At 61.1% G+C, this 114,832-nt stretch carries 95 protein-coding genes, 2 tRNA genes and 2 pseudogenes (1 of these 99 cut by a window edge); 67 read left to right on the forward strand and 32 right to left on the reverse strand.

Annotated features, from left to right (window positions below; all coding sequences use genetic code 11):
• The 7 genes from ACNA1V_RS03630 to rfaE1 form a co-directional block, all read left to right on the forward strand.
• Positions 1-219, forward strand: a 219-nt coding sequence (locus ACNA1V_RS03630; RefSeq protein WP_415832229.1) for a hypothetical protein, incomplete at its 5' end; no start/stop codon positions are given.
• A 158-nt stretch (positions 220-377) separates the two neighbouring features.
• Positions 378-1,007, forward strand: coding sequence for an L-threonylcarbamoyladenylate synthase (locus ACNA1V_RS03635; protein WP_415832414.1), 630 nt, complete (start codon positions 378-380; stop codon positions 1,005-1,007).
• 160 nt (positions 1,008-1,167) lie between these two features.
• Positions 1,168-2,073 (forward strand): 4-hydroxy-tetrahydrodipicolinate synthase, encoded by a 906-nt coding sequence (dapA, locus tag ACNA1V_RS03640; protein ID WP_415832230.1) that lies wholly within the window; start codon positions 1,168-1,170, stop codon positions 2,071-2,073.
• 19 nt (positions 2,074-2,092) lie between these two features.
• A complete protein-coding gene (gene bamC / locus ACNA1V_RS03645; protein ID WP_415832231.1) occupies positions 2,093-3,244 on the forward strand; it encodes an outer membrane protein assembly factor BamC in 1,152 nt (383 codons plus the stop codon).
• 206 nt (positions 3,245-3,450) lie between these two features.
• A complete protein-coding gene (locus ACNA1V_RS03650) occupies positions 3,451-3,774 on the forward strand; it encodes a LapA family protein (RefSeq protein ID WP_415832232.1) in 324 nt (107 codons plus the stop codon).
• Positions 3,775-3,834: 60 nt separating this feature from the next.
• Complete coding sequence (gene lapB, locus ACNA1V_RS03655; protein WP_415832233.1) at positions 3,835-5,079, forward strand: lipopolysaccharide assembly protein LapB; 1,245 nt, start codon at positions 3,835-3,837, stop codon at positions 5,077-5,079.
• Positions 5,079-6,017 (forward strand): D-glycero-beta-D-manno-heptose-7-phosphate kinase, encoded by a 939-nt coding sequence (gene rfaE1 / locus ACNA1V_RS03660; protein WP_415832234.1) that lies wholly within the window; start codon positions 5,079-5,081, stop codon positions 6,015-6,017. Before lapB ends, rfaE1 begins: the two co-directional genes overlap by 1 nt.
• Positions 6,018-6,195: 178 nt before the next feature.
• Here the strand turns inward: rfaE1 and ACNA1V_RS03665 are convergent, their stop codons facing one another.
• Entirely contained in the window at positions 6,196-7,287 is a 1,092-nt protein-coding gene (locus ACNA1V_RS03665) for a branched-chain amino acid aminotransferase (RefSeq protein ID WP_415832235.1), read from the reverse strand.
• A gap of 435 nt (positions 7,288-7,722) precedes the next feature.
• Here ACNA1V_RS03665 and ACNA1V_RS03670 point away from each other — a divergent pair, with 435 nt between their 5' ends.
• On the forward strand, positions 7,723-8,121 hold the full coding sequence (locus ACNA1V_RS03670; protein ID WP_415832236.1) for a ComEA family DNA-binding protein: 399 nt from the start codon (positions 7,723-7,725) through the stop codon (positions 8,119-8,121).
• A 176-nt stretch (positions 8,122-8,297) separates the two neighbouring features.
• Positions 8,298-9,206, forward strand: coding sequence for a cysteine synthase CysM (cysM, locus tag ACNA1V_RS03675; protein ID WP_415832237.1), 909 nt, complete (start codon positions 8,298-8,300; stop codon positions 9,204-9,206).
• Between the two features lie 87 nt (positions 9,207-9,293).
• Here cysM and mltB read toward each other — a convergent pair whose 3' ends face one another.
• A complete protein-coding gene (gene mltB, locus ACNA1V_RS03680) occupies positions 9,294-10,550 on the reverse strand; it encodes a lytic murein transglycosylase B (protein ID WP_415832238.1) in 1,257 nt (418 codons plus the stop codon).
• A 10-nt stretch (positions 10,551-10,560) separates the two neighbouring features.
• Between mltB and ACNA1V_RS03685 the strand changes: the two genes are divergently transcribed.
• The 7 genes from ACNA1V_RS03685 to ACNA1V_RS03715 all read left to right on the forward strand — a co-directional run bounded on the left by ACNA1V_RS03685 (position 10,561) and on the right by ACNA1V_RS03715 (position 18,291).
• Complete coding sequence (locus tag ACNA1V_RS03685; protein ID WP_415832239.1) at positions 10,561-11,487, forward strand: histone deacetylase family protein; 927 nt, start codon at positions 10,561-10,563, stop codon at positions 11,485-11,487.
• Between the two features lie 172 nt (positions 11,488-11,659).
• Positions 11,660-12,409: an electron transfer flavoprotein subunit beta/FixA family protein gene (locus tag ACNA1V_RS03690; RefSeq protein WP_415832240.1), complete on the forward strand. Its 750-nt coding sequence runs from the start codon at positions 11,660-11,662 to the stop codon at positions 12,407-12,409.
• A 2-nt stretch (positions 12,410-12,411) separates the two neighbouring features.
• Complete coding sequence (locus tag ACNA1V_RS03695) at positions 12,412-13,341, forward strand: electron transfer flavoprotein subunit alpha/FixB family protein (RefSeq protein WP_415832241.1); 930 nt, start codon at positions 12,412-12,414, stop codon at positions 13,339-13,341.
• A 330-nt stretch (positions 13,342-13,671) separates the two neighbouring features.
• Positions 13,672-14,541, forward strand: a complete 870-nt coding sequence (gene kdsA, locus ACNA1V_RS03700; protein WP_415832242.1) for a 3-deoxy-8-phosphooctulonate synthase — start codon at positions 13,672-13,674, stop codon at positions 14,539-14,541.
• Position 14,542: 1 nt separating this feature from the next.
• Entirely contained in the window at positions 14,543-15,298 is a 756-nt protein-coding gene (kdsB, locus tag ACNA1V_RS03705) for a 3-deoxy-manno-octulosonate cytidylyltransferase (RefSeq protein WP_415832243.1), read from the forward strand.
• 158 nt (positions 15,299-15,456) lie between these two features.
• Positions 15,457-15,885: a hypothetical protein gene (locus tag ACNA1V_RS03710; RefSeq protein WP_415832244.1), complete on the forward strand. Its 429-nt coding sequence runs from the start codon at positions 15,457-15,459 to the stop codon at positions 15,883-15,885.
• Between the two features lie 252 nt (positions 15,886-16,137).
• Entirely contained in the window at positions 16,138-18,291 is a 2,154-nt protein-coding gene (locus ACNA1V_RS03715) for a TonB-dependent copper receptor (RefSeq protein WP_415832415.1), read from the forward strand.
• Between the two features lie 63 nt (positions 18,292-18,354).
• Here ACNA1V_RS03715 and ACNA1V_RS03720 read toward each other — a convergent pair whose 3' ends face one another.
• The 4 genes from ACNA1V_RS03720 to ACNA1V_RS03735 form a co-directional block, all read right to left on the reverse strand.
• Positions 18,355-19,353: an Rpn family recombination-promoting nuclease/putative transposase gene (locus ACNA1V_RS03720; protein WP_415832245.1), complete on the reverse strand. Its 999-nt coding sequence runs from the start codon at positions 19,351-19,353 to the stop codon at positions 18,355-18,357.
• 213 nt (positions 19,354-19,566) lie between these two features.
• On the reverse strand, positions 19,567-21,042 hold the full coding sequence (locus ACNA1V_RS03725) for an ABC transporter substrate-binding protein (RefSeq protein WP_415832246.1): 1,476 nt from the start codon (positions 21,040-21,042) through the stop codon (positions 19,567-19,569).
• 24 nt (positions 21,043-21,066) lie between these two features.
• Complete coding sequence (locus ACNA1V_RS03730) at positions 21,067-21,969, reverse strand: ABC transporter permease (RefSeq protein ID WP_415832247.1); 903 nt, start codon at positions 21,967-21,969, stop codon at positions 21,067-21,069.
• A complete protein-coding gene (locus tag ACNA1V_RS03735) occupies positions 21,966-22,916 on the reverse strand; it encodes an ABC transporter permease (RefSeq protein WP_415832248.1) in 951 nt (316 codons plus the stop codon). The genes ACNA1V_RS03730 and ACNA1V_RS03735 overlap by 4 nt, the downstream gene beginning before the upstream one ends.
• 447 nt (positions 22,917-23,363) lie before the next feature.
• Here ACNA1V_RS03735 and ACNA1V_RS03740 point away from each other — a divergent pair, with 447 nt between their 5' ends.
• Both ACNA1V_RS03740 and ACNA1V_RS03745 read left to right on the forward strand, forming a co-directional pair.
• Entirely contained in the window at positions 23,364-24,011 is a 648-nt protein-coding gene (locus ACNA1V_RS03740) for a peroxiredoxin (RefSeq protein ID WP_415832249.1), read from the forward strand.
• A gap of 217 nt (positions 24,012-24,228) precedes the next feature.
• On the forward strand, positions 24,229-25,089 hold the full coding sequence (locus ACNA1V_RS03745) for a M23 family metallopeptidase (protein WP_415832250.1): 861 nt from the start codon (positions 24,229-24,231) through the stop codon (positions 25,087-25,089).
• Between the two features lie 27 nt (positions 25,090-25,116).
• Here the strand turns inward: ACNA1V_RS03745 and ACNA1V_RS03750 are convergent, their stop codons facing one another.
• On the reverse strand, positions 25,117-25,983 hold the full coding sequence (locus ACNA1V_RS03750) for an alpha/beta hydrolase (RefSeq protein ID WP_415832251.1): 867 nt from the start codon (positions 25,981-25,983) through the stop codon (positions 25,117-25,119).
• Between the two features lie 369 nt (positions 25,984-26,352).
• Here ACNA1V_RS03750 and ACNA1V_RS03755 point away from each other — a divergent pair, with 369 nt between their 5' ends.
• The 10 genes from ACNA1V_RS03755 to ACNA1V_RS03800 all read left to right on the forward strand — a co-directional run bounded on the left by ACNA1V_RS03755 (position 26,353) and on the right by ACNA1V_RS03800 (position 36,674).
• Positions 26,353-26,766 (forward strand): hypothetical protein, encoded by a 414-nt coding sequence (locus ACNA1V_RS03755; RefSeq protein WP_415832252.1) that lies wholly within the window; start codon positions 26,353-26,355, stop codon positions 26,764-26,766.
• 206 nt (positions 26,767-26,972) lie between these two features.
• Positions 26,973-27,380 carry a 50S ribosomal protein L19 gene (gene rplS / locus ACNA1V_RS03760; protein WP_415832253.1) on the forward strand — a complete coding sequence of 136 codons (408 nt, stop codon included), beginning with the start codon at positions 26,973-26,975 and terminating at the stop codon, positions 27,378-27,380.
• Positions 27,381-27,793: 413 nt separating this feature from the next.
• Entirely contained in the window at positions 27,794-29,056 is a 1,263-nt protein-coding gene (locus ACNA1V_RS03765; RefSeq protein WP_415832254.1) for a class I SAM-dependent methyltransferase, read from the forward strand.
• A gap of 411 nt (positions 29,057-29,467) precedes the next feature.
• Complete coding sequence (locus ACNA1V_RS03770; protein ID WP_415832255.1) at positions 29,468-30,511, forward strand: ABC transporter substrate-binding protein; 1,044 nt, start codon at positions 29,468-29,470, stop codon at positions 30,509-30,511.
• 155 nt (positions 30,512-30,666) lie between these two features.
• Complete coding sequence (locus tag ACNA1V_RS03775; RefSeq protein WP_415832256.1) at positions 30,667-31,524, forward strand: ABC transporter permease; 858 nt, start codon at positions 30,667-30,669, stop codon at positions 31,522-31,524.
• Positions 31,521-32,798 (forward strand): quaternary amine ABC transporter ATP-binding protein, encoded by a 1,278-nt coding sequence (locus ACNA1V_RS03780; RefSeq protein WP_415832257.1) that lies wholly within the window; start codon positions 31,521-31,523, stop codon positions 32,796-32,798. Before ACNA1V_RS03775 ends, ACNA1V_RS03780 begins: the two co-directional genes overlap by 4 nt.
• 79 nt (positions 32,799-32,877) lie before the next feature.
• Complete coding sequence (locus tag ACNA1V_RS03785; RefSeq protein ID WP_415832416.1) at positions 32,878-33,624, forward strand: class I SAM-dependent methyltransferase; 747 nt, start codon at positions 32,878-32,880, stop codon at positions 33,622-33,624.
• A gap of 278 nt (positions 33,625-33,902) precedes the next feature.
• Entirely contained in the window at positions 33,903-34,871 is a 969-nt protein-coding gene (locus ACNA1V_RS03790; protein WP_415832258.1) for an ABC transporter substrate-binding protein, read from the forward strand.
• 116 nt (positions 34,872-34,987) lie between these two features.
• Positions 34,988-35,878 (forward strand): ABC transporter permease, encoded by an 891-nt coding sequence (locus ACNA1V_RS03795; RefSeq protein WP_415832259.1) that lies wholly within the window; start codon positions 34,988-34,990, stop codon positions 35,876-35,878.
• A 1-nt stretch (position 35,879) separates the two neighbouring features.
• On the forward strand, positions 35,880-36,674 hold the full coding sequence (locus ACNA1V_RS03800; RefSeq protein ID WP_415832260.1) for an ABC transporter ATP-binding protein: 795 nt from the start codon (positions 35,880-35,882) through the stop codon (positions 36,672-36,674).
• Positions 36,675-36,854: 180 nt separating this feature from the next.
• Here ACNA1V_RS03800 and ACNA1V_RS03805 read toward each other — a convergent pair whose 3' ends face one another.
• Positions 36,855-38,090, reverse strand: coding sequence for a phospholipase A (locus tag ACNA1V_RS03805; protein ID WP_415832417.1), 1,236 nt, complete (start codon positions 38,088-38,090; stop codon positions 36,855-36,857).
• Between the two features lie 251 nt (positions 38,091-38,341).
• Here ACNA1V_RS03805 and ACNA1V_RS03810 point away from each other — a divergent pair.
• A tRNA-Arg gene (locus ACNA1V_RS03810) sits at positions 38,342-38,418 on the forward strand.
• Positions 38,419-38,433: 15 nt separating this feature from the next.
• Positions 38,434-40,125, forward strand: coding sequence for an NAD+ synthase (locus ACNA1V_RS03815; protein ID WP_415832261.1), 1,692 nt, complete (start codon positions 38,434-38,436; stop codon positions 40,123-40,125).
• 132 nt (positions 40,126-40,257) lie between these two features.
• On the opposite strand, the gene cls is transcribed toward ACNA1V_RS03815, so the two are convergent.
• Positions 40,258-41,745, reverse strand: a complete 1,488-nt coding sequence (cls, locus tag ACNA1V_RS03820; RefSeq protein ID WP_415832418.1) for a cardiolipin synthase — start codon at positions 41,743-41,745, stop codon at positions 40,258-40,260.
• Positions 41,746-41,953: 208 nt separating this feature from the next.
• Complete coding sequence (locus ACNA1V_RS03825; protein ID WP_415832262.1) at positions 41,954-44,158, reverse strand: TonB-dependent siderophore receptor; 2,205 nt, start codon at positions 44,156-44,158, stop codon at positions 41,954-41,956.
• Positions 44,159-44,492: 334 nt separating this feature from the next.
• Here ACNA1V_RS03825 and ACNA1V_RS03830 point away from each other — a divergent pair, with 334 nt between their 5' ends.
• The 3 genes from ACNA1V_RS03830 (at position 44,493) to ACNA1V_RS03840 (ending at position 46,663) form a co-directional block, all read left to right on the forward strand.
• Positions 44,493-45,434: a LysR family transcriptional regulator gene (locus ACNA1V_RS03830; RefSeq protein WP_415832419.1), complete on the forward strand. Its 942-nt coding sequence runs from the start codon at positions 44,493-44,495 to the stop codon at positions 45,432-45,434.
• A gap of 286 nt (positions 45,435-45,720) precedes the next feature.
• Positions 45,721-46,125 (forward strand): hypothetical protein, encoded by a 405-nt coding sequence (locus ACNA1V_RS03835; protein WP_415832263.1) that lies wholly within the window; start codon positions 45,721-45,723, stop codon positions 46,123-46,125.
• 13 nt (positions 46,126-46,138) lie between these two features.
• Entirely contained in the window at positions 46,139-46,663 is a 525-nt protein-coding gene (locus tag ACNA1V_RS03840) for a Fur family transcriptional regulator (RefSeq protein WP_415832264.1), read from the forward strand.
• Positions 46,664-46,782: 119 nt separating this feature from the next.
• On the opposite strand, the gene ACNA1V_RS03845 is transcribed toward ACNA1V_RS03840, so the two are convergent.
• The 4 genes from ACNA1V_RS03845 to ACNA1V_RS03860 all read right to left on the reverse strand — a co-directional run bounded on the left by ACNA1V_RS03845 (position 46,783) and on the right by ACNA1V_RS03860 (position 53,736).
• Complete coding sequence (locus tag ACNA1V_RS03845) at positions 46,783-49,209, reverse strand: PKD domain-containing protein (protein ID WP_415832265.1); 2,427 nt, start codon at positions 49,207-49,209, stop codon at positions 46,783-46,785.
• Positions 49,210-49,308: 99 nt separating this feature from the next.
• Positions 49,309-52,080, reverse strand: coding sequence for a TonB-dependent receptor (locus ACNA1V_RS03850; protein ID WP_415832266.1), 2,772 nt, complete (start codon positions 52,078-52,080; stop codon positions 49,309-49,311).
• 119 nt (positions 52,081-52,199) lie between these two features.
• A complete protein-coding gene (locus tag ACNA1V_RS03855; protein WP_415832267.1) occupies positions 52,200-53,192 on the reverse strand; it encodes a FecR domain-containing protein in 993 nt (330 codons plus the stop codon).
• A 10-nt stretch (positions 53,193-53,202) separates the two neighbouring features.
• A complete protein-coding gene (locus tag ACNA1V_RS03860; protein ID WP_415832268.1) occupies positions 53,203-53,736 on the reverse strand; it encodes a sigma-70 family RNA polymerase sigma factor in 534 nt (177 codons plus the stop codon).
• 232 nt (positions 53,737-53,968) lie between these two features.
• Between ACNA1V_RS03860 and ACNA1V_RS03865 the strand changes: the two are divergent.
• The 6 genes and pseudogenes from ACNA1V_RS03865 to ACNA1V_RS03890 form a co-directional block, all read left to right on the forward strand.
• A pseudogene (locus ACNA1V_RS03865) lies at positions 53,969-54,417 on the forward strand (IS3 family transposase); the annotation flags it as partial.
• 355 nt (positions 54,418-54,772) lie between these two features.
• A pseudogene (locus ACNA1V_RS03870) lies at positions 54,773-55,401 on the forward strand (transposase); the annotation flags it as partial.
• 111 nt (positions 55,402-55,512) lie between these two features.
• Positions 55,513-56,496, forward strand: coding sequence for a GTPase family protein (locus tag ACNA1V_RS03875; protein WP_415832269.1), 984 nt, complete (start codon positions 55,513-55,515; stop codon positions 56,494-56,496).
• Positions 56,497-56,798: 302 nt separating this feature from the next.
• Positions 56,799-57,113, forward strand: coding sequence for a DUF1153 domain-containing protein (locus ACNA1V_RS03880; protein WP_257741263.1), 315 nt, complete (start codon positions 56,799-56,801; stop codon positions 57,111-57,113).
• A complete protein-coding gene (locus ACNA1V_RS03885; RefSeq protein ID WP_415832270.1) occupies positions 57,110-57,931 on the forward strand; it encodes an IS3 family transposase in 822 nt (273 codons plus the stop codon). The genes ACNA1V_RS03880 and ACNA1V_RS03885 overlap by 4 nt, the downstream gene beginning before the upstream one ends.
• A gap of 31 nt (positions 57,932-57,962) precedes the next feature.
• A complete protein-coding gene (locus tag ACNA1V_RS03890; RefSeq protein ID WP_415832271.1) occupies positions 57,963-58,337 on the forward strand; it encodes a hypothetical protein in 375 nt (124 codons plus the stop codon).
• On the opposite strand, the gene ACNA1V_RS03895 is transcribed toward ACNA1V_RS03890, so the two are convergent.
• Positions 58,316-58,392 (reverse strand) — tRNA-Met (locus ACNA1V_RS03895). The genes ACNA1V_RS03890 and ACNA1V_RS03895 overlap by 22 nt on opposite strands.
• A 488-nt stretch (positions 58,393-58,880) precedes the next feature.
• Between ACNA1V_RS03895 and ACNA1V_RS03900 the strand changes: the two genes are divergently transcribed.
• The 6 genes from ACNA1V_RS03900 to ACNA1V_RS03925 all read left to right on the forward strand — a co-directional run bounded on the left by ACNA1V_RS03900 (position 58,881) and on the right by ACNA1V_RS03925 (position 67,817).
• On the forward strand, positions 58,881-60,782 hold the full coding sequence (locus ACNA1V_RS03900; RefSeq protein WP_415832272.1) for a TonB-dependent receptor domain-containing protein: 1,902 nt from the start codon (positions 58,881-58,883) through the stop codon (positions 60,780-60,782).
• Between the two features lie 7 nt (positions 60,783-60,789).
• Positions 60,790-65,046, forward strand: a complete 4,257-nt coding sequence (locus tag ACNA1V_RS03905; protein ID WP_415832273.1) for a cobaltochelatase subunit CobN — start codon at positions 60,790-60,792, stop codon at positions 65,044-65,046.
• On the forward strand, positions 65,043-65,591 hold the full coding sequence (locus ACNA1V_RS03910; RefSeq protein ID WP_415832274.1) for a MotA/TolQ/ExbB proton channel family protein: 549 nt from the start codon (positions 65,043-65,045) through the stop codon (positions 65,589-65,591). Before ACNA1V_RS03905 ends, ACNA1V_RS03910 begins: the two co-directional genes overlap by 4 nt.
• Positions 65,592-65,915 carry a DUF2149 domain-containing protein gene (locus tag ACNA1V_RS03915; protein ID WP_415832275.1) on the forward strand — a complete coding sequence of 108 codons (324 nt, stop codon included), beginning with the start codon at positions 65,592-65,594 and terminating at the stop codon, positions 65,913-65,915.
• 222 nt (positions 65,916-66,137) lie between these two features.
• Positions 66,138-66,668, forward strand: coding sequence for an RNA polymerase sigma factor (locus tag ACNA1V_RS03920; RefSeq protein ID WP_415832276.1), 531 nt, complete (start codon positions 66,138-66,140; stop codon positions 66,666-66,668).
• 117 nt (positions 66,669-66,785) lie between these two features.
• Positions 66,786-67,817 carry a FecR family protein gene (locus ACNA1V_RS03925; RefSeq protein ID WP_415832277.1) on the forward strand — a complete coding sequence of 344 codons (1,032 nt, stop codon included), beginning with the start codon at positions 66,786-66,788 and terminating at the stop codon, positions 67,815-67,817.
• A gap of 25 nt (positions 67,818-67,842) precedes the next feature.
• Here ACNA1V_RS03925 and ACNA1V_RS03930 read toward each other — a convergent pair whose 3' ends face one another.
• The 4 genes from ACNA1V_RS03930 to ACNA1V_RS03945 form a co-directional block, all read right to left on the reverse strand.
• Positions 67,843-68,844, reverse strand: a complete 1,002-nt coding sequence (locus tag ACNA1V_RS03930) for an RpnC/YadD family protein (protein ID WP_415832278.1) — start codon at positions 68,842-68,844, stop codon at positions 67,843-67,845.
• 251 nt (positions 68,845-69,095) lie between these two features.
• Entirely contained in the window at positions 69,096-71,153 is a 2,058-nt protein-coding gene (locus tag ACNA1V_RS03935; protein ID WP_415832279.1) for a hypothetical protein, read from the reverse strand.
• A 116-nt stretch (positions 71,154-71,269) separates the two neighbouring features.
• Complete coding sequence (locus ACNA1V_RS03940; RefSeq protein WP_415832280.1) at positions 71,270-72,085, reverse strand: surface lipoprotein assembly modifier; 816 nt, start codon at positions 72,083-72,085, stop codon at positions 71,270-71,272.
• 423 nt (positions 72,086-72,508) lie between these two features.
• Entirely contained in the window at positions 72,509-75,928 is a 3,420-nt protein-coding gene (locus ACNA1V_RS03945; protein ID WP_415832281.1) for a TonB-dependent receptor, read from the reverse strand.
• Between the two features lie 275 nt (positions 75,929-76,203).
• Between ACNA1V_RS03945 and ACNA1V_RS03950 the strand changes: the two genes are divergently transcribed.
• On the forward strand, positions 76,204-76,428 hold the full coding sequence (locus ACNA1V_RS03950) for a hypothetical protein (RefSeq protein ID WP_415832282.1): 225 nt from the start codon (positions 76,204-76,206) through the stop codon (positions 76,426-76,428).
• Between the two features lie 152 nt (positions 76,429-76,580).
• Here the strand turns inward: ACNA1V_RS03950 and ACNA1V_RS03955 are convergent, their stop codons facing one another.
• The gene (locus tag ACNA1V_RS03955; protein WP_415832283.1) at positions 76,581-77,138 is read right to left on the reverse strand and encodes a DsbA family protein; all 558 of its coding nucleotides are present in this window, start codon (positions 77,136-77,138) and stop codon (positions 76,581-76,583) included.
• A gap of 268 nt (positions 77,139-77,406) precedes the next feature.
• On the opposite strand from ACNA1V_RS03955, the gene ACNA1V_RS03960 reads away from it, so the two are divergent.
• From ACNA1V_RS03960 to ACNA1V_RS04005, 10 genes are all read left to right on the forward strand, one after another.
• Entirely contained in the window at positions 77,407-77,943 is a 537-nt protein-coding gene (locus ACNA1V_RS03960) for a TRAP transporter small permease (RefSeq protein WP_415832284.1), read from the forward strand.
• Positions 77,944-77,973: 30 nt separating this feature from the next.
• Complete coding sequence (locus ACNA1V_RS03965) at positions 77,974-79,254, forward strand: TRAP transporter large permease subunit (RefSeq protein WP_415832285.1); 1,281 nt, start codon at positions 77,974-77,976, stop codon at positions 79,252-79,254.
• 24 nt (positions 79,255-79,278) lie between these two features.
• Positions 79,279-79,968, forward strand: a complete 690-nt coding sequence (locus ACNA1V_RS03970; protein ID WP_415832286.1) for a GntR family transcriptional regulator — start codon at positions 79,279-79,281, stop codon at positions 79,966-79,968.
• Positions 79,969-80,115: 147 nt separating this feature from the next.
• Positions 80,116-81,027, forward strand: a complete 912-nt coding sequence (locus ACNA1V_RS03975; RefSeq protein ID WP_415832287.1) for a fumarylacetoacetate hydrolase family protein — start codon at positions 80,116-80,118, stop codon at positions 81,025-81,027.
• 55 nt (positions 81,028-81,082) lie between these two features.
• A complete protein-coding gene (locus ACNA1V_RS03980; RefSeq protein WP_415832288.1) occupies positions 81,083-81,484 on the forward strand; it encodes a cupin domain-containing protein in 402 nt (133 codons plus the stop codon).
• Positions 81,485-81,595: 111 nt separating this feature from the next.
• The gene (locus ACNA1V_RS03985) at positions 81,596-82,645 is read left to right on the forward strand and encodes a TRAP transporter substrate-binding protein (protein WP_415832289.1); all 1,050 of its coding nucleotides are present in this window, start codon (positions 81,596-81,598) and stop codon (positions 82,643-82,645) included.
• A gap of 129 nt (positions 82,646-82,774) precedes the next feature.
• On the forward strand, positions 82,775-83,524 hold the full coding sequence (locus ACNA1V_RS03990) for an SDR family NAD(P)-dependent oxidoreductase (protein ID WP_415832290.1): 750 nt from the start codon (positions 82,775-82,777) through the stop codon (positions 83,522-83,524).
• A gap of 29 nt (positions 83,525-83,553) precedes the next feature.
• Positions 83,554-84,378 (forward strand): SDR family oxidoreductase, encoded by an 825-nt coding sequence (locus tag ACNA1V_RS03995; RefSeq protein ID WP_415832291.1) that lies wholly within the window; start codon positions 83,554-83,556, stop codon positions 84,376-84,378.
• Positions 84,379-84,388: 10 nt separating this feature from the next.
• Entirely contained in the window at positions 84,389-85,171 is a 783-nt protein-coding gene (locus tag ACNA1V_RS04000) for an SDR family NAD(P)-dependent oxidoreductase (protein WP_415832292.1), read from the forward strand.
• 43 nt (positions 85,172-85,214) lie between these two features.
• A complete protein-coding gene (locus tag ACNA1V_RS04005; protein WP_415832293.1) occupies positions 85,215-85,517 on the forward strand; it encodes a Dabb family protein in 303 nt (100 codons plus the stop codon).
• Between the two features lie 12 nt (positions 85,518-85,529).
• Here ACNA1V_RS04005 and ACNA1V_RS04010 read toward each other — a convergent pair whose 3' ends face one another.
• From ACNA1V_RS04010 to ACNA1V_RS04020, 3 genes are all read right to left on the reverse strand, one after another.
• Positions 85,530-86,879, reverse strand: coding sequence for a DUF1329 domain-containing protein (locus tag ACNA1V_RS04010; protein WP_415832294.1), 1,350 nt, complete (start codon positions 86,877-86,879; stop codon positions 85,530-85,532).
• Positions 86,880-86,908: 29 nt separating this feature from the next.
• Positions 86,909-88,546 (reverse strand): DUF1302 domain-containing protein, encoded by a 1,638-nt coding sequence (locus ACNA1V_RS04015; protein ID WP_415832295.1) that lies wholly within the window; start codon positions 88,544-88,546, stop codon positions 86,909-86,911.
• Between the two features lie 398 nt (positions 88,547-88,944).
• On the reverse strand, positions 88,945-90,090 hold the full coding sequence (locus ACNA1V_RS04020; RefSeq protein WP_415832296.1) for a helix-turn-helix transcriptional regulator: 1,146 nt from the start codon (positions 90,088-90,090) through the stop codon (positions 88,945-88,947).
• 269 nt (positions 90,091-90,359) lie between these two features.
• Between ACNA1V_RS04020 and ACNA1V_RS04025 the strand changes: the two genes are divergently transcribed.
• The 5 genes from ACNA1V_RS04025 to ACNA1V_RS04045 all read left to right on the forward strand — a co-directional run bounded on the left by ACNA1V_RS04025 (position 90,360) and on the right by ACNA1V_RS04045 (position 97,353).
• Positions 90,360-91,646, forward strand: a complete 1,287-nt coding sequence (locus ACNA1V_RS04025; RefSeq protein ID WP_415832297.1) for a WD40/YVTN/BNR-like repeat-containing protein — start codon at positions 90,360-90,362, stop codon at positions 91,644-91,646.
• The gene (locus ACNA1V_RS04030; protein ID WP_415832298.1) at positions 91,643-94,078 is read left to right on the forward strand and encodes an efflux RND transporter permease subunit; all 2,436 of its coding nucleotides are present in this window, start codon (positions 91,643-91,645) and stop codon (positions 94,076-94,078) included. The genes ACNA1V_RS04025 and ACNA1V_RS04030 overlap by 4 nt, the downstream gene beginning before the upstream one ends.
• Before the next feature lie 69 nt (positions 94,079-94,147).
• Positions 94,148-95,137 (forward strand): DODA-type extradiol aromatic ring-opening family dioxygenase, encoded by a 990-nt coding sequence (locus tag ACNA1V_RS04035; RefSeq protein WP_068366289.1) that lies wholly within the window; start codon positions 94,148-94,150, stop codon positions 95,135-95,137.
• 85 nt (positions 95,138-95,222) lie between these two features.
• Positions 95,223-96,395 (forward strand): FAD-dependent oxidoreductase, encoded by a 1,173-nt coding sequence (locus tag ACNA1V_RS04040; RefSeq protein WP_415832299.1) that lies wholly within the window; start codon positions 95,223-95,225, stop codon positions 96,393-96,395.
• Positions 96,396-96,480: 85 nt separating this feature from the next.
• Entirely contained in the window at positions 96,481-97,353 is an 873-nt protein-coding gene (locus ACNA1V_RS04045) for an alpha/beta hydrolase (protein WP_415832300.1), read from the forward strand.
• Positions 97,354-97,498: 145 nt separating this feature from the next.
• Here the strand turns inward: ACNA1V_RS04045 and ACNA1V_RS04050 are convergent, their stop codons facing one another.
• The 6 genes from ACNA1V_RS04050 to ACNA1V_RS04075 all read right to left on the reverse strand — a co-directional run bounded on the left by ACNA1V_RS04050 (position 97,499) and on the right by ACNA1V_RS04075 (position 107,598).
• Positions 97,499-99,856, reverse strand: a complete 2,358-nt coding sequence (locus ACNA1V_RS04050) for a TOTE conflict system archaeo-eukaryotic primase domain-containing protein (protein WP_415832301.1) — start codon at positions 99,854-99,856, stop codon at positions 97,499-97,501.
• A complete protein-coding gene (locus ACNA1V_RS04055; RefSeq protein ID WP_009517702.1) occupies positions 99,849-100,403 on the reverse strand; it encodes a hypothetical protein in 555 nt (184 codons plus the stop codon). The genes ACNA1V_RS04050 and ACNA1V_RS04055 overlap by 8 nt, the downstream gene beginning before the upstream one ends.
• 109 nt (positions 100,404-100,512) lie before the next feature.
• The gene (locus ACNA1V_RS04060; protein ID WP_415832302.1) at positions 100,513-102,237 is read right to left on the reverse strand and encodes a DUF262 domain-containing protein; all 1,725 of its coding nucleotides are present in this window, start codon (positions 102,235-102,237) and stop codon (positions 100,513-100,515) included.
• 15 nt (positions 102,238-102,252) lie between these two features.
• On the reverse strand, positions 102,253-104,775 hold the full coding sequence (locus ACNA1V_RS04065) for a DEAD/DEAH box helicase (RefSeq protein WP_415832420.1): 2,523 nt from the start codon (positions 104,773-104,775) through the stop codon (positions 102,253-102,255).
• Positions 104,772-107,315 (reverse strand): site-specific DNA-methyltransferase, encoded by a 2,544-nt coding sequence (locus ACNA1V_RS04070; RefSeq protein WP_415832303.1) that lies wholly within the window; start codon positions 107,313-107,315, stop codon positions 104,772-104,774. The genes ACNA1V_RS04065 and ACNA1V_RS04070 overlap by 4 nt, the downstream gene beginning before the upstream one ends.
• A gap of 76 nt (positions 107,316-107,391) precedes the next feature.
• Positions 107,392-107,598: a helix-turn-helix domain-containing protein gene (locus ACNA1V_RS04075; protein WP_009517698.1), complete on the reverse strand. Its 207-nt coding sequence runs from the start codon at positions 107,596-107,598 to the stop codon at positions 107,392-107,394.
• A gap of 180 nt (positions 107,599-107,778) precedes the next feature.
• Between ACNA1V_RS04075 and ACNA1V_RS04080 the strand changes: the two genes are divergently transcribed.
• Together ACNA1V_RS04080 and ACNA1V_RS04085 are read left to right on the forward strand one after the other, a co-directional pair.
• Entirely contained in the window at positions 107,779-107,982 is a 204-nt protein-coding gene (locus tag ACNA1V_RS04080; RefSeq protein WP_415832304.1) for a hypothetical protein, read from the forward strand.
• 7 nt (positions 107,983-107,989) lie between these two features.
• The gene (locus ACNA1V_RS04085) at positions 107,990-108,478 is read left to right on the forward strand and encodes a DUF3489 domain-containing protein (protein ID WP_415832305.1); all 489 of its coding nucleotides are present in this window, start codon (positions 107,990-107,992) and stop codon (positions 108,476-108,478) included.
• Positions 108,479-109,225: 747 nt separating this feature from the next.
• Here ACNA1V_RS04085 and ACNA1V_RS04090 read toward each other — a convergent pair.
• From ACNA1V_RS04090 to ACNA1V_RS04100, 3 genes are read right to left on the reverse strand one after another with little or no spacing between them, the layout of a single operon-like run.
• Positions 109,226-111,370, reverse strand: coding sequence for an AAA family ATPase (locus ACNA1V_RS04090; RefSeq protein ID WP_415832306.1), 2,145 nt, complete (start codon positions 111,368-111,370; stop codon positions 109,226-109,228).
• Positions 111,367-111,612 (reverse strand): hypothetical protein, encoded by a 246-nt coding sequence (locus tag ACNA1V_RS04095; protein ID WP_047349148.1) that lies wholly within the window; start codon positions 111,610-111,612, stop codon positions 111,367-111,369. The genes ACNA1V_RS04090 and ACNA1V_RS04095 overlap by 4 nt, the downstream gene beginning before the upstream one ends.
• Positions 111,609-111,833 carry a helix-turn-helix transcriptional regulator gene (locus tag ACNA1V_RS04100; protein ID WP_239883035.1) on the reverse strand — a complete coding sequence of 75 codons (225 nt, stop codon included), beginning with the start codon at positions 111,831-111,833 and terminating at the stop codon, positions 111,609-111,611. Before ACNA1V_RS04100 ends, ACNA1V_RS04095 begins: the two co-directional genes overlap by 4 nt.
• 329 nt (positions 111,834-112,162) lie before the next feature.
• On the opposite strand from ACNA1V_RS04100, the gene ACNA1V_RS04105 reads away from it, so the two are divergent.
• The 4 genes from ACNA1V_RS04105 to ACNA1V_RS04120 all read left to right on the forward strand — a co-directional run.
• On the forward strand, positions 112,163-113,050 hold the full coding sequence (locus tag ACNA1V_RS04105; protein ID WP_047349150.1) for a hypothetical protein: 888 nt from the start codon (positions 112,163-112,165) through the stop codon (positions 113,048-113,050).
• A gap of 10 nt (positions 113,051-113,060) precedes the next feature.
• Positions 113,061-113,441 (forward strand): hypothetical protein, encoded by a 381-nt coding sequence (locus ACNA1V_RS04110; protein WP_157497240.1) that lies wholly within the window; start codon positions 113,061-113,063, stop codon positions 113,439-113,441.
• 188 nt (positions 113,442-113,629) lie between these two features.
• Positions 113,630-114,091, forward strand: a complete 462-nt coding sequence (locus tag ACNA1V_RS04115; RefSeq protein WP_047349177.1) for a DUF2924 domain-containing protein — start codon at positions 113,630-113,632, stop codon at positions 114,089-114,091.
• A protein-coding gene (locus tag ACNA1V_RS04120; RefSeq protein WP_415832307.1) for a recombinase family protein crosses the window boundary here: on the forward strand, positions 114,088-114,832 show its 5' portion. 605 nt of this gene lie beyond the right edge of the window; the window shows 745 of its 1,350 coding nt (coding positions 1-745); it begins with the start codon at positions 114,088-114,090; its stop codon lies beyond the right edge, outside the window. The genes ACNA1V_RS04115 and ACNA1V_RS04120 overlap by 4 nt, the downstream gene beginning before the upstream one ends.

The following is a 114,832-nucleotide window of genomic DNA, read 5'->3' on the forward strand; positions in this document are numbered from 1 at the left end:
CATCTGTACCACCTGGAGTTTGAAGGCGGCATCAAAGGTTCTACGAATACGGGTCATATCTTGCTGGGCTCTCGGTGGAATCATCCCCTATCGAGGTGTCCATCTGAATTAGACCAGAACATTCTCCATTTTCTGGGTATTTTCGAATCTTTGAATATGGGAATTTTCTTGAGCTTATTGCGCTGCAATGGTGCAGGATTTTCGGCAAAAGGTGACTAGGTATTCATAATTGAAGAGGAATGAATAGCGCATGAAAAGTCACGCAATATGGCTCTTTGGGAACTCGTTCCGGGCGCAGTTTTCGCGGTTCGGATGCATCTTCCGATCGTAGTTGTGGTAGATTGCCAGGACTATTTAATGGCTCGGTATTCAGAAATATGGCACAAATTTTTTCTGTTCATCCTCAGAATCCTCAGCCCCGACTGATTGCCCAGGCCGCTGATTTGCTGCGTAATGGTGGTTTGCTGGCAATCCCGACGGATTCCGGTTATGCCGTGGTGGCGCGTCTGGACGACAAGGCAGCAGCAGATGATTTGCGGCGTTTGCGCGGTTTGACAGATAAACACCATCTGACATTGCTTTGTCGCGATCTTGCGGAAATTGGGCATTTGGCCAAAGTCGATAATGCGCAATACCGGCTGCTCAAAGCGGCGACTCCCGGGCCCTGGACATTCATTCTGGAGGCCAGCCGCGAAGTTCCCCGGCGGGTATCGCATGCGTCGCGAAAAACCATAGGGATACGCGTGCCTTCGCATACCGCGGCACTGGCCTTGCTGGAAAATGCGCAGACGCCGCTGATTTCCGCGTCGCTCATCCCGCAAGGTGAAACCGAGGCGCTGACGGAAGCCGAAGACATTGAAGCGCGGTATTCTCACCAGCTCGCCGGGATTATCGACGCGGGGTTTTGCCCCAGTCTTCCCACGACGGTAATAGATATGTCCGGTCCATCGCCGGTGATCGAGCGTTTGGGGCAGGGCGATCCGGCCACACTGGGTCTTGCCGTCTGACTGCCGATTTTCTATGCTGCGTTCTCTGTGCATCTGCGCTTGCCTGCGCGGATGCGCGCCGGTTGTCGCTCTTTTTTTAATAGGCCCGGCCGGCATCCGTTAAACTCAGTAGTTTGATACGTTACCGTGGCCCATGCCGGGCACGGCTGGAGCTTTCAGAATGGCAGAGAACGCGACTGCATCCCAGAACCCGGTTTTCCGCGGTAGTCTGGTCGCGCTGGTAACGCCCATGCATGCCGACGGCAGCCTGGATTACGACACTTACCGCGCTTTGATTGACTGGCACATCGCCGAAGGGACCAACGCCCTTGTCGTGGTCGGAACTTCAGGTGAATCGCCGACGGTGGATGTGGATGAGCATGCCGAGCTGATCCGCGTGGCCGTGGCGCATGCAGCTGGCCGTATTCCCGTGATCGCGGGTGTGGGTGCCAATTCCACCAGCGAGGCCATCGAGCTGGCCAGGCATGCCAAGGCGGTAGGGGCCGACGCAGGCTTGTCCGTCGTGCCCTATTACAACCGTCCCTCCCAGGAAGGCTTGTTTCAGCATTTTCGTGCCATTGCCGAAGCCGTCGATCTGCCGACCATTCTCTATAACGTGCCAGGCCGTACGGTAGCGGATCTGAGCAACGATACCGTGCTGCGCCTGGCGCAGGTCCCTGGCATCATCGGTATCAAGGACGCAACGGGTGATATCGGTCGCGGTGCCTTGTTGCTGCATGAGGCCCCCAAGGGCTTCCAGGTATTCAGTGGCGATGATGCTACGGCAGCGGCGTTGATCCTGTTGGGCGCAGCCGGCAATATTTCCGTGACGGCCAATGTGGCGCCGCGCGCCATGAGTGAGCTCTGTGCTGCTGCGCTGGCTGGCGATATTGCACGTGTCCGTGAACTAAATGGACGCTTGGGGCGTCTGAACAAGGCATTGTTCGTTGAAGGAAACCCCATCCCCGTCAAGTGGGCCATGGCCGAGCGCGGCTTGATTCCGCCAGGCTACCGCCTGCCGCTGGTTACCCTGTCACCCGAGTATCATGCTCTGGTGCGGGATGCCATGCACCGAGCGGGCCTGTAATTGAATGAAGAGGTTGCGAATGAATAAAGGCCGATTGGCCGTCCCGGCATTGACTCTGGCTGTTGTACTGGCAGGTTGCAGCAGTGTCAATGAACTGCTGGGCAATGAAGAGTCCATCGACTACAAGGGGGCCAGCTCCAACCGGACCAAACCCTTGAGCATTCCTCCCGACCTGACTCAGGCGGCGAGCGACCCGCGCTATCAAATGCCGGCGTCGGGTTCGACGACATTCACCGCGTTCCAGCAGCAAGGTGCCGAAGCTGCTCAGGCCAAGCCCCTGGGACCCAATGTGTTGCCGGAATTCCCCGGCTTGCGCATTGTCCGGGACGGCGACCGCCGCTGGCTGGAAGCTGACGCTTCGCCCAGTGAGTTGTATCCGCGCATTGTCACGTTCTGGGAAGAGCAAGGCTTTCCGATCGCCAGCAATGACCCCGCCGTCGGTATCATCCAGACCGGCTGGGCGGAAAACCGGGCCAAGATTCCGGAGAGCGGTTTGCGCAACCTGTTGGGCCGCATCATTGATCAGGTCTGGGATAGCGGTGAGCGCGAGCGCTTCCGTACGCGCCTGGAGCGGATCGACGGACGCACGGAAATCTTCATCAGCCACGATCACATGTTCGAGCGTAATGTCGGCCATGATGATGCGCGCGTCAAATGGGAAGTCGGCCCAGAGTCGCCGGAGCTGAATGCCGCGATGCTGTCGCGCATGATGGTCTATCTGGGCGGTGGCGACGAAGAAGCCATGAAGAAGGCAGGACAGCTCAAGGCTGAAGAGGCCGCCGCAGCCGATAACGCTGCCAAGGCTGCCCCTGCTGCAGTGGCTTTGGCCAGCGGCGCAGACATGCTGGAAGTACCGGAACCCTTCGATCGCGCCTGGCGTCGTGTCGGCATGGGCCTGGACTCCGCAGGTTTCACGGTGGATGACCGTGACCGTGCGGCAGGCGAGTACTTCGTGCGCTATGCCGATATTGATAGCGGCATGAAGAGTGAATCGGCCAACTTCTTTACCCGCCTGTTCCGTACCTCGCCAGATCTGGATGTGCAGGTCTATCGCCTGCGCCTGCAGCAGGTGGGGGATTTGACCCAAGTCTATGTGGTGGATGACAAGGGCAACAAGGTTTCCGATGGCGCGGCCCGGCGTTTGCTGACCGTGCTCAAGGACAAACTCTGAGCCTGAGCGCCTCCCAGGCTGTCAGGCTTTGAATGAACGCCGCCCTGCCTCGTCGGCAAGGCGGCGTTTCTGTTGCCGTTGGCAGTTTGCTGGACTGCCTGGAGCCCAGGGTCCTGGGGTTCGCCTGCACGGGCGGTAACGAGGAATCCCTGGCATCCGGAGCGGATTACAATAAAAGATACCCAATCCATTGCGGAGCTTGTCTCATGCGCTATTTCGTCTGGTTCCTTCGTGCGCTGGTGTTCATCGCAGTGTTGATGTTTGCGTTGAAAAATACCGAGCCTGTCGCCGTCAAGTTCTATGGCGATTATGCGGCCGAACAGGTTCCGCTGATTGTCGTGATGCTGGCCGTGTTTGTTGTCGGCACCTTGTTTGGCTTGCTGCTGATGGTGCCTGCCGTCGTACGCAACCGTCGCGAAGCGGCTCGTCTGCGGCGCGAACTGGAAAAAGTCCGGGAAATCGTGGCGCGTGAGCATGAGCAGCAGCCCGTTGTCGCGCCGGAAACCGTGGCGCCGCTTTCGCCGCTGTGACGGCTGAACAGCAGTTGCGGGACGGCGTGTTGAATTGTTTCTTTGTGGCGGAATCTTCGCGTGAACTTTGAACCTTGGTGGCTCATTTTTGTGCCCGTTCTATTCGGACTGGGCTGGGTGGCGGCACGGGTGGATATCCGGCAAATGCTGCGTGAAACGCGCCAGCTGCCGGACTCCTATTTCCGGGGCCTGAATTTCCTGCTCAATGAGCAGCCGGATCGTGCCATTGACGCGTTCGTCGAAGTCGCCAAGCTGGATACCGAAACCATAGAGCTGCACTTTGCGCTGGGGAATCTGTTCCGGCGTCGTGGTGAAATCGAACGGGCAATCCGCGTGCATCAAAGCCTGTTGTCGCGTGCCGACCTGCCAGCGCCTCAGCGTGAGCAGGCCATGTACGAATTGGCGCAGGATTTTCTCAAGTCCGGCATGCTGGATCGCGCCGAAGAAGCCTTCCGCCAGTTGCAGGAAACCCGCTACGCCTTGCAAGCCTTGCAGGCCTTGATCCGTATTTACGAGGCTGGGCATGATTGGCCCAAGGCCATTGAAACGGTGCGCATGCTGCGAGCGATGACCGATGAACCGGTGCCTGAGCTGGCCCACTACTACTGTGAGCTGGCGCAGATGGCCTTGCAGGGCAAGACGCCCGATCTGCTGGGAGCGCAGGAGGCGCTGGATGCCGCCGAAGCCGCCTTGCCCCAGGCTGCCGCTACGGAAGGCGGGCAGAAGCGCGGTGCGGCCGCCGCAGTGCGCATCGCCATGTTGCGTGCGCAGGTTGCGGCGCGCCAGAACGATGCCAAGGCGGAGCGCCTGCATCTGGAAGCCGTGTTGCATGAGCATCCGGCATACGCCGGCCTGGTGGCCGAAGCCTTGTTGCAGAATTATCGTGCCGAAGGCAAGGCTGCGGAGGGTCTGGTGCTGTTGCAGACCCAGTATGTCAGCCAGCCATCGCTGGATTTGTTCAATATCGTTTTTCGAGAGTTGCGCGCCCAGCAATCTGAAGGAACCGCCTGGAATTTTGCGCGCAGCGCTTTGTCGCGCCGCCCCTCGTTGCTGGGCCTGGATCGGCTGCTGGAAATCGAACTGGCTGAAAACAAAGACGCTACCAAGGAGGAATCCGTTGCCGCCGTGCTCGGTGGGCAGCATGAGGATCTGGCCTTGTTGCGTACGCTCATTCATAAGCATACCCAGCGCCTGGACCGCTATGCCTGCAACGCATGTGGCTTCCAGGCGCGTCGTTTCTACTGGCAGTGTCCGGGCTGCAACGCCTGGGAAACCTATCCGCCCCGGCGCCTGGAGGAAATGTGATGGAAGCTTTCCCGGTGGATGCCGTCAAGCGGGCACGTATCCTGATCGTGGGCGATCTGATGCTGGATCGCTACTGGTTTGGCGAAGTGGAGCGCATTTCGCCTGAGGCGCCGGTACCCGTGGTGCGGGTGGCCCGCAGGGAAGATCGCCTGGGCGGTGCCGCCAATGTGGCGCGCAACGTTGCTGCCCTGGGGGCGCAGGCTTGCGTCGTCGGCGTGGTGGGTGAGGACGAGCCCGGGCGCCGCATTGCGGCCTTGCTGGATGAGGCCGGAATTGCTTCCGCGCTGGTGCAAACCCAGGATTGCCCGACAACCTTGAAATTGCGGGTGTTGGGCCGGCAGCAACAATTGCTGCGTATCGACTTTGAGGAAACGCTGGGCGCCTCGGTGCTGCGCAACATCCGCGAGCGGGTGGATGCCTTGCTGGCGGGCTATGACGTGCTGGTGCTCTCGGATTATGCCAAGGGTGCGCTGGCAGAAGTGGAGTTGCTCATCGCACGAGCCAAGGCCGCGGGCATGCCCATCCTGGTGGATCCGAAGGGCGATGATTTTTCGCGCTACCGCGGGGCTGATATGGTGACGCCCAATCGGCAGGAACTGCAAGTTGTGGCGGGTGCCTGGCGCACGGAAGATGACCTGACCCGTCGTGCCCAGGCGCTGCGTCAGCGCCTGGATTTGCGCGGCCTGATGCTCACGCGCTCGGAGCAGGGCATGTCTTTGTACACCGATGAAGGGGAAGACCACGTGGCGGCACAGGCGCACGAGGTGTTTGATGTGTCGGGGGCAGGCGATACCGTCCTGGCAACGCTGGCCGTCATGCGGGCAGCAGGTTTGAACTGGCATCAGGCCATGCGCTGGGCCAACAAGGCGGGCGGCATTGTCGTGGGCAAGCTGGGCACCTCCATCGTGACCGCAGAGGAACTGGCTGCTGCGGTGTAGCGCCAGGGCACAGCGGAGGCAGACGCCTGCTGTCGGTGCGCTTGGCCTGGCGGGCCAGGGGCCAACCGGATGGCAGCCACAATAAAACCACCGACAAGAAAACTACCCAAAAGAAAACGGCCGACCTGTCAGGCAGGTCGGCCGTCGGCGCTGCCGGCAGCGCCGGCAGGCATGTGCTTTAGATGGCGACGTGGCGCGTCCAGCCACGGGTGTCGGCTACGCGGCCGCGCTGCATTCCAGTCAGCTCTGCACGCAGGCTTTCCGTCAACGGGCCGGTCTGGCCGTCGGCGATCTTGAAGCTGCCGCCGGCATACCGGACTTCGCCGATGGCGGCCACAACCGCTGCGGTACCGCAGGCGAAGGCTTCCTTGATCTTGCCGCTGCGGGCATCTGCTTGCCATTCCTCGAAGGAGTAGCGGCGCTCTTCGACCTTCAGGCCGCGGGCGCGCGCCAGTTCAAGCAGGGAAGCGCGGGTAATGCCAGGCAGAATGGTGCCGGCCAGCGGCGTGGTCAGCAGGCTGCCGTCTTCCAGGACGAAAAAGACATTCATGCCACCCAGTTCTTCGATCCAACGGTGTTCCGCCGCATCCAGGAACACGACCTGGTCGCAGCCGTTGTCATAGGCTTCGGCCTGGGCGACGAGGCTGGCGGCGTAGTTGCCACCGCATTTGGCTGCCCCCGTGCCGCCCTGCGAGGCGCGCGTGTAATCGGTGGATACCCACACCGAGACCGGCTTGGCACCGCCCTTGAAATAGTCACCCACTGGCGAGGCAATGACACAGAAGGTGTAATGATGGGCCGGCCGCACACCCAGGAAGGCTTCGCTGGCGAACATGAAGGGGCGCAGATACAGGCTGCCGTTGCCGCCAGGGATCCAGTCCTTGTCAGTCTTGACCAGCAGTTCGACGGCTTCCAGGAAGGTTTCTTCCGGCAGTGTGGGCATGGCCATGCGCGTTGCCGACAGATTGAAGCGGTGTGCGTTCTGGTCAGGGCGGAACAGCGTGATTTCGCCTTCGGGCGTACGGTAGGCTTTCATCCCTTCGAAGATTTCCTGCGCGTAGTGCAGGACGGCCGCGGCAGGATCCAGCAGGAAGGGTTCACGCTTGCGTACCTCAGCCTTGTGCCAACCCTTGTCCTGCGACCATTCGATGGTAACCATGTGATCGGAAAAGACGGTACCGAAGCCGCCTTGGGCCAGCAGGGCTTCACGCTCAGCGGCAGGGGTAGGGGAAGGATTAGGGATATGCGTGAAAGACAATGCAGCGGACATGTTGTTCTCTGATAAACGAACCACCGCGCAACGGATGCGTCGTTGCCGGCGGCGGTAGCACACGAGGATGATAGCTAGGTGATCTCGCGGCGAAGGCGGTAACTGGCACGCTGCGCAGGTGTCATGAGGCCGCCATCCCGTAGTTCTTACATGATAACCATTGTTGGGCATGATGGCGTGGACATTGTGTCATGATAGTGGCGGCAGGGGTCTTGGGTGGATGGTTCCCGGTCGATTTTCCTGTGTCAGTGTCTTCCCATCGGTTTCTGCCTGTCGGTTTCTCCCCATGGCAAACCCGTACCGGGTGGCTGTTGCCGCACCCCGGTTGTCGCGCATGATGGCGGGACGCAAACCACCTGGCGGTTTGCGATGCGCGACAGTCAGGGCCGGTGCGGCTGCGGCTGGCGCAATCACGGCAACCTTGACGGAGGCGATATGAATCCATTCCTTGTTCCTGCGCTCGCATGGCAACCCCAACAGGATCCACCCGATGCCGTCCAGGCCAGAACCTGGCGCCGGCGTCTGGCCTGGACGGCATTGGCGGTCTCAGGCGCTTGCGCCAGTTTTTCCGCCCAGGCCGTGGATGCCAATGCGGCAACGGTGGCGGAGTTGATCTCGGTACGCGGCATCGGGCCGAAAACAGCACTGCTGATCGTGCGTGAGCGCGAACGGGGCGGCGCGTTCGAATCATTGACCGATCTGGCTGATCGGGTGCGAGGGATAGGCCTCAAGCGTGCACGGGCCATGCAGGCGGGCGGGCTGGAAGTGAAGGCCCGGCTGCCCGGTGCTGTGTCCGGGCCGGCGGCGCCCGGAGGGCGCAGCCCGTCGCGTTGAAGGTGCGTTGCGGCCGGGACGTTTGCGTGTGCCTGGGCTGATAGGCGTATGATGGCTGTTTTTTCTCGCGGATGCCCTGGCGCCTTGCGCCGCATGGCGCTCCTTGGCGGCAGTTAGCCCGGCCAGGGGGTGTCATGTCCGAATCGAGGGCGCAGGCTTGTGATTTCCGGTGGCATATGAAGAACTACCCTACGATTGAAGAAACCGTTGGCAATACCCCGCTGGTCCGGCTGCAGCGTATTCCCGGCGACGCCATTGCTGCGCGCGGCAATGTCTTGCTGGCCAAGCTGGAAGGCAATAACCCCGCTGGCTCGGTCAAGGATCGCCCCGCATTGTCCATGATCCGCCGCGCCGAGGCACGGGGGGATATCCGCCCTGGCGACACGCTGATCGAAGCGACCAGCGGCAACACCGGCATTGCGCTGGCGATGGTTGCCGCGATGAAGGGTTATCGCATGATCCTGATCATGCCGGACAATCTTTCGGTGGAGCGCCGTGCCGCAATGACGGCTTATGGCGCCGAGTTGATTCTGACGCCTGCGGATCAGGGTGGAATGGAATATGCCCGCGATCTGGCGCAGTCCATGCAGCGGGAAGGTAAGGGCAAGGTACTGGATCAGTTCGCCAATCCGGATAATCCGCAAGCCCACATAGAGACGACAGGGCCGGAAATCTGGCAGCAAACGGACGGGCAGGTCAGCCATTTCGTCAGTGCAATGGGCACCACGGGTACCATCATGGGCGTGTCTGGCTATTTGAAAAGTCGCAATCCCGAGATTCGCGTGGTCGGCGCGCAGCCAGCGCCCGGTTCACAGATTGCCGGCATACGCAAATGGCCTGAGGCCTATCTGCCAGCCATTTATCAGGCGAATCGCGTGGACGAATTCGAACTCATCGAACAATCCGCTGCGGAAACCATGGCGCGTCGCCTGGCGGCCGAGGAAGGCATCTTCGCCGGTATTTCTTCTGCTGGTGCGCTGATTGCTGCATTGCGCGTGGCCGAAAGAGTCGAGAACGCCACGATCGTTTTCATCGTATGCGACCGTGGTGACCGGTATTTGTCCACCGGTGTGTTCAACGGATAACGTGGCTGATCAGCAGGCCGGCTCATGCCGAACCTGCTGTCTTTCCGGAACTGCGTGCGCGCTGGAGCGCGCGGCCCGGAAGTAGGCTCAGGGCTGCCTGAGCAGCGCCTGGGCCAGGTCGTTGACTGCGGTTGCGTAGAAGTAGCTCCGGTTGTATTGCGTCAGTGCGAAGAAGTTTGGCGTTCCGGTACGGAACTCCGTGACGCCACGGGCTTCGTCCTTCAGATCAATGACGCCCAGCGGATGCTGCAGCCATGTTGCCTGATCGGACGCCCCAGGGGCCAGGCTGGCGCCAGCCAGCTGCAGCGCCTGCCAATCCTGACGCGGTACCAGGCCACCATCGGCAAGCGCTTGCGCCTGTGGGCTCAGGCGGGCCGGAGCGAAAACCGGCAGGCCGGGCACCCAGCCGTGCTGGCGCAGGAAATTGGCCACGGAAAGGATGGCATCGGTGCTGTTGTTCTGCAGGTCGATCCGGCCGTCGCCATCGCCGTCCACCGCGAATTTGAGAATGCTGGTCGGCATGAACTGCGGCATGCCCATGGCGCCTGCGAAAGATCCGCGTGGCGCTGCTGGATCCAGGCCGGATTGATAGGTCCAGAGCAGGAAGTCGGCCAGCTGGTCCTGGAACATCGCGGCGCGTTCGGGGCGCGAGGCATCGGGATAGGCGAAGGCCAAGGTGCTCAAGGCATCCAGAACGCGGAAGCTGCCGGTCTGTTCGCCATACAGGGTTTCGACGCCTATGATCGCGGCGATGACATGGCCGGGAACGCCATACTCCCTTTCCGCACGTTGCAGCGCAGCCTGATTCTGTTCCATGAAGGCCCGCCCCTTGCGAATACGGATGGGTTCGACGAAGCGGCCGCGATACGTTGTCCAGCTGCGAACGACAGGCTTGCCGCCACGCGTGGGAGCCATCAGGCTGGCAACCTGCGCATGGTATTGCGCATTGTCCATGGCCGCTGTCGTCCAGTCGGCCGGCAGCTGGCGTGAGGCCGCCGCAGCCTGGGCAAAGGCGCTTGCGGTGTCACGGCTGAAACCGCCGGGAATGCTGGGGAAGCTGGGCAGAGGTGCGGGGGCTGCGCCGGGAGGCAGGGCCGCTGGCCGGGCGGGAACCGGCGCAGGCACCGGTGCGGCAGGCGACATGCTTGCCGCCGTTGCAGACGCAGTGCCGGCAGGGGGCAAAGGCAGAGGCTGGACACCATCCACCGTGATACGGGCCGCCTGGAACGCAGGCGGTGCGGCGCTGGCGGCCGGGGCGCTGGCAATGGAGCTGGCCGTATTGGCGCAGCCCGCAAGCATCATGGCAAGAAATCCCAGTTGCGGGAAACGCGAGGTGGCGAACATAATGAACCTTATGGAGACACTATATATTACCCACCCCTCAGGCTGGTTGCATGAGATGGGGCCGCATCATCCCGAATGCCCGCAGAGGCTGGGTGCGGTTTCCGACCAGCTGCTTGCCAGCGGGCTGATGCCCTGCCTGCGTGAAATGCAGGCCGGCCCGGCCAGTGAAGAGGCGCTGGCGGCGGTGCACGATCCGGCCTATATCGCCCGGCTGCGCGAGATGACGCCGTCCGAAGGATATGTGCGCCTGGATCAGGATACGCAGATCAATCCCTACACTTTCCATGCTGCCCGTCATGCGGCAGGAGCGGGCATCGCCGCAGTCGATGCGGTGATGCGCAGCCAGGAAAGCCATGTGGCTTTCTGCGCCGTGCGTCCGCCCGGACACCACGCGCTGCCGGATCAGGCCATGGGGTTCTGCTTTTTCAACAATATTGCTGTCGCGGCGCGCCATGCGCTCGATGCTTATGGCCTGCAGCGTATCGCCATCATTGATTTCGATGTGCATCACGGCAATGGCACAGAAGCCATGTTCGCCGGTGATGAGCGGGTATTGATGTGCGGTTTCTACCAGCAGGCCTTGTTCCCCCACCGGGGGGCGGTGCCGCAGGCTGCCAATATGTGCAATGTGCCCTTGCCCCCCTGTAGTGGCGGGGAAGCGGTGCGGGAGCTGGTCGAAACACAGTGGCTGCCGCGTCTGGATGCACATCAGCCGCAGTTGCTGCTGATTTCCGCCGGTTTCGATGCGCACCGTGAGGACGATATGGGCGGCATGAAGTTGACGGAAGCCGACTTCACCTGGCTGACCCGGGTGCTGGTGGGCGTTGCGGATAAGTATGCGCAAGGCCGTATCGTCAGCATGCTGGAAGGGGGCTACGAATTGTCCTCGCTGGGGCGTAGTGTCGTGGCGCACGTGCGTGCGTTGTCGAAGCTGTAGAATCGCAAGGTTTGGGCCTTTCAGGCCCAGGGTGCGGTGCGTTGCCTGCTCAGGCGGGCCACGGACGCTGAGTTTCGGCGTGCGCACCCGGTAGTAGAAATAGAGACGCCGGCAATTGGGCCGGCATGCTGCGCGGGGAAGCCTGCTCATTTGATTTTTTGGAGATTGCTGGATGAAGGTTCTCGTACCCGTCAAGCGTGTCGTTGACTACAACGTCAAGGTACGCGTGAAGTCCGATCAGTCGGACGTCGATATCGCCAACGTCAAAATGTCGATGAACCCCTTCGACGAAATCGCCGTCGAGGAGGCCATCAGGCTGAAGGAAAAGGGAGCGGCAGCGGAAGTCGTTGCAGTTTCCTGCGGTGTGGCACAGTGCCAGGACACGCTGCGCACGGCGCTGGCTATCGGCGCGGATCGTGGTGTGCTGGTGCAGACCGACGTCGAGCTGCAGCCGCTGGCCGTGGCCAAGCTGCTCAAGGCCGTGGTGGAAAAAGAAGCGCCGCAACTGGTGCTGCTCGGCAAGCAGGCCATCGACGACGATGCCAACCAGACGGGGCAGGCGCTGGCAGCGTTGCTGGGCTGGAGCCAGGCGACTTTCGCCAGCAAAGTGGAAATCGCTGGCGACCGCGCCATCGTGACGCGTGAAGTCGATGGCGGCCTGGAAACGGTCTCGGTCAAGTTGCCGGCAATCATCACCACCGATCTGCGTCTGAACGAGCCGCGTTTCGTGACCTTGCCCAATATCATGAAGGCCAAGAAGAAACCGTTGGATACCCTGACGCCTGACGCCCTGGGCGTGGATCCCGCGCCGCGCCTCAAAACGCTCAAGGTGTCCGAGCCGGCGCCGCGCAAGGCGGGGATCAAGGTGCCGGATGTCGCTGCGCTGGTCGATAAACTCAAGAATGAAGCGAAGGTGGTTTGAAGATGGCTATCCTGGTAATTGCTGAACACGATAATGCCCAGTTGAAGGGCGCTACCCTGAATACCGTGGCGGCTGCGGCAGCCATCGGTGGTGATGTGCACGTGCTGGTAGCCGGTTCCCAGGCGGCCGGTGTGGCGGAGCAAGCGGCCAAGGTCGCTGGCGTAGCCAAGGTGTTGCTGGCCGATGCGCCGCAATTGGCCGAAGGCCTGGCCGAAAACCTGTCCGAACAGGTGCTGGCGGTGGCAGGCGGCTATAGCCACATCCTGTTCCCGGCAACGGCTTCGGGCAAGAACGTGGCTCCCCGGGTGGCAGCGCGTCTGGATGTCGCCCAGGTCTCGGATATCATTGCGGTCGATTCCGCCGATACGTTCCAACGCCCGATTTATGCGGGCAATGCCATTGCCACGGTGCAATCGGCGGATCCGGTCAAGGTGCTGACGGTGCGTACGACGGCATTCGACGCTGCGCCTGCGGCAGGCGGCAGCGCCACGCTTGAAAACGTGGCGGCGGTGGCGGACAGCGGTCTGTCGCAATTTGTCAGCCGTGAAGTGGCTGCCAGCGAGCGTCCGGAGCTGACGGCGGCGACTGTCGTGGTGTCGGGCGGGCGTGGTCTGGGCAGCGCCGAGAACTTCAAGCTGCTCGAGCCGCTGGCGGATAAGCTGGGTGCGGCGCTGGGCGCTTCGCGTGCGGCCGTCGATGCGGGCTATGCGCCCAATGACTGGCAAGTGGGGCAGACGGGCAAGATCGTCGCGCCGCAACTGTATGTGGCCGTCGGTATTTCCGGTGCCATCCAGCATCTGGCCGGGATGAAGGATTCCAAAGTGATCGTGGCGATCAACAAAGATCCGGAAGCGCCGATTTTCGGTGTGGCAGATTACGGTGTCGAAGCCGATCTGTTCCAGGCTGTGCCGGCATTGACCGCCGCGCTTTGAGGCTTGATAACGTCGTACCACCCCAGGGCTGAGTCCTGACGGGGTACGGCTCGCGCTGCAAGCGCCCCTGGTTCGCCGTCATGACAGGCGTATCAGGGGCGTTTTTCATGGCGCTCGGCGGCGGGCCACCAGGCATTCCGCTGGCCAGGGGCCGAGTACCAGCCGGGCTGAGGGACACACAGCGCAGCAGGGCCCAGGGCCCGCCATCGGCCTGCGGCAGAGGCAGTGGCCGATGGCAAAACTGCGGCATTGTCCAGGGGCTTGCTTGGGAGAGGCTGGCGCTCTCAGGTATCATCTCGGCTTGCCGAATATGACTCTTGCGCGACTATCATGACCGCCTCTCCCCCGATCGCCGTTGAAATCATCCCTGGAATGGTTTGCGCCAATGACAGGCCGTTTGTGCTGTTTGGCGGTATCAATGTCCTGGAATCCCGCGACCTGGCCTTCCGGGCGTGCGAAGCCTATCAGGCAGTGACGACCAAGCTGGGGATTCCGTATGTGTTCAAGGCTTCGTTCGACAAGGCCAACCGTTCGTCCATTCATTCTTTCCGTGGGCCTGGCTTGCACGAGGGGCTGGAAATCTTCCGTGCGGTCAAAGAGCGTTTCGATGTTCCGGTATTGACGGATGTGCATGAGCCGGAGCAGGCTGCCGCGGCCGCCGAGGTGATCGACGTCTTGCAACTGCCGGCTTTCCTGGCGCGCCAGACGGATCTGGTCGTGGCGCTGGCTAGGACGGGCAAGGTGGTCAATATCAAAAAGCCGCAGTTCCTCAGCCCGACGCAAGTGGCCAATATCGTTGAGAAATTTCATGAGGCCGGCAACCAGCGCCTGCTGGTCTGCGAACGCGGCAGCTGCTTTGGCTACGACAATCTGGTTGTCGATATGCTGGGCTTCGGTGTGATGAAGAAAGTGACGCGCAATCTGCCGCAGATTTTCGATGTGACACATGCCTTGCAGCAGCGGGATCCGATGGGGGCGGCGTCGGGCGGTCGCCGGGAGCAGGTGGCGGAGTTGGCGCGCGCAGGGATGGCCGTCGGCCTGGCCGGCCTGTTTCTGGAGGCGCATCCGGATCCTGCACAGGCCAAATGCGATGGCCCCAGCGCTTTGCCGCTGGATCAGCTCGAACCCTTCCTGGCCCAGCTCAAGGCGCTGGATGATCTGGTGAAGGGGTTTGCGCCGCTGCAGATTGCAGGAGCCTGAGATGCGTGTGGCCATTGTGATTCCGGCACGTTACGCCTCGTCGCGGCTGCCGGGCAAGCCCTTGCTGGATATTCATGGCAAGCCGATGGTGCAGCATGTCTATGAGCGTGCCTGCGAAGCCCGTGGCGTTGACCATGTCGTTGTGGCGACGGATGATGAACGCATCCTGGCGGCTGTACGCGCTTTTGGCGGCCAGGCGGTCATGACCCGGGAAGATCATCCTTCGGGCACGGATCGTCTGGCAGAGGTCATGGCAGCCCTGCCGGCCGAGGTGTACATCAATGTGCAGGGCGACGAGCCCATGATACGTCCCGGCGATATCGAGATCCTGGCCGAAGGCATGCGCGCCGATCCCGGAATTGCCGTGGCAACGCTATGCCATCCCATCAGTGCAGAAGACGCCCAGGATCCCAATCAGGTCAAGGTCGTGCTGGCGGACAACGGGGATGCGCTGTATTTCAGCCGCGCCCGCATTCCGTATGTGCGGGATGCCGATACGGCGGTGACCTATCTCAAACATATCGGTATTTATGCCTACCGGCAGGATGTCCTGCGTGATTATGCCGGTCTGCCGCGTCCGGTCATGGAGCGGGCCGAGCAATTGGAGCAATTGCGATTGCTGGCGGCAGGATTGCGTATTCGCGCCTGGCAGGTTGAGGCAGTCGGTCCGGGCGTGGATACGCCCGAGGGGCTCGAGCGGGTACGCGAATTGATGGCAGGCACAGGCGTCAAGCCTGGCTGCGGCACCGCTCACTGAACATGCGGCAGGACGTGCCTACGTCTGCTTCAAGACCTGGCCCCAGCGTGCCAGGCGACGCGCAGTCGTGGGCGCGCCCTGCGATAGCCGGCGTCGGAAGGCACCGCGCGTGGCGGCAAGCATGTCATCACGCCGGGCGTCGCTACGCGTGGCCGGCATTGCTGGCAAGCCGTCTGGGTGTCATGCTGCTGTTGATGGCATTGATGGGCTTGCGTGCCATCATTCCCAATGGCTACATGATAGATGCCGCGGCCGCGCGCGCCGGGCATTATGCATTGATGCCTTGCCCGGCCACTGGCTGGCGCTGGCCGGCAGAGGTGCCGGCCGCGCCACATCATGAGGCGCATGGCGAGCATCATGTCCGGGCGCTGGACGGGCATGCTAGTGAAGTTGAACATATCAGCGTGGATTGCCCGACGGGCATCATGCTGGCCCACGCGGTGGTTCCCAGCTTGTGGTGGCCACCGGTGCTGGCGCTGGTGCCGGCCTGGGTACAACCCCTGCCGCGGGCGGTAGCGCCCCGCATTGCCTATGGCCCTGTCTGCGGCCCACCGGTCGGGGCGCAGGCACCACCCATCCTTTCATAGTCTGTCTTTGTTCCTGTTTTGCTGCCACATGGCCGGTCCATGCGGGTGACGGTGTTCGGCATGCCATTTTGCATGCCCGAACTCGTGCCTGAACCGGGCAGCGAGGCTTGCTGACCTCCCGGCCTATCAGGCCCGGTGGGCTGGCGCGGCCGACAGGATGTCCTGAGTAGGTTTCCAGAGCATGACGCGTCTGCTTCGTCACGATGTCTGCACGCGCCATGCCAGACGATGAAAGGTTTTTGAATGTCCGCAATGATTCGCGCCCAGGCGCAAGTTTCCGTTTCTTCATCCCGCCCGCAGGCGGGTCTTTCCCTGCATGTGTTGTGCGCCGCGCTGGCGGCCGCTTTGCCCTGGGTGGCCCAGGCCGATAAAGTGGCCGATGGCGGCCGTCTGGCACCAGTGGTGATTACCGCCTTGCCGCCCAGCTCGCCACTGGTCATCGAAACGGATCCAAAGATTCCGCGCCAGCCCTTGCCGGCAGCCGATGGCGCGGATTACCTCAAAACGATTCCAGGTTTCACGGCGGTGCGTAGTGGCGGCGCCAACGCCGATCCTGTGTTGCGCGGCATGTTCGGTTCGCGCCTGAATATTCTGGTGGATGACACCACGATGCTGGGGGCGTGCCCCAGCCGGATGGATACGCCGGTATCGTATATCGCACCGGAAAACTTCGATGAGCTGATCGTGGTCAAGGGGCCGCAAACCGTGTTGTGGGGGCCGGGTGCCTCAGCCGGCACGGTACGTTTCGAGCGCAGCAAGCCTGTGTTTGCCGAGGAGGATGCGCCGGTGCGCTTCGAAGGCAGCGTGGTGGGCGGTTCCTGGGGGCGCAACGACCAGAATGCCGATCTGACGGTAGGCAATGAGCATATCTACGCGCGTGTGGCGGCCAATCACTCGCATTCCCAGAACTACAAGGATGGCAATGGCGATGAGGTGCCGTCGCGCTGGGATAAATGGAACGTCGATCTGGCGGTGGGCCTGACGCCGGATACGGATACCCTGTATGAATTCACGGCAGGGGTGGGGGATGGCGAGGCGCGCTCGGCAGGACGGGGCATGGATGGCACGCGTTTCAAGCGCGAAAGTGTCGGCTTCCGTTTCGAGAAGGAAAACATCACGCCGTGGCTGGAAAAAGTGGAAGCCAGGGTCTATCACAACTATGCGGATCACGTGATGGATAACTACAAGCTGCGTGATCCGGATCCGAGCAGCATGATGCCCATGCCGATGGCCAGCAATGTGGATCGCACGACCAACGGCGGGCGTGTGGCAGGAACCTTCCGCCTGGCCGATGCCTTCAAGCTGACGGCTGGCCTGGATGCCAGGCATGATACCCATCGTGCCCGCAGTGCCATGGCGGGCATGGGTGGCGGTCATGGGGGGCATGGCGGTCATGGAGGAGGCCATGGCGGCATGGGCATGGGAAGCATGTCCGTGGATTACCAGAGCAAGCCGCGTGTCAAGGATGCTGCCTTTGACAATATCGGCGTTTTTGGTGAGCTGCACTGGGATCTGGCTGAAGAGCGCCGAGTGATCACCGGGTTGCGTGTGGATCGCGCCGAGGTCAAGGATTACCGGGCTGCATCGCCTACCTATGGAGACAAGCGCAGCAAGACCCTGCCGTCCGCCTTTGCACGCTATGAAGCCGATCTTTCCAGCCTGCCGATGAGCTGGTACATCGGCGTGGGACATGTGCAGCGCATGCCGGATTACTGGGAGCTGTTCTCGCCCACGATGGGACCGGTAGGCAGCGTCAATGCGTTTTCCAGCATCAAGCCGGAAAAGACCACGCAGCTGGATATCGGTGCGGATTACAAGGGCGATAATTTTGATGCCTGGATTTCCGCCTATGCCGGTCATGTGACGGATTACATCCTGTTTGATTACAACGTGCATGCCATGGGCGGCGGTCACGGCGCGGCCAGTCGTGCGGAAAACATCAACGCGCGCACGCTGGGCGGCGAATTGGGTGCGGGTTACAACTGGACGTCGGCGTTTCGTACCGAGGCCAGTCTGGCTTATGCCTGGGGCCGCATGAGTGGCGGTGGCGCATTGCCGCAGCAACCGCCACTGGAAGTCCGCCTGAGTGCTACCTACGATGATGGTACCTGGTCGGCAGGGGCCTTGTGGCGCCTGGTGTCCAGCCAGAACCGTTATTCGGATGGGCTGGGCAACGTGGCCAGCAAGGATTTCGGCGCTACGCCGGGATATGGCGTGCTGTCGTTGAATGGCGGGTATGCCATCGACAAACGCTGGCAGCTGAATGTGGGAATTGACAATCTGCTGGACAAAACCTACCACGAGCATCTGAACATGGCTGGCAATGGTGCCTGGGGCTATGCGGCAAGCACGGCCATCAATGAACCGGGCCGTACCTTCTGGGCGCGTCTGGGCATGAAGTTCTGATTTTTGTGAGGCAAAGCGCAGCGGGTATGGGTTGCCCGCTGCGCAGCGGGCAGGTCAGGCAGGTCAGCGGAATATGTCTTCCTGTACCGCAGCATCCAGCAATCGTTCCGCCCATTGTTCCATCTCGGGGATGCTGGCCTGGGCCAGATGTCGCTGGCTTGCCGGGGTGAGGCTACCGAATTTTCGTGTCAGCTGACGCTGTAGCGTCGTTCTCAGGCTGGCGGCATGGCCTTCCTCGCGCCCTGCTGCCAAACCTGCCTGATGTCCTTGTTGCCTGGCATCTTCCAGGCCAAGCCAGTAGTCGGCAACGGCCATTTCCCGGCGTACGGCGATCAGGCGCAGGTCGCGTTCAGAGTACATGTCTTCGAGATGCTGGATGGCTTCGCGGACGGGCGGGTGTTCGATCTGGTTCATACGGTCCTCTTCCAGGTTGTGCCGCAGGCAGGCGATCCAGGCAGAGAGTGCAGGGGGAAAGGCGTGCAGTGTTTCTGCCTTGGTGAGTTCGATTATATGGACCTGCATGGCCTGTCCCAAACCGGGCTGCAGCTGCACGGCCGGACGTTGCGAGTCGCGTAGCGTGAAGTGCCAGTCGGCCTGTGCGGGGTAGTCGGGGTAGAGGTCATGGCCCAGCAGGCTGATGCTGACGGCGGGTTTAAGTGCTTGATATTCCTGCCCGGTGTCGAGCTGGTCGGAGAGCATGCGGGCGAGGTAGAACAGATTGCGCTGCGGCCATTGGGGGTAATGGCGCAGCTGCATTTCGACATTGAAGAAGCTGCCGCAGGCATCCTTGGCCAGGATATCCAGAATAATCTGTTTGCTGGAAACGTCAGCGGGAAGAATATTCGGGTTGCGTATCTGCACGACCTGGATGGGAGGATAGCGATAGCGCACGGCGTTGATCAGGTCGGTCAGCAGATGTGGCTGGCGCGAGAAGAGCGTCTTGAACACAAGATCATTGCTGAGTGCCAGCGCCCGGCGGACGGCAGCCGATGGTGAGGGCGGCGGTGGTGGTGCTGATGGATGGTTGGCTGTTGGGCCGGCATTCTTGCGTGGAGTCATCATGAGCGTGGCGCCTGTATGCAGAAACGGGACAGGCACCAGTCTGAACCCGCGTCCGTGGTCTGGCGGGCTGAAAGACTCACATCCAGGCTGGGCAAATATACCCAGTGCGGGCAAGGTGGAGCGATGGCAGGTGAGGGGGCATGGCACGAACCTGCTCTAGCCGGTTCGTGCATGAGAGATCCGGCCCGGGGGAATGCGAGCCGGTGGTGGGGGCTACTGCTGCCTGCGCCAGGAAGCGAAGTCAGTAATGAAGACGGGAACATCCTTGCGCATGCCGCTGATCCCTTTGCGTGCAATGCTGATCCATTGCGGCTGGTACAGGAAGGCTGCCGCGGCATCGTTGGCGAGCTGGCGCTGGGCTGCCTGCAGGGCTTCGATACGGCTGGCTTCATCCCCTGCCGTCCGCGTAGCCTGATACAGATCCTGGAAAGTCTGGGAGTCATAGCCGGTGTAATAGTCCGGATTGGCGAAATTGCCCAGATCCAGCGGCTCGACATGCGACACGATAGTGAGGTCGTAATCATGCTCGCCGCCATAGACATTGGCCAGCCATTGCGCCCATTCCACATTCTTGATGCGCGCCTGTATGCCTGCCTGCGCCAGCAAGGCAGCGATGATTTCGCCCCCCTGGCGGGCATAGGGAGGGGGAGGCAGCAGGAGATCCACTTGGAGCGGCGATGTCAGGCCTGCTTCCTTGAGCAGCGCCTTGGCCTTGGCCGGATCGTAAGGGTTGATAGCAGTGGTATCGACGTAAGCGCTGGTGCCCGGTGTATAGAAACTGCCGATGGGCAGGCCGTAGCCTTCGGCAGCACCCTCAATGACGGCGTCGCGGTCGATGGCGGCCAGGATGGCGCGGCGAACCCGGACATCGTCCAGGGGCGCGCGCCGCTGGTTGATGGCCATCATGGTTTTGGCGCGTGATCCACCGATCACGATATCAAAGCGCGGGTCCTGCTGTAGCCGGGGCAGGCTGCGCGAGGCCTGGATACGGGGGAATGCGTCGATATCCCCCGCCAGCAGCGCGGCAGCCTGGGCGGCGGGATCGCTGATGAAGCGTATCGTGACTTCGTCCAGCGCCACCTGGTCCGCATTGCGGTAGTCCGGCCACTTCTTCAGTTGCAGCCGGCTGCCGCGTTGCCAGTCTGCCAACTGGTACGGGCCGGTACCCGTAGGCTGGGTGGCGTTGGTCGCCACGCTGCCTGGTTCGACAATGGCGGCTGTCATCATCCCCAGACGGAAAGGGAGATCCGGGTCAGCCTGTGGTAGCGTGATTTGCACCGTCAGCGGATCGGGCGTGGCGATCTGCCATTGGGAAAAGTGTCGCCTGTCTTTATTGGTGCTGTTGTCAGCGCCCGCGCGCTCAAAGGAAAAGCGCACCGTTTCCGCATCCAGAGGGGCACCGTTGTGAAAACGGACGCCTTCGCGCAGGCGGAAGGTATAGGTCTTGCCGTCATCGGAAACCGTCCAGTTCTCTGCCAGCAAGGGCGTCACACTGCCATCTTCCTGGATCTTGGTCAGGGTTTCGTAGATGTTGTACAGGGTGACGTCGGCAATGGTTTCCGCCGCATTGGCGGTCGGGTCCAGGGCGGGGGGTTCCAGCGTCATGCCGATAGTCAGGCGCTCTGGCGCCGCTAGCGCCAGCATGGGCAAGGCACTCAGGGCGCAGCCCAGTAGCAGTTTTCCTAGCATGTGAGTCTCTCCGGTTTTTGTTTTTCAGGCAGTCAGGCGTCGCCGCGACGGAGCCAGCCGAGGGTCCAGGGCATCGCGCAGTCCATCGCCCAGCAGGTTCAGGCCCATGACGGCCAGCACAATGGCTGCGCCAGGGTAGAACGCCAGTTCCGGCGCAGTAAATATCATGGACTGCGCTTCACTCAGCATTCTGCCCCATGAGGGGGCCGGGGGTTGCACGCCCAGGCCCAGATAGGACAGTGCGGATTCAGCCAGAATAGCGATGGAAAACTGCAGGGTAGCCTGGACAATCAGCGGTGAGGCCAGATTGGGCAAGACATGGCGCAGTGCGATATGCCACTCGGTACGGCCGGCTGCCCTGGCTGCCGCGATGTATTCCATTTGCCAGATGACACCGGCAGAAGCGCGGGTCACTCGCGTAAAGGTGGGAACCATCGCCAGCGCGATGGCCAGGATGGCAATATCCAGCCCCGGGCCGTTTTCCGATGCGGCAGCCAGGATCGTTGCCAGCAAAATGGCAGGGAAGGCAAAACTGAAATCCGCGGCACGCATGATGGCTTCATCCAGCCAGCCGCCGCGCATGGCAGCGAGCAGCCCCAGGAATGCCCCCGCCAGCAAGCCCAGCGTGACGGAAACCGCCCCGGCCAGCAGGCTGCTGGCGGCGCCGGCCATCAACAATGAAGCGATGTCTCGTCCCAGCGGATCTGTACCTAGCCAGTGTGCCGGGGAGGCTGGCAGCAGCCTGGCCTTCATGTTGATACCATCCACCGGCCAGGGGGTCCACACTTCAGCCAGCAAAGCGATGCCCACGAACAGCGCCACCAGCACGGCCCCGGCGACAAAGCGCGGTTGTCGCAGCAAACGGTACGCCAGGCCGCGCTGACGGCGTGCGGTTGTCGGAGCGGCAGCAAGGGAGGGCGGGGTCATGCCAGCGCCCTCCGTTTGCGAGGGTCGGCCAGACCGCAAGCCAGGTCGGCCAGAAAATTCACGCAGATCACCATCAATGCCAGGAACAGCACGGCATTGCGAACGACCACAAGATCACGGTTGGCAATGGATTGCAGAATCAGGCGGCCCAGGCCGGGCAGGTTGAAGACGTTTTCTATCACGATGGCACCGGCCAGCAGGTGTGCGAACTGCAGACCGGCGATGGTCAGGATGGGAATCAAGGCATTGCGCAGGACATGGCGGGCGAGCACCAGGTGACGAGGCAGGCCTTTGGCCATGGCGGTGCGCACATAATCCTCGCGTAGCACATCCAGTACGGCGGCACGGGTGATGCGGGCCAGAACGGCTGCCTGCACCAGCGCCAGGGCAATGGCGGGCAGCACCAGCGCCTGCAGCGCTGCCAGAGGCCCATTCTGCCAGCCGGGAAATCCACCGGCCTGAAACCATTGCAATTGCACGGCGAAAACAATAATCAGCAGAATGCCCAGCCAGAAGCCAGGCACGGCCAACCCGAGCTGGCAAATACCCATGACCAGCAAATCTCCGCTGCGGCCATGGCGCAGCGCAGCGTAAATGCCGGCAGCCAATGCCAGCAGAATGGTCAGTGCCATGGCGGCCAGGGCCAGCGGCAGGGTCAAGGCCATGCGCTTGGCAATCAGGTCGGCAACGGGAATGTTATAGGCATGGCTATCACCCAGCTGGCCGGACAACAGGCCGGACAACCATTGCAGATAGCGTTGCCAGGCAGGCAGATCCAGGCCCAGGCGAGTCGTCAGGGCAGCGACGGCTTCCGGGGGCGCATCCGGGCCCAGGCTCATCTGGGCGGCATTGCCGGGCAGTACTTCCAGTGCCAGGAAAATCAGCAAGGTGGCGACGGCCAGTGTGGCCAGCAGGCCTGCCGCCCGTCGTGCCAGGTAGTGTTGCATGAGGCAGATCAGAAGGCGGACGGAACAGACGGCACGGCCGTCCTGCCGGTACAGGCTGGCTGTACCGGACAAGCCGGGAGACATTGCCGCGAGATGTTCACAATCGCCATCCTTGGACGGAAAAGCGCAATATACCCTGTCGCGCGGCAGGGATGTTGGCCGGCCGGCTGGCAGAACGGGATCGCCAGCCAGCGCAGCCAGGCACGCGTCTCAGGCGGGGCGGCGTAGTTTGCGTGGGGCGGCTTTTGCCGGGAACAGGGCTGCACAGAGCATGGTTGGGGGCGGGAAATCCATATTTCATTATTTGGATAAACCCTGTCGAAATAGCATAAAGTTATATGAAAAACTTATTTCCCAAGCTAGGGGGCCAGTGTGACAATCGTTTCATCACTTCCGTGATGCCGCCGTTTCTGCCGCAGGCATCGCCATCATCGCAAGAGGTTATTCATGAGCAACACTTTGAGGCTGGGCGATATTGCCCCTGATTTCGAGCAGGATTCCTCCATCGGCCGCATCCGCTTCTACGATTTCCTGGGCGACCAATGGGGTGTGCTGTTCTCGCACCCGGCCGATTTCACGCCTATCTGCACGACCGAACTGGGTTACACCGCCAAGTTGGCCGATGAGTTCGCCAAGCGCAATGTGAAAGTGCTGGCGCTGTCGGTGGATGGCGTCGATTCGCATGGCCGCTGGATCGACGACATCAATGATACGCAGAACACCACGGTGAATTTCCCCATTTTGGCGGATGAGGATCGCAAGGTCTCGACCTTGTACGACATGATCCACCCCAACGCGAATTCCACGCTGACGGTGCGTTCGGTGTTCATCATCGACCCCAACAAGAAAGTGCGTCTGACGCTGACGTATCCCGCCAGCACGGGCCGCAACTTCAATGAAATTCTGCGCGTGATCGACTCGCTGCAGCTGACCGACAACTACAGCGTCGCGACTCCGGTGAATTGGGAAGACGGCGACGACGTCGTGATCGTACCGTCGCTGAAGGACGAAGAAGTCATCAAGCAGAAGTTCCCCAAGGGCTACAAGGCACTGCGCCCCTATCTGCGCCTGACGCCGCAGCCCAACAAGGACTGATCGTTCTGATTCCGCGGTTGCTGGAAACCAGCGGCCTGCCCTGTGATGGGGCAGGCCGTTGTGCTTTTTCCATGGTGCTTCCCGCCAAGCCTGCTCCCAGGGTACTCTGTGCGCCAGGCTTGGCTGGCGCCGCCGTTGCAGGCTGCCATCACAGTGCTGTGCCTGAGGCATGGCCGGCGCTAACCCAGGTCGATGAACGGGAATCAGGGGAGTCAGTATGTCAGAAGTTACAGAGTGCCAGCGCGTTCGTCGCCGCCTGGTGGCCATGGTGTTGGCATTGCCGGCGCTGGGTGTCATGGTGCCGGCAGCAGCGCAGCCAGATGACCAGCGGGTCGTGTTTCCTGCTGCGGTACAGCAGGGGACGCTGGTCATTGGCAGGGTTCCGCCGGGCAGTTCGGTGCAGTACGGCGGGCGGCAATTGCGGGTGACGCCTTATGGATCCGTGGTGTTTGGTATCGGCCGTGATGAACGGGGCCCGGCACAGGTGACGGTAACCTTGCCGGATGGCACCACGCAACAGCCGAGTATCCGTATCGAACCGCGTGATTGGCCTTTGCAGCATGTGAATGGCGTGCCAGCGGCAACGGTGGAGCCGCCGCCAGCGATTGCCCGCCGTATCCAGGCAGAGCAGGCCAGGGTGGTGGCGGCACGGGAGCGCGATGATGAACGGGCCGATTTCGCACAGGAATTCATCTGGCCGGTGCAAGGCCGCATCAGCGGCCGGTTCGGGCGGGCGCGGGTGTATAACGGCAAGCCCGGTTCCCCCCATTCAGGCATGGATATCGCCGCGCCCAGCGGTACGCCGGTCAAGGCGCCAGCGGCAGGCATCATTACTTTCGCTGATCCCGATCTGTACCTGACTGGCGGCACGATTCTGCTGGATCATGGGCATGGCGTCAGTTCGAATTTCCTGCATTTGTCGCGCATAGATGTCAAAGTCGGACAGCGCGTGCAACAAGGCGATGTGATTGGTGCCGTTGGCTCCACCGGGCGCTCGACGGGGCCCCATCTGCACTGGGGCATGAACTGGTTCGGCGTGCGCGTGGATCCGCAGCTGGTACTGGAACGCAAGCGTTGACCTGATGCGCGGGCGGTTGCCGCAGCGTTACTCGACGAAGGCGAATTCGAGTACCCGGCGCGCGCCGTGCATGAGCATGTCGAAATGATCATGCTCTGCCGCGACGATGTTGCGGATCGCCACGCCGGGGTTGGCCGAGGCAAGCAGCCCGGCCGCTTCGTTAACGCAACTGACCATGGCGCGGTGAGTCAGATGGGCCAGCCGCGCCGGTGGCAGTTCGGCGCTTGGATATTGCTCCTCGCGGCCGACGGTCAGCATGACCTGTTCAACCTGTGGTGACAAACGGCTTGCGCCCTCGCGCAGGCGGCGCATGGGCAGGGCATTGCTGAACCAGAGCGAAGGGCTGGCCGCCCAGTAGCGCTGGAACGGCGCGGTGGCCGACATCAAGGTATCCACCGTGAACAGGCCGCCATAGGAAAACCCGAACAGCGTATGACGGTTGGCATCCAGCGGAAACTGCGCGGCGATAAGCGGCCGCAGTTCATCCACCAGGAAATGCCGGAATGCCTCCGCTCCGCCAAATTCCGGTGATAGCTGGTCGCCTGTGTCGGTGTCGGGAGCCGGGGTGTAATCGCAGGCGCGTGCGTCAACATTGAAGGGACTATCGCCAGTATGGGCTATGCCGACTACCAGGCCGACGGGTAGTCCGGCGATGCCGGGGCGGCGGCCGGCCTGGGGCGCTTGCATGGGGCGCGGCAGGGACACGCTGGCCAGGGGGAAGCTGGCCGCGCCATCCAGCATCCAGAGTACCGGATAGCCGGTGACAGGGGCAGGCGTGTGCGGGATGCTGACAAAAATACGATACAGGCGGCCGGTATGGGCAGAGCGCCGGTCGAATTGCCAGGCTGCCTGCAGTTGCGCGGTTTGCCAGCCAGCTGGCGTGGGCGGCAGCATGCCCGGATGAGAAACGCCAGAGCGGGAGTTGTGGCGGTGCGGGGGAGCGGGGTGATGAGGCATCTGGCTGGAAAGGGAAAACAGGGCGGTCAGTAAGGGCTGGGGCCAGGCGCAAAGCGGCCAGTGTTGTGTGGCTGCCGCGTCCGCGACAAAACTGCTTGCAGAAAATACTGTGTTTTTATACAGTATCAATCAGCAGGCAGGGTTTGCAACGAAGGCTGGCGCAACACCTGGGCTGCAAGCTCCCCCAAGGCTGCAACAGGGGGTCCGGGTGACGCTGCATTGTTGCAGGCCTCACCATCATGTGCCTCGATGCGGCAGGTTTTCAGCACAGCCGCACAGTGCCAGTTTCCTTGCCGGAGCGATCTCATGTCCAGTTCAGCACTCGCCTCTCAGTTTGATTCTATCGCGTTCCCTTTGGCTGCAGGGGCGGCCCAGGCAGTGCGTCGTCCAGTCGCGCATCGCCCTGCCGCTCGTTCATTGGTTGCCGTTCCCGCTGTCGCGCGCCCCATCGAGGCATCTCAGGAAGCGGTAGCGCACGCCGCAGCGCCTGTGGTGCTGCCGGGGACGGGCCGGCAGGTGCGCCAGGCCGGGCAAAGGGCTGCAGGGCATGTCGGGATGGCGGCTCACCAGCACCCGCTCTCAGCACTGGGAAGCATATCCTCGCAGCGGCATGCCGGCACCCTGAGCTTCAAGCAGAAGTTGACGGATGTGCTATTGATCGGCGTCTGGGCGGCGATGATTCCCGGCTTCATGTGGTTGGGGCATTACGCAGGCTTTTGAGCAGACGGGCAGCGGCATGAGCAGGCACGGATGTTCGCTGTGGCCGGAGGCCATGCCGGTACGGCTTGGTCTGGCCCAGGTGTCAGCACCAGAAGCGTAAGTCGCTGAATCTAGTGTAGAATAGCTGGTTTTTCAACGCATCCTCTGCCGGGGTCCAGCAGTTCTGTCCTACAACATCCCCGAGCATGATGGTTCTGGAGCCCTAAATGGCCAACATCATTGAAATCATCGAGCAGGAAGAGATTGCCCGCCTGTCGGCTGGCAAGGTATTCCCCGAGTTCGCTCCCGGCGACACCGTCGTGGTCAACGTCAACGTGGTTGAAGGCACGCGCAAGCGCGTCCAGGCCTACGAAGGCGTCGTTATCGCCAAGCGCAACCGTGGTCTGAATTCCGCCTTCATCGTGCGCAAGATCTCTTCCGGTGAAGCAGTGGAACGTACGTTCCAACTGTACTCGCCGCAAATCGCCTCGATCGAAATCAAGCGCCGTGGTGACGTTCGCCGCGCCAAGCTGTACTACCTGCGTGAGCGTTCCGGCAAGTCGGCTCGCATCAAGGAAAAGCTGGTGCGCAGCAACAAGCGCCAAGCGCAAGCGCAAGCAGCAGCTGCCGAATAAAAATCGGTTGTTTGCTGAAACGGCCTGGAAAGGGTTTCCTTTCCAGGCCGTTTTTTTATTTCTGGTATTGCAATTTGTTTATTGTTGACCAGTGAGTGTCTCAATTTTGTATTTTGTTTTTTAAAAACGCGCTAATCCTTGATTAAGCGGTTTGCCAATTCTCGTCCATAGCGTTTATAACAGTCTGATCACAGGCTCGGATGTTCGCCCGGCGCTATTGCCGGATCGGGCATGCTCCTCCAGCCGTGACCAGACGCCAAAGCAAAACCTTGCGGTTAATGGCAAGGTTTTGCGTGGTGGTTTTCGGGGCGCAAGCTCTCTTGAATGGCGGATATAGGAATCTTGCCATTGAGGGAAGCCTCACAATGGTGTGCCGCCATTGCGGCTGGGATCATTCAGCTTGGGAGATATTGGTGAATCCACTGTTGTCCAAAGTCAGTTCGATTCTGGAAAATCTTGCCACGCCGGTACAAGTTCAATTACCGGGTGGTGAGAAAGTAGGGGCGTCGAACCCCAAAGTTGTGCTTATCGTGCGCGATAAGTCCGTTCTGGCCCGGCTGGTATCAGGAGATATCGGTATTCTGGGTCAGGATTATGTGGAAGGCCGGGTAGATATTCAGGGCAGCATGCGCGACATTATGAGTGCCGCCTCGGAACTGCTGCCAGGTTCTCCGGTCGAGGCGGCGCGCGGTGGCGTGTTCACGGATCTGGTACGCCGCTTGCTGTCGGTATGGCGCCATTCCATCGAACGTGATGCCAAGCAGATCGAGTTTCACTATGACCTGTCAGATGATTTCTACGGTTTGTGGCTGGATCCGCGCCGGGTCTATTCCTGCGCCTATTACGCCAAGCCGGATCTGACATTGGCGCAGGCCCAGGAAGCCAAGCTCGATCTGATCTGCCGCAAGCTGCGCCTGCAGGCGGGCGAGCGTTTTCTGGATGTCGGCGCCGGATGGGGCGGCCTGCTGCTCTGGGCGGCGGAGCATTACGGTGTCGAGGCCGAAGGGATTACCCTTTCTCGCAATCAGCATGCCTATGTCAATCGTCTGATCGAAGAAAAGGGGCTGAGCGGGCGCGTGCGCATGTCCTTGCTGGACTATCGCAAACTCGATACTTCTCGTCCCTATGACAAGATCGCTTCCGTCGGCATGTTCGAGCACGTCGGCCGCGCGCAGATGACCAAGTATTTCGAGCGCTTGGGGCAATTGATCCGTCCCGGCGGCTTGATCATGAATCACGGTATCACGGCTGGCGGTCTCTATAACGCCGAGGTGGGCGGAGGCATGGGCGAGTTCATCGGGAAATACATTTTTCCGGGCGGTGAGCTGACGCATATCAGCCATGTCATCGAAAGCCTGTCCGCAGGCGGCCTGGAAATGCTGGATACGGAAAACCTGCGGCCTCACTATGCCCGAACGCTTTGGGCATGGAGCGATGCGCTGGAGCAGCGCCTTGACGAAGCCTCGCGGATTCTCGGCGGCGAGCAGGGGCAGCGTTCCTTGCGGGCCTACCGTTTGTATCTTGCCGGGTGTGCCGCCGGATTCGAGAATGGCTGGATTGCATTGCACCAGGTCGTCGCCCAGCATCAGCCCAGACGGGGCCGGGCCGATGAGCTGGATTATCCGGCGGGCCAGGCTTATCCGTGGCGGCGCGATGATATCTATCGCACCGATTGACACACGCTGAACGGTGCTGCCGTGCAGCATGCCGTCACCGGGCGCAGTGATGAAAGCGCCCGGATTTGAAAGCCCGATATTCCTTGGAAATACCGGGCTTTTTTGTGCCCGATTCACCGTGCTGATGCCGGTGTTTTTCCTCAGGGTTTTCCTGGGTCATTTGGGGTTTCAATCATTTTTGGTTAAAATGCCCCCTTCTTCATTCAGTTTGATGTCAATTTCGTTGTATTCGTTTTGGCTTCCAGAACGAAAAACGATCCCTTGTGGAGAGCCATGAACTGGCTCCCCGTCAAAAAGTCGGTATGTATTGGCGGTCTTGCCCGTCTTCCGCACACCTTCCTTATCTGCTAAATGGCGTTGTGCCGCTTGTCAAAGGCGGCCCCGCGTCCAAGACCCTTAAGGAGGCGAATCATGAGTGTTTCCCGTCGTTTCAATTCTCGCAATGTGGCGCGCACGCCGCGCAATACACTGCTGGCCGGCGCAATGCTGCTGGCGCTGTCCGGTTTGGCCGGTACGGCGCAGGCGCAATCCGCTCCAGCCTGCGAAGTCAACCGTCCAGTCAACTTTGGCGGTATGAACTGGGAGTCCAACCTGGTGCTGGTCGATGTGCAGCGCTTCATCCTTGAAAAAGGATATGGCTGCAAAACCGATGTGTTGCCCACCGAAACCTTGCCGGCCCTGGCCGCGCTGGAGCGGGGCGACCTCGATGTGAATACGGAAGTCTGGCTCAATAGCGTGGCCGAACCCTGGAGCAAGGCCGAAAGCGGTGGCAAGGTCAAGCGCGTAGGCGAACTGTATATGGGCGGGGAGGCCTGGTATATCCCGCGCTATACGGCGGAACGCTATCCAGAATTGAAGTCGGCGGCAGACCTGCCGAAATTCAAGGATAAATTTGCTGATCCGGAAGAGCCGGGCAAAGGCCGCTTCTATGGCTGCCCGGCCGGTTGGGGCTGCGAAGTCGTGAGTTCCAATCTGTACCGGGCGCTGGGCCTGGAAGACAGCTATACGCTGTATTCGCCGGGGACGGGCGCTGCCCAGAAGGCCGCCCTGACCTCTGCCTACAAGCGCAAACAGGACATCGTGTTCTATTACTGGTCGCCGACGCCGCTGGTTGGTGCGATGGATCTGGTGGAACTCGAATTGCCTCCTTATGACAAGGCGAAGCACGAGTGCCTGACCGCACCCAAGTGCGCCAATCCGGAGCCTAGCGCCTATCCGGAAAATCCGGTGTTCACGGGCCTGAACGTGGCCTTTGCGCAGCAGGCGCCGGGGTTGACCGAGTTCTTCACCAAGATGAGCGTGCCGCTGCCGGTGATGAATGCCACGCTGGCGCATCTTGAAGAAACCGGTGATGACGCTGGCGATGTCGCCCAATGGTTCCTGAAGAACCATGGCGATGTCTGGAAGCAGTGGGTGCCGGAAGAGGTCGCTGCGCGGGTGCAGGCCGGGCTTTAAGCCTGCTCTGACGCCACATCGCAGCACGCATCCCGCAGTGTGTGGGGGCCGGGCGGCTGCTTGGCCTCGCAATCACGGCGGATGCGCTGTCCTTTTCATTTCGTTATGGCATGCCGGGAGCGCTTGCGTTCCCGGCATGCCCGATGGTGCACATCATGTTTCCTGAATTGATTCCAGCGCGCGATTTACGGCGCGCTATCGACGGTTTCGTCGAACATCTTGTTTCCCGCTACGCGGATACGCTGGAGACCTTGTCCAAGCCTTTCCTGCATGTGCTGGTCTGGCTTGAGCAAGTTCTTCGCGGAGCGCCGTGGTGGGCGGTCGTCCTGGCGGTCATTGCCATTGCCTGGCTGGTCAGCCGTCGCCTGGTGCTCAGTGTTGCCATGGGGGCGCTGCTGTGCGTGATCGGCCTGCTCGGCCTGTGGGATGCGGGCATGCAGACCCTGTCGCTGATGATCATGGCGGTGGCGACTTCCGTGATCATCGGCATTCCCCTGGGTATTGTCATGGCCAGGGTGAACTGGCTGCGCAGCATCATGATGCCGGTGCTGGACGTCATGCAGACCATGCCCAGTTTTGTTTATCTGATTCCGGTCGTCATGCTGTTCGGCCTGGGCAAAATTCCGGCCATTATCGCGACGGTGATCTATGCCGTGCCGCCGTTGATCCGCCTGACTGACTTGGGCATCCGGCTGGTGGATCAGGAAGTGCTGGAGGCATCGCGCGCCTTTGGGGCCAACTCCCGCCAGCAGCTGTTCGGCGTGCAGCTGCCGCTGGCATTGCCCAATATCATGGCGGGTATCAACCAGACCACGATGATGGCCCTGTCCATGGTGGTGATCGCTTCCATGATCGGCGCGCGTGGCCTGGGTTATGAGGTACTGCTGGGTATCAACCGTCTGGAAGTCGGACGCGGTCTGTTGGCCGGTCTGGGTATTGTGGTGCTGGCCGTGCTGTTCGACCGCATTACGCAATCGTATGGGCAGCGGGTACGCCAGGGAGGTGCGCGATGAGCAAGATCGAAGTCAAGGGTATCTACAAGATTTTCGGTTCGCATCCCAAAAAGTGGCTGGCCGAAGCCCAATCCGGCGTGAGCAAAGAGGAACTGCTCAAGCGCAGTCGCCATACGCTGGGCCTGCGCGATATCAGCCTGTCCATCGAAGAAGGCAGCATCTACGTCATCATGGGTTTGTCCGGGTCGGGCAAGTCCACCTTGATCCGCCATTTCAATCGTCTGATCGAACCGACGGCAGGGCAGATTCTGGTGGACGGCGTCGATGTGATGAGCCTGGGCAAGCGAGAGCTGGAACGGTTCCGGCAGAAAACCATGAGCATGGTGTTCCAGCGTTTCGGCCTGTTTCCGCACCGTACTGTGCTGGAGAATGCAGCCTATGGGCTGGCAGTGCAGGGCGTGGGCCGTGCGCAGCGCGAGGAAAAAGCGCGCTACTGGCTGGAGCAGGTCGGCCTGGCCGGCTTTGAAGAGCAATATCCGGATCAGCTCTCCGGCGGGATGCAGCAGCGTGTCGGCCTGGCACGAGCGCTGGCGACCGATGCGGAAATCCTGTTGATGGACGAGGCATTTTCGGCGCTGGACCCGCTGATCCGCCGCGAGATGCAGGATCAGCTGCTGCAGCTACAGCTCAAGCTCAATAAAACCATCGTATTCATTACGCATGATCTGGATGAGGCCTTGCGCCTGGGGAACCGGATCGCCATTCTGAAAGACGGCGAACTGATACAGGAGGGGACGCCCGAAGATATCCTGCTCAATCCGGCAACGGATTATGTGCAGGCCTTCCTGCAGGATGTGAACCGTACCAAGGTGCTCAATGCCCGCCATGTGGTCAATCCGCCGCGCCTGACACTGACGATGCGTTCGCAGCCTGCCCATGCCTTGCAGCGCATGAATATGCTGGATTATGAGTATGCGCCGGTGCTGGATGGCAAGCGCCTGGCAGGCATTATTCTGCGTGAACGGGTCGAAGAGGCCATTGCCGCGCATGCCCGTGATATTTCGGCCTACACTGGCGATATGACCTCGGTGCCCGCGACGGCCGGATTGGATGAGGTGCTGGGCCACATGCTGGACAGCAATGCTCCGGTGGCCGTGACGGGCGAGGATGATGAATTCATCGGTATGCTGTCGCGCAAAAAAGTGGCGGAGCTGGTGGCGCCTATCGTGGCGGAAGCGCAGGCCGAAGCGGCTGCGCCGCCGGCAGAGGTTGCCGACCCGGCTGCGACGGACAGTCTCGCCCGTCCGGGCGGGGAGCGTGGCGCAGCAGCGTAAGCCGGAATCAGGAGAAGTCTTCGTGGCAGCAGTGAACGGGCGCGGCAACAGCCGTGCACGCAAGGGCGGCGACCGCCGCATGCATGACGACCCCACTTTGTCGGAACAGGATGGCATCCGCTATCTGCATTTCGGCACCGAGTGGATACAAGGGGCCATGGCGGTCGATAATCCCGCCGAACTGGTGTTGGAATACACCCGCCAGATGATGGCCTGGCTGCTGTTCCTGGAGCCGCCGCGCGACGGCGCGATCGGCCAGCTGGGGCTGGGGGCGGGCTCGCTGACGCGCTTTTGCCTGAAGAAGACCCGCAGCCGGCTGACGGTAGTGGAATGGAACCGCATGCTGCCCATGATGTGCAGTCTGTATTTTCGCTTGCCGGCAAACGCCCGTTTGCAGATAGAGATTGAAGATGCCCAGGACTGGGTGGCGGAGCCGCAGCATGCCGGCAGCTGTCCGATACTGATGGTCGATCTGTATGACGCCGATGCCCAGGGGCCGGTGCGGGATTCCGTGGAGTTCTATGGAAACTGCCGCCGCGTCCTGGGTGATACCGGGATACTGACGGTGAATCTGTTTGGCGCGCATGAAAGCTTCGCGCCTAATATCGCCAATCTCAATGCTGCCTTTGACGGTCGTGTCCTGCTTTTGCCGGAAATCGACGCCGGCAATCGCATTGCCATTGCATTCAGTGGCCCGCCATTGGCCGTGGAAGCGCAACGCTTGCTGGCCCGTGCGGAAGTGGTGGAGTCCCGCTACGGTTTGCCGGCCCGGCGATGGGCGCGCAGCCTGCTGAGCGAGGCGGAAGCAGGCATATTGCAGGTTTGAGTCAGCCCGCTTGGCTCGGCAAGCGCTGGGATCACCTGCTGCTTGCCGCCCGTGGGCGGTAAGCATTTTTTCTGGTTTTCAAGCTTCCTAAATGCGGAAATTTTGATTTGTTGACTGTTTTCCTGCGTGATGTTTGTGATTAAAGCAGGATGGTTGCAAATTTTCTATATATTGCTCTGGCGATTTGCGCAACCTGCGTATTCCATAATTCACCGATATAGGGTTGTGCGGGTTACTATTTCCCCACTTTCACAGGGCTTTTCCGGGGGAATCTCGCTATGTTGCATATCAAACGTACAGTCCTGGCCATGGTTGCTGCCGCAGGCCTTGCCGCGGCCGCACCATCTTTTGCTCAGCAGAAGTCCGTCGCCTTGGTCACCATTGTTGAACACCCTGCGCTGGACGCGGTGCGTGATGGGGTCAAGGATGCCTTGGCCAAGGCTGGCTACGAGGACGGCAAGTCACTCAAGTGGCAGTATCAGAGCGCCCAGGGCAATACCGCTACGGCCGCTCAGATCGCGCGCAAATTCGTCGGCGACAAGCCGGACGCCATTGTGGCCGTCGCGACGCCAGCGGCCCAGGCGGCCGTCGCTTCGACCAAAACCGTTCCCATCGTGTATGCCGCCATCACCGATCCGGTGGCAGCGCAACTGGTGCCCAGCATGGACGCCTCCGGCAACAACGTGACCGGCGTGTCCGACAAGCTGGATCTGGCGCGCCAGATCGACCTGATTACCGAGATTGTGCCGGACGCCAAGCGCGTGGGGATTGTCTATAACCCCGGTGAAGCCAATTCCGTGGTCGTGGTGCAGGAGCTGCGCGAGCTGTTGGGGCAGCGTGGCATGACCCTGGTCGAGGCAGCCGCGCCCCGCACGGTGGATGTCGGCTCGGCTGGCCGCAGCCTGATCGGCAAGGTGGATGTGTTCTACACCAATACCGATAACAACGTCGTCTCGGCGTTTGAGGCACTGGTGAAAGTCGCCAACGACGCCAAGATTCCGCTGGTAGCATCCGACACCGACAGCGTGGCGCGCGGTGCCATTGCGGCCTTGGGCGTGAACTACCGCAAGCTGGGCGAACAGACCGGTGAAGTCGTGGTGCGCATCCTCAAGGGCGAAGCCCCCGGCACCATCGCGTCGGCCGTGCCGCAGGAGCTGATGCTCTATGTGAATCCGGCAGCGGCTGAGAAGCAGGGCGCTCCTTTGTCGGAAGCCTTCATCAAGAAGGCCGATCAGGTAGTGCAATAAGCACTGCTGTCTAGCACCGGCTGCGGCCGGTTCGCCGGAGAAATGAATGCGCCAGCGCCGCGCTTATGCGCGGTGCTGCGGATCAGTAGTACCGGCACATTCTCTCGCGACGCATCATGTCTCTATTCTCCTTGATGGGTGCCCTGGAACTGGGTCTGATTTTCGGACTGGTTGCGCTGGGTGTCTTTATTTCTTTCCGTGTGCTGCGTTTCCCCGATCTGACGGTGGATGGCAGCTTTCCCCTGGGCGGCGCAGTCGCTGCGACCCTGATCAGCGCCGGGCATGATCCGTTCATCGCTACCCTGGCAGCTGCTGCCGCGGGCGCGCTGGCAGGCATGATGACGGGCTGGCTCAATGTGCGGCTGAAAATCATGGATCTGCTTGCCAGTATCCTGATGATGATCGCCCTCTATTCCATCAATCTGCGCATCATGGGGCGGCCCAATGTTCCGTTGATTCTGGAGCCTACGGTCTTTTCCGTCCTGCAATCGGATGCCATTGCCGATTACCTGATGCGGCCGTTGCTGTTGGTGCTGGTTGTGCTGGTGGCAAAGTGTGCGCTGGATGCCTATTTCAGCACGCATTCCGGCATGGCCATGCGGGCGACGGGTTCCAATCCCCGGATGGCACGGGCCCAAGGCATCCGTACCGGCGCCATGATCATCGGTGGTATGGCCTTGTCGAATGCACTGGTCGGCCTGGCAGGCGCGCTGTTCGCGCAGACTCAGGGCGGCGCAGACATTTCGATGGGGGTAGGCGTGATCGTGATCGGCCTGGCTGCGGTGATCGTGGGCGAAAGCCTGCTGCCGTCGCGCAAGCTGGTCTTGGCTACTTTGGCCGTCATTCTGGGGGCGCTGGTATATCGCCTGTTCATTGCGCTGGCGCTCAATAGCGATTTCATCGGCCTGCAGGCCCAGGATCTGAACCTGGTTACCGCAGTGCTGGTCACGATAGCCTTGGTATTGCCGCGCCTGAAGAAGCGGCGTTCGGGCAAGGGAGCACGCTGATATGTTGACGGTAAAAGACCTGCGGCTGACCTTCAATGCGGGTACGCCGATAGAAACCAAGGCCCTGCAAGGTTTGAGCCTGGACATCCCGGCCGGCCAGTTCGTGACGGTGATCGGCTCCAACGGGGCCGGCAAGTCCACTTTCCTCAATACCGTGTCGGGCGAACTGACCGTCGATGAGGGCAGCATCCATATCGGTGATCAGGATGTGACACGCATGCCGGTCTGGACGCGTGCCACCCAGGTGGCGCGTGTGTTCCAAGATCCTTTGGCGGGAACCTGCGAAGACCTGACCATCGAGGAAAACATGGCGCTGGCGCATCGTCGCGGCCGTGGCCGGGGGTTTGCACGAGCCGTGGACAACAGCGGGCGCGAGTTGTATCGCGAACGTCTGGCAACGCTCGGGCTGGGCCTGGAAAACCGCCTGACCGATCGTATCGGCCTATTGTCGGGCGGTCAGCGGCAGGCGGTCAGCCTGTTGATGGCGGCCTTGCAGCCATCGCGCATCCTGTTGCTCGATGAGCATACGGCGGCGCTGGACCCACGCACCGCAGACTTCGTGCTGCAGTTGACGGTGCGTATTGTGGCCGACTACGGCCTGACGACGATGATGGTGACGCACAGCATGCGCCAGGCGCTGGATGTGGGGGACCGTACGGTCATGCTGCATCAGGGCAAGGTGGTGCTGGATGTCTCGGGCGAGGAGCGCCGCGGCATGGATGTGCGTGATCTGCTGTCCATGTTCGAGCGTGTGCGTGGCGAGTCCGTGGATGACGATGCGCTGCTGCTGGGCTGATCCGCACTGAGCCTGCGACCCTTTGTCATGCCGGCGTGTCATGGCTGTGGCCGCCGGCGGCGGAGGGCGTTCATGAAAGAAGCCAGACGGGTTGCACCGTCTGGCTTTTTTTGTTGCCTGTCGCCGTGCTTGCCTGCCGTTCATGCCGTTCTTAGCGGTCCTGCAGGGAAGCATGAGCAGTTAGGGGATGATGGAAATACCCAGGCGGACTTGCGATGACTGGCGTTCGTTGTAGCCCAGCAGGGTTTCGCCGTAGCCGTTGAAATATTGCACGAACAGGTAGCCGTTCATGTTGGGCCAGATCCGCTTGAGCGGCCAGGAGGCATCCACCTGCGTGGAGCGGCGGCTATGCGCGCCCTGGCGGTAAAGCAGGTGCATGATGACGCCATTATCCTGGGCCCAGCGCAGGCGCCAGTCAACCCGCCCGGCATAGCGGCGGAAATCGTGGTTTTCTTCTTCGACACTGAAGTACTGCTTGATCCTGGGCTGGAAGGTCAGCAGGTTGCTGCCGAAGCGCATGTGGGCAATGGGCTGGATATAGAAGTCATTGAGCGAGCGCGACTCCGGGCCATCACGGCCATTGGACGCGTGCTCCGCGCCGGCGGCAAAGCCCAGGCCCCAACGCGTATCGTCGGATTGCACCAGGCGTTCTGCGCGCCAGAACAGGCTGGGGTTGTAGGTGGTGTCGATGAAAGGCTTGGATTCACCGGACAGATCCCACATTGCGGTCTGGGTATAGCCCAGGAACAGATTGTCCAGCAGCAGATTGGGTTCGCTGCGCGGATTGAACAGGCGGTAGCGGAAACTGAGCTGGAAGCGGGAATGGAAGCCGCCACGGTTGCCGAACGCGAAATAGATCGGTTCATACGCGGAAAACGCGCTGAGGAAACGTTCGGAGGCACTGGGAACCGGTTGTGACGAGGTATGGACAGCGGCGCTTTCCAGGGGGGCCGGACCATGATCGACAGAGATGCCGCTGGGAGAGGCCGCCAGCAGGTTGCCGGTATGTACCACGGGGACTTCCTGCAAGGGGACGTTGGCCGGCGTGGCCGCCACCAGGCTGTCTTCGATGGGGTCGGTGTCCAGCGCCAGCAATGCCGGGTAGCCCTCCACGGAAATGGCTTGCAGGCCGGTCAGCGAGGCCGGCACCTCGGTTTTCCAGAAAACGCGGGTATAGCCGCCCACGGGCAGGCTGATGGTGCCGGGACGCCCCTCCAGCCTGGCAGTCGTGCGGATGATGTCGCCCTGGGGGGAGCGCCATTGCAGGACGATCAGTTCCGGCGCGACCCAGGAAGTCTTGTTCTGCTGGTCATTGAAGAACAGGCCCTGGACTTGTATGGGTTCGCCGCTCACCGCTTGCGGGCGATCCAGTGAAAATGTGAGGCCGGCCTGTGCCGTGGCGGACAGGCCCAGCATGGTCAAGCTGGCTTGCAGGCACAGGCGGACGAGGCGGCGGCTGCGAGAAGGCGGATGCGGTAGCAGGGGCGGAGCCATGAAAGCAGGGAGGGTAGGGGAGATACGGGAATTGAATCCGATTTGATCAATCGTGTCGATAGCTGACAACGGGAAGATGTGCGAAAAAGGCGCAAGTGGCCCGGCATCTCGCACTTGGCGGCGAGACGACGAGCACGGCTGCGCGGCTCGCGTTAGAATACGGCCCTCATACCGTCCCCGTAGCTCAACCGGATAGAGCACTCGCCTTCTAAGCGAGGGGTTGCGTGTTCGAGTCACGCCGGGGGCGCCATCACAGGTGGTCCTGATGACGCTACGTCTTTCCCTGGTCCAGCTCGACTATACGGTCGGCGATTTCGACGGCAATGCCAAGCTTATGGCACAGGCCGTTGCAGCGGCCGGGCCAGCCGATCTCATTGTTTTTTCCGAACTGTCGCTGTCCGGGTACTACCCGGCGGATAAGCTGGATCTGCCCGCGTTCCGGGCCGGTCAGGCGCAGGCGCTGGAGCAGCTCGTGGCAGTGTCGCGGCAGACCGATGCCGCGCTGGCGTTTGGCATGGCCACGCCCAATGAAGGCGCGGGCAAGGCCTGGTTCAATAGTCTGGTGATCCTGCGGCGTGGGGAAGAAATCCTGCGCTATCACAAGCAATTGCTGCCTGACTATGATGTGTTCAATGAACAGCGGCACTTCGAGCCAGGCCCTCGGCACCCTGCCGTGATGGAACTGGCGGGCGTGCGCGTCGGGTTCCTGATCTGCGAGGACGCCTGGCATGATGCTGCCGGACTGTACGGCAGCGACCCGGCGGCCGATCTGGCCGAAGCTGGGGCGCAATTGCTGGTGAGCATCAATGCCAGCCCCTCCAGCGTGGGGAAGCAGGCGCAGCGCGATGCCTTGTTTAGCGCGTTGAGCCGCCGCCTGCATTTGCCGCTGGTTTTCGTGAACCAGGTCGGCGGCAATGATAGCCTGGTGTTCGATGGTGCCTCTCTGGCCGTGGATCCCAGGCATGGTGTCGTTGCGCGCCTGCCCTGGTTCGAGACAGCACAGGAAACGCTGGCATTCGATCCGGCGCAGGGCTTTGTGCAAGACGGCGCGCGCTTGGATGTGCCGGTGGCGCTGCCGGCACTCAATGACAGCCGGTTCTATTACCAGCAGATCCTGCTGGGCCTGCGCGGCTACCTGCGCAAGATCGGGGTACGCAGTGTCGTGGTTGGCAGTTCCGGGGGCATAGATAGCGCATTGACCCTGGCCCTGGCGCGTGATGCCCTGGGTGCGGAGCATGTCCATGCGGTAACCATGCCCTCACGGGTCTCCACGCCTGGCAGCGTGTCGGATTCTGCCGTGCTGTGCCGAAATCTGGGTATCGCTCTGCACGAGTTTCCGATTGCTGCGCTGGTGGATGGCTACGGGGCCGGATTTGCCTCCGCGTTTGCCAGCGATCTTTCCGGCCTGGCGCTGGAAAACCTGCAATCGCGTGTGCGCGGCACGATTCTGATGGCATTTTCGAACCGCCATGGCCCAATGTTGCTGACCACCGGCAATAAGTCGGAAGTCGCGGTAGGCTATTGCACGCTATATGGCGATACCAATGGCGGCCTGAACCTGATTGGCGACCTGTATAAAACCGAGGTGTTCGAGCTGGCGCTGGAGTTCAATCGCATTCATGGTGCGGAGCTCATCCCCGAGGTCATCATCATCAAGGAACCTTCGGCCGAACTGGCAGAAGGGCAGCGCGACAGCGATTCTCTGCCGCCCTATCCTGTGCTGGATGAAATCCTCAAGTGGCACATCGAGGGTGTTGCGCTGCGTGCAGAGGAAGCGGCTGCGGCAACGGCTTTCGTGGAACAGCTGATGAGCGAACCTGGTGGCCCGGAAACGGTGGCGCGCGTGCAGCAGCTGGTGGCCCGTGCCGAGTTCAAGCGGCGGCAGGCGCCACCCATCATCAAGCTGCGGGGGCGTGCATTCGGCGCCGGTTGGCAGATGCCGATCGCTGCACGCTGAGCGTTTCAGGCAGATGGCCCGCTCATGGGGCCTCTGTCTGCCATGATGGCCAGACGGCTGGTTGTCGGTGGTCAGTCGGTTGGGCCGCCGTCATCGCCGGGGCCCTGGGCGCAGCCAATGGCTGCCGCGTGCCTACAGGTAGGGCGAGGCCAGCCAGATGATCTTGTTGCGCAGGCGATTGAGGAAAGGCTGGCTATTGAGGTGTTCCAGCGTCACCAGCGTCGCCGAGTCGATCTGCGACTGAATGCGTTGCTTGATCCAGTCCGCAGTATTGCGATCGTAGATTTCCACATCCATTTCAAAATTCAGGCGCAGGCTGCGTGGATCCATATTCGAGGAGCCCACATAGGAGTATGTGTCATCCAGCGTCATCAGCTTGGAGTGGTCGAACCCGCCATTGGTGCGCCAGACACGGCAGCCATTGGCAATGACCAGATCTATCTGTGCCTTCATGGCGAAATCGACGAGGCGCAGATTGTTCTGGCCAGGAATGACGATATCCACGGTGACCCCCCGGCGCGCCGTGGTGGCCAGCGCTCCGATCAAGGCAGGGTCGGGCAGGAAGTAGGGGGTCTGGATCATCACATGATGCTGCGCGGCAGCCAGTGCGCCCATGATCATGCTGTGATTGCTGCCCAGTGCCTGATCCGGCCCGGACGGCACGCAGCGGGCCGGGACATATCCCGGCGTGGGAATGACAGGAAACCAATCGCACTGGGTGTCGTAGAGGGATTCGCCGGTCGTGAATTCCCAGTCATGGGCGAAACCGTACATCAGCTGCGACACGATGGGGCCTTCCAGGCGGAAGTGCGTATCGAGCGCCATATTGTCCCCGCCGTACTGGTGCGTGAAGGCTTCGCGGATATTCATGCCGCCGGTAAAACCGAGGCAACCGTCGATGACCAGGATCTTCCGGTGACTGCGCATATTGGCGTAGGCCAGGCGGAAGCCCAGGCCTGTGCTCATGAATCGTGCGTGCGGAACTTTATGCTGGGCAAAGATACGGCTGATGGGCGGATGCGAGTATTTTTCCCCGACGGCATCGACCAGCACGCGCACCTGTACGCCACGCTGGTGTGCGTCCACCAGTGCCTGGGCGATCTCCATGCCGATGCGGTCATGGTCGAAAATATAGCTTTGCATGGCAATGCAGGTCTTGGCATTGCGTATGGCTTCCAGCATGGCGGGATAGGTGTTGTCTCCGCCCGCCAGAATCTGCACCAGGTTGCCGTCCAGCAGCGGAAATTCGCTGACACGGTCACCCAGGGTTTTTTGGCCTGCCAGGGCCGCGCCGAATGTATGGAGCAGATCGACGTCGCTGGGCCGCATATCGGGGTAGGCATCCAGATGCGTTTCGCTGCGCTGCTGTGATACGCGCTTTTCCCGTACGCGGTTGATCCCGGCGATGATGTACAGCAAGGTGCCGAGAATCGGGGAAAGCATGACGACGCCGACCCAGCCTATAGCAGCGCGTGCATCGCGCTTGGTCATGGCGATGTGCACGGCTGCCGCCAGGCTGATGACCAGCGAGACGACAAAAATAATGTGCGGCCAGTATTCGTGGAACAGGTATTCGAGCGTTTGCGTGCTGGTCACGGGACGTTGGGCTTTCTGGAGGATGAGGAACGGGAAGCGCGGTGAAACGGCCTTATTGTCGCTGATTTGATAGCGCTTTAGGTGTTTCTGGTGCAACCGGCGTGCAGGCGGGGGCCGTGCTTGCCGGTGCAACGGCAGGCTGCCCGCCATATTGCCCGTGTTGGCGTTGCCAGGGCTGGGTCAGTGGCAGCCCTGGCGGCATCGCCTGACAAGGATTGTCATATCCGTGCGATCAGGGACGGTAGTTCAGGGTGAGCATTGCATTGCGCGGCTCGCCGTAAAGCACCTGATTGTAGAAACCGCTCATGACGGCATACTTCTTGTCGAACAGATTGTTGATGTTGAGCGCCACATCCAGTTGCGGGGTGATGGCATAGCGAGCCATGACGGATGCCAGCGCATAGGACGGCTGTCCGGTGGTGACTGGCCCGGCCGGGCTGGTGGCTGTCTGGTAGAAGCGGCTTTGCCAGTTCAGGCCAGCTCCCAGCGTCAGCGCTTGCCAGCCTGCCGGCAAGCGCCAGGTGGAGAACAGCCTGGCGGTGGTACGTGGCAGCTGGGTGCTCAGCCTGGCGCCATTGGCATCCGATGCCGTGAAATGCGACACGCCGGCATACAGATTCCAGCCGCGTATTGGTTCGCCCTGTATTTCCAGATCGAAGCCCCGCGATTGGGTGCCGCTGGCCGCATAGTAGGCCTGGGTACCGTCGGGCAACATCTGGCCCGCATCCATCTGCGCCACGTTATCCATGCGGATGTCGAACAGCGCAATGGCCGTATTCAGCCGGCCGTCCAGAAATTCGCTTTTCAGGCCGATTTCCGCATTTTTCCCCCGGGTTGGGGAGAGAACCTGGTTGTCACGGTCGCGATTGGTTTGCGGGTTGAAGATGGTGGTATAGCTGGCATAGGCGGAATGCCGGGCATCGAGGTCCAAGACCAGGCCGGCATAGGGTGTGAATCTCCCGGTTTCCTTGTTGTGGAACGTCTTGCCGCTGGCGTTCTGGTCGATGGCGTAACGGTTCAGGCGGCCGCCAGTGATCAGTTTCACGCGTGTGCCTAGCGAAAAGCGCGCCACGCCGTAGAGACCGCGTTGGCGGGTAAGGGTTTGGGTCAGGGTATGTGGCTGGGCGCTGAAGTCGGGTTTTGGATACTGGCCGTTCCAGTCCTGGAAATTGCTGATCGGGGTGGCTGGAAATACGAAACCGGTGCTGTTGTCGTCGGCGTGGCGGCTTGAACTCATCATGCCCAGCGTCAACTCATGGCGTTGTCCCAGCAGTTCGAAAGGGCCTGTCACCATGGCATCCACGCTGTTCTGGCGGGTCTGTGCCGTACTGGCCAGTGCCACCGGCAGCAGTCCCGTGCCGGTGGCGCGGTCGGGAAAGCCCAGGCCGGAGAACAGCTGGGCATGCGCCTGGCTGCGTTGCTGGTTGAAGGACAATTGCGCGTTCCAGTCATTGCCGAACTGGTGTTCCAGTTTGGCAAAGGCGGTGCTGATGCGGTTATCCCAATGGCTCCAGTCGGCAGCCAGGGTCTTGGAGCGACGCCATTCGGCCAGCGTGCCATCGCTGTACCAGCGGGGGACGCCGCCCCAGGTGGTGCCTGTGGGTGTGATGTTCTGATAGTCGTAGCCTGCGCTGAACAGTGTGGCATCGGTGATATCCGCTTCGATGATGCCGTAGAACGCTTGCTTTTTCTGTTGGTAGAGGTCGATGTACGAGTGGCGATCCTGGTAAGCGCCAACGACGCGCATGCGGATACGGCCTTCTTCTGCCAGTGGCGTGGAAAGGTCGGCCAGGCCGCGATAGTTGTCCCAGGAACCGGCGCTGGCCGAGAGCGTGGCGGCGAAGGCGCGGCCGGGGCGCTTGCGTACCAGGTTGACCGATGCCGAGGGGTTGCCGGCACCTGTCAGCAAGCCCGTCGCGCCACGAACGACTTCGATGCGGTCGTAAAAAGCGGTATCCAGGAAACTGGCGCCGTCGAGGAATGCGGTAGGAATGCCGTCATATTGGAAGCTGTCTATGGCAAACCCGCGTGCATGAAAGCTGACCCGTTCACTATCGAGCGTCTGGGAGGAGATGCCCACCGTCTGCTCCAGGGCGGCTTGCACCGAAGTCAGTTGCTGATCGTCCAGGTGTTGTCGGGTCATGACGGTGACGGATTGCGGTGTGTCGCGCAAGGAAAGCGGCAGGCGCGTGGCTGCCGATGTCTGGTGCACCGTGTAGCTGCCACTGCCCTCTGTTCTGGGGTCTGTTGCTGCGCCGGTCACGACAATGGCATCCAGCGTGGCGGCATGCTCTGCTGCGGGCAGGAGGGCGGCAGGCGTATCCGCTGTCTGCGCGTTGACGCCGTGGGTGACGGACAGGCAGGCGGCCAGGGCCAGTGTCAGCAGGGCGGGGGGCGGGCAGGCAAGCGAGGTCAAGGGAATGAAGGGAGCAGTCATGAGCAGAGGGTGAAGCAGTCAGGAAGCAGGGCGGGGCGCAGCAAGGTCTTGGCGCGCCAGTTGTTCGCGTCGGGTCAAGGCCTTGTCGTTGTCGGCCAGAGGCGGGATCCGGTGCTTTGCGACTTGCAAGAAACCGATGCCAATAACGCAGATGAAAATTATTCTGATGTTTGCGGTAGATGGGGTAAATGCCGGAAGCTGCATCCCAGGCATGCGCCGGATGCAATGGTGAACCCGGTCTTTCCGCGCCTATCCTGTGACGGTACGATTGCGGCACACGCAATCACATCCGGAAGCGCGATACAGCCACCGAACCATGACCGAGAGAGAGGCAATGGAGCACCCTGACCTGAATCTGCTGTACGCCCTGGATATTCTGCTGGAAGAGGGCAGTGTCATTGGTGCGGCGCGGCGCATGAATCTCAGTGCTCCCGCCATGAGCCGAACATTGGGGCGGATACGCGAAGCCCTGGGCGACCCGATCTTTGTACAGGCTGGCCGCCGCCTGGTCCCCACGCCGCGAGCCCTGGCCTTGCGTGAGCAGGTCAGGCTGGCCGTGGAACAGGCCGGGCTGGTGTTCCAGCCTGCCACAGGCGTGGATCTGAAGACCCTTGAGCGCCGCTTCAGCGTGCGCGCCAACGATATTTTCGTCGGCGCACATGCCGGCCGCCTGCTGGAGGCCATGGCACGTGAAATGCCCCGGGCCATGCTGCGTTTCGCACCGGAAGAGGATGATGTTGATGATGAAGCGCTGCGCAGCGGACGTATAGATCTCTTCATCAGCGCGGCCCGTAAACTGGGGCCGGAAATTTGCGAGCAGGCGTTGTTTACTACTTCCGTCATCGGCGTGGCACGTGCCGGACATCCGATTTTCGAGGATGAAATCACGCCGGAGCGCCTGACGCGTTGGGGGCATATCAGCGTGTCGCGGCGCGGTAAATCAAGCGGGCCGATCGACAGCGCCCTGGCCACCCTGGGCTTGCGCAGACACGTTGCGCTGGTTGTGCCGACCCCGTATTCGGCAGTATTCGCGCTGCGGGACTCAGACCTGCTGTTGCCCTTGCCAGGGCATCTGGCGCACGGCGCCCTGGCCGCCGGGCTGAAAATCCGGCTGTTCGATCTGCCCATTTCCCTGGCGACCGTGCCGATCACCCAGGCTTGGCATCCGCGTTTCCAGAACGACCCGGGGCATCAATGGTTGCGTCGCACGATACGTGCACTATGTACCGGCGACGACGGCATGTTGGCTTGGCAAACCCGTCCGACACCTGCCTGATGATTGCGTTTGCTGCAATCCAGGGTTTGAAATATGTCACTTTTCTGCATGGTTGGGCAGGCATAGAGTTTGGCCTGTCAGCTCATTGGATTGCGTATCTTTCTTATTGACCTTGCCTGCCTGGCAAGGCGCCAGGAAAGGGCGCATGGGGCTGCCGTCGTCCGGTGCGTGTGCAAAACGGATCAGGCCCAGCCAGGCGCCTGATCGCGGATTGCGATAGCGCACGGGTTTCCGCCACCGTCGCTGCATGTGATGCGTGGCAGTCTGTCATCAGGAAAATCCGGCCATGGCGTTCGATTCCAACCCTTTTACCATTCACGATGTTCAGGCATTTCCCTATGTCGTTTTTCGCAGCGAGGCGGCCACGCCAGGCTACGCCTTGCAATGGCAGGCCGAAATGGATGCCTTGGTGGCATGTGGGCTGCCTTTTGTGGTCGTGCATGAACAGATTCAATACGAAGAGGATCATGAGGACCGCAAGATCAGGGCGCTCTGGTTGAAGCACAACAAGGAAGCGCTGGGGCGCGTCTGCCGCGCGTTGATCAGCGTGGAGCCGGATGAGCAGCAGCGCGAAAACGTACGCGCTTTTGCTGCCACGGCGCAAAAGGCATTTGGTATTCGCCAGGAGGTCGTCGCGACGCCAGACGAAGCCAGGGCCGTGGCCAGAAGTCTGATTGTTGCGGCGTTCTAGGCGGGCGGGTGATATGTACAGGGAAGAGCCGTCACGGGCGGGCGTCGTACCGGCTGCGGCTGGCCAGCGGGAAGATGGCCGGGATCGGCAGGATGCGCCGGTACTGGTGACATTGCGCAGCCTGAAACTGCGTCCGACCATGGCGCGCATTGCCATTTTGCAGACCATGGAGACGGCTGATGGGGAGCCGCTGGCCGCAGAGGATGTGTTGCGCCATCTGGTGCTGCGCAATATCCGTACGGGCCTGGCGAGTGTCTATCGTATTCTGCGCGAGTTCGAAGAACGGGGCATTGTGCGGCGTGAGTATCGTCCCAGCCGTAATGGCGCCAAAACCCTGCATCGCCTGGTCGCGCAGCATATCGACCGCAGCAAGGACAGGTTGATGTGCCTGGAATGTGGCGCAACCCTGATATTGGATGAGCCGACACTGCGCGGACAGCTGCTGCGGCTGGCGGAAACCCAGGGCTTGCCGCTGGCAGGGGGCAGCCTGATCATCCAGGCCTTATGCGCCAGCTGCAGTTTGCAGATGGGCGTGTAGTGGGGCCGGGCGAGGCTGGAACAGGAACCGCGCAGGGAGATCCCGCGCGGTTCCGGCAGCCTATCCAGGGATAGGCTGCTGCGCCTGCCTGTCGGTGGCGCGCCAGAGAGCTGGCGGGTTCAAGAGGCTGCGTCGCATTGTGGCCACGGTGTGGCACCATTGTTGAGCACCGCACCGCGCCAATGTTCATAGACGAAGGTCTGCTCCGGAATTTCCTTGATGCGGAACGTCCAGCGGAAGCCTTCGTACAGCGTTGCATCGTTGCGCAGGCAATTGAAGACCGGGCTCATCAGCTTGATCTCCGCAGTGCTGCCCTTGGCGATGCGCTGGCCTTCGGCCAAGCCCGTGAAGTACGGGGTCAGGCGTGCCAGATTGCCATTGATATGTTCGCCTTTGACATCGACGATGGTGTAGTCGCCATCCATGGCAGTCAGGCGGAAGGTTTTTTCGGTCAGCGGTATGGTGCCGGGAGTACTGCTGCCGCCGCCATAGTTGGCCGCTACCTGACGCTGGTAGGGCCAGGGTTGCAGCGCGACTTGTTCGCTCGCGGTGCCTGCGGAAAAGACGTCCGCCAGGACGATGCCTTGGGCCGCGCTCAGGGGCGCGATGTTGATCGTGAAGTCATAATCCGGCAGGTCGGCAATCCCGTCGCTGATCTGATAGCGGAATACATACTCGCCCGGCAGGCTGAAAGTCTCGGATGAGGTTTTGCACAGGCCGCTGCTGCGGTTGTTGCCGTGGTTGCCGCCATCCGGCTTGCTGATCAGGGTGCGATGGGTATAGATGGTGTCGCCGTCGGGGTCAATCACCACGGGCGTGAAGGGGATCACCATGCACGGCAGCAATTGGTAGGGCGCGGCATCCCGCAACTGCGTATGCTGGGTACGGTAGGCGATCCGGCGGATTTCCGGCGGATTGTTCACGAGCTTGGCAATGGCCTGGGTCTGGGCATATGTGCTGGAACGCATGCCGCGGTCATCCTCGACTTCCAGGCGCACGGTATAAACGCCCGGTACATCCGGAATCAGTCGGGCACGGCGGTACTCGCGGGATTCCGGTTCGATTTCCGCAACCAGCGCAGCCTGGCTGCCATCCGGTTTGTCAAACAGCGACCAGTGGAAGCTAAAGGGGTCGTCGTCGGGGTCACTGGCGCTGGATGCCAGGAACAGCATGGGTTCGTTGACCAGCACGGATGCGGTAATGGGTTTGATCGTGCCGGCCAAGGGGGTATTGTTGATACCGCCGATTTTGGCCGTGACGGTGGCGGTCGAGACGAATTCGTTGACGCCATCGGAAACTGTCATGCGGACGGTATAGTCGCCAGCCAGATCCAGCTTCTGAATCTTTTGATAGGTAGGCATGCCTGAGCCAGGAAGTGCCTCGACCAGCGTGGCAGTGCTGCCTTGGGGGATAGCGATCAATTCGGCCTTGATCAGTTGTATCGGTTCCCCTTCCGGGTCATAGCCTTCAAACATGAAGTTCGCGCGGCCACCCACTTCCTGTTCGCCGACGCTGCTGGAGGGGTAATAGCCCTTGCCGCTCAGTGCGCCGACGATAGGCAGATTCTTGCCGGGGAAGCTGTCCGGCTTGGTCACCGTCACTTTGACTTTCTGTATCGTGCTCTGCCAATTCCCGTCATAGACAAAGAATTCGAGCAGATAATCACCGACGGCGACAGGGGTGAAGCTGGGGTGAGCAGAGTTTGCATTGCTCAGCTCCGGCACCGGCACGTAGCTGGGGGTTGCGCCATATTGTGCGAAACGCCAACGGTATTGCAGCGGTTGATGATCGGGGTCGTAGCTCGCGCTGCCATCCGGCCTGGCCACTTCGCCGAGCTTGATGGTGAGGTCCTTGGCCACGGCGACCGGAGGAGCGTTGCCGGACGATACGTTGACCTCCACACGGGCCGGCTGGCTGTCTTTGCCGTTGTGGCTGACCACCAGCTGCAGGATATAGGTGCCTGCAAGATCCAGGTGCAGCGTGGCATTGCCCGAGGTGTAATCGGCAACGCTGCCGGCACTGCCCTCAGGTTTTTCCAGCAGTGTCCACAGGTATGCCAGCGGGCCGGATGCGCCGGTCGGTGCCAGGCTGGGCGTCCCGTCCAGGCCCAGGGTGGCGGTGCCCAACCTGACGCTGTACTGCGTCTGGGTGATCGCTACCGGTTCGGTATTGTGGGCGTTGATGACGACACGGGCAGGTTTGCTCGAAGCCACGTCATCATGGACGATCAGGTCGGCCGTATAGCTGCCCGGCAGGTCGGCGGTGAAGCTGGGGGCAGGCGTCGTGTCGCCGTTCAGCGTTGCCGTGCTGCGGGTGGGTTTGCCTGCCAGCGTCCACGTGTAGGTAATGACGCCGTTGTTGGGGGAGGTGCCGGAACCTTGCAGGGTGACGGTATCGCCCATGTTCACGGTCTGATTGTTGCCTGCATCGGCAACCGGCAGGCTGGTTTCGGCCGGCGGGGAGGAATCGTCGCTACCGCCGCCGCACGCGGCGAGAAACAGGGCGGCGCCCAGTCCTGCCGCAAGATTGCGTAGTGAGCATTTCATGGTGGTGAACTTCCTATGCTGAAAAGTCCTGCCAGGCAGGCCGGACGGGGAATGAAAGCGCGCTTGCCGGGGCGCGCGGGTCTGAGGGAGCGAGCGGGCTCAGAAAGTCATGGTCATACCCAGGCGCGCCGTGCGTCCGGGGGCCGGCACCATGCCCAGGCTGAGTGCATCGAGGTAAAAACGGTCTGTCAGGTTGTCGATCGTGAAATCCACGCTGAACTGGTCGCTGACCTTGTAGCTGGCGTAAAGGTCGAAGAGCCGGTAGGAGTGCCAGAGCACGGGGGCGTTGAAACCGACCTGGGCGTTGTAGCGGGGCACCTGATTGCGCTCGCCCATGAAAATGGCGCGCAGGCCGAGATCCAGGCGGCGATCCAGCAGGCGCGTTCCCAGCGTGACGCTGGCATGCCAGTTGGGCGGGATCATGTTGCTGATATAGCTTTGGGCAATGCCGTAATTGGTGCAGTAATCCCGTACCCGGCTGCCGACGTTGCAGACCTCTATGCGTGTGTAGCGTGTGGCGCCGAAGTGGGTGTAAAGCATGCCCAGGTCATAGCTGCCGGAGAGTTCCAGGCCTTCGAAGCGGACGCCCTGAATGTTGCGCATACGGAAAAAACCATACGAGGCGCCTTCCTCCCACATGTTCGGTATGGTGCGCGTCAGGTAGTCCTTGGTATGGTTGCGGAAGTAGGCGAACTTCAGGCGCAACTGGTCGTTGCTGCGCAGCAGGCCATCGTGCATGTAATTGATGCCGACCTCTTTGTTTTTTGTGTGTTCGGGTTTGAGGTCGATATCCAGTGCCGGCCCGACGGACCATCCCGACGTGGTTTCGAACAGGCTGGGCATGCGTAGCGCTTCGGCATAGCGGCCATAGAACTGCAGGCCGTCCAGCGGTTCCCAGACCAGGCTGAACATGGGGGCCGAGCCGCTTTTCCGGTTTTTATAGAAAATGGCATCGCATTCGCCATCGCCGTTGCTGTCGTTGCAGTACTGGCTGTGCTCGGCGACCGGCAGGGCATTGCTATCCTTGGAACCGAACCAGGTCTGGCGTATGCCGGCGTTGAGGGTCACGCTGGGCAGTATCGTCCAGGCCAGGTTGCCGAAAGTGCTGGCTTCCCAGCGCTTGCCCGAACGTGCGCCGCCATAGAAGCCGCTGTAGCTGCCTTCTGCGACATCGGTACTCATTTTTTCCTGTTGTCCGGCCACACCATATTCCAGCTTGATCCCGCCCAGGGCATCGAAATGCATGGTGTTGCTGATGTCGCCGCCCCAGCGCCGGTAGGTTTCTTCCCGATGTGTGTTTTTCTCGATATCTATGCTGTAGATTTCAGGCGTATTGATATCGCTGCGGTTATCGGTATGCCAGAGGTTGGTGTGCAGGGAGATCCAGCGGTTGTCCTGCGGACGCCAACGGTGGCGCAAGGCATAGGTATCCTGCTTGACCTGGCTGGGTATCCATTGACGGGCCTGGCCAAAGCCCTGGATCTGAGAGGGCATCATTTCGCCGAAATCGCTGGAATAGCGCAGGTAGCTCAGATCCAGTTCGCTGGCGTCGTTCAGATAGATGTTGCTTTTGAGCAGAAAGGATTTGCTCTCATACTGCGTGTTGGGAATTCGCTCCCCGGCGCGAAAGCGCGAGACGCCTTCAATGGAAACCGGTGTTTCCCAGTACCAGCCTGCATACTGTTTTTCGCCTTGCTTGATGTACGGTGACGGGCCATGGCGGCCGGCGTAGTAGTTGCCCTGTTTGCGCTGCGCGTAGGCGGCCACCAGATCCATATGTTCCAGGCGCTTGGCGACGGCAATGCTGCCGGCAAAGCTCTTTGGCCGGTAGGTGCCGGGCCGGTCCATGCCGTCCTCGGGCGCGAAGCTATCCGGCATGGTGTAGTCCTCGGAGCAGTAGCTGCTGATCCGGCAGTCAGAGCGATAGACATTTTTTTCCAGGTAGTAGCCCGCGTAGGTACCGGGATCCGGGGCAGAGCCGCTGTTGTTGCCAGTCGTGCTGCCGCGCACACGCATGCCGAAGCTATCGCCCTCAGGGACAATGTCGTCCGCACTGATGGTACGCATGCTGACCAGCCCGCCAGTCGCGCCCGTTCCCTGGGCAGACATCGTCGGGCCTTTGTCGATCTGGACACTGCCGATCAGGTCGGGATCGACATAACTGCGCGAAGCCACGCCGGCATAACCGCGATAGACCGTGGTTTCCTGCCGTGTGCCGTCGATCAGCACGGGCACCCGGCCCTGGCCCTGCATGCCGCGCACATTGACATCCAGGCCGCCGCTGTTGCGGTTTTCTCCGACCAGCACGCCTGGAATACCGCGAAAGATGTCACCCACCGACAAGCCGCGCGACCGTTCGATATCCTCGCGGCTCAGCACTGCCTGAGAGCCGGCGGTACGGTAGGGGCTATCCCCCGGATCCTCTGCACGCAGGGCGGTGACCTGGACAGTATCCAGTTCGACCACGCCGGCGGCTTTTTTCAAGGCGTAGCCATTGGGACGCCGTTCGAGCACATAGCCGCTGCCGCGCAGCAGCTGGTCAAACCCTTCCCTGAGGCTATAGCTGCCTTGCAGCCCCGGGCTTTGCAGGCTATCCAGCTGTGCCGCGTCGAATGAAAGCAGTACGCCGGACTGCGCCGCATAGCGGGCCAGTACCGTGCCCAGCGGTCCCGGCGCGAGCTGGATATCGCGTTTTTCGCTGGGGGTCTGAGCCAGTTGCGCGGCGCTTTGCGCCTGCGCGGCGTCCGGCAGCTGGCCGATGCACAGCAGGCTGCTCAGGCAAGCCAGGTGAATGGCCGTGAACTTGCCATGGCGCGCGGGTGCAGCACAAGCGTGCAATGGAAAGGCAGGGCGGGGTACGGAACGCAGCATGGTGGTTTTTCGTCGCAAGAACTGGAGAAAGATGACGCCTCATTCCTGAACTGGAGATGAGGGAGGCTCTTACTTGTTCTATCGGGCGAGATCGAAAAACCGCGCAAAAAAAATTTGTATCAGCCGCGTCCGAGGATGATCCAGTACCGGGTGCGCCGCGTGATCTGCAACTGCAGGGTATCGGCCAGCAGGGCCAGGCTGGCGTCCGTATCGCGCAAAGAGAATGAACCGGAGGCGCGCAGGCCGGCAATGTCCGGCTGCACTTGCAGTAGCCCTGGGCGATAGCGCCCAAGTTCCGTCAGCAAGGTATCCAGGCGCATGCCATTGGCGACCAGCAGGCCATGGCGCCACATCAAATCATCGGACGAGGCTGGACGCACGGCGCCTGGCGCGCCGTGTTGGCCGAAGCGCAAGCCCTGGCCGGGCATCAGTACCGTGAAATCACGGGTTTCTCCGTGGCGTCGCAGGGCAACCTTGCCTTCATGAACGGCCACTTCGGTCTGGCCGTCATGTTGGCGCACGGTATAGCCGGTTCCCAGCGCCCGTGCCGTGCCTTCCCGGGTTTCCACCAGCAGGGGGCGTTGCATGGGGTCGGGCTGCCTGGCGGATTCCAGGAAAATCTCCCCTGAAAGTAGCCGGATACGCCGTTCCTGGGTTGTGAAGCGCACATCCACGGCGGTTCCGGTATTCATGACAAGCAGCGAACCGTCGTCCAGGCGTTGTTCGCTGACTTCGCCCAGCCGCGTGTGCAGATCGGAAACCGGTTGCAACGGCCCGCCTGCCAGGCCATCGGCCTGGTAGCGGTAGGACAGCCAGCCCAGGGGTGCGGCCAGGGCCAGCATGCCCAGGCCGCGCATCATGCGGCGCCGGCCCTGGGTGCGCGACAAGGCCATGGCCGGCAGAATCTGAGGCTGCACCTGGGCAGGAATCTGGTTGAAAATCGCCATCAGCGCCTGCACCCGCGACCAGGCTTCCGCATGTTGCGGGCTGCGTTGTTGCCAGGTGCGCAGGGACGCGCTTTCGTCGGCGCTTAGCGCGCCTTCGTCGAAGCGGGCCAGCCAGGCGGCGGCCTCGTTCAGAATGCGGGGGTCAATATCGGAATCCGAAGCCATACGCTCTGCATCAGGAGGCTGCCAGGGACAGGCAAGCCAGATAGGCGCGCTGAACATGGCGCTTCACGGAGGTCTCGGCCATGCCCAGGCGGTCGGCAATCTCTGCGTGCCGCATGCCATCGACGCGCACCATCAGAAAAATGGTGCGGGTGCGTTCTGGCATGGCGCCCAGCATGGCATCAATACGCATCAATGCTTCGCGTACCAGCATGATGGATTCCGGGGACGGGGCTTCGGCTTCGGGTTGTGCGGCCAGCGCTTCCAGATAAATGCGCTCGACCTCCTGGTGGCGCCAATGGTCGATCAGCCGAGCCTTGGCGATGCGCACCAGCAATGCGCGGGGATTGTCGCCGATATCGGCGCCGCCCTTACGTATCAGCAGTTGAACAAAGGCATCTTGCGCGAAGTCGGCAGCATCGGCAGGTGTGGACACCCAGCGCCGTAGCCAGCGTTCCAGCCATCCATAGTGACTATCGTACAGGTGCTCCGCCAAGGTGCCGTTCATGGAAGCCAGACAATACATGAGGTTAATAGTAATTCTCATTGTTGTCTGTAATTGGTAGGAGATGCAAGCGTTTTCCCGTTTTTCCCCTGTGAGGGCGGGTTATTGCTGATGGCGGGGCGGAATGAAAACAGGTTCGGCCGACTTTTCCAGCTGGCGTCTTGCCTGTCGTGCACGACAGCGGTGTTCGTGATTGGCGCCTGCTGGGAGAGGATTTCTACCCGTTAAGACGGACACTTCAGAAACGCGTCATCCTGGACGCAAAGTAGCGTGAGTGATGAAACGCAAGAAATACAGTGCTGAATTCAAAGCGGGATCGGTTGAACAGGTGCGCCGGTCGGATGGCAGTTGTGTCCAGGTCGCTCGGGAGTTGGCCCGCGTTCAGAAGGAGAGGGATTTTTTACACGCAGCGGCAACGTTCTTTGCCAGGGAGTCGTCCTGAGATATCAGGCCATCGAGCGTTGTCGCCATGAGTTTTCCATCCGAATGATGTGTCGTCTGCTGCGGGTCTCTCCAAGTGGTTTTCATGATTGGTTATTGCGCCCGGTCAGCGCGCACCAGAAGGAAAACCAGCGCTTGCTCACCCTCATTTGTCAGATGCACGCAGATAGCCAGGGTGCGTTAGGGGCGCCTCGCATGCATGAAGACCTGGTGGAGCGAGGAGAGACGGCCAGCAAGAATCGCATTGCACGCTCGACGGCGGCGTGGTCTTCTGCTGTGTGGGCCATGGGGCAACATCCTTTTGTAGATGCTGCCCAGTCTGTCGGCTATGCAGATGAGTGTCCTGCGGCGGAGTTATTTTCAGCGTCGGCATGCAGGATTGGTCATTCCGTAGGGAACTTCTACAAAACCCCGGCGAATCAACCGTGCCAAGGCCGGGATGCACTGACCTGCATGGCTTCTTAGTTTGTCGAACTAACCGTGATTAGACATTCCAGAGATAGGGGCTGATCGACTATGCGGTTTACCACTTTGATTAGTTCGGATTCTTTTGGTGCTTCTTCAAATGCGTGGTTTTTAATGATTTTGTCCAATATCGAACGGTTGGATTAACTCGTTGGCTGAGGATTGTTGTGCGAGCCACACACGCGTGTACCGCATTTACAAAGAGCTGGAAAAAAATCAGCGCATCAAACCGTGTAAAAGACTGGTCCGGCAGATGCAGGAGCCGCTGGCGGTTCGTAGCACCCTCAATGAGGTCTGGTCGATGGATTTCATACCTGACCAGTTGGCCGACGGGCGCAGCATGCGGACCTTCAACGTTATTGATGATTTCAACCATGAGGCGTCGGGCATCGAAGTGGACTTATCACTGCCGGCGGCACGAGTGACACGAGTGTTGAACACGATCATCGAGAAGCGGGGACAGGTCAGGGGGGCACTGCCGATTAGCTGCGACAACGGTCCGGAATATACGGGTTCGATGTTGTCGGTCTGGGCGAAAAAGCACGGCATCAGGCTCGACTTTATTAAGCTTGGCCAACTGCAGTAAAACGCCTGTATCGAGCAGTTCAACTGCACGGCTAGGTATGAATGGCTGTCACAGCCGACAGTACGGAGTGGGAAAATCTGGCGCATGTGCAGGAGCACGCCACGCGCTGGATGTGGTTTTACAATCACGAATGCCATAATATGGAATTGGGCCGATGCACACCAACACAGTGGCTGGCCATGGCCGCATCAGTCCCTACTTCTACGACCCAGTAAAAATGGGGGTATTACCATTTCATCCTGGCGAGCCCGCTAGGTGAAGCGAGGAGTAGGTGGCTTAATAATTTGTTTTTTTATTGGCAATCAAAAAATAGAGCTGAGGTTTAGGTGGAACAATCCAAAGAAAATAAGTCAGTGCTTAAGTGTTCGTCCTGTGGGACAAAATTCAGGGTTCCTCATGATAGAGGTGATCTGGAAGTGACATGTCCGAATTGTAATGGTGTGGAAGAGTGGTCTGAGGATGAAATAAAATTCATAGGAAAAAAGTCAATTTCTTCCGATGCTATTAGAAAATTAATAGAAAAACGAGCCAAGAAGATAAAGGGGTACGTTCCGAGGGTAGGCGTTTTTGGTGTCACAGGCGTTGGTAAGTCTTCTCTATGTAATGCTATTTTTGGCTCGGATGTAGCTAAAATTAGCGATGTTGCAGCTTGCACGCGTTCCCCTCAGGAGATACAGCTTAAATCTTCTGGAAGTGAGCCGGGTATAGTCTTGATTGATGTGCCCGGAGTGGGGGAGACGACAGAAAGAGATGAGGAATATTTTCAGTTATATAAAAGCTTGGCTCCGACCCTCGATTTGGTGATCTGGGTTATTAAGGCTGATGATAGGGCCTACGCGGTTTCTCAGAAGGCATATCTTGAAATACTGAAACCAAATCTAAAAAAATGTCCTGTGGTTTTTGTTGTTAATCAGGTTGATAAGTTGCCTCCGTTAAGAGATTGGGATGAGGTTCATGAGAGGCCTGGGCAAGAGAAGGAGGCCAATGTTCAGAGAAAAATCGGTGATGTTGCTAAGGCCTTTGATGTTTCGACTGATATTATTATTCCGGTGTCGGTAGAGGAAAAATATAATCTGACTGGGCTGGTTTCTCTTATTGTTGATATTTTACCAAATGAGAAAAAATATTCTTTTGCGCGAGAGGCGAAAGAAGAGGTTAAAACGGAGGGGATAAATGCAAAAGCTGAGAAAGGGGTTTGGGAAGCGATAAAAGAGTGGTGTGGTGATCTATGGGAGGAGAATAAAGATTTGATTGTCTCCGCAGCGGCTACGTTTGCTACAAAATTCATTAAAGGGCTTTTTAAGAAATAAATTAAATTGGACTGGTTTTTTGTGTTGGTTTGTGGTTTTTACTCTTCTAGTCCATTATTGTAAATAAAAAGGCGCTCCTGATGTGAGCGCCTTTTTATTTGGTAAAGAACATATTCCCATTGGTTCAGATATGAAAGAATATGGGGGCGTGAGGCGGGTTGGAAGTCATCGGGTCTGGGTTTTTTGAGATAAGTTATATTTTCGGAGGGTGGTGTGAAGGTGCCCGTGCGAGGAGTTCCTGTTGGGAGGTGATGTATTGACCCAGTGAAAACCTGCTCAGGTCATAATCGAGGAAAGAAGACATGAGCAAGACGATGGAAGAAGACATCAAACGGTGGACAGCGAAGCGCAAGAGCGCGCTGGTACTGGACATCATCCAAGGCAAAGCCACGGTATCGGAAGCGAGCCGGCAATACGATCTGTCGCCGTCTGAGGTCGAACAGTGGGTCGATGATGCCAAGCGGGGGATGGAGAACGCCTTGCGTGCCAACCCGTTGGACATCAAGGAACAGTACGAGCGCCAGCTGAAAGATCTGCAGGAAGCGTACGGCGAAGCGATGTTGGAGTTGCGTGCCCGAAAAAAGCTGCAAGCCCTGTTGGACGAGGAAGGGAAATGATCCTTCGCGTGCAGCAGGGCCTGGCTGCCGAAGGGTTCGAGGTGTCGCTCTCAAAGCTGTGCCGTTGGTTTGGCGTGCCGCGTCGCACGGTGTATTACCGGGCTGTGAAGTCACCACCTAAAGTCGATGCGAAGTACGTTGAGCCGATCAAGGCCATGATCGAAGAGTCGCCGTCGTTTGGCTACCGGACGGTGGCTTGGCTGCTGGGGTTCAACAAGAACACCGTGCAGCGCATCTTCCAGATCAAAGGCTGGCAGGTTCGCAAGCGTCCGATTGGCTTCAGGCCACGGATCCAGGCATTGCCTTCAGCGGCCACAACGCCGAACGAACGTTGGTCTACAGACCTGTGCCGTATCTGGGCAGGCCGGGACGGCTGGGCCACGCTGGCGCTGGTGATCGACTGCCATACCCGCGAACTGTTGGGCTGGCACCTGTCGCGCAGCGGTAAGGCCTGCACGGCGGGGAGCGCCTTGGAACACGCCCTGATCGCTCGGTTCGGGACGCTGGGGCGAGTGCCGGCACCGTTCCTGCTTCGATCCGACAACGGCCTGGTATTCACCTCCCGAAGCTACACCGCATTGGTGCGCAGCTATGGGCTGCGCCAGGAGTTCATCACGCCGCACTGCCCACAGCAGAACGGCATGGTCGAGCGAGTCATCCGCACACTGAAAGAGCAATGCGCGCATCGTCATCGCTTCGAAACCTTGCAGCATGCCAGCCGCGTGATCAGCGACTGGATACGCTTTTACAACCACCGGCGACCTCATCAGGCGCTGAATATGAAAACCCCGGTTCAAACCTACGCTTTAGCCGCATAAGTTGAGCAGGTTCCGCTGGGTCATTACATCCGTGCAGACCGAAATCGGCTGGCTGACGGATGCCATTGTCCAGGTGGGGATCTCGCCAGCGCTGGCGGGGCGGCTGCGGGTTGCAGAAGCGGAGCTTGCCGCGTTGCAATCAGAACCGGAGCAGAACGCCGAGGCAGAGGCAGGTGTGCGAGATATGTCCGACATCGTGGCGCGGTACCGCACGCTGCTGGATAACCTGGTTCAGGTGTTGGTGACCGATGTGGATCACGCGAGGGAACTGCTGAGGGAGATATTGGGCAACCCGGTGATGAGTGCCGATGCCGAGGGCCATGTTTGGGTGACCCTGGATAAAGAAACAGCCTCGATGCTTTCGCATGAGGCTGTTTCTACGATTGGTTGCGGGGGCAGGATTTGAACCTACGACCTTCGGGTTATGAGCCCGACGAGCTGCCAGACTGCTCCACCCCGCGTCTGAAGAATTAAATATAGCCCATTTTTCTGGGTGTGTGCAAGTCTTTTTTGTCTTTTTCCATAAAAAGACAGATTTTTGTTTTTTTCGCTCGGATTTTGCCTGTTTTTTGCTTAGTTATTGATCACCCTGGGCCGCTGGCACCCTCTTTGGTGGAGGAACGGGTGAGGCCTTGGCAGGCGGGCGGGCGGCAGAGTCTTCCGGGCCATCTTCTAAAACCACCAGAGTAGTACTGATATATCATTTCAATTTATTTGTTTTGTTATATCATTCCGATTTTTGTGGGCTGCCATCGGGGTGGCTTGCTTATGTCCGACGGGGTTTTCCATGCTTTGCCGCGCTTTCCTGCCCAGTTCATTGCCACCGGGCAGTGGATGCTTGCTGATTTCAACGGGGCCGGGCCGGGGGCAGTGCCAGTCTCCTGGATTCCTTCCATGGGAAATCAAGGCGGCGCGTCTGTCCTGGTTGCAGGTGGCCGCAGCAGGGGTTTTGCTGGCAAACCCGGGGCAGGCCGCAGCACAGGGACAGGTGGCGGCCTTGGCGCCGGTGGTTGTGACAGCCACAGCAGGCGAGCGGAACCTGGCGGATGTTCCCGCCAGCGTGACGGTTGTTGATGGCGCCGCACTGCGCGAACGGCCGGTGCTGGATATGGCGGATGCCTTGCGCGGGACGGAAGGCATCAATATTCAGAGCGCCGGCCTGGGACGGCGGGCAATTTCGATACGCGGCATGGATCCGGCCCATACCTTGTTCCTGATGGATGGCAAACGTATCAGCGCGTCTTCTTCCGGGATTTCACATTCGGATTATGAGTTGGGCTGGGTGTCGACGGAGGCGATCGAAAGGGTGGAGGTGGTGCGCGGTCCGCTGTCGTCTTTGTACGGTTCCGAGGCCCTGGGCGGCGTGGTGAATGTCATTACACGGACGGCGACGGACGAGTGGCAGGGCTCGCTGTCTTCCTATTATCTGAAGCCCGGCCATGATGCGGGCGGTGCACAGTTCAAGACTGGCGTGTACGCGGGCGGCCCATTGGTGCAAGGGGTGCTGGGGCTGAGTGTCTGGGGCGAATATCTGCGCCGTCACGCGCTGGAGGATGAGAAAAATCTTGGTTTGAGCCTGCTGGATCGGAATGTTTCGCGCAGCGGTAATGTGGCATTGAGCTGGACGCCGGAGAGTCGCCAGCGTATTGACCTCAGTGCAGGTGCGGGTAATGAGGAGCGTGATGGCGTGCGCGGTACTGTGGCAGTGCCTTACGAATCTGATGACACCGTGCGGCGGCGGCAATACTCGGTTGGGCATCGTGGCGGCTGGCGTTGGGGCAGCACCGATGTGAAGGTATATCGTTCCAGCCTGTATCGGGAGAATTGGCGCAGCGATGGCGGCACGGCAAGTGGCCCGAACCGTTTTGTCGATACGGTGGCGGATGCCACTACCAGGCTGGCGCCTTGGGCGGGCCATACCTTGACCTTCGGCGGGACGGTACGCCGCGAGAAGCTGGAGGATCCGACCGTCAACCGGGCGGGCCGCTTGTCCATGCAGCATTATGCCGCGCTGTTGCAGGACGAGTGGCGCCTGGGGCAGCAGTGGGAAGTCGTGCTGGGCGGGCGCCTGGATTGGCATGAGGAGTTCGGCCGTGAAGCCAGCCCGCGTGCCTATGTGCTGTACCACCTGAATGAGGCCTTGACCTTCAAGGGGGGCGTGGGCAAAGGGTTCAAGGCCCCGACCTTGAAACAGTTGTCTCCTGAATATGAGTCATACGCTGCCATGGGCGGGCGCGGCATTATCCGTGGCAATCCGGATCTGCAGCCGGAAACCAATGTGTCTTTTGAAGCCGGGCTGGAGTATGAGGGCAGTGGCTGGCAGGCCAACGCCATGTTTTTCCAGAATGAGGTGAAGAACCTGATCGAAACCCAGCGTGCCGCCAGTTGTGATGTCAAGGGCAGGACCTGCCTGTACTACCAGAATGTCGCCCGGGCACGCATTCGTGGGGTGGAACTGGGGGGCGGCGTGGACTTGCCTTGGCAGTTGCGCCTGGATGCCAACTATATGTGGCTGGACCCGAAGAATCGCGAGACGGACGAAACGCTGGCGGACCGGCCGCGCCATAGCGGAGCTGTCGATCTCGCCTGGACCCCCGTGCCTGCCTGGACAGCCAGGGTGCGGGCAGAGCTGACAGGCAGGCAATACAACTCTGGCGGCACGACGCCTGTGGAGCGCCCCGGTTATGCACTGTGGTCGTTGTATGCAGATTACGCCATCAATCGGTCTCTGACTTTGCAGGCAGGGGTGGAAAACCTGGGTGATCGCAGGCTGGCGGCTGAGGACGCTACTCGCTACTCCCTGGCAGATGAAGGCCGGCGTTATTACCTCGGCATGAATGCAAGGTTCTGATCTCATCATGCACCTTGAAAAATCAGGCGGCATGGGTGGGGGCCGCAGCTATTCCCGCCTGTGCCTATGGGCCGCAGGACTGCTATTGGCGGGGTTGGCGATGTGGCTGTTGGGCGGGCCTGTCGTTCGGGCGGAATCCGCGCATGACGCGGGTCGCCAGGCCAAGGGCATTGTGCAGGCGCCGGCTGTCACAGGGCAGGAGGGCACGCCAGCGGCCTTGCCTGTGTTGCGGGTGATCACGAACAGCTTCGTGCCCAAAGGCAAGTTTGAGCGCTTGCAGAGGCTGGCTGAAGATGCAGGCCTGCGGTTGGAGCATATCAATGTGGAAGTGGCGTCTGCACATGCCGGCCGCTGGCTGGAGGGCGCTGCCTTGACGGTGCTGGATACTCCCCGTCCGGCGGATCGCGCGCAGGTCGAGGCTGCGCTGGCGGAGGGGTTGCGGCAGCCAGGCCGGGCGTGGCTGGCGGTCGGAGGAGGGGCGCCTGGGCATGCCGGACTGGATGAGGCGGTGGCGCGTCATTTGGCGGCTTACTACGCAGCTGGCGGTGAGTCCAATTTCCGGTCTTTTTTTCGTTATGCCCAGGCTGTGCTGCAGGGGACAAGCCCGGAAGTGTTGCCGGCTGTCGTGCCATTGCCGGCAACCGGCTTTTATCACCCAGCCTCCACACGAATTTTTTCGTCCTTGAGCGATTATCTGGCCTGGGGGGCAGCACGCTGGCAGCCGCGCAGCGGCGTGGTGGCGTTTCTGACCCATGCGGGAGCGCTGGGTGACTTGCAGACGGATGCCCTGGATGTGCTGGTCAGCAAAACGGAAGCGGCGGGCTTGACCCCCGTGGTGTTCTGGTTCGACGCATCACATGAGACATTACCGGAAGTGCTGGGCCAGGGGCGGGTGGATGTGCTGGTGAATCTGGGGCATTTGCAGGACGGCAAGGCGCGCAGCGCCGATTTTCAGGCGCTGGATATTCCTGTCTTGCAAACCACCGTGTTCCGTCAGGAACAGGGAGAAGCGGGGTGGGAGCAGGCAAGCAGCGGTATGCCGCCCCGTACGCTGGCGATTTTCCTGGCGGGCCCGGAAGGGTGGGGCATGATGGATCCGATTGTGCTGCGTACCTCGGTGCAGGGGGAGCAGCAATTGTTGCCAGAGCAGGCCGATGCCTTGATCGGCAAGCTGCAGGGGCTGGTCGCATTGCGTCAGATAGCAGCGGCAGACAAGAAGCTGGCCTTGCTGTTCTGGAATTATCCGCAAGGCGAGAAGAACCTGGCGGCATCGCATCTGAATCTGCCACGCAGCATGGTGGCGCTGGCGCATGGGCTGGCCGCGGCCGGGTATCAGGTCAGTGTGCCGGAAGAAGCTGCGTTGATTCGGCAGGCGCAAGAGATGCTGGCGGCCCTGTATCGCCAGGTGCCGCTGGAAACACTGCTAGAGCATGATTTGGCAGCCGCCTATCCGGTGCAGGCGTATCGGCAGTGGCTGCGCCGTCTGCCCAGCGCACAGCGCGAGGCACTGTCCCACTGGGGGGATCCAGGCAAGCACTGGGCGGTGCGCGAGATCGGTGGCGAGCCCGTGTTCGTGATCCCGCGCCTGCAATTGGGCAATCTTACGGTCATGCCGCAAATGCCCCGTGCGGCGGAGATGGGCCAGCACTATCACGATACCGCCAGCGCGCCGGATCATCTATACCTGGCCGCCTATCTCTACTTGCGCCAGCAACTTGGCGTGCATGCCCTCATCCATATGGGTACCCACGGAACGCAGGAGTGGCTGCCGGGAAAAGATAGAGGCCTGTCCGCAAGCGATTTCCCTTTCCTGGCGGTCGGGGATGTACCGGTGTTCTATCCCTATTTGCAGGATAACGTCGGCGAGGCCATGCAGGCCAAACGTCGAGGCCGTGCCGTGACGATCAGTCATCAGACGCCACCCTTCGCGCCGGCGGGCCTATATGACACGCTGGCCGATCTGCACCAGCTGATTCATGAGTATCAGCAACTGGACGAAGGCGCGGCGCAGTCGGTGGCGCGAGACAAAGTGCTGGAGGCCGCCCAGGCCAATCATATGCTGGCTGACCTGGGGTGGGACATCGCGGATGCGCGCCTGCGTTTTGCGGATTTCGTGCAGCAACTGCATGATCATTTGCATGAACTGGCGCGCGCTGCCATGCCCTTGGGCCTGCATACCTTCGGTGAGCCGGCGGCGCCGGCGCACAGGCTGCTGACGGTTATGCAGCAACTGGGCGAGCCGTTCTATCAGGCGCTGGGCATGGTGGATGATGAATGGTTCGCCCAGGACCATACCGTCAGCCCTCCAGTTGTTGTTGCCCAGGAGGGGCAGGCGGCGGCCGGGCGGGCGGGCCTGCCGGTCGCCGCGCAGGGCGCGGCAGATACCTGGCAAGACGCCCGGCCCTATCAATGGTTGCAGACCTATTTGCGTGCTGGCGCCCAGGAGCAGTCAGCAGGCCAGGAGATGGGGGCGGAGGCCGCCTTGTCTCCGGCATTGCGCGAGCAGCTGGCGAGGGCCCGGCAACTGGATCAGTCCCTGGCGGATACCCAGGAGATCGAATCGTTGCTGGCAGGGCTGGCGGGCCGCTTTGTGTTGCCGGGCGCTGGGGGCGACCCATTGCGCAACCCGGATATCGCCAGCGGCCGCAATTTGTACGCTTTCGAGGCAGACCGTATTCCCAGCCCTGCCGCGTATGAAGCGGGCGGTATTGCCTATGCACAATTGCTGCAGGCGTATGCCGATAGCCATGCCGGCGCCGCGCCGCGCAAACTGGCCTTCAGCCTGTGGTCATCGGAGGCTATCCGCCATCTGGGCGTGACGGAAGCGCAGGTCTTGCATGCCTTGGGGTTACGGCCGGTCTGGGGGCGCGGCGGCAGGGTAGAGGCTTTGGATATCATTCCTGCCAGTGAACTGGGCCGCCCGCGCGTGGATGTGGTGGTGCAGGTAACAGGCGTCTATCGGGATCAGTTTGACGGGTTCATGCGGCTGCTGGCCGAAGCCATCGAACGCCTGGCCCAACAGGATGAGCCCGGGAACAATGTCGCGATCAATTCGCGCCTGGCCGAAAAAATGCTGCGGGATGCCGGCGCCCGGCCGGAGCAGGCGCGGCAGGGCGCGCAACTGCGTATTTTCGGGAATGCGCCGGGTGCCTATGGCACAGGTGTGCCGCACCTGACGCTGCAGGCCGATGCCTGGGAAGACGACGCAGCCTTGGCCACGCAGTTTCTGAAGAGCAGCCAGTATGCCTATGGTGCAAGCGTTTGGGGCGACAACTCTGGCGGTACACAGTTGCTGGAAACGCAGCTCAGTGGCGTGCAGGCAGTAGTGATGTCGCGGTCTTCCCATTTGCATGGCGTGCTATCGACAGATCATCCCTTTGAGTTCATGGGGGGATTGTCGGCTGCTATCCGCCAGCTGGATGGCGCAGCGCCAGATTTGCTGGTGTCGGATTTGCGTCAAGGCAAACCCCGCACTACCAGCCTGCAACGTTTCCTGTCGGATGAGATGCGGGTGCGTTATCTCAACCCGGCCTGGATCCAGGGCATGCAGGCTGAAGGCTATGCCGGCACGCTGTCGGTGCTGGAAGCGACCAATAACCTGTATGGCTGGCAAGCCACCGACGCCTCGACGGTGCGCGCGGATCAGTGGCAGGCCATGTTCGATACCTATGTGGCGGATACGCGCGAACTGGGCATGCAGGCCTGGTTCGAACGCGACAATCCCCATGCGCAGGCGCAGATGCTCGAACGCATGGCAGAAGCGGTGCGCAAGGGATATTGGGATGCCCCTGCGGAGACGCGTCAGCAAATGGCGCAGCGCTGGCAGGCCTTGCAGCGTGATTTTCAGGTGCAGGCCAGCGCGGCGGTGACACGTGAGTACCTGGATGCCATGGTGGCCGGGTTTGGCTTGCAGGCCAGCGCCAGCCTGCGGCCGGAGACGGTGGCCGCCCAGGCACCGCCGGCCGCGCCCCCCACCCCGCAGGAGGCCTGGGATCCCGCAGCGCCACAGACGAATCAGGCGGCAGCCGAGAGACCGATGGAAACCGTTGCCGGTCAGGAGCTGCGGCGGCAGGACGATGCAGCAGAGGATGAGAATCCTGCCCTGCATGCTTGGCTGGCATGGTTGGTGCTGCTGCTGTTGGCGGCGGGAGGCGGCCGATACTGGTGGGTCAATCAGCGGGCCATGGCCGTGACTGAACCGCGTTATGCCGCATCCGGCCAGCGAGCCGCTTCAGGAATGAAAAAAGGAAACGGAAGGAAATGATAGGTGCACATAGCCTGGAAACAGGCCTGTATGAACTCTCTCGGGTATTGCTATGGCCGGTGTTGATCCTGATTCTTGCCACGCTGGCCTATGCCTTGTATGCCCTGGGGGGATTCGGCGCCGAGTGCCTGGCCCGCTGGCGCGGCAAGCATCAGTCCTTGCTGCGTCGTCTCTGGTTGGCGCAGCCCGAGAACTGGGCGACAGACGACATGGAGTTGTGGATCATGAAACGCCTGGAATGGCTGCGCATGGTGTCACGCGTGGCGCCGATGCTGGGCCTGATTGCTACCATGATTCCCATGGGGCCGGCCCTGCTGGCCCTGAGCAATGGCGATACGGCGGCAGTCGGGCAGAACATGGTGGTGTCGTTCGCGGCGGTCATTCTGGCGCTGGCGGGTGCCAGCATTGCTTTTTTCGTGCTCACGATTCGCCGCCGCTGGCTGCTGGAGGAATTGCGGGCCATAGAAAAAAGCATGGCGTTGAATGCGCACGGGGTGGGGCGTCCAGGGGGCGTTGCAGGTGCCGGCCAGGACAAGGAGCAATGAATGCGTTTCCTGGAATCTGACGAAGCGGATGATCCCATCCTGTCAGTCGTCAATCTGATAGACCTGTTTCTGGTGGTGATTGGCGTCTTGATGGTCGTGATTGCGAGCAATCCGCTCAACCCCTACGCCAATGACAAGGTCATCGTGGTCGAAAACCCGGGGGAAGCCGATATGCGCATTACGATCAAGAACGGGCAGGAACTGGAGCGCTACGAGTCTTCCGGCCAGATGGGGGAAGGCCAGGGCATGCGTGCCGGCGTGACGTACCGGCTTGATGATGGACGCATGATCTATGTGCCGGAGGACGGGGAACGCAAGCCCTGACCACCAGTGGGGGGATGGCCGGTGTGCTAGAAATAGGTTGAGAAATATCGCAAAATCAGCGATGCTTTCACATGATATGATAATGATTATCATAAGTCTTGGCGCGATCTGAACTCTGCTGGCATATCGTCGGCCAGTTCGGCAGCGTATGCCGGCAACTGCAGGTTTTCTGCCGCTCCATCCATTTTTCTCCTGGCGGTACTGGCGTATCGTGGGCACCAGATGAACAACCTCGTGGAAGAATTGCTGGCCTGCTACAGCAAACTGTGCAGGCACCTGACGCGCGAGCTGAGGGATCCGCATACTGCTGATGACATTGCGCAGCATAGCTTTGAAAAAGTCTATGCCAAGATGATGCGCGAAGGCGCGGCGGCCATCGAGTCGCCGCAGGCGCTGTTGTTTCACACGGCGCACAACATCGTCATTGACTTCATCAGGCAACGCAAACATCAACAGGATTATCTGGAAGCCAGCCTGGCTGCAGCGGAAGCGCTGCCTTGCCACGCGCCTTCCGCGGAGACCATCGTCATGTATCGCCAGCTGATGGAAAAAGTCGTGGCCAAGCTGGAAAGCCTGCCAGGGCGCCGTCGGGATGTCTATATCCTGTTCCGCGTCTATGGCTATTCACGCACGGAGATTGCCGAGCGCTTGGCCATCACGGAAGCGGCGGTAGCCAAACATGTCGTGCGCGCCACGCTGGATTGCGCCACTGCACTGGCGGAGTTACGGGAGCTTGCCGGGCCGGAATGCTAGGCACTGGATAATGACGAACCTGCAGAATTCCTGTCCGCCCTGTTGTTGCTCCCGGTACAGCGCTGGCTATGGCTATGGCACTGACGCTTTTACCTGCCTGATTGGGCGGAGTCCGGCATGAGCCCGGCTGGTAAGCGGCCATCGCCGCCGTCGGAGCGCATGATTGCGCATGCCTTGCGTTTGATTGCCACGGCGGCCGTCGCTCCCGATGAAGAGGCTCAGGCAGCGCAGCAGGCGCTGCGCGTGTGGGTGGCCCGTTCGGAACGGCATGCGCTGGCGCATGCGGAAGCCTTGCGCCGCTGGAATATGCTGGGCCGGCTGGGTCCCGATATGCGGGACCAATTTTCCGAACCGCCCTCACGCCATTCGGCACCGCCAGGCTTGATGTTCGCTGCGGTGCTGGCGCAGCCAGGGCGGCGAAAATTTCTGGCCCTGGCAACAGCCGGTGTGCTGGGTGTTGCTGCAGCATGGGCGTGGCAACAGTCCCAGCGAGAATTCAGCCGTCGTTATCGTTCTCGTATTGCTGAAACCTTTGCGCTGGAACTGCCGGATGGCAGTCAGCTCTATCTGGATGCAGACAGCGAAGTGCTGGCGGAGATGTACCCCGGCAAACGGGAAGTCGCGCTGCAACGCGGGCGTGTTCGCTTTGACGTGACGCCTGATGCGCAGCGTCCTTTCATTGTGCCCTTGCGTATCGGGGAGGTCGAGGTGGTCGGCACGGTTTTCACCATTTCCGACCGTGGCGAAAGCGTGCAGGTGAGCGTGTCCCAAGGGCATGTACGCTGGCGGCCGGACGGGTGGGGGCGCGGCCAGCAAGTCGATTTGTATGCCGGCGACCGGCTGGTGGTTTATGACGGGCAGCCTCCCAAGGTGGCGCGTGGCGCCGTGACGCCGGGCGGGCAAGAGGATAGTTGGCGTGACGGCTGGCTGGTGTTCGACAACACGCCCTTGCAGGAGGCGCTGCCGGCGCTCAATGCCTATTTGCCCAGGCCCTTGAAAAGTGCAGACCCGCGTGTCGGGCAATTACGCTTGACGGCACGTTTGCGTGCGGATGACCCCAAGGCCTTGCTGGCTGCCTTGCCCTTGGTTCTGCCGGTACGGGTCGAGCCGGATGCGGAGCGTCGTGCATTGCTCTTGCGTTTGCGCTGAGCCGATACCGGCGCGAAGGCCTCTTTTAGCTGTTGAACACTGCTTGCGGTGACTCTGCCTGGATGACGGAAAGCAGCCAACGCCGCAGTTGCTCTGGCGAGGCTTGATCCAGGCGCTGTTGCAGCTCGGCAGGCAACTGGCCGAAACGCTGATGCAGCAGGGCTGCAAGCGTTTGGGACAAGCCCTGTTCCAGGCCACGCCGCAGCCAGACGCGTTCAACGCTCGAGATATAGGCCACTTTTTTCTCCTGTTCAAGTTGTTCCAGCGATTGAGTGAAAGCGGGTTCCTGTTCGGCGGGAAGGCGCAGGGCATGGTCGATGAACAGGAATAGCTGCCGTATGTCGGTTTCTGAATAGTCCAGTTGATAGAGCTGGCGTATAAGCTGAAGTTTGTTTTCCCGTTTTTTGTTCACGGGGGTGGAGGGGGATGCGGCCTGTAGCTCCGCCAGCAGAACCATGGCAAAAGGATTTTGCCGGGCACGTTCGCGCAAGGCTTGTTCCTGCCCGACCCAGTCTTGTAAATGTATCACTGGGGCGGTGTAGCGCAGGGTCAGAAAATTGCCGTTCAACGGCGCATAACAGTGCTCAAGACAACGGATTTTTCTGGAATTCTTGCTCTTGGTGACGATGGCGAATTGCACGATGTCATGCCTGGGGTAGCGCGCCGCCAGGCGGCAGTAGTAGTGGAACATGCGCAGGGGAAAACCACGTTCCAGGCGTGCCTGGATTTCCGTGTGCATTAAGAGCAGCACCGGGCCGTGCAGGGTGTGCAGTTGCGCGAGCTTGTCCACATAAAGCCGGTCGCGGTAAAGACTGCCGCCGATGCGGCGCAGCTCCTTGTCCATGAAAACCGGAGCCGTTCGCCAGTCGATCAAATCATGGAATTCCGGCCAGAAAAGCGCGGTGCAGGGTTGCAGCCAGCTTTCCAGGGCATCTTTCCAGTGGCCGTCCGAATCGGCACGCGATGAACTTGCCGGCAGCAGGGCCGATGCCGCTTCCGGTCTATCGGAAAACGGCGGAACCGGCATGTGCACGGCATTGCGCGTTTGGCCGGACCGGCAGCTGCGGCGTGAGCGGGCAGGCCGGCACATGGCCTGCTGGGGAATGGCTGGCAACATGGGAAACAGCAGGCGGGTTGATGACCCCTACAGCATGCGCGGCCGGCTTGTTTCTGCCAAGGACAGGCGTGACGGAAACGTCACGCTTTTGTTGAATCTGAGATCCGAAACGAGTGCATGCCGATTGACGGCAGGCACTCGTTGTCGCGCCGAATACGAGCTCAACGGGTGGACGACGGTTTGCGAGCCTGCCGCATAGCCGGTCGTGCCGCCAGCAGCGTGAGCAGCGCCAATCCCAGCGGCCAGCCCAACGGGCCGCCGCCCGAGCCGCTGTCGCCGTCATCGTCGGTGCCGCCAGGGGTTTCTTCTTTGATGTCGCCCACCTGCAAGCTTACGGCATCGCCATATACACGGCCTTGGGCGTCACGGCAGTCCAGCTCGTAGGTATAGCGGCCATTCTGCGCCGGCTGCAGTTGCAGCTTGCCCGACACGCCCTGCGCGCCGTTAAAACTGCCATCGCTGCTGCGGGCCTGGCAACTCAGGCTGTTCGTGTTCCAGCTGAGTTCGGCGCTTTGTCCGGCCTGGATGCTGGCCGGGTTCAGCGTCAGCAGGGTCGGGATGACGAGATCAAGGGCAAAGAAGGAACCGCCGCCGCGTTCGCTTCTGGGTGTAAAGCGGCTGGGGTCGATATCGTCACCGCCGCCCCATTGTGCGTATCCCCCCCAACGATTGGCGCCCAGCAGGGTGTGGATATGGCTGCCGTCCGCCTGGACGGTAACGGGGCCGGCGCTCAGGCCGATAGGGTGCGTGCCGGCCAGAATGGCCATGCGATGCACGATTTCAAAACTGGCCTCATCCTCTTCCGTAGTGGCATGGCCGGGTTTGACCCGGAAGACGGTACCGTAATCTGTCACACTGTCCAGTTCGCCGGTTTCCGTATTTCTGGCGTTGGCCACACGATTGGCCGCCGTTCCGTAGAGCCAGCCATCCTTGGCCAGAACCATGGGGCCATAGGGGCGGAAGGTGTTCGTGTTCAGGTCGCCCGTGATGGTGCTGTCGGACGCAGCGGTATTGAACACATGGACATGTTCAATCGTCCCGCCAGGGCCCTTGGCCTTGTTGTAGCGCCAAAGTACTTTATCTGTCGTGCCGTACAGATAGTCGCCAACTTCGACCATGCCATTAGGGGCAGATACTATCAATCCGCTGGATTCAAATACTGTCTGGCCATCACGTGCACGCGCCAGGCTTTGCAGGAAGGTAACAGGCGGTGCATCGCTGCCGTTCAAGTCCGAGGTGCGCACCGCCAGGATGGCGGCACCCGCGGAGTCATCCGCAGGGATGCTGGCGTTGGGGTAGGTGCCTACCCATTTTGTTGCTGAGTTAACGGTTTCAGAATTGAAGGCGGTATAAGTGTTGCCCCCGCCCACCAGCACATAAAGCGTCCCGCCATGGTCTGAGCTGTGGACGACTGCATGAGTATTGCTGCCGTTGGGCCAGTATTCGTAGGTGACTGTGATGGAGCCTGCAGGTGGAAAATATAGGGCGCAATCAATGTTTGTAGCTGGGCTGGTGCGCGTATCCCTGCAGCGTGTAGGGTTAGTTGCCGGAAAGTACCAGATATAGCTGGGCACGACGGGGGGCAAAGATGCATCTGGCACTTTGGGTACTTCTTTTGATTGTGCTGGCGTAAAAACGGGAGAAATTTTCTGTTCCACGTTCAGTTGGAACAAGCCCGAGTTCCATGCCGGGATGTAAATATTTCCTTGGGAATCTTCTGCCCAGGTTGTGCCAAACGCCCCAAGTTCCAGTCCACCCACTTGATAATGGGGTGAAAACTCCAGCGCATTATCGACTGCCAGCACGTCAGGGGCCGGTTGGCCGGGTGCCCATTTCAGGATGGCGCTGCGTTGTTCCGGCCGGCTCCATTCCAGCTGATTGTCCAGTGGCCGTTGATAGGGCCGCCAGCCATAGATCGTCCCTGTCGCAGGGCTGACATACTCCAGCATGGCGCCTCGGCCCAAATCCTGGCCCTGGATGTCGCTGGCATCCAGCGTCTGGAAGGCGGCTGTGGGGGCTGCCGTGCCGACGAAGAGACGCCCCCAGCGCTGCAAAAAGGCCTTGCCGTCCTTGCCGCCGTTTATCACGCTGCCATAGAGCTTGCCCTGGCTGTAGAGCAACTGCCCGGGCTGGGTGCCAGGCAGCTGTGTCGTATTGAGAATACCCAAGGTGCGGTAGCTTGGGCTCGGGGCGGCGCTGCTGGCAGCTTGCGCTTGCATCAGCGTCGTTTGCAGGCCAGCCCACAGGAGCAGCGACAGCAGCGAGCAGGTGGTTTTTGCGCGATGCCGGGGCGCAGCAGGGGGGCAGGGAAAGGGGAAGCGGGTCATCATGACGGTCAGAATTGTTTTTCGAATTTCAGGGAAACTTCGTTCTGGTGGTAGTCGAGCATCCAGTCGATGGAGCTGCGCAGGCGGGTGTGCTTGAAACTCAGGACTGGGGTGAAGCCGGCCAGCACCAGGGCATCGGCCTTGAGCGTGGCGATATAAATGCGTTCCTTGTCGTAGTGTTCTGCACTCAGGAACGGTCCATCGAAGCGCCGGTTGCGCTGCATGCCCATCAGGGTGGTGCTGAAACTGTTGCCGAACTGCTGGTACAAACCCAGGCGCGCGCCTTTCTGGCGGTAGCTGTCAGTCGGGCTGTTGTCAGTTTTGAAACGTGTATAGTCCACGCCGCCAAATAGCAATGTGTTGGGGGTGAAGGAGTAATAGCCTTGCAGGCCGACATACGCCTGGCGGCCGTCCATGCGCTGGGCGATGTTCTGATCGGTGTAGCGGCGCAGCTTGTGTTCGGCCTGCAGGCTCAGGTTGGCGCGCGGCAGGAAGTTGTGCCCCCATTCGCCGCGCAGGCCATAGACGCGGTAATCGGTACTGGCATCCTGGCGGTGCAACTCGCCGACCAGCAGGCCGGCCAGTGTGTCGCGCGCGCTCTGGTAGGCGTAGCCCGTATGGACGGAAACGTGGTCGTCCGAATATTCCCGGTAGTTGCTGTAGTGCTGGCCATAGGCACTGCTGCGGAATGTCAGGTAATGGTGGCTGCGCAGTTGCCAGTTCTTGTTGGCGCTGAATTCGTAGGCGGGGCCTCGGGCGCGGATGGGCTTGGGAAGACGGGTGACGATCAGCAGAAAGGGCGGATCGCCGCCGGGGTTGGACATTAACTGGAAAATTTGTTTGCATTGTTCTTGCTCATAGCTCCATTCTCTCAAGAGTTAGAGCCTCCGCAAAACCCGGGGCGGTGCATACCGTCGATGGAGTCTCCACCTTGTACGTTGTAAGGATTGGATTGGGCAGAGGCACCAGCACCTGCGCAAACGAGAACGATAGCAGCGAAGATAACGGACTTTTTCATGCTGTTCACCTTGAAAAGGTAGATTGGGAAACTGGCGTTGGCCAGGTACAGCAGGCAGCGTGTGTCATGGTGCGGCTCCATTCGAAAATCCAGCGTGAACAAGGTACGGGTCTGTCGTTGGCAGCGTTTCTTCCGTGTCTGGATGAAACGCTGCATGGTGTAGCGTGTGGCCTGGTGTGTTGGTCAAGGCATCTTAAAAACCGGGTGCGTTTTTCATTGGCATGTCCGTTCAGAATTTCATCGTGGCGCTGAGCCTGACGGCACGGCCAGGTGCGGGCATCATGGTGCGTGTCAGCGGGTCCAGGTAGTAGCGGTCGGTCAGGTTGGTGCCGACGACTTCCATGGCGTAGTGATCGTTGAAGCGGTAGCGCACATAGGCGTCGAAGACGGCGACCGGGTGCCACTGGATCGGGCGGTTGCCGGCCGACACTTCCGGCCAGCGCGCGCCTTCGATATTGGCAAACTCGGCTTCCTGGGTCTGGTTGCGGCTGCTGTGGTAGGTCAGGCGGCCGCCCACTTCCAGGTCGTCGTTGAACCAGCGCGTGCCCAGGTCGGTGGTGATGGAGTAGCGCGGCCCGACCATGCTGCGCAGGAAGCCGGTGGGGAAACCGCCTTCTATACATTCGGGAATACGGCCATAGAGCGGGTCCAGCGCCAGGGCTTCGCCTTTGTCGCAGACTTCCTGGCTGAGGTTGTAATTGCCGCCAACGTTGAAGAACCAGCGGCCGGTGTCCAGGCGCCCTTGCAGTTCCAGGCCCGAGGTTTTCATCTTATCGAACTGCCAGAACAGGTTGTCGTCGATACGGTCGATGATGTTCTTGACGGTGGTGTGGTAATAGGAAAAGCGGATGTCCGCATGCCGCGCCGATGGCAGGTAGGAGGTCAGGTTGTGGGCGTAGCCGACTTCGATGTTGGTGGCGCGCTCAGGCTTGAAACTGTTGACGAAGGGCGCACCAATGTCTGCCGCGCCTTTGGAGAAGCCCGAGGTATCTTCAAAAATGCTGGGCATGCGCACGCTTTGCGCGTAGCGGCTGTAGATGCGGCTGTTCTCGGTCAGGCGGGCGCTGACGGAAAAAACAGGTGCCCAGGCATGGCGTTTTTTATTCTTTTCTATCAGCGCTTTCAGCTCTTCCGGGTTGGTTAAACGGACAGATTTTCTGGCGTGCCGGAATGCTGCGATTTGTTGTTGCAACTGTTTGACAGTAATCGGTGCGGCGTCTGGATTCAGTGGGTCGGCGTAGTACTCGATGGTGCCGTTATCCGGGTCGTAAGTGCCGTTGGTAAATGGGTTTTCTTCTGCAAGGAATTTATACCCTTCAGTACTGCGCTTCCACTCGATAGGGACATGGGCGACCCAGATTGCCTGGCCACTCAGAGTGTCTGTCACCTGTTTGACTTCGTAGGGATTGCCCTGGTGTCCAAAAACATCTTCAGTATCAGGATATTTGGCGCGCAATGCCTCACGGAGTTTGTTGCTGGCTTCGGTTGCAATGGCAATATTGCCTTCAGCACGCGCTTTTTCTTCCAGGGCTTTCAGCGTGCTCATTTCCTTATCCAAAGGGACAAGCCAGGAAGAGAACAGGCCAGTGCTGTAGTTTTTGAATTCCCCGATGCCGGTCCAGCTCTGATTCGCCAGCATGTTGTCCACTTCAAAATCCGTGGAGGCATAGCTCACATACCGGGCGCCAGCATTGACGTCCAGCCAGGATAGCGGCTGCCAGTTGAAGTTGAAGCCGAACTTGGATTCACGACGCTTGCCGTCGCGTGGGCGGGCCTCGAATTCACCACCATGGGTGTAGTAGTTGTAGTGAGGGTCGGGTTTGAGCCGTTCATGCTGGAAATCGGCGCTCAGCAGCAGGCTGAGGTTGTCGCGCAGGGTGATGTTGTTGTCCAGGCGGATACCGATGCGGTTTTCGGTGGAACGCATCTTTGACTTATTGACGAGGCGGCCATCTATGTTCGGGTTGGGTAGAACGGGTGTGCCGGTGTAAGGCGTACCGGTATTGCTTTCGTGATATTCCTTGGAGCGCTGATAGGCATTCCAGGCATCATCCTGTTCATAGGGCTCCACCGCGTAGCCGCCGGAACTGTTTGTATCCGATTTGGTACGCGTCGCCCAGATCTGCGCTTTCAGGTCTATCCAGCGGTTGTTGTCGGGGTTCCAGGCGTAGTCCAGGCTGAAGGCCTGCTGGTCCACTTCCGCCAGCGGCCACTGCGGCAGGCCGCCGTCTTTTTCCAGCTGCGCCCAGTTCAGGCGCGAGGGCATGATTTCGCCGTTTTCGATGATGGTCTTGCGGTAGCTCAGGCCCAGGCGCTGTTCATGCGGCATCAGCAGGTTGGCTTTCAGCAGGAAGGAGGTGGTGTCCATCGAGGTGTTCATGACCTCGGTGCCCGGTAGCGCCACGCGAGCGATGAAGGGGGCGAAGGGGCTGCGCCAGGGGTTCAGCGAGGTACTGGTGTTCGGGGCAGCATCCATGTACTTGTCGGCGCCCTTGGTGCCCGAGTAATAGTTGCCGCGCCGGCGCACGGCAGTGGCCGCCAGGACTTCGAATTTTTCTCCTTGCCAGGCCAGCGCCAGCCGGGCGGCGGCATCTTCCATGTTGAAGCCGCTGCGGCCGCTGCGCTTGGCATCGCTGGTCAGGTTGGTCCATTTCCAGCTTGAAACAAAGGTTTCCCAATGTCTGTGTGCGCCTGGGATGTCTCGATAGTCCGTGCCGTAGATGCTGTCGTTGATGCGCGGCTTGGTGGCGTTGTTGCCGGTTTCCAGTTTGAGCTCGGCGCCGAAGGATTGGCCATCCTTGATGATGTCGTCAGCGCGCAGCGTGGTGATGGCAATGCCGCCGCCTATGCCGCCGTGCGGCATGTCACGGCTGAGCGTCGGGCCTTTTTCGATGGCGACGGAACTGATCAGTGCGGGGTCGATGTAGTTGCGGTTGTTGGCGCCGAAATAGCCGCGATAGACAGTGACGGCCTGTTCCGTGCCGTCCACGGCAACCGGCACGCGGCCCTGGCCCTGGATATTGCGGATATTCGGGTCCAGGGCGGCGCTGTTGCGGGCTTCGCCGCTGAAGACCCCAGGCGCGCCCTGGAAGATGTCTGCCGGCGAGGTGGCGCGGTAGGTATCCAGGTAGGCGCGGTCCAGGTAGATATTGGTTATGTCCTTGTCATAGACATTCTGGTGGCCCTGGTCGTGGCGGTTGGCGCCGATGACCGTGACTTCTTCCAGGGTGGTGACGGCGTTGTGGCCTTGCTCGCTGGGTTTGATGATGGTGAGGACATCCGGCCCGCTGGCCATGGCCTGCAGGCCGCTGTTGGCCAGCGCACGGCTGACGGCCTGCTGCGGGGTCATGGCGCCACTGATGGCAGGCGCCTGCAGATTGGCCAGTATTTCGCCATTGGCAAATATCTGGATGCCGCTGAGGCGGGAAATCTCGGTCAGGGTATCCGTCAGTGGCTGGGCGGGCAGCGAGAGTTCCAGGGTGCCATGGATGACCGTACTGTCTTGCGCATGGGCAGTGGAAGGCAGGGTATGGCTGCCCAGCAGTGCGGCGATGGCAAGGGAAATAAGCGTGTGGCGGAAAGCCGGGATCGAAGGTGATACCCGGACCGACGAACGGCTTGCCGGCTGGCTGTATTTCCTGTGTGACATGTTTTTATTGTTTCCTGGCGTAAGCATGGGAGAGACCCGGGCAAGTCGAAAAGCGTCAATCCCGAAAGTGTCAAAGTTCAAAGTCAGGGATGCAAATCTTAAAGAAATTCATTCTTTTTTATTGCCCATCTGTAGCAGAAGACGGATAGCGATAAAAAATGGAGACACTTCAGAAGGAATTGATGCGCGGCATACTGTTTTTTTATATGTTTTGTTTTTCTAAACTAATGTGCCAAGCCTTGAGGGGGGGCAGTGCAACACAGTTACGCACGACGGTGATTGATTCGATATTTAGGTATATCGAGGGAGGGTGTTCGATATCAGGGGAGGAAGGTTCGACCGGCGGCGAAGGCACGGGCAATCCTGGCGGCAATGAGTCTGGCACTGAAAATACCGAAGGCCAGGAAGCTTCGTCCGGTGGTGGCGGTGGTGCCGTCGCTTTGTTGTTGCTGCCCTTGGCCTGGTTCGGCCAGCGTCGTTACCGCATGAAGCGCGCCTGAGCGCCAAAACTGTTTGCGGTACCGGATCCCGGGTACCGCGTACGCGGGATCGCGGCTGGCACATCGCTGCTGGCACGTGTCAGCTGCCACAGACGCCGATGAGGGAAGTGTGACGCGGGATGCCGCCTGTGAGGCGGCATCCTTTTTTGTGCTCAGCCCAGCAGCGCCTGGACCCAATCTTCCACCGGGTCACCGCTGCCCAGTTTGGGCTGGATCAGTCCATCCACCATGAAAGTGGGGGAGACATGGATGCCGTTCTGGCGCGCATATTTGGCGTGCCATTTGATTTCGGCTTCCAGTTCCGGGGATTCGAAAGCCTCGGCCAGCGTCAGGCCGCTGTAGGCTTCGATGCGCCGGATGATGTCGCGCGGCGTGGCGTCCATGTTCGGCCCCTTGCAGTGGCCTTCGAATTCGAATTCCTCACGGTGTTCGCCGACGACCTGTAGCACGCGTTTGGCGTTGTCGCGTCCGCCTTCCAGCAGGGAGGCGGCAAGAATGCAGCGGGTGATCACACCCGAATACATATGCCAGGGCTGCGATTGCAGCCGGAGTTTCACCGTGACCCGGTCTGCGCCCGCCTGGGCCAGCAGCGCATCCATCTTGTTGAACGCCCGGACTGAAAAAGGGCAGGTGGGTTCCAGGAACATTTCAAAAATCTTGTCGCCATGGCCCCAGAAGAGCGGGTCGGCCTTGCGTGCGGCTTGTGTCATGAATGGATTTCCTTGGTGTTGAAACGTCGGGGGCAATCTTGCGCCAGATCGGCCGGGCTGCCAAGCGCCGGTCTGGTTTAGTCATGTGGCAAGTATCTCCCCGGAAACCCTGAACAGGAAAACCCCGATTCCATTTATGCATACGGAAAATAAAATGGCACACAGAAAATAGATTTTGTATGCAAAACATAAAAACGGAGTACAGAAACGTGATTTGCACACGAGGAAGGCGGCAGCAGTCCGCCGGATGGACGACAGGGAGAGACAAATGAATCGGGTACTGGATGTCTATTGCCGCGTGCTGTCGGCAATCTGTGCGCTGTTGATGGCGGCGATGGTGGTGCTGGTATTTGGCAATGTGGTGCTGCGTTACGTGTTCAGCACCGGCTGGCTGATTTCAGAGGAAATTTCGCGCTGGATGTTCGTGTGGATGGTCTTCATCGGCAGCATTGTCGCGTTGCGCGAAAACGCCCATCTGGGTACCGATATGGTGGTGGTGCGCCTGCCGCCCCGCGCACGGCGGGTCTGTACCGTAGCGGCACAGCTCATCATGCTCTATATCAGCTGGCTGATGCTGTCTGGCAGCTGGAGCCAGGTTGAAATCAATGCCGGAACCGAGGCGCCGGTGAGCGGCTTGCCTTTGTCATTCCTGTACTTCTGCGGGGTGGTATTTGCCGTCTCCACGTTGATCATCCTGTTTTACGAGTTGTGGATGAATCTGAGCGGGCGGCGGGGAGGCGGAGCGTTGATGGTGCAGGAATGCGCCGACATCGAACCTGCCAGGCCTGATACCCGCCGCGATTGACGCGCTGCATACCGAGTTCCGGAGAATCCTATGACTGTCTATATTTTCGTCGGCGCATTGCTGGCCGGCATGGCCATCGGCATGCCCATCGCCTACGCGCTGCTGCTCTCTGGCGTGGCCTTGATGTGGCACCTGGATGTGTTCGACGCACAGATCCTGGCGCAGAACGTCATCAATGGCGCCGATAGTTTTCCGCTGCTGGCCGTTCCGTTTTTCATGCTGGCTGGCGAGATCATGAATGTCGGGGGGTTGTCACGCCGTATCGTGGCGCTGGCCATTGCCCTGGTCGGGCATATGCGCGGCGGCCTGGGCTTTGTCGCCATCATTGCGGCCTGCCTGATGGCGGCGTTGTCCGGCTCGGCGGTGGCCGATACGGCAGCCTTGGCGGCCTTGCTGCTGCCGATGATGGTCAAGGCCGGCCACGACAAGGCCAAGGCGGGCGGCCTGATTGCATCTGCCGGCATCATTGCGCCGGTGATTCCGCCTTCCATCGGTTTCGTGGTGTTCGGCGTGGCTGCCAATGTGTCCATCGGCAAACTGTTCCTGGCTGGCATCGTGCCGGGGCTGCTGATGGGCGTCGCGATTGCCGTTGCCTGGTGGTTCGTGGCCTCGCGTGAGTCCGTCACGCTGCCTCCGCCGTCCAGCCTGCGCCAGAAACTGGTGGCTTTCAAGGAATCGCTGTGGGCGCTGGGTTTGCCGGTGATCGTGTTGTTCGGTTTGCGTTTCGGTATCTTCACGCCGACCGAGGCTGCGGTGGTGGCGGCCGTCTATGCGCTGCTGGTCGCAACCATCGTCTATCGGGAAATGAGCCTGCGCCAGCTTTATGACGTCTTTGTCTCGGCGTCGCGTATCACGGCGGTGATCATGTTCCTGGTGGCGGCATCCATGGTGTCGGCCTGGCTGATTACGATCGCCGATATTCCTGCGCAAGTGATAGGCCTGCTGCAACCCTTCATGGACAATCCGACCTTGCTGCTGATTGTGATCATGCTGCTGGTGATGGTGGTCGGGACGGCCATGGATATGATGCCCACCGTGCTGATCCTGACGCCCATCCTGATGCCCGTCATCAAGAGCGCTGGCATTGATCCGGTCTATTTCGGCGTGCTGTTCATCATGAATAATGCCATCGGCCTGGTGACGCCGCCGGTGGGGTCCGTACTCAATGTGGTGGCCGGGGTCGGCAAGATGCGCCTGGACGAAGTTGCGCGCGGTGTCCTGCCCTTCATGTTCGCCCAGTTTGCCGTCATGTTCCTGCTGGTGCTGTTTCCGTCCATCGTGATGGTGCCGCTGAACTTCCTGACACGTTGAACCCTTTTCCGATTGCTTCCTACCATGACAAGTAAACCGTCGCCCAAGAACACCAGCCAGGATATTTTCGAGGCGGTCAGCACGCACCTCAACGAGCTGCGCGCCCAGATTACCGAGCCTGTGCGAGTGCGTGAAGAAGACCTGGCCAACCGGCTGGGCGTGAGCCGCACACCGGTGCGTGAGGCTTTGATCCGGCTCGACAGCACTGGCCTGATCAGCTTGCGCCCAGGGCGTGGCGCCTTGCTGCAGCCGGTCAGCGACAAGGACTATATGGAATGGCTGCAGTTGCGTGAGCAGCTCGAAGGCTTCGCCGCACGCGAGGCCGCGCTCAATGCTTCCAAGCGCGATGTGATGGGTTTGCGGGCCCTGTTCGCGCCGTTCCTGGAACCGGGCGCGGCGGAGGCGGCCCCCGAACGCTATTCGCAAGCCAATGTGAGCTTCCATAAAGAAATTTTCAGGCTGGCCAATAACCATCTGCTGGAACGGGTCTGGGCGTCGTTCGGCCACCGCCAGACCAGCTACCGGCGCCGCACCATTGCACGTTTGCATCGTGCCGAAGATTCATTGCGCGAGCACCTGGAAATCATTCAGGCCATCGAGGATGGCGACGCTGAAAAAGCTGCCGCGCTGGCGCGCGCCCATGTCCGGGCGCTGTTCATCGCGGTTGAGCAGGAATCCGAGCGCGAGCCGGAGAGTGAGCACCGTGCCATTTGATGCTGAGTTCATGCGAGGGGCGTCATGTGCCCCCTCGGGTTCAGCGAGGGCTCGCCGGGCCGCTCAGGAGAAGGAATCGCAGGAGCGTCATTGACGGCCGGCTGGGCGCCGGTTCGGGATGAACGAAATTTTTCAAGGGGTAGTGCTATGAAATTTCTTAACTTTCGGCTGGATGGCGGGACGCATCTGGGCGTCATGCTGGGCGAGACCCATGTGCTGGATGTCAGTATGGCCTGGCCAGCAGGGGCAGCGGGGCCAGCGCCAGATTCCGTCGATGCCTTGATTCTGGCTGGCGACGCTGCGCTGGAGGTTGTGCGCCAGCTGCTTTGGGAGCATGACATGCAGGAGGCCAGCAACGTGCATCGCTACGATGCGTTGGAAATACTGCCTCCGGCAGATCCGCGGGGACGAAACATTTTCAATGTGGGCCGCAATTATCGCGAGCACATTATTGAAGGCAATCTGGCCAACGGACGTCCGGCCGATGCCTTTCCCACGGCGATCGAGTTCTTCACCAAGCCACGCACGGCGCTGGCGGCGCACGGCGGCCAGGTGTTGCGGCATGCGGGTTTGACCGCGAGCCTGGATTATGAGGTGGAGCTGGCCATCGTCATCGGCCGCGGCGGGCGAGATATCCCGGCAGCCGAAGCTTTGCAGCATGTGTTTGGCTACACCATTCTGAATGACATTACGGCGCGCGACCTGCAACGCCTGCATGGGCAGTGGTTCAAGGGCAAGAGCCTGGATACCAGCTGTCCGCTGGGGCCGGTCGTGGTGCATGCCAGCGCGATTGCGGATCCGGACGCCTTGATGCTGGAACTGGATGTCGATGGCGAATTGCGTCAGCGCGATAGCACGGCTTCCATGATTTTCAGTATTGCGACCATCGTGTCGTCGCTATCCGAAGGCATGACGCTTCTGCCGGGGGATGTGATTGCGACCGGCACCCCCAAGGGCGTCGGCTTCGCCATGCGGCCGCAGCGTTGTTTGCAGGCGGGGCAAACCGTGCGTGCCCGCATCGAAGGCATAGGCGAACTGGTCAATACCGTGGTGGATTGACGGTCGCGCGCGCATCCCGCGTTTTCAAAAGAGAAGAACCCATAAGGAGACAAACATGGCTTTGAATACCCCCCACCTTCCCAATGCCGAGCGCTATGGTCCGCTGGATTCACGCAACATGGCTGTGGACGAACTGCCCTGGAAGGCGACGCCCACACCAGGCATAGATATGAAGATCCTGATGCAGGACGAGGAAACCGGTTTATTGACAGCATTGTTCCGCTGGCAGCCGGGCAGCGTACTGGGGTTGCATGAACATGTGGAAGTCGAACAAAGCTATGTGCTGGAGGGCGAGTTCGAGGATGAGGACGGTGTGTACCGGGCGGGGAACTTCGTCTGGCGTCCGAAGGGGCATCGACATATCGCACGCTCACCCAAGGGGGCGCTGGTGCTCTGTTTCTTCCTGAAGCCCAATAAGTTTATCGGGGGGGAACTGGCGGGTACGGAACTGAAATGAGGTGCAGGGCAAACCGCTGCGGCAGTGTGGTGGTGTGGTACAGGCAGGCTTAGTTCACAGGCGTAGTTCCATTAAAAAAATACTGGTTCATCCACCAGGCAGGAGACAAACATGAAAACTCGCAATCTTCTCAAGGCAGGTGCCGGCCTCAGCCGCGGTGCTGTGCTGTGTGCAGCCGCCATGCTGGCATGGAGCGCCACATCAGCGCAGGCGGCAGACATCCGTGACCAGCGGGTCAAGTTCAGCTATCCCGTGGCACAGGACAACCCCGTTGGCATCGCGGTGGATCATTACGCGAAGCTGGTGGAACAAAAAAGCGGTGGGCGCATCAAGGTGACGGGCTATCCCAACGCCACGCTGGGCAATGAAATCCAGGCAATGTCGTCCGCGCAGGGGGGCATTCTGGAAATGACGGTAGTGTCCACGGCAGGGGCGGCCGGCAATGTCAAGGAACTGGCGATTTTCGATCTGCCTTTCATTTTCCAGAGCCCGGAGGAAGCGGATGCAGTCATTGACAGCGAAGTCGGCCAGCAGTTGCTCGACAAGTTCTCGGACAAGGGGCTGGTCGGCATGTGCTACCTGGATTACGGCTTCCGCCAGGTGACCAACAGCAAGCACCCGATTGCCAAGCTGGACGATTTCCGCAACCTGAAAATCCGCACCCTGCAGAATCGGGTCTATATCGACATTTTCAAGGCTTTGGGCGCGACGCCGTTGCCGCTGCCTTATCCGGAAACCTATACGGCCCTGGAAACCAAGGCGATCGACGGGCAGGAGAGTTCATTCCTGGTGACAAAATCGAGCTCCTACCAGGACATTCAAAAGTACCTCAGCGAAACGCGCCACGTTTATCTGCCGGCGGTGGTGATGGCGAGCAAGAAGTTCTGGGACAAGCTGAACGACGAGGAGCGCGGTGTGCTGCAGTCGGCGTGTGTGGAAACCCAGGCGTTTCACCGTGACCTGAGCCGCAAGATGGAAGCGGATGTGGTCAAGGAGCTGACGGACGCAGGCATGGTATTCAATGCCATCAGCCCTGAGGAACATGCCCGCATGGTGGAGGTCACCGCGCCCGTGATCCAGAAGTACAAGCCTGAGCTGGGCGATGCGCTGGTGGATCGGACGCTGGAAATCATCACCGAGGCTCGCAGCAAGGCCAACTGAGTGTCGGGCAGCGCGTCAGGGCGCTGCCATTCCGATTGAAGGCAAGCCTGCGGGCGATCAAGGCATGCCGGCCTAGTGGGGCTGGCATGTGCTTGGTGCCTGCTGGCATCAGCGAGGGAGTGACTGGTGATGGATGTGGAACGACTGCCGTATGACCTCAGTGGTCAGCGGATATTGGTGACGGGAGCCTGCGGCGGAATTGGTCAGGCGACGGCACGCTTGTGCGCCCGGCTGGGGGCGGAATTGATTCTGACCGATTGTGTGGCGCCTGATGGCAGCTTGCTGGAGACCCTGGCGTGCAGCGATGGCCGTGACCATCATTTCGTGCTGTGCGATGTGCGTGATCGGGATGCGGTGGAAGCGCTGTGCCTGGCTCAGGGACCCATCCAGGCAGCGGTTCTCAACGCAGGCATTTATGCCTTGATGGATTGGGACGAGGCGGATTGGGATGAGGTGCTGGCTGACACCATGGATATCAATCTGGCCGGGCCAGTGAACTTCGCCCGGGCGTTGCTGCCGGGCATGAAAGCGGCCGGTTACGGCCGGATTGCCATGGTCGGTTCGGTGGCGGCGCATACCGGGGGGTCATTCGCCCATGCGCCGGCGCATTACGCGGCCTCAAAGGGAGCATTGCACAGTTTCACGCGCTGGCTGGCGCGCCGCGCGGCGCCGGAGGTGATGGTCAACCTGGTTGCGCCGGGGGCGATTGCCACGCGCATGGTCGCCATGGCGGATCCTGCCATGATGCAGAACGTGCCGGTGCCGCGCTTCGGGCGCCCGGAAGAGGTGGCCTGGCCCTTGGCCTTCCTGTGCTCGCCAGGGGCGAGTTTCATTTGCGGCGCGACCTTGGATGTCAATGGCGGCGCCTATCTGCGTTGAGGCGCCGCAGGCGTGGCGAAGGAGGGGGCATGAATCAGGAAATTGAAGGTGCAGAGGCTGTGGCATCGGGGCGAGCAGGCGGCGATGGCTACCAGGGCTTGCGCGTCATGATCAGCGCGGGCGGCTCGGGGATCGGCCTGGCAATTGCGCAGGCGTTTGTGCAACACGGTGCCAGGGTCCACATCAGTGATATTGCGCCGGCCGCCTTGGCCGCCGCATGCGATGCGCTGCCGGGGATAGGGGCTTGCCTGGCCGATGCCAGCGATCCGGCCGCTGTCGAGCATTGGTTTGACGTTGCCCAGACAGCGCTGGGCGGGTTGGATGTGCTGGTGAATAACGCCTGTATTGCCGGCCCGACTGCAGCCATTACCGAGATCGAACCGGCGCAGTGGGATGCTGTGATGGCGGTGAATCTGCGCAGCCAGTATTTGTGCGTCCGTCAGGCTGTCCCGGCGCTGCGGCGTTCTGGGCGTGGCGCCATCATCAACCTGAGTTCCGTGGCGGGCCGTCTGGGGTATCCGCTGCGCACGCCTTATGCTGCCTCCAAATGGGCGGTAGTGGGGCTGACGCAGAGCCTGGCGCTGGAGTTGGGCGGGGACGATATCACTGTCAATGCGATTCTGCCGGGCGTGGTCGATAGCGAACGCTCGCGTACGGTGACGGCCGCCAAAGCCCAGGCCAGGGGGATCAGCCTGGCTGAACAGGAGGCGGGCATTCTGGACAGGATTGCCCTGCATCGCAAAGTCCCCTTGCAGGATGTGGCGCAGACGGCCTTGTTCCTGGCCTCACCGGCAGGCCGCAGCTTTACCGGTCAGAACTTCAATGTCTGCGCCGGCATACAAACCTTGATTTGAGTAAGCAACCATGGATGCGAATAGCTATTTTGAGCAGACTTTCGGCCTGCAGGGCCGGGTGGCGTGCGTGACGGGCAGCGCGTCGGGACTGGGGCTGGCCATCGCCCGACACCTGGGGCGGGCCGGAGCGCGCGTGGTCATCAATGACCTGGATGCGGCACGCTGCGACGAGGCCGTTCAGGTCTTGGCGGAGCAGGGCATACAGGCGTGCGCCAGCGTATTCAACGTGGCGCTCGCCGGTGAGGTCGAAGCGGCCATCACGACGCTGGCGGCGGCTGGCTGGGCGCCGGATATCCTGGTCAGCAATGCGGGCAACCAGAACCGCAAACCCGTCGTGGAAATGACGCAGCAGGAGTGGCAGGCACTCTTCGATGTGCATGTGAACGGTGCATTCAACTGCGCCCATGCCGTGCTGCCGTACATGCAACAGCGCGGTTTCGGGCGCATTGTCATGATGTCCTCGGTAGCAGGACAAGCCTGCATGCCGGGTATTGCCGCCTATGCGTCGGCAAAGGGGGCGATTGCTGCTTTCACGCGTGCGTTGGCCGTGGAATATGGCCCGGCTGGCGTGACGGCGAATGCCTTGGCGCCTGGCTTTGTGCGTACCCGCTTCACCCAGGGCCTGCAGGAGCGGGATGGCTTCGACGATTTCCTGAAGCAGGCCGTGCCGCTGGGGCGTTGGGCCGACCCGGACGATATTGCGCCAGCGGTGGTATATCTGGCCTCTGCGGCGGGCGGATTCGTCAACGGGCAGGTGCTGGCGCTTGATGGCGGCATGCTGGCGCGCATGTAACCAGGCCCGGGCCTTCTCTACGCAGGAATGACGGAGTTTTTCAATGTATATGCATATTGTATTGATGGCCCTGGATGAGTCTGCGGATGCCGGATTTTTCGAACGGGTGGAACACTATGCGCAGCGCATCCGCCAGGAGTGCGACGGTGTGCTGCTGTATGGCCTGCATGTCAATGAAGCGGCGCGTTCCCAGGGCTATGGCTACGCCATGGTGTCGGGTTTTGTGTCCAGTCATGCCCATGAGGAATACCAGGTGAGTCCGGCCCATCAGGAAATGAAGACCTGGATGATGCCCTTCATTGAGCGTATGGTGGTATTTGACAGCCCAGTGGCAGACGCCTGCTGAGGTCATGGCGGCCTAGCGTATGCCTTCGCCTGCCATCGCATCGGGCGTGAAGACAGAGTCCGGTTGCCGCTCCCGTACCACAAACGGTGGATGGGCCGAAGTTCGGGAATTGATGCCGGAGATGAAGGCGGTTTCCGCCAGCAGATCGTGGGCGCCAAAAACAGCGGGCAGCAGCGCAGGCATGTCCGGCGCCACGACGGGCGCCACCCAGGTCATTTTCCACAACTGCCCATGGCCGTCCCAGCGCTCGCCCAGCGTGCAGATCCAGGTGTCCTCGTCGCAGTAGTAGCGGCTGCGTGGCGCCTGGTGACGCTTGCCTTCACGCAGCGTGGCGTCTATTACCCAAACTCGGTGTTTTTCCCAGCGCATGTACTCCGGTTTTACATGATGGGGCGCCATGACATCCTCGTCGGTCGCCGCGCCGAAAATGCGGTTGTTGTTGTAGGGAATGAACATCTCCTGCTTGCCCACCAGCTTCCAGTTGTAGCGGTCCAGCCGGCCGAAAAATCCGTAGGCTTCATCGACCGACGTAATGCCTCCGGTTGATGGGTCCGGCGTATCGCAACAGGGGTTGGGCAGCTTGCGCACGCGGCGCTGTCCGGTGAGATACAGCCAGACCTGGGTTTTGTCCTGGTCCAGATTTTCTATGCCCACAATGGCGTCACCGGCACGTATTGCCGGTGCGCGTGTCAGCAGGCGCAGCTTGGAAAACTCGCCGGAGTCGTAAAAGGTTTCGGGTGAGCCGTCCTGGTAATAGAACGGATATTGATAGTCGCTGGTAATGTCGGTGATCTTCACCAACTTGCCGTTGGCGGTTGCCTGGTATTGCGATGGCGAACGCTGCAAGGCCACGCCCTGCCAGCGCAACAGGTGGTTCCACATGACTTCCGTCCCGGATTGCGGAATGGGGAAGGGGACGCCGCCGAAGGCACCGCGCACATCGTCGCCTTCCAGCTGGCCACGCGTGGCATTGGCATAGGTGTTGTCGTACACCCATTGCGGCGCTGATGCCGTGCGCCGCGTGGGATAGACGTCAAGATGGAATGAGTCTGGGTATTTCTGCAGCAGGGCGCGGGTGCCTTCCGACAGCTGATTGGCGTATTCGCCCATGTTTTGCGCGTTGATCTGGTAGAGCGGCTTGTCGGCTGCAAAGGGGTCGGTGCGCGGGTCGGGCAGGGGCGTGGTGTAGCCGCCTTCCCAGGGCGGAATGGAACCGTCGGCATTGCCGGCGCGTTCGGCGCCGAAGGGCGTGAGGTCCTGCTTCAGGCGTTCGGCCTGCGCGGCATCGACACCGGCGCGTGCGCCGCTGGCCAACAGCGCCATTGTCAGGGCCAGGGGCAAGGTAGTACGCAGAAATGTCATGGCGGGAATTCCTTGTTTTCAGGGCGGGATCAGAAGGAGCGCTGTACGGACAGCGCAATGAAATCGCGGTCCTTCATGCTTTGCAGATAGGACACGCTGTTATTGACCAGATACGGGCCGGACGGGCCGAAATAATGGTTGTAGTGGGCAGTGATCTGCCAGGTGTTCAGGTAATTCATGTTCAGGCCGATATTGATGTTGCCCACGTGGTTGCCGTAGAACGAATCCACCATGGACGAGTTGCCGAACCCGATGCCCATGCCGATCGGCACGCCCACATCCAGGCCCGGCAGGACCTGGCGGTAGCGTGGTTCATAGGAAAATCGGATGTTGACTGCGTCGCGGTCAGCGTTTGGATTGAGCGCCTGGGGGTTGTGGGTGATGCTCATGCGCCGGTTGAAGGCGATTTCCCCGGAGAAATCCGATTCGCGGGCGATGAAGTTCGGTCCGAAGCTGGCCAGCCAGGACATCTGGGCGTGCAAGGTCTTGCCGATGGCATAGAGTGCATTGCCGTGGTTGTCGCCGCCGCCCATGCTGTTGTCCTGCAGGTCGCTGGACAGCGGCATGTTGTCGCGCATCGAGACTTCCGCAGCGACGTTCCAGTCGCCGAAAGACCGGCTGGCACTGGCGCCGAATGCGCGTATGCCTTCGTGGTAGGCCAGTTGGTAGAGGCCGACAAGGCCGGTATGTGGGTCGATGCCGGCCGGGTCATAGAAACGGCCGTAGAGTTGCGGCGTCTTGGCGTGGTAACGGATGGCGTACAGGCCGAAATCGCTTTCGCCGACGCGAAAACGCAGTTGTACGCCGCCTTGCCCGCCATTGCTGGGTTTCATGTCGGGGCCGCGCACCAGCCCCATGGCGCCTCCGCCGGGAATTAGGGGGCCGCCCAGTAATAGACGCTCGGCGCCTGCGCCGATGATGTCGGAGGTCGAAAAGTAGCTGCCCGAGCCCGGTAGCCGGGTTTCCTCCCAATGGAACTGGTAATAGGCGCCGACCGAAATGCGGGGGGTAATTTGCAGCTGCATGGATACCTGGGGCACGGGGCGGATGAGTTCCTTGAACTGTGTGCCGGGCACGGACAGGCCTTTGACCGCATCTATCGGCGCCTGGCCGGCGGCGATGCCGTTATCGCCGAAGTACAGGCTTTCGCCCCAGAGCAGGGAGTGGCGGCCGGCGCGAAAGGAAAGTTTGGTGCTGCCGATTTCGGTGGACCCGAAGGCGAAGGCATCGAGCAGTTCGGCCTTGCGTCCGTGCAGCTTCTCCGTGGCGCGGGTGAATTCGTAGTAGGGAACCGACAGCGCATTGGCGGTTGCCGGCGAGTGGTTGTCGTTGTCGCGGTTGTAAATGCTGTCGTACCAGGCAGCGCCGGAAACCCGCACGCCAAAGCGCTGATAGACGATATCCAGTTCGGACAACAGGTCGAAGCGCTGGGAAATGAAGCCACGCCCCAGGTTACGGTCGCCATCGTCGCCATTGACTGTATCCGGGCCGTCGATCAGCGTGGCCGAGGGATGGTGCAGCCGCACGCCGGTGCTGTACTTCAGGGTGTTGTCCCAGCGTATGCGTACGTCGGGATTGCCCGTGCCGATCTCGGCTGCCTGTGCGGGCGTGCTCATCAGCCCCGCCGCCATCATGCCTGCCAGTGGCCAGTAGGAAAGTCTGGGCATGGTCGTGGTTCCTCTTGGATGGATTGGAAATGCTCGCTTCGGCGTGCCGGCAGCCGCCGGTAGGCCTGCCAGCGCAACCAAGTATGGGAGGCGCGACCAGGACGGTCATCTTGCAAACGGTAGATAGGGTGGATACCTAATGGTTAACGTCCATGCGGCAGAACAGGCCGGTTCCAGGGCAGCGCCAGAACGTGCGGCGGCATGGCCGGGCACCCTGGACGGGAACGGCAGGCAGGGAATGGGGGGCTAAAGGCGGAGCGCAGGCAGAGAAAAAATCAGGGGAAGGCGAGAAAGGTGGGGGGGGCCACGAGCACTGACGGTGGAGGTTCTGGTTTCCTTTAGGTTGCCCTTAGGTCACCCTTCGTCAGTCCTCGGACAGCCGCAGGTCGGCGGCAGAATCAGGCGTCGGGTTCCATGTGCTGGCCCAGTACCGCCAGGTGCGCCGCTGCCGAATTCAGGACGCGTCGTACCAGGTCTGCCTGGCGTCGCGCACCGGACTTCACCAGTACCTGGTTGAGCTGGTAGCGCGCTGTGCCGACGGTGACACCTCGTTTCTGAGCATATTGCTCGACCGTCATGCCGGCGACCAGTGCGCTGGCAAGCTGGGCCTCGGCTTCGGTCAGATCAAAGAGCGCACGCAGTGCGTCTGGCGGGACCAGGCCAGTCTGGTCTTCCGTGGCAATGGAAATCAGCAGGTAGGAAGCCGACGATTCATGCGCCGGCGTGACAGGTTGCAAGGCCAGCTGCAGCCGGCCCTGGAGGGTCTCCAGCGCCAGGTAGGTGGCGCTGTCACGCTGCAGGGCTTCCTGGCAGGCTTTGGCCAGGCGTTTCTGGGTGCCTGGCAGTCCTGCGCGCAATTCACCGTTGCGTACTTGCAGGCCGGCGCTACGGTACAACAGCGTCTTGGCCTGCCGGTTGAGCCATTGCACCTGTCCTTGCGTATCGCACAGCACGAGCGCACAGGGCCAGCGCTCCAGGTGACCATCCACCAGGGTCGCGGCAAAGCGGCCCTGGGTCATGGTTTCTGACAGCTGGGTGGCCTGTACGAAATGGGGCAGCAGGGCGCTCAGCATCTGCCGCTGGGCTTCCGAATATTCATGCGGGTCTTCCGGCTCGCGAAACAGGGCGACCGTGAAATAGCGGTCTGTATCCAACGGGGCGATGGCACCGATGAAACGCCCCAGGCCGATGTCGGCAAAGCGCCGCTGCAATTGTGCACGGGCACTGTATTCAGAAGGCGAGAACAGCGTGTCGTCACTGCCCAGGCCGTCTGTGCCGGAACGCTGGCGCAGACGGCGTGCCTCCAGTCTAGGGTTGTGGTCGTCGGCAATGGCGGCCTGATAGCTATCGCTGTCGAAGCGTGAGTTGTACGACATCCAATACGGCACAGCGCGCTGGTCATCGAAGGAGACGCAGTAGACGGCTGCTGCCTTGGCTCCCAGTTCGTCGCACAGCAAGTCCAGGGCCTGGGTCCAGCACTCCGTGCGAGTACAGGAGCCGTACAGGTTGAACAACAGCGGAGCGAGAGTGGAAGCGGTGTTCATGGAAAGCGGTTGCGACAGCTGAAATTACTTTAATTCTCAAGAAACAGACCTTTATGGTCACTTGAGGATTACCCCTATGGTCGGCACGCACGCGCCGCCGCGTCCTGGCCTGGCGGTATTTGGGCATAAACCCTATCTATTGTTTTGCAGATGACGCAGGCATGGACCGTCCGGATACTGCGGGCAGCGGCCAGGGAAGGTGTTGTTCACCTCCCTGCCTTTGCAACAGCAGGCGCAAACCCGGATTTGCGCGGGTAGGGGAAGCAAACATGGCGTCAGTTCAGCAAGGACCGGCCAGGCAGCCGGGCAGTCAGGCAGTGATGGCGGGGATACCTGGATCTCACTGCCAGGTTTTGAGTGGCACGCCACTACGTGAGCGCCTACGTGCTCACCGCTTGCCGGCCGCCGGGCTGGCAGGTGTCGGGTTGGCAGGTGTTGGGTTGTATATGGCCGCCCTGTGCATGCCGGCCGGGGCGGCGGGAGTGTTGCCGGGGTCAGGAGCGCGGCCTGCGGGGGCGCTGGCGGCAACTGGCATGCTGGCTGGCGGGCAGGATGCCCGCGCCGGGCAGCCGGTTGCCCCGGCCTTGCGCCGAGAGGCGCTGGTGACGCCCCGGGCCGGGCACGCGGTATTGCAGGCGGCTGCGCGTGCCGGGCAGCGGCTGATTGCAGTTGGGGAAAGGGGCGTACTGCTGGTCTCCGAGGATGACGGCGGGCACTGGCGACAGATAGGCGTGCCGACCAGCGTGGCCCTGACGGCGGTAAGTTTTGCCGATGCCAGCCATGGCTGGGTGGCAGGGCATGGCGGCAGCATCCTGGCCAGCCGGGATGGCGGCCTGCACTGGACGCGCCAGCTTGATGGCGCGCAGGCCGCGCGCATGCTGCTGGAGCAGGCACAGGGCAGCGGGTCGCCACCTGCCGTTGCCGAAGCTCGGCGCCTGGTGGAAGAGGGCGCCGACAAGCCATTTCTCGACATCCTGTTCACCGATACCCGCCATGGCTGGGCCGTGGGCGCCTATAACCTGGCATTTCGCACGGAGGATGGCGGCGCCAGCTGGGAACCGGTGTCGGCGCGCTTGCCCAATCCTGGCGCACTGCACCTGTATGCGGTGCGTGTGCTGGGCCAGACCGTGCTGATCGCTGGCGAGCAGGGGCTGGTCATGGTATCGCACGATGAGGGGCGTAGTTTCCAGCGCCTAAGTGTGCCATACGCCGGCAGCTGGTTTGCAGCGGAGCTGCTGGGGCCGCAGGATTTCCTGATGGCGGGCCTGCGCGGCAATGTCTGGCGCAGCCAGGATGGCGGTATGAGCTGGGCGCAGCTCCAGGGCGGGCCTCCCGTGAATATCACCGCGTCGACGCGTGACGCCAGCGGCAAGGTGCTGCTGGCCAACCAGATGGGTATGGTGCTGGTGCTGGAGGACGGCGGCCTGCGCCCGGTCGCCGAACATTTGCCGGCGCTCAATGGCCTGCTGGCATTGGCGCCGGGCCGCTGCCTGGGCCTGAGCTTCGCCGGAGCACTGGCCGTGCCCTGCAAGGTGGAAACAGGGAGCGCGTCATGAGTCTGCCCAACGCCTGCCTGACGCCGGGAAACCTGGTGGCTAGACTGGAAGATTTCGATCCGCGTTCCGGGTCGTTGCTGGAGCGTTTGCTGTTCAATCACCGCCGCTGGGTGGTGCTGCTTTGCCTGCTGGTGACCTGTTTCATGGGATGGCAGATCACACATTTGCAGGTTAATGCCAGTTTCGAGAAAACCATCCCGGCGCATCATCCCTACATCGTCAATTTTGCCGCGCACCAGGACGATCTCGCTGGCCTGGGCAATGTGGTGCGCATCGTGGTAGCCAACCCGCAAGGCAGCATTTACGACCGCGAGTATCTCGACACCTTGCGCGAGCTGAGCGACGAAGTGTTCCTGTTGCCAGGGGTAAACCGTTCGCAGATGAAGTCGCTCTGGACCCCGACGACACGCTGGACCGGCGTGACTGAAGAAGGCCTGGAAGGCGGGCCGGTGATTCCTGACCAATATGATGGCGGCCCGCAGAGCCTGCAGCAGCTGGCCACCAATATCGGCCGCTCGGGTGAAATCGGGCAGCTCGTGGCGTTCGATGCCCGTTCTTCGGTCATCTTCGTGCCCTTGCTGGCCCAAGCGGGGGGACAGGCGCTGGATTACGGGGCGTTGGCCGCCAGCCTGGAAGCACTGCGGGACAAGTACGAACAGCGGGGCGTAACGCTGCATATCGTTGGTTTTGCAAAAATCGTGGGCGACCTGATCGACGGCGTGCATGACGTGCTGGCCTTTTTCATGCTGGCCCTGGCCATCGCGGCGCTTATGGTGTTCTGGTACACCCGCTGCGTGCGCTCCACGCTGCTGGTTGTGCTGGTGTCGCTGGTGGCAGTCGTGTGGCAATTAGGTACGCTGCCGCTGCTCGGGTATGTGCTCGACCCGTACTCCATCCTGGTGCCTTTCCTGGTATTCGCGATAGGCATGAGTCATGGGGCCCAGAAGATGAACGGCATCATGCAGGATGTCGGGCGCGGCGTGCACAAACTGCTGGCGGCGCGCTATACCTTTCGGCGCCTGTTCATGGCGGGACTGACGGCATTGCTTGCCGATGCCGTCGGGTTTGCGGTATTGCTGGCGATCGACATTCAGGCGATCCGCGAACTGGCGATTGCCGCCAGCCTGGGGGTGGCGATGCTGATTGTCACCAATCTGGTGCTGTTGCCTATTTTGCTCAGCTATACCGGTGTGAGTGCGCGCGCGGCGCGTCGCAGCCTGATGGCTGATCAGGCCGCAGCGACAGGGCGTGGCCAGCGGCTGTGGAATGCGCTGGCCGATTTCACTCAGCCGCGCCGGGCGGGGGCGGCCGTGCTGCTGGCCGTGCTGCTGGGCGGAGCGGGTTTCTACGCCAGCACACGCCTGCAGATCGGCGATCTGGACCAGGGCGCGCCCGAACTGCGTGCCGATAGCCGCTACAACCGGGACGTAGCCTATATGGGGCAGGCGTATGGCGCGAGCACCGATGTGCTGGCGGTCATGGTCGAAACGCCTGAGGGCGAGTGCGCGCGCTATGAAACCCTGAACCGCATCGACGCGCTGGAATGGGAATTGCAGCGCCTGGAGGGCGTGGAGGCCACCAGTACGCTGGCGCAATTGACACGCCGGGCAGTCATGGGTCTGAACGAAGGGAACCCCAGGTGGTATGAATTCATTCCCAACCAGAGCATTCTGAACTCCGTCACTGGCGCCTCGCCGCGCGGCCTTTACAACGAGGCTTGCAGCCTGCTGACGCTGTATGTCTATCTGCAGGATCACAAGGCAGCCACCTTGACGCGCGTGACGCAGCATATCGAGGCCTTCGCCCGCGTCAATGACAGCGAACATGCACGCTTCCTGCTGGCGGCCGGCAGTGCCGGCATCGAAGCCGCCACCAACGAAGTCGTGAGCGATGCCTGGCGGCGCATGTTGTTCATGGTGTATGGCGCCGTGGTGCTGCTGTGCTTCCTGACGTTCCGCAACTGGCGCGCGGTGGTAGTGGCTGTGTTGCCGCTGGTGCTGACTTCACTGCTGGCCGAGGCTGTCATGGTGTTGCTGGGCATAGGCGTGAAGGTGTCCACGCTGCCTGTCATTGCGCTGGGCGTCGGCATAGGCGTCGATTACGCGCTTTACATCCTGTCGGCCATGCTGGCCAACCTGCGCCAGGGCATGGCCTTGCGCGAGGCTTATCGCGGGGCGCTGCTGTTTACCGGCAAGGTGGTGATGCTGACGGGCTTCACGCTGTCGGCGGGTGTCGCCACTTGGATATTCAGCCCCATCAAATTCCAGGCCGACATGGGGCTGCTGCTGGCATTCATGTTCCTGTGGAACATGCTCGGCGCGCTCGTGCTGCTGCCGGCGCTGGCCTATTTCCTGTTTCCCCGCGCCTTCCGTTCCGGACGTGCGCCCGAACCGGTGCAGGCGTCCACGCTGCCGCCGGCGCCTTCCCATTGACCGTGGATGTTTCTTCCCGGCGGCGTTGCCATCGGGAGAGACGAACCAGAAAGAGAGAGGAGTACAGAGATGACCCAAACGCATGACAAAGTGGCTGCCGCTTTCGGCATCACCCATACGCCCGGCCTGGGCAACCTGATGGACCGGCCCAGCCGCGAACAGATCGGCCGTATCCTGGCAGGGTTCGAGGTAGTGAAACAGCAGGTGAGTGCTGCACGTCCGGACGTGATGATCGCCTTTGTGAACGACCACTTCGACATGTTCACACGGCGAGGCATGCCGGCATTTGCGGTAGGGGCCGGTGCGACCCATTGGGGTCCGACGCCGGAAACCGAAGCCTGGATACAGATGCAGCGCGGCCCGGTGCCGGGCCATCCGGAAGTGGCTAATGCGATCTACCAGGGCCTGATGGAGCAGGGTATAGAGCCTTTCCTGTTCGATGAAGCCGAATTCGTACATAACGTCCTGATTCCGAAGAAATATCTTTGGCCAGACCTGGACATTCCCGTTGTGCCGATCTACGTCAACTGCTTCCTGCCGCCGCTGCCGAGCTGGCGCCGGGTCTATGAGCTGGGCGCTGCCGTGCGCCGAGTGGTTGATGGCCGGGGGGAACGCGTGGCGTTCATGGCCAGTGGTGGTATTTCCCACTGGCCGCCCATCACGACCAATGACATGAGCGCCGACGACCCGCTGGTGCCGCGCCTGGAACAATTGCACCTGCTGGGCCGCGATGCCTTGCGCCTGGACCCTGCGCTGCCCATGGCGCTGCTGGAACGCGAGCACCAGATGGTGGCTTCTGGCCGGCCGCTCATCAATGTGGAATGGGATCGCATGATCCTTGAAAAGCTGGCGGCCGGCGATGTGGCTTACTTCAGCAGCCTGACGCACGAAGCTGCGCGTGCCGAGGGGGGCGACGGCGGCCTGGAAATGATGTTGTGGGTTGCCCTGATGGGCGCCATGCGCGCCGAACCGGCAGACATCGTGCTCTACGAGGCGGTGGAGGAGTGGATGGGAGGCGTGGGCCTGATCAGCTATGGCCGGGCTTTGCGTCAGGGATGACGGATGGGCCGGACGGCGGCCTGTCGTCCAGCGCAGCAGCGACCCTCAATATGCCCGTGCAGGCACGGGCCTCCAGGAGTGAGACATGAGCATGAAAGCAATCATCAGTGGTGGCGGCATCGGCGGGCTGACCACGGCAACAGCGCTGGCGCAGCGCGGTTGGGACGTCACAGTGTACGAATCCAACCCGGTCTTGCGCGTGACAGGTTCCGGCATCTACCTTTGGACCAATGGCCTCAAGGTACTGCGCGACATCGGCGCCTACGAACGTGCCCTGCGCGATCCGTTCTGGTCCTTGGGGGTGGAGAACCGTAACCAGGACAATGAAATGATGACCCCGGCCTTCGTGCCGCCGGGGCTGGACATCCTGTGCGTGGCGCGCACCGATCTTCTGGCGGGGCTGGAAGAAGCCGCGCGCCGCTCGGGCGTGCGCATCGTCACCCATGCGCAGGTCGTGGGTGCGCGCGCTGATGGCAGCCTGGCCTTTGCCAATGGCGACCGGGTCCGGGCTGACCTGGTGGTGGGCTGTGACGGGGCAGGCTCCCCGGTGCGCCGCTCGCTGGGACTGGAAACCTCGTTCCTGCGTTCACCTGAAGGAGCACTGCGCACCATCGTCAAGGCGAAGCAGGAGGACCTGGACCCGGCGGATCGAGGCCGCTGCTTCGAGAACTGGAATGGCAGACGGCGCCTGCTGGTGACGCCCATCAACAGCGAGGAAATCTATCTGGCGCTGACATGCCCGGAGCGCGACGACGAAGCGCGTGACCCGGCTGTCCTTGACTGCTGGCGCACGGACTTCCCGCACTGGCGCTTTCTGCTCGACCGCATCGACGCCGAAGTGCTGTGGAATGTCTATGCCATCGTCAAGTGCGACACCTGGTCGGCAGGCCGCGCCTGCATCCTGGGCGATGCGGCGCATGCCCAGCCGCCCAACTTCGGGCAGGGCGGCGGCATGGCCATGCAGAATGGCATGGCGCTGGCCGCTTACATGGCAAACGTCACGGACAGGCGCGACATCCCGGACGCGCTCAAGGCCTGGGAGGCGGCGGTACGTCCCTTGACGGACGAATGCCAGTATTGGTCCTGCATGTGGGGAGAGCTGGTTTCCCTGCCCAATGAAGAACGCACGCGCCTGCTGCGCAGTGTGTCCAGCAATGCCTGGCTGGGCGGAAAAATCTGTGGTCCCGGCATGTCCGAACCCATCGTGCGTACGGACTGGGCGCCCGCGCCCTGGCTGGGCAGGCGCGTGGCGGCTTGAGACAGTGCAGGAGACAGGCCGCTGCGAAGCCGCCACGGCTGCGCGTTGAAGTGCAGCCATTCAACCAACCATTGAGGAGTACGAGATGCCTTTTGATCAGTTACCTGAGCGTCCCCCCATGCATTTTCCGGCAGCCGATGCCTATTCCGACGCTGTGCTGGCGCGCTCGCGGGCTGCTGCGGCATTGCCCGGCATCCGCCTGAGCGCAGACCGTGCCTATGGCAGCCACCCCGACCAGCGGCTGGACATCTATGCGCCGGCAGGCGAGCGCACCGGCCTGCCAGTATTGGTATTTGTGCATGGCGGCGCCTGGGTCGGTGGTTACAAAGAATGGGCGGGATTCATGGCACCCGCGCTGTTGCCACAGCCGGCTATCTTGGTATCGGTGGAATATCGCCTGGCGCCTGAATATGTCTATCCGGCTGCCGTTCAGGATGTCGCAGCGGCCCTGAAATGGGTGCAACAGCACATCGCGGAATTCGGCGGCGATCCCGGCCGCATTCTGTTGTCCGGGCATTCGGCCGGCGCACACCTGGCGAGCCTGGTGGCGCTGGACCCACGCTGGCTGGCAGCCGAAGGGTTGGGGGTCGATTGCATCCGTGGCGTGTTGCCGATTAGCGGGCTCTACGACTTGCAGTATGACACCAGCGACGAGCGCAACCGCTTCGCCGCTGCCATCTGTGCGGCCTTCGTTCCCGAGTCGGCCGACCTGCCGGCGGCCAGCCCGCTGTCGCACGTCAGTCCGAGGGCGGTGCCATTTCACATTACCGCAGGCCAGCATGACCTGGGCAATCTCGCCAGCGAGGCCGTCACGCTGTGCGCCAGGTTGCAGGCCGCCGGTGTGTCAGCCACCATCAATATCCTGCCCGGCCATGATCATTTCGATGCCCACGCCCGCTGCGTCGATCCTGGCCATGTCTGGTTGGCCTACGCCAGGGAGATGCTGGGACGGGTTTAAGAGTGCCGGCTGGACGAAAAAAAACCAACCGGAAACCGGTTGGTTTTTCTGGGAAGTGGTGGTGGGTGGCTGACCATCTGCCGACCGGCCTCCCGAGCTTATGAGCACTGGCGCGGGTTGCTGCAGGCACTGGCGAATTCACACCTCACTTCAAATCTTCACTGCTGATGCGATACCCCATCGCCCGGTAGCCACGCTGCCGCTTGTCCCACATCCGCAGCAGCGCCGGATGACCGGTGTCGACGAAGTCGATGATCCGCACGTCAGTCTTGCTGGCGTGCTCGCGGTGCAGGCGCCCGGCGTACTGCTGCAACGTGCCCTTCCAAGACACCGGCATCGCGAGAACCAGGGTGTCGAGCGGCGGGTGATCGAATCCCTCGCCAACCAGCTTGCCGGTGGACAAAAGGACGCGCGGCGCGTCGGGCGGTAGTGCATCCAGGTCCGCGACCAGCGTCGCTCGTTGCTTCCTGGACATTCTTCCGTGCAAGACGAACGGGGCCGGTTGCAGGCTGTCGAGTTCCGTCTTGATGGCATCGAGGTGTTCTGTGCGTTCTGTCAGGACCAGCACCTTGCGTCCCTGCGCGACGGCATCGCGCACCTCGGCGGCAATGGCAGCTGTTCTGGCCGAATCGTTGGCGAGGTGCCGGAAGACGTCCTGAATGCCAGCATCGGTCGGCACGTCGATCCGGCCGAAGCGTGAACGAGGCAGCACTTCCAGATCACGCGGTGCCCCGGCTGGCTTGGCGGCCGTGTATCGGATCGGCCCGCACTGCATGAAGATGATTGGCTGCTGCCCGTCGCGGCGAATCGGGGTCGCCGTCAGGCCCAGCACGTATTTCGCCTTGGTCCGCTTGAGGATCGCGTCGAAGGAGACTGCGCCGACGTGGTGGCACTCGTCGACGATCACCTGCCCATAGTCCTCGACCAGCGGGTTCACCTCACCCTGGCGGGACAGGGACTGCATCACCGCGATGTCGATCTTGCCAGTCGGTTTGGCCTTGCCGCCGCCTATGGTGCCGACCACGCCCTTGGCGACACCCAGAAAAGCTTGCAGGCGCTCCTGCCATTGCTTGAGCAACTCCGTGCGATGCACCAGCACCAGGGTGTTGACGCCCCGCCGGGCGATCATCGCGGCGGCGGTGACCGTCTTGCCGAAGGCAGTTGGCGCGCACAGCACGCCAGCATCGTGGGTGAGCAGTCCTGCAACAGCGGCTTCCTGATCGAGGCGCAGACTGCCGACGAAAGACACATCCAGCGGCTGGCCGCCGAAGCGTTCGTCTCGCAGGTCACAGGCAATACCGTTCTCTCGCAGCAAGGACAGCGCGGCATCCAGGCAACCGCGCGGCAGGGCGATGTGCTGGGGATAGCTCTCGGCGCATCCAATGACGCGCGGCTTGTCCCACACCGACATCCGCATCGCCTGGGCCTTGTAGAACTCAGGGTTCTGGAAAGCCGCCAGCCGGATCAGCCGGTTGGCCAGAGCCTGCGGCAACTCGGCCTTCTCGAAATAGATCAGATTGGCCAGCGTGACGGTCAGTGACTTCGGCATCGGACCGGCCAGTTTCTTGGCCGATGTATTCTCGCGCTTCCAGGGCGTGGCCAGGTCCTCGTCGTCGATGAAGGTGACGTCTAGCGGATGGACGCCACCCGAGGCCCGGAGGATGGTCGGCTCGATATCGTGCGCGGCCATCGGCTGGATGGACGCGAGGAACGCCCATTGATCAGGGTACGGTCGCAGATCGGGATCGACAAAGACGCTGAAACCCTGCTCCCTCGGACCTTTCTGCAGCGGCAAGGCGATCAGGTTGCCGAACCCGCCTTTGGGCATGGTGTCCTGGTTCGGGAACAGTCGGTCATAGGATTCCAGCTTCAGTTGCCGGGTGCGAGCGCAGGTATGGGTGATGATGGCCGTGCCCAAGCGGCGGGCATCACGCGCTGAAACCCGGCTGGCGAAAAACACCCATGCATGCGCGCCATTGCCGGACCGCGAGATTTCCAGCGCAGCCGGAACACCCTGCTCTTCGCAGGACCGCATGAACGCTCTCGCGTCGTCGCTCCAGTCGGCCTCGTCGAAATCCACAGCCAAAAAATAGCAGGTGTCATCCTCCAGCAGCGGATAGACGCCTACTGTGTGCTCGCCGGCCAGGTGATCGTAGATCACCGCATCGGACAGTGGGATCAGCAGGCGATTGCTGCAATCGCCGCATTTGATGCGCGGCTTTTCGCAGATACCGGCGCGCCACTCATTGGCGCAGGCTGGTGCGTAGCCCGACTTGCCTGAGGTCTTGCCTTCCCATCGAACTGGATAGACATCGGTGCGGCCTCGAAACAGACGGCGGAACAGCGCCACCTTTTCGGCAGTGGAAAGCCGGGACGGTTCCGGCTCCCTCGCCACAACGATAGCTGATTGCGGCGCACGCCACTCAATGCCGTGGGATTCAAGAAGCGCGATCAGGCGGGCGTTTTCGGCCTGCAAAGTTGAGAGAGCTGTCCGTTCAGTCATCGACCCCGTACTCGGAAAGCAACTCATCCATATCGTCGCCTACGCCGTAACCAAAGTTGTGGCTGATGTTTCGAACCACGCACAGACGTCCCCAGAGCGTGGATCGCGCCGCATCGGGCAATGCAGCAATCGCCTTCAAGGCCTGTTCGAACATTCGCACCAGTGCGTCGAAGTACCCCTCGTCCTGCAGGCCAATGTCGTTGCTGAACCCGGCTGCACGCTCACAGTAAAACACCATCAGTTCCGCAAGTCCGTCGGGTTGCCCGACAGCTTTCTTGTAATCCGAAATAGCCTTTTTGGCCTTGGCTACCGAGGTGTCCTGGTTCTTGAACACGTCGGGCCAGAGCCAGCGGTCGATGGCGGCCTTGTAGGGCTTGAGCACATCTTCGCCGAGTCCGAAGCGGGCGTGCAGGAATGCCTGGTTGTCTTTACTGGCGGCGTACAGGTCTTGCACAAGCCCCATCAGGCCAGCGCGGTCGAAGTCGGCCAGTTTGGTTTTAACGTCGCTCCAGCTGGGGGTCGATTTCGGAGTTTTCTTCGTTGCCACGCGCTTCACTCCCTGGGCCGAATCGTTGCGCTGTGTTTAAAAGTCGGGGCCAAGAACTCCGTCGCAAACATACAAACGAGAATCCAGTTCCCGCCCACCAGCTGCGGAGTCATGCTTTGATCCCATATGACCCGGCCAGACGATTCAGCAAATCCTTATGCCGCACCTCTAGATCACCCAGAGTGAAGGTACCCAAGGCCAGGAGACGCTGGGAGTTTGGCAAGCTTTCAACTCGGTCCTCGAAGTAACGCACCCGTTTATCGGCAAAGTCCAGGTTGCCCAGCGACGTGTTCTTACGTCGTGACAGAAGCATCAGGTTGCCGAGCCGGTGAAGCCATACCTCACGCTGCGCATCGGTGAAATCCTTGAGCCATTGGCTGGCTTTGCCCGGTGTCTGCGGCAGAATGTGCTCGACGCTGATCTCGTCGGGCAAGTTCAAGGGTGCGGCATGACTGGCCAGCAGATATTCCAAACGCAACAGCACATACCTGGCAAAGCGCCGCCCATAGATCGCACCGTCGAGCAGATCCATCAGCTGCTTAGAGTCGAAATCGAAAACCCTGCTGGCCAAGACCTCGTCTGGAGTCCTGGCTGACTCGATGGCCTTGAGCACCTCGTTCATGTTGCTGATCCGCTGGGTTGGTGTCAGCTGCACAATCCAGTCGGCCGAAAATTTGTTATCGATGCGCTCGATCAGATCGAGCAGTTTCTGAGCCTTGAATTTGCGATACCAGGCCAGCACCGGTGGAATCCAATCGGTGGCAGGCAAGCCACGGCGCATCACGTTGATGCGGTTGCGGTACGCGTTGCCAAGGCTGGTTGGCAGGCCATCAAACTGGATTGCCTCGTCGAAAGCGTCCTTGTAGGCTTTGACAGCCTCAAAACTGTCAGTGCCCAGCGCCAGCAACGGTGGTTTGGCACCGTAGATGCGCTCGTCGAATTCCTTGAGCAGACCTTCGCGCGCCTTATCTTTCACGTAGATCGTGCGCACCAGGGATAGGAATCGGTCGAATTCATCACGACCCATCTCGCCCTCGACCTCCTCCCAGTATTCGGCCCATTTGGTGCGCTCACTGTCCTTGCTGATGGCGCCAAGGTTTTTGGCCTTGAGGATGTCGCTGTTCGACAGGGGGATGCCCCGGTCGTTAAGGATGGTGAACAGGCGGAAAGCGTCGTCCAGATCCTCGGTGGAGACATAGATGAACAGTGCGTTGTTCAGCAAATATCCCACAAAGCGGTCAAAGTCTGCCTCAGACGGAAAACGGGTGGTGTCATCAATACTGGCATGTATGGTCTGCAAGCCTGCGGCCATATTCGACAGCGACAGGTTCTTGCTGGCTGCGATGCCCACCAAATCCGGGCTCTGAGAGCCACCATCAGTCTTGATGTAACTTTCGATGAAGGTGCCAACGTTATCGCGAATGTCATAGACGATGCGATTGCGACCGGGAATCTTCTTCCACTTGTTCTCTTCCTGGAACAGCATTTCACGGCAAGCGGCTTTAAGCTTGTCATCCGTCACTCGGTCACGGATGCAGGCCAGCATCAGCATTAACGTGGTCAGACGCTGCTGGCCATCCAGTAGTTCGTACTCTTCAAAGCTCACCCCGTCGGTGGTGCGAGTTGCCTTGCGCAGCACCATAGAACCCAGAAAGTACTGCCCTTCCGGGTTGTGCTCGCTGGCGTAATTCACATCATCGATCAGCTCGGAAATCTCATCTTTGCCCCAGACATAGGCTCGCTGGTAATCCGGGATGCGGAACCAGAAACGCGAGAACACCTCGCCAATGACGATCTTGGCGCTCTCGATCTGCCCCTTTTTACTTGAACTCATTTCCACTCCCTGGGATTACTTGGATGCAACAGCAAACAGATCGTCGAGCTGCGGATTACTCGTGATCAGCAACAGCTTTTTAATCGTGGCGGCCTGATTGATCTCCAGGCGCGCGAAATGCTCGCCACCCGCGGAAGACTGTTTGCGGATCAGTTGGATGCGCCCGAACAGCGCGCCGTGCTTTTCCGCAAACTTTGCCAGCCCGACGGCTTTCTCAAAGTTGTCACTCAGGCTAGGGTCGTGGGGTTCCAAAATGTCGATGGCGAAGTCGCTGCCGACTTTGCGCACCACGACCATATCCGGAAACATCGGACGCACGTCACTGCCAGTTTCATACGGGATTTCCAGCGACCACGGTTTGCGATCCAGATTGCGCAGCCAGCCGACCACTTCGGCTTTGGCCAGCTCCTCCTTCAATATCCCGGCTTCCCAACTGCCCAGCTCGGCGCGGAACTGGCCGTTACCCTCCACATACAGATGCCGCTCCCAGAGCGGATCAGTCGGCAGGCGCTTGAAGTCGATGGATGCCGGCAAATGCCACGGCACTTCGCTAGGTTTGGCTGTTGCCAGGCGCAGCTTTTCGTAATTGACGCGTCGCTGCTCCTTGAGTTTGTAGATGGCCTTCTTGTGCTGGTCATAAAGGCTGTCGAAGGCCGCCTCCGCCTTGGATTCCAGAACAGCCATTTCTGCCGCGTTGCGGGCCAGAACGATGGCCTCGACCTTCACATCCAGCGCATCGCGATCCGCGTGAGCGCGCCAGTACTCCATCTGCAGGCCATGGCTGAAGGCGCGACCAGCTTCTTCAAACAGCCGATCAATGTCTACGTCCGAGGCATCAATGTGATAGTCCGCAGTCGGCTCAGCTACGCCAGCGCCGTTATTGACAGCCAGGGTCCGCAGGCCAACCTGCGTGATCGCTTTGGCCGCAGCATCGAACTGGCCTGCCGCCTTGATCGCGGCGACCTGCTGCCCCATCCACTCAACAATCTGCTGCTTGGCTTGGCCCCAGGCATCGTCATCGATCTCATCGATGGTCAGGCTGCGTGAGATGGCCATATACCGGCGCAGCGGGCTTTGTGCTCGAGCAGCATTCACGCGGTAGGTGATCACTTCATCAAGTGCCGCAAAGATGGACTCGCAGCCTTCGCGCCGCTTGAGCACCACCAGATTGCGGCTGGAGCCGGTTTCGGCGGGCGGCACATCTTCCGCGTTGTGCAGCGAGGCCACCACGCTTTCCACGGCCCCCGTATCGAAGTAGGGCAAAAACAGATGCACATCGTTGAGCGCCGCATCCTTTTCGATGCGGCGTGCCAGCGGCGTGCGCACCATCCGGCCCAGCAACTGGGCGATGTAGGTGTGGTCCTCCGCACGGCGGAACGACATCATCACTTCGGCGCGCGGGCAATCCCAGCCGGTGGACAGGCTGGTCTTGAAGAACACCACACCGATGTTTTTGTCCGCATCAATCCGCGAGGCTTCGACCTTGCGCACCCGGCGGCCGCCCACGTCCAGGTCACCCGTGTCGTGCATCGCATGGGCAACCTCGCCTTCGTTCAGGCGACGGCCAATGGCACTCTCGATCACGGTCAGCGCTGCGCCAAGATCGGTCTTGGTGAGTTGACGGTCGGAACCGTTTTCGACCTGCACCACCAGCACCGGCCAGATGATTTGCTCTTTTTCGTCATGGCAATACGCGCCCCAGGCGGCCGTCATCTGTCCCCAGCGCCGGGCGGCTTCTTCCAATAGCGCCATCTCGGCTGTCGTGGCAGCTTCAGGGTGATGAATCAGGATGCGGTCTTTCAGCAGGCCGGATTTACGCACTTCTTCTGCCGGTACGGCCACCTTGTGCGTGGTCACGGTGTGTTCGGCATTGGCAATCAAATCCAGAAACCGCTTGGGCGTAGCCGAGACGCCAATCACCATCGGCATCTTGACCAGGCCCACCTCGGGGTACCCCAGCAAGAAGCGCTGCATCAAGGTTTGCGCAGCCTGCGCTCCCTTGCCCGAGGTCATGCCGCGGTGCGCTTCGTCGATCACCACATAGAAGCGATCCGGAATCGCCCGTGCCGTATTGGTCAGCGTTTCCCAGATCAAATGCTGCCGTCCGTCGCCACGGTTGGTCAGCGGTTGATTTACGGCCAGCTTCTGCGTGTTGATGAAATAGATGCGCCCGCCATCCAGCAGGGGCGCGTCGAAATGCGCATCAATGGTGATGAGCTGATTAACCCGGTACACCTTGTCCGACTTGCTCTCGATCTTGAGCTTGGTTTGCTCGTTGAGCTCGGGCATGTCCGACACCCACAGGATGACGGCATCGGGCTGCGGCGCCCAATCCAGCGGCCAGGCCAACTGGTCATCGGGCTCGTCCAGAATGGCCTCGAACAGCGCCGTCATCATGATGGTCTTGCCGCTGCCCGTAGCGGCCGAGAAGGCCACGACTTGCTGGTTATCCGGCGACACGCTCTTGCGGGCGCTCACCAAGGCATCGCGTAGTTTGCCCAGCGCGTCTTTCTGAAAATCGAACAGCGTGACCTTCATGCCCGCGCTCCCTGGATATCGGTGTGACCGGCAGCGCGGTCCTGATTCTTGTTGATCATGAAATTGAGCAGGTAATCGCGGTACAACTGCACCACCCCCAAGCCGGGATTGGCCTGGCCCGCCACCTCGCGCACATCTTGCGCCATGGTTTTGAAGGATTCGTCCGCATCGGTGACGATGAACACCTGCCTCAAACATGGTTGGCCTGTGCGGCCTTCCAGCGCTTTGAGCAAGCGGCCCATGCGGGTTTCATCAAGCAGCACCACGAAATTGCTGCCCTCCGGTGCAAACACCACAGGTTCGGGCTCTCCACGGGGCAGTTCAGGGCGCGGCCCCAAAGCGCCCGACTTCAACCACAGCAGCGGCAGGATTTCGCGGAAGGCCTGGCGCAAGGTAACGCGCTCCTTTTCCAGAAAATCTAGCTTGAAGTACGCCAGATTGGCGGCAAAACCCGCGCTCATCGGGCGCTTTTCTTCCTCCGGTACCAGGATCGGCCCGAGCAACTCGGTCACCAGTGTTTTCAACTGCTCAAACACGCGCTTGACGGGCGTGACGATATAGAAGTCAGTGATGTGCTCTTGCCCGTCTAGCGCCTCCAGCCAATCTTCTGCGGCTGCCGGGTCAAACAACACGCTGGCCTTGTGGTCGTCCGACACGATGAATCGGCACGGGTCTTTCACCAGCGTTTGCGGCAAGCCGTCGATCAGCGCCACCACCTGCTTTTTCTTGGGCAGCGTGTCGAGCTGCGCAGGATCGACAAAACCGATCTGTGTGAAGCTGCGCGCTTTCTCCCGCTCCACCGTTTTGCCGGTCAGGTATTCACCGGTCAGCACCGAACCATCGTCGCGCTGGCCGAGGATGGTGTACTTGCTGCGCGGCCAGGTCACCGAACGGCAGATGCCCTGCGCCTCCCACTCGTCGTCGCCCGGTTGCAGACCGCGGGCGCTCAGCGCGGCGGCTTCTTCTGCCGAGACTTCGTTGTTGGTGACCAGGATGCAGCGGCGTGACCCGCCATCGGTGGCGTTGAGCAGGTTGACGGCATTCAGCGTGGTGCCGCTGCCTGCGAAGAAATCGACGATCAGTGCGTTGGGGCGATCGCGGACAACGGCTGCGACTGCATCGCGAGTGGCATAGAGCGATTTGGGAAACGAGAATTTTCGTCCTTCGCCAAAGATCGATTTGAGTATGTCAGCGCCATAGGCCCCGGCATCGTGTGCACTGCGATGCCAGACGGTTTTGATCTGTCGTTCGCGCTCCTCAGCGTATTCAACGCTTACAACATTGCGTAGCTTGTCAAACTCGACGACCCGAATCGCGCCACTTTCAATTTGCAGTTGAAGTTTGCGACTAAGGTACGAGATACCCCAAGTTCGTCTGCTCTCATCAAAACCGCCTAGGCTTACGTAGCCTTTCTTAATCAATCCACGCAACGATTCAGGACCAACGCCCCAGTTCCCGAAACTTCCATCCATGCGAATCGGCCAAGCAGCGGCAAAACCGTCAACTTTCGCGTCCAAGTCTGGAGTTTGATCCAAAGGAAGGTAATCACCAGCCCCAACAATGGCATTCCGCTTAGTATCAATAAGCACGGGGAAGAACATCTTGTGTCGATCCTGGCGGCGCGCGTTTGTACCTGACCGAAGAAGCCCCTTCCATCGCGGAGTCGTATTTGTGCCAGGTTTAGCTGGCGAAAGCAGGTCATCACCCAAGCTGTTTACGAATGCTTGGTTTCCAAAACAAAAAAGTGCGTACTCCTCAACCCTAGAGAAACGCCCCTGAGTTACACCTTTTGGGTTAATAACGATGGTTACCAACTGCCGGTATGCCTCCGGAAATTCCCGCTCCAGCAGCATCCCAAGGTGATGCACCTCGTGCTCGTCAATCGTGACGATCAGCACTCCGGTGCCTGGCTTGAGCAGTCTCTTGGCCAGTTTCAGCCGCTTTTCCATGAAGGCCAGCCATTTGCTGTGCCGCCAGCCATCGTTGCCGTCCACGTAGTCGTTGTTGTATTTCCAGTCGCGCGCGCCGGTGTTGTAGGGCGGGTCGATGTAGATGCAATCCACCTGACCGGCATACAAATAGTCCAGCAGTTGCAACGCGTGGTAGTTGTCGGCCTCGATCAGCGTGTGCCAGGGGGCATCTGCCGGGCCGTTGGCCACGGCATCTACCGGCACCAGCGCGGGGAAGATCGGCTCGCCAAACTCCCGCACCACCAGCAGCTCATCTACCGGCAACTGCACCGGCTCTGCCGCAGCACGGGTGGGATCGCTGGGGTGCGTTTCGTTGCTGGGTTTAACGCAGGTGGCCACGCCCGCATGGATGGACTTGATTTGCCATACATCTTTCAGCGCACCCTGACGGCGGCACACCAGATCGCCCTTGCGTGGCTTGGCACCATGCAGTGGCAACAACTCGGGCAGGTGATCTTCGAACACCAAACCGAATTTCTTTTCTTTCTTCGCGTTGTCCCACTCGGCAGCAAGGCGCTCGCGCAGGCGCGGATCGCTGATTTGGGCGATCAGGGTATCAATGGCGGACAAACTTCCCTCCTTTTGGCCTGCCAACCCACGCGGGCAACAGACTCGTGTTCATTCAGCAATTCGATGGGCCCAGTCATCACGAGCCCTTTTCTTCCTGAGCCGCATGCTCATCCGCACCACCGGCGCGCACCCAGTCGTCCACCTCGGAAACCTGGAACTTCCACAACCGCCCCACGCGGTGTGCAGGCAGGCCCTTGCGGTCGATCCAGCGGTAGATCGAATCGCGCGTGACACCCAGATGCTCGGCAATCTGGTCCACGGATACCCATGGTTCAGCGGTCATGGCAATGCTCCGGTGACAGCGGCTTGGGCGGCATAAAGTCGGTTTCAGTCGTAAAGGACGTAATTTATCAGTTTGGCGCGTGGCCGGCGAGCGCCCGATGCCCAGAGCATGATCTTTAGCTTGGCTTGCTTGTGGTTCAGCGCGTGAATGGTGGCGTCATCCATCAACCGGGAGCCCGCCATGACCACCCAGCCCACAGCCCTCGACACCTACCTGCAGCGCCTGCCGCTGATCCTCGACAAGATCGAGGCCTTGCGGCAACTGGCCGACGACCACTTCCGCCACGACTCTGACGCCATCCACTGGGGGCACGTGGGTGACCTCGGGCGGATGGATCAGGCGCTGGACGACCTGCTGGCGATCTTCGACGGCCAGGCCAAGTGAGGGGGCGATGATGGACACCCTGCCCAAGCTCTCCCCGGCGCAACGCCTGCTGCTGCGTACTGCGGCCCGCCGTGCCGATGGGCGCGTGATCCCGCCCGCCAACATGCGCGGCGGGGCGCGGGTCAAGGTGCTGACTGCACTGCTGCAGCGCGGGTGGATCGACCCTGCCGACAGCGGCCACGTGCTGACCGACGCGGGCTATGCGGCCATCGGCCTGCAACGACCCGTGCCGCCGGATGACGTCCAGCCGATGGACGCCACCGACGACCTCCAACTTCTGGAGGGCATCCCGATCCGCCCCGGCACCAAACTCGCCGCCCTCGTGGTGGCGCTGCGCCGCCCGCAGGGTGCGACCAGCCTGCAACTGATGCTGGCCACCGGCTGGCAAAACCATACCGTGCGCGGGGCAATTTCCGGGATGCTGCGCAAGAAGTTGGGCCTGAACGTGGTGCTGGCGCACAACGACAGCGGCGAACGGGTGTACCGGGCGCTCTGATTGGTGGCCAAGGGTGTCCAGTTTCTGGAGGCCCTCCCGCGCTGATGCTCCGGCGCGTCTGACGGATCGGACGGACTACGTCGTAACTCCTACGCGTGCGCGTGCGTGTGCGCCTCACAGGGAGTTACGACAATCTGTGTCCGATCCGTCAGACGGTGTGCAAAACGCTCGTGGGCCGATTTCAGCAATCCAGGCGGCGAATCAGCCGCAACCCCGCAGCAGCATTGTGTTTTCGTCCCTGGCCGTTTTCCGCGCGGTCGGGTGCAAACCTGCAAACCGGGTACGCACCCAGGTGCGCACCTTCTGCGTTGCCGCCATCCCGTACACGCCCGCGCTGGCGAGGCTTTGGCCCTCTGGCCCGCGCTGCCGGGTGCGAACCGCAAACCCTGCAAACCTTGTTTTCTGGTCGGACGGTAGCTCAATGCTGCGCTCGCGCCCCCCGTATTGGAATATCGCCAGGAAGGACCCGTTTTGCCTGTGGCGGTCGATGGGGTCGCAAATCGCGACCTCATCCACGCGAGTGAGGTGAGCATTCCCAATGCTCACCCTCTCTTTAGAGAGGAATCACCGGGAACCCGGGAGTGCGTTGATTTCATTGGGTTTTAATCCTTACCAGCTCCGCTGGAAACGATTTGCCCCGGGAACGATTTAAACCCTTGTGTTTGCTGGCGGTAAATCATTCCCACCCCCTGAGCGTTCCCGGTGGGAAAGCGGGAAGCCGGGAACGATTATTGGGGGCGGGAAGCATTACTCGACGACAGGCCGACCGGCGCTGGAGCGGGTCAGGTGGCCGGTGACAAACACCGCCTGCCCTTGGGCGACCGGGCCATCGGGCATGTCGAGCCACTTCACCAGCTTCGAGCCTTCGGCCATGGCGGTGATCAGCTCACCCTGCGCCAGTAAGGCATCCACCCAGCCGGTGAGCCGATGCTTGCCGATGGCGTGAAAGGCCTCAGGCAGTTCATGGCGGCGCTCGTACAGGCCGTTGCCGCCGGTCTTGGTGTAAGGCTGGCCATCCCGCGCGGCACGGGCGATGGCGGCTTTCAGCGCGGGCAACAGGTCATCCGGCTCCGGCCGGGTCTGGCGCAGACGGTCGCTGCAATCGATCAGCAAGCCGCTGACGCCGCGCAAGAAGGTGGTCACGCGCAGGTTGGCGCGGCCATTGGCCTTGACCACACCGCCCATCACCACGCGGCCACGCTCAAACGGTTCGCCCAAGGCCTCGCAGAGCTTCCTGGCCTGATCTTCCTTGGGGTGCCACAGGGCGTAGACCGCCCGCACACCATCGACCAAGCCGCCGGTGCCCCGGATCGCCTCGCGGGCCTGCTCAGGCGTGGAGGCCTCGCGCTTGGCAAAGTGGTGCGACACGATCACCGATGCGCCCGTACTGGCCGCCAGCGCAGCCAAGCGGGAGCAGACGAACTGGGCGTTCTCCGGCACGTTCAAATCCAGCGCGCACAGCGGCTGCAGCGGATCGAGCACCACCAGGCACAGGCTGGGCATGGCCTTGAGTTGCCGCTCCAGATCCATCCACGCCGCCGTGGTCGCGGGGCCTCGGGTGGCGGGATCAGGTGCAAACAGCGGCACCGCGCCTCCAGCATCGGGCAGTGGCAGCACGTAGAGCCGGTCGGGAATCGGGCCCAAGGCGTTGAGCCGGTTGTGCACCTCGATGGCATCGTCCTCGGCGGTGATGTAAATCGCTACGCCATGACCAGCCAAGGCACCGCCGAACAGTGTCGGCGCATTGGCCCAGACGCCGTCGAAAGCTGCGACCTCCCGCGTGAGCGCCAGCAGCAGGAACGATTTGCCGACCCCGCCCGCAGCAGCGATCAGAGCGGCCTGTGCCTGGGGGAACACGCCTTCGACCAGCCAGCGGCGTTGCTGGGGCTGCCCGATGAAGCGATCTGCTGCGCGCCAGCGGGTGATGTCCAGCGCCGGGGTGGCGGTGGCAATGTCGGTGACCGGCTGGGAGGCGCGCAGCAGCGCTTCGACATCAAAGCCTTCCGCCACGGCATCGGCAGCATCCCACTTCGCGGGCTTGTCCTGCGGTACGCTGACGCGCCGGACCGTGGCCCCGATGCTCGCCAGTTTCTGGATGACGGCAGCGGCATAGCGCGCGCCCGCTTCATCGTGATCGGGCCAGACGGCGACCGTCTTGCCTGCCAGCGGCATCCAGTCGGTTTTATCGATGGCCGTGGCCGCGCCACCCATGCCGGTGGTGGCTGCGATGCCCAGTTGCATCAGGGCGTCGGCACACTTTTCACCTTCGACCAGCACCACGGCATCCGCTGTAGCGATGGCGGGCAGGTTGTAGAGCGGACGCGGTTCCGGCATCCGCATCGCCCGTGCCCGCACATCCCAAGGGCGGTACTGTTTGCCGGTGGGTGTGTCGTGACGATAGACGCAGGCCAGCAGGCTGCCATCGGCGGCCAGGTAATCCCATTTGCCGGTGTGCGGGCCGAGATCGTCGTAGGCACGGCTGGTGTGCACTGCGGGAGCGGAAACCATACGCGGCACCATCAGCCAATCGCCCGCGTCTTCCAGCAGGTCGCTGAAATCGGCGGGCAAGTGGTAGCCCCGGGTGCTGGCCCACAGCGCCAGCACATCGCCCGATTCGCCGGTGGCGAAGTCGATCCACAGGCCGCGCTTGGGGCCAGCCAATTCAACCACCAGGCTGTCGCCCGGCTCACCGTGCAGATTGCCGATGAAAAACTGGCTGCCGCGCCGTTTGCCGCGTGGAAACAGGTAGAGCAGCACCGACTCCAGCTGGTCCAGCAAGCGAGCGCGGACTTCGTCTTTGTCGTGGCGAGGCACGATGACATCGGCCGCATCGTTGAAATCAAAGAAGGGATGGCGGGCCACGGTGGTGGCTTGGGTTGTGGTCGCCATCATTGCGTGTGCTCCGCACCCAGACGGGCCTTGAACCAGTCACCATTGGCGCGCACACAGTAGTAGGCGCGACCGGGGCCGGTGTCCTCGGCATCGGGCACGATCCACAACTGTTCGCGGGCGTCGTACCGCCAGCTGCCCGGGCCGAACATTTTGTCGAGCATGGCCTCGATGCCGTGTTCGGTAATGTGGGCACGCAGTTGCCGGGTGAGGTGGTCGCGCTGACGGCGTTGGGCGCGGTTCATTGCCAGATTCCTTCGCTGACAGACTGCCCTGCGGTGCAGCGGCGGGTGCGCTGTGCCTCGTGTGCCGACACATCATCCATGCGGTACAGCACCCGGCTGCCCAGCTTGAGAAACGTCGGGCCATTGCCGGTCATGCGCCAGCGCTCGAGGGTTTTTTCGGAAAGGCCCCAGCGGGCCGCGAGGGTGCGCGGGGTGATCAGTTCGGGCAGCGTGTGTTGCATCGGAATCTCCTGTCGTCAGTGGGGGACGCTGTTCCGTCGAGAGGGATGTGCGCCCGCAATGAGGAGATTCTTCGCCTGCTGATTTCCGAAGGCAAATGGCCAAAATTCGCTTTTGTGCGAAACGGGCACCAATAGCCCCCAAGCGTTACTCTAAATTGCTATCTGCTTCAGGGCTTTTTTACAACAGTGCCCCGGATATCGAGGCCGAGCACGACTGAATCGTGCCCGCAAACCCTCAGCCACCCGCTCCGCCCTGATCGACCTGAACTGTCTCCACGCGGACCATTACACCTGTCTGAACCGTTCTCTATTTTCGACAGGAGCCCGCCGTGAATCTGATCCGCCGCAGCAAGAAATCCACCGACGCCACAGCGAATACCGAATCCCCTTTGAATGAAATCGGGGACGTCAGCGCCGTGGCGCAAATGTTCGAGCGTCTGCGTAAGCAGAACGCCCAATACGATCAGGCCATTGCCGCATTGGTCGCCGCCAACCGCATCACCTGTGGCTGGGACAAACCCGCCGAGCCGGAGATGACGCTGACCATTCAGCGAGATGTACTGGCGGCCTTGGGCGATGCGGATGCGCTGGCCAAGTTCGATCAAGAACACCAGCAGGCGCTGGCACAAGAACAAGCCGCGCGCGTGAAGGCCACGCAGCAGGTGCAGGAAGCGCCGACCCGCGTCAAGGCGCTGGAGCAGTACCTCAACGAACTGGCCGGGCAGATGGTGGCCGGGCTGGATGAGACGCTGATCGATCAGGAAATCCGCCGCATCTTCCGACCCAGCGCGCAGCGGATGCTGGAGGCGGCGAAGCACTTCGTTCAGGCCTGGCGCGAGATGCAGAGTGTGGAAGGCGTGTTGCTTCAGCGTGTACGCCTGACCCACACCCGCGTGACGGGCGATGCCTGCACCCGCTATGACCACGAGTTGATCGGGCGTGCGCGCGACGGCGAATTGTTGCCCACGCTCATCGAAGGGCTGACGTTTGAGGAACTGCGAGACCTGAATGACCAGTTCACTCGCACCGACAGCGAACTGGTCACGGCACTGGACAACGCCTTGCGCAGCGCGGGCTTCGACGGCTGGGGCCTGAAGGTCTATCACCCCAAAGGCAATAGCGACGAACGCCGCATCTACGCCCCCGATCCCAATCCGCCGAAGAAACACCTCGACCCCGGCCACGGCCTGTCGACCGTCGTGCGCGTGGATGTGTGAGGGGTGCCGCATGGAAATCCAGCCTTCCCGCCCGCGCTTGCCGGATCGCTTCGGGCCGCTGTCGCCGCGCATCGCGCCAGGGCCAGAAGGTCTGGATCGCCTGCCGGTCCGACAGCAGTCATTGCCACTGGCCGCACACGCCGCTGACGCACGCCCCGTCACGCCGTGGACGGACAACACGGCACCAGACGAGCCGACGTGGACGACGCCGGGGCGTGAGGCCTTTGCGCCGGTGCGGAGGCTGCGCCGCCCGGTACTGCGCCGTCGGGTGCGGGTGTGGTGGGAACGCTGGCTGCTGGCCGCGCTGCGCCTGACCTTTCGGCTGGAGCGCTGGTGGCGCAGACGGCAACGCAAATACCCATGGCAGCGGCAACGAACACGGCGCCGGTGAAATGGGTCCTTCCTTCAGAGAAACCCATACGGGGGGCGCGGGCGCGCTGCCCCGTCAGCGACAGAACCTGAAACCGGGTTACCACCCGGGTTACCGGTTACCACCTGATCGAAAGAGCGCGGTTTGACTTGGCTTCTGGCCGCCACAGCGCGTTCATGGACCTGTCTCAACCACAGGAGAAATTCGAAATGACGGACACACCCAACGGCAGCATCTCGGCCCAATTGGCCGCACTGCCGTCCCTGCCGATGGCCGAGCTCTGGGCGCTGTGGGATCAGCACTTTCCCCGGCGGCCCAGCCACCGCAACCGCAATTACGTCGAATCGCGTCTGGCCTACCGCATCCAGGAGCTGACCTACGGCGCACTGCCCACCAACATCCGCAAGTTGCTGGTTGAGGCCGGCGCCAAGCATTCCAAGATCAAGTCGGCCGCGGGGCGCAGCGCGCAGACCCTGCTGATGCCCGGCACCACGCTGATCCGGGAATGGGATGAACGCGAGTACCGCGTGACGGTCACGCCCGATGGTCTGTATGCCCTGGATGGCCAGGTGTTCAAGAGCCTGTCGGCGGCGGCGCGCCACATCACCGGTACGCGATGGAATGGGCCGAAGTTCTTTGGTCTGCGCGGCGGCAAAGGGGATGGTCAATGAACGCGCCTTTACTCGTTCCGCCCAAGCGCTGCGCGGTCTACTGCCGCGTGTCCAGCGACGAACGGCTGGACCAGTCCTTCAATTCCATCGATGCCCAGAAGGAAGCCGGGCACGCCTTCATCAAGAGCCAGAGCCACGAGGGCTGGATCGCCGTGGCCGACGACTACGACGATGGCGGCTACTCCGGCGGCAACATGGACCGGCCCGCGCTGCGCCGCCTGATGGCTGACATCGAGGCCGGAAAGGTCGACATCGTGGTGGTTTACAAGATCGACCGGCTGTCACGCTCGCTGGCGGATTTTGCGAGGATGGTCGATGTGTTCGACCGCCACCGGGTCAGCTTCAGCGCCGTCACGCAGCAGATCAACTCGGCCACCTCGATGGGACGGCTGATGCTCAACGTGCTGTTGTCCTTCGCCCAGTTCGAGCGCGAGGTCACCGGCGAGCGCATCCGCGACAAGATCGCCGCCAGCAAGGCCAAGGGAATGTGGATGGGTGGGCCGTTGCCGCTGGGGTACGACGTGCGCGACCGACTGCTGGTGATCAATGAAACAGAGGCTGCCCTGGTCCGCCGCATCTTTGATGACTTCGTGACCGTGCGCTCGGCCACGCTGATGGCCAAGGCCTACGGCGCTGAAGGTGTGGTCACCAAGGGTGGCAAGCCCTTCACCAAGCAGACGATCTACAAGATGCTGCACAACCGGATGTACCTGGGCGAGATCGTCCACAAGGGGAAGAGCT

This window comes from Kerstersia similis (assembly GCF_965139615.1).
Classification (GTDB): domain Bacteria; phylum Pseudomonadota; class Gammaproteobacteria; order Burkholderiales; family Burkholderiaceae_B; genus Kerstersia; species Kerstersia similis.

What these genes read in the sequence shown, in the direction of transcription:
- ACNA1V_RS03780 (WP_415832257.1), top strand. Translation starts at nt 31,521, where the DNA reads ATGAGCAAGATCGAAGTCAAGGGTATCTACAAGATTTTCGGTTCGCAT.
- ACNA1V_RS03805 (WP_415832417.1), bottom strand. Translation starts at nt 38,090, where the DNA reads ATGCTGGGCCTGTCCGCCACGGCACAGGCCGGCCTCACATTTTCACTG.
- ACNA1V_RS03770 (WP_415832255.1), top strand. Translation starts at nt 29,468, where the DNA reads ATGAGTGTTTCCCGTCGTTTCAATTCTCGCAATGTGGCGCGCACGCCG.
- ACNA1V_RS04045 (WP_415832300.1), top strand. Translation starts at nt 96,481, where the DNA reads ATGCCTTTTGATCAGTTACCTGAGCGTCCCCCCATGCATTTTCCGGCA.
- ACNA1V_RS03635 (WP_415832414.1), top strand. Translation starts at nt 378, where the DNA reads ATGGCACAAATTTTTTCTGTTCATCCTCAGAATCCTCAGCCCCGACTG.
- ACNA1V_RS03740 (WP_415832249.1), top strand. Translation starts at nt 23,364, where the DNA reads ATGAGCAACACTTTGAGGCTGGGCGATATTGCCCCTGATTTCGAGCAG.
- ACNA1V_RS04020 (WP_415832296.1), bottom strand. Translation starts at nt 90,090, where the DNA reads ATGAACACCGCTTCCACTCTCGCTCCGCTGTTGTTCAACCTGTACGGC.
- ACNA1V_RS03695 (WP_415832241.1), top strand. Translation starts at nt 12,412, where the DNA reads ATGGCTATCCTGGTAATTGCTGAACACGATAATGCCCAGTTGAAGGGC.
- ACNA1V_RS04095 (WP_047349148.1), bottom strand. Translation starts at nt 111,612, where the DNA reads ATGAACCGCGCCCAACGCCGTCAGCGCGACCACCTCACCCGGCAACTG.
- ACNA1V_RS04090 (WP_415832306.1), bottom strand. Translation starts at nt 111,370, where the DNA reads ATGATGGCGACCACAACCCAAGCCACCACCGTGGCCCGCCATCCCTTC.
- dapA (WP_415832230.1), top strand. Translation starts at nt 1,168, where the DNA reads ATGGCAGAGAACGCGACTGCATCCCAGAACCCGGTTTTCCGCGGTAGT.
- ACNA1V_RS04115 (WP_047349177.1), top strand. Translation starts at nt 113,630, where the DNA reads ATGACGGACACACCCAACGGCAGCATCTCGGCCCAATTGGCCGCACTG.
- ACNA1V_RS03715 (WP_415832415.1), top strand. Translation starts at nt 16,138, where the DNA reads ATGATTCGCGCCCAGGCGCAAGTTTCCGTTTCTTCATCCCGCCCGCAG.
- ACNA1V_RS03685 (WP_415832239.1), top strand. Translation starts at nt 10,561, where the DNA reads ATGGAGACACTATATATTACCCACCCCTCAGGCTGGTTGCATGAGATG.
- ACNA1V_RS03795 (WP_415832259.1), top strand. Translation starts at nt 34,988, where the DNA reads ATGTCTCTATTCTCCTTGATGGGTGCCCTGGAACTGGGTCTGATTTTC.
- ACNA1V_RS03960 (WP_415832284.1), top strand. Translation starts at nt 77,407, where the DNA reads ATGAATCGGGTACTGGATGTCTATTGCCGCGTGCTGTCGGCAATCTGT.
- ACNA1V_RS04000 (WP_415832292.1), top strand. Translation starts at nt 84,389, where the DNA reads ATGGATGCGAATAGCTATTTTGAGCAGACTTTCGGCCTGCAGGGCCGG.
- ACNA1V_RS04110 (WP_157497240.1), top strand. Translation starts at nt 113,061, where the DNA reads ATGGAAATCCAGCCTTCCCGCCCGCGCTTGCCGGATCGCTTCGGGCCG.
- bamC (WP_415832231.1), top strand. Translation starts at nt 2,093, where the DNA reads ATGAATAAAGGCCGATTGGCCGTCCCGGCATTGACTCTGGCTGTTGTA.
- ACNA1V_RS03925 (WP_415832277.1), top strand. Translation starts at nt 66,786, where the DNA reads ATGAGCCCGGCTGGTAAGCGGCCATCGCCGCCGTCGGAGCGCATGATT.
- ACNA1V_RS03975 (WP_415832287.1), top strand. Translation starts at nt 80,116, where the DNA reads ATGAAATTTCTTAACTTTCGGCTGGATGGCGGGACGCATCTGGGCGTC.
- ACNA1V_RS03910 (WP_415832274.1), top strand. Translation starts at nt 65,043, where the DNA reads ATGATAGGTGCACATAGCCTGGAAACAGGCCTGTATGAACTCTCTCGG.
- ACNA1V_RS03935 (WP_415832279.1), bottom strand. Translation starts at nt 71,153, where the DNA reads ATGCAAGCGCAAGCTGCCAGCAGCGCCGCCCCGAGCCCAAGCTACCGC.
- kdsB (WP_415832243.1), top strand. Translation starts at nt 14,543, where the DNA reads ATGCGTGTGGCCATTGTGATTCCGGCACGTTACGCCTCGTCGCGGCTG.
- ACNA1V_RS03855 (WP_415832267.1), bottom strand. Translation starts at nt 53,192, where the DNA reads ATGGCTTCGGATTCCGATATTGACCCCCGCATTCTGAACGAGGCCGCC.
- ACNA1V_RS03665 (WP_415832235.1), bottom strand. Translation starts at nt 7,287, where the DNA reads ATGTCCGCTGCATTGTCTTTCACGCATATCCCTAATCCTTCCCCTACC.
- ACNA1V_RS04080 (WP_415832304.1), top strand. Translation starts at nt 107,779, where the DNA reads ATGACCACCCAGCCCACAGCCCTCGACACCTACCTGCAGCGCCTGCCG.
- ACNA1V_RS03750 (WP_415832251.1), bottom strand. Translation starts at nt 25,983, where the DNA reads ATGCTGCCGCCCACGCCAGCTGGCTGGCAAACCGCGCAACTGCAGGCA.
- ACNA1V_RS03990 (WP_415832290.1), top strand. Translation starts at nt 82,775, where the DNA reads ATGGATGTGGAACGACTGCCGTATGACCTCAGTGGTCAGCGGATATTG.
- ACNA1V_RS04025 (WP_415832297.1), top strand. Translation starts at nt 90,360, where the DNA reads ATGGCGTCAGTTCAGCAAGGACCGGCCAGGCAGCCGGGCAGTCAGGCA.
- ACNA1V_RS03880 (WP_257741263.1), top strand. Translation starts at nt 56,799, where the DNA reads ATGAGCAAGACGATGGAAGAAGACATCAAACGGTGGACAGCGAAGCGC.
- ACNA1V_RS03775 (WP_415832256.1), top strand. Translation starts at nt 30,667, where the DNA reads ATGTTTCCTGAATTGATTCCAGCGCGCGATTTACGGCGCGCTATCGAC.
- ACNA1V_RS03745 (WP_415832250.1), top strand. Translation starts at nt 24,229, where the DNA reads ATGTCAGAAGTTACAGAGTGCCAGCGCGTTCGTCGCCGCCTGGTGGCC.
- ACNA1V_RS03915 (WP_415832275.1), top strand. Translation starts at nt 65,592, where the DNA reads ATGCGTTTCCTGGAATCTGACGAAGCGGATGATCCCATCCTGTCAGTC.
- ACNA1V_RS04085 (WP_415832305.1), top strand. Translation starts at nt 107,990, where the DNA reads ATGATGGACACCCTGCCCAAGCTCTCCCCGGCGCAACGCCTGCTGCTG.
- ACNA1V_RS03690 (WP_415832240.1), top strand. Translation starts at nt 11,660, where the DNA reads ATGAAGGTTCTCGTACCCGTCAAGCGTGTCGTTGACTACAACGTCAAG.
- ACNA1V_RS03815 (WP_415832261.1), top strand. Translation starts at nt 38,434, where the DNA reads ATGACGCTACGTCTTTCCCTGGTCCAGCTCGACTATACGGTCGGCGAT.
- ACNA1V_RS03845 (WP_415832265.1), bottom strand. Translation starts at nt 49,209, where the DNA reads ATGAAATGCTCACTACGCAATCTTGCGGCAGGACTGGGCGCCGCCCTG.
- ACNA1V_RS04030 (WP_415832298.1), top strand. Translation starts at nt 91,643, where the DNA reads ATGAGTCTGCCCAACGCCTGCCTGACGCCGGGAAACCTGGTGGCTAGA.
- ACNA1V_RS03800 (WP_415832260.1), top strand. Translation starts at nt 35,880, where the DNA reads ATGTTGACGGTAAAAGACCTGCGGCTGACCTTCAATGCGGGTACGCCG.
- mltB (WP_415832238.1), bottom strand. Translation starts at nt 10,550, where the DNA reads ATGTTCGCCACCTCGCGTTTCCCGCAACTGGGATTTCTTGCCATGATG.
- rplS (WP_415832253.1), top strand. Translation starts at nt 26,973, where the DNA reads ATGGCCAACATCATTGAAATCATCGAGCAGGAAGAGATTGCCCGCCTG.
- kdsA (WP_415832242.1), top strand. Translation starts at nt 13,672, where the DNA reads ATGACCGCCTCTCCCCCGATCGCCGTTGAAATCATCCCTGGAATGGTT.
- ACNA1V_RS03940 (WP_415832280.1), bottom strand. Translation starts at nt 72,085, where the DNA reads ATGTCCAACCCCGGCGGCGATCCGCCCTTTCTGCTGATCGTCACCCGT.
- rfaE1 (WP_415832234.1), top strand. Translation starts at nt 5,079, where the DNA reads ATGGAAGCTTTCCCGGTGGATGCCGTCAAGCGGGCACGTATCCTGATC.
- ACNA1V_RS03885 (WP_415832270.1), top strand. Translation starts at nt 57,110, where the DNA reads ATGATCCTTCGCGTGCAGCAGGGCCTGGCTGCCGAAGGGTTCGAGGTG.
- ACNA1V_RS04035 (WP_068366289.1), top strand. Translation starts at nt 94,148, where the DNA reads ATGACCCAAACGCATGACAAAGTGGCTGCCGCTTTCGGCATCACCCAT.
- ACNA1V_RS04015 (WP_415832295.1), bottom strand. Translation starts at nt 88,546, where the DNA reads ATGCCCAGACTTTCCTACTGGCCACTGGCAGGCATGATGGCGGCGGGG.
- ACNA1V_RS03755 (WP_415832252.1), top strand. Translation starts at nt 26,353, where the DNA reads ATGTCCAGTTCAGCACTCGCCTCTCAGTTTGATTCTATCGCGTTCCCT.
- ACNA1V_RS04075 (WP_009517698.1), bottom strand. Translation starts at nt 107,598, where the DNA reads ATGACCGCTGAACCATGGGTATCCGTGGACCAGATTGCCGAGCATCTG.
- ACNA1V_RS03955 (WP_415832283.1), bottom strand. Translation starts at nt 77,138, where the DNA reads ATGACACAAGCCGCACGCAAGGCCGACCCGCTCTTCTGGGGCCATGGC.
- ACNA1V_RS03790 (WP_415832258.1), top strand. Translation starts at nt 33,903, where the DNA reads ATGTTGCATATCAAACGTACAGTCCTGGCCATGGTTGCTGCCGCAGGC.
- ACNA1V_RS04005 (WP_415832293.1), top strand. Translation starts at nt 85,215, where the DNA reads ATGTATATGCATATTGTATTGATGGCCCTGGATGAGTCTGCGGATGCC.
- ACNA1V_RS03930 (WP_415832278.1), bottom strand. Translation starts at nt 68,844, where the DNA reads ATGCCGGTTCCGCCGTTTTCCGATAGACCGGAAGCGGCATCGGCCCTG.
- ACNA1V_RS03670 (WP_415832236.1), top strand. Translation starts at nt 7,723, where the DNA reads ATGAATCCATTCCTTGTTCCTGCGCTCGCATGGCAACCCCAACAGGAT.
- ACNA1V_RS03965 (WP_415832285.1), top strand. Translation starts at nt 77,974, where the DNA reads ATGACTGTCTATATTTTCGTCGGCGCATTGCTGGCCGGCATGGCCATC.
- ACNA1V_RS03985 (WP_415832289.1), top strand. Translation starts at nt 81,596, where the DNA reads ATGAAAACTCGCAATCTTCTCAAGGCAGGTGCCGGCCTCAGCCGCGGT.
- ACNA1V_RS03730 (WP_415832247.1), bottom strand. Translation starts at nt 21,969, where the DNA reads ATGACCCCGCCCTCCCTTGCTGCCGCTCCGACAACCGCACGCCGTCAG.
- ACNA1V_RS03830 (WP_415832419.1), top strand. Translation starts at nt 44,493, where the DNA reads ATGGAGCACCCTGACCTGAATCTGCTGTACGCCCTGGATATTCTGCTG.
- ACNA1V_RS04010 (WP_415832294.1), bottom strand. Translation starts at nt 86,879, where the DNA reads ATGACATTTCTGCGTACTACCTTGCCCCTGGCCCTGACAATGGCGCTG.
- ACNA1V_RS04065 (WP_415832420.1), bottom strand. Translation starts at nt 104,775, where the DNA reads ATGAAGGTCACGCTGTTCGATTTTCAGAAAGACGCGCTGGGCAAACTA.
- ACNA1V_RS03970 (WP_415832286.1), top strand. Translation starts at nt 79,279, where the DNA reads ATGACAAGTAAACCGTCGCCCAAGAACACCAGCCAGGATATTTTCGAG.
- ACNA1V_RS03720 (WP_415832245.1), bottom strand. Translation starts at nt 19,353, where the DNA reads ATGATGACTCCACGCAAGAATGCCGGCCCAACAGCCAACCATCCATCA.
- ACNA1V_RS03850 (WP_415832266.1), bottom strand. Translation starts at nt 52,080, where the DNA reads ATGCTGCGTTCCGTACCCCGCCCTGCCTTTCCATTGCACGCTTGTGCT.
- cysM (WP_415832237.1), top strand. Translation starts at nt 8,298, where the DNA reads ATGAAGAACTACCCTACGATTGAAGAAACCGTTGGCAATACCCCGCTG.
- ACNA1V_RS03725 (WP_415832246.1), bottom strand. Translation starts at nt 21,042, where the DNA reads ATGCTAGGAAAACTGCTACTGGGCTGCGCCCTGAGTGCCTTGCCCATG.
- ACNA1V_RS03980 (WP_415832288.1), top strand. Translation starts at nt 81,083, where the DNA reads ATGGCTTTGAATACCCCCCACCTTCCCAATGCCGAGCGCTATGGTCCG.
- ACNA1V_RS03785 (WP_415832416.1), top strand. Translation starts at nt 32,878, where the DNA reads ATGCATGACGACCCCACTTTGTCGGAACAGGATGGCATCCGCTATCTG.
- ACNA1V_RS03995 (WP_415832291.1), top strand. Translation starts at nt 83,554, where the DNA reads ATGAATCAGGAAATTGAAGGTGCAGAGGCTGTGGCATCGGGGCGAGCA.
- ACNA1V_RS03650 (WP_415832232.1), top strand. Translation starts at nt 3,451, where the DNA reads ATGCGCTATTTCGTCTGGTTCCTTCGTGCGCTGGTGTTCATCGCAGTG.
- ACNA1V_RS03945 (WP_415832281.1), bottom strand. Translation starts at nt 75,928, where the DNA reads ATGTCACACAGGAAATACAGCCAGCCGGCAAGCCGTTCGTCGGTCCGG.
- ACNA1V_RS03735 (WP_415832248.1), bottom strand. Translation starts at nt 22,916, where the DNA reads ATGCAACACTACCTGGCACGACGGGCGGCAGGCCTGCTGGCCACACTG.
- ACNA1V_RS03825 (WP_415832262.1), bottom strand. Translation starts at nt 44,158, where the DNA reads ATGACTGCTCCCTTCATTCCCTTGACCTCGCTTGCCTGCCCGCCCCCC.
- ACNA1V_RS03860 (WP_415832268.1), bottom strand. Translation starts at nt 53,736, where the DNA reads ATGAGAATTACTATTAACCTCATGTATTGTCTGGCTTCCATGAACGGC.
- ACNA1V_RS04060 (WP_415832302.1), bottom strand. Translation starts at nt 102,237, where the DNA reads ATGAGTTCAAGTAAAAAGGGGCAGATCGAGAGCGCCAAGATCGTCATT.
- ACNA1V_RS04040 (WP_415832299.1), top strand. Translation starts at nt 95,223, where the DNA reads ATGAGCATGAAAGCAATCATCAGTGGTGGCGGCATCGGCGGGCTGACC.
- ACNA1V_RS03905 (WP_415832273.1), top strand. Translation starts at nt 60,790, where the DNA reads ATGCACCTTGAAAAATCAGGCGGCATGGGTGGGGGCCGCAGCTATTCC.
- ACNA1V_RS03835 (WP_415832263.1), top strand. Translation starts at nt 45,721, where the DNA reads ATGGCGTTCGATTCCAACCCTTTTACCATTCACGATGTTCAGGCATTT.
- ACNA1V_RS04100 (WP_239883035.1), bottom strand. Translation starts at nt 111,833, where the DNA reads ATGCAACACACGCTGCCCGAACTGATCACCCCGCGCACCCTCGCGGCC.
- ACNA1V_RS04050 (WP_415832301.1), bottom strand. Translation starts at nt 99,856, where the DNA reads ATGACTGAACGGACAGCTCTCTCAACTTTGCAGGCCGAAAACGCCCGC.
- ACNA1V_RS03920 (WP_415832276.1), top strand. Translation starts at nt 66,138, where the DNA reads ATGAACAACCTCGTGGAAGAATTGCTGGCCTGCTACAGCAAACTGTGC.
- ACNA1V_RS03840 (WP_415832264.1), top strand. Translation starts at nt 46,139, where the DNA reads ATGTACAGGGAAGAGCCGTCACGGGCGGGCGTCGTACCGGCTGCGGCT.